The organism is Ruegeria sp. CG3 (genome assembly GCF_056537205.1).
Genome location: NZ_JBQFRC010000001.1, coordinates 1,402,583 through 1,517,925, shown reverse-complemented (window position 1 = coordinate 1,517,925; position 115,343 = coordinate 1,402,583). Strand labels below are relative to the sequence as shown.

106 protein-coding genes and 1 pseudogene (1 of these 107 cut by a window edge) are annotated in these 115,343 nt (G+C 56.0%); 61 read left to right on the top strand and 46 right to left on the bottom strand.

Translation table 11 applies throughout. The features are described from left to right. Positions 1–436 precede the first annotated feature (436 nt). Positions 437–829, bottom strand: coding sequence for a helix-turn-helix domain-containing protein (locus ACR0NB_RS07510; RefSeq protein ID WP_480775631.1), 393 nt, complete (start codon positions 827–829; stop codon positions 437–439). 1,430 nt (positions 830–2,259) lie between these two features. Between ACR0NB_RS07510 and ACR0NB_RS07505 the strand changes: the two genes are divergently transcribed. The 3 genes from ACR0NB_RS07505 to ACR0NB_RS07495 all read left to right on the top strand — a co-directional run bounded on the left by ACR0NB_RS07505 (position 2,260) and on the right by ACR0NB_RS07495 (position 3,409). Continuing rightward, positions 2,260–2,397 carry a hypothetical protein gene (locus ACR0NB_RS07505; RefSeq protein ID WP_170337404.1) on the top strand — a complete coding sequence of 46 codons (138 nt, stop codon included), beginning with the start codon at positions 2,260–2,262 and terminating at the stop codon, positions 2,395–2,397. Then, complete coding sequence (locus ACR0NB_RS07500; protein WP_480775318.1) at positions 2,397–3,086, top strand: hypothetical protein; 690 nt, start codon at positions 2,397–2,399, stop codon at positions 3,084–3,086. The genes ACR0NB_RS07505 and ACR0NB_RS07500 overlap by 1 nt, the downstream gene beginning before the upstream one ends. A 74-nt stretch (positions 3,087–3,160) precedes the next feature. Beyond that, on the top strand, positions 3,161–3,409 hold the full coding sequence (locus ACR0NB_RS07495) for a ParB N-terminal domain-containing protein (RefSeq protein ID WP_170357377.1): 249 nt from the start codon (positions 3,161–3,163) through the stop codon (positions 3,407–3,409). Here the strand turns inward: ACR0NB_RS07495 and ACR0NB_RS07490 are convergent. Both ACR0NB_RS07490 and ACR0NB_RS07485 read right to left on the bottom strand, forming a co-directional pair. Beyond that, positions 3,401–4,408, bottom strand: coding sequence for a fatty acid desaturase (locus ACR0NB_RS07490; protein ID WP_480775317.1), 1,008 nt, complete (start codon positions 4,406–4,408; stop codon positions 3,401–3,403). The two genes, ACR0NB_RS07495 and ACR0NB_RS07490, sit on opposite strands and share 9 nt — an antisense overlap. A 72-nt stretch (positions 4,409–4,480) precedes the next feature. Further along, positions 4,481–4,687: a cold-shock protein gene (locus ACR0NB_RS07485; protein WP_170357379.1), complete on the bottom strand. Its 207-nt coding sequence runs from the start codon at positions 4,685–4,687 to the stop codon at positions 4,481–4,483. 239 nt (positions 4,688–4,926) lie between these two features. On the opposite strand from ACR0NB_RS07485, the pseudogene ACR0NB_RS07480 reads away from it, so the two are divergent. Then, positions 4,927–5,067: pseudogene (locus ACR0NB_RS07480) on the top strand (IS3 family transposase); the annotation flags it as partial. A 68-nt stretch (positions 5,068–5,135) separates the two neighbouring features. On the opposite strand, the gene ACR0NB_RS07475 reads toward ACR0NB_RS07480, so the two are convergent. Then, positions 5,136–6,479 carry a metal-dependent hydrolase family protein gene (locus ACR0NB_RS07475; RefSeq protein WP_170357380.1) on the bottom strand — a complete coding sequence of 448 codons (1,344 nt, stop codon included), beginning with the start codon at positions 6,477–6,479 and terminating at the stop codon, positions 5,136–5,138. 524 nt (positions 6,480–7,003) lie between these two features. On the opposite strand from ACR0NB_RS07475, the gene ACR0NB_RS07470 reads away from it, so the two are divergent. After that, positions 7,004–8,041, top strand: coding sequence for an AraC family transcriptional regulator (locus ACR0NB_RS07470; RefSeq protein ID WP_480775316.1), 1,038 nt, complete (start codon positions 7,004–7,006; stop codon positions 8,039–8,041). Between the two features lie 189 nt (positions 8,042–8,230). On the opposite strand, the gene ACR0NB_RS07465 is transcribed toward ACR0NB_RS07470, so the two are convergent. From ACR0NB_RS07465 to ACR0NB_RS07435, 7 genes are all read right to left on the bottom strand, one after another. After that, positions 8,231–8,506: a hypothetical protein gene (locus ACR0NB_RS07465; RefSeq protein WP_480775315.1), complete on the bottom strand. Its 276-nt coding sequence runs from the start codon at positions 8,504–8,506 to the stop codon at positions 8,231–8,233. A gap of 285 nt (positions 8,507–8,791) precedes the next feature. After that, positions 8,792–10,045 (bottom strand): carbohydrate porin, encoded by a 1,254-nt coding sequence (locus tag ACR0NB_RS07460; protein WP_170365936.1) that lies wholly within the window; start codon positions 10,043–10,045, stop codon positions 8,792–8,794. A 41-nt stretch (positions 10,046–10,086) separates the two neighbouring features. Next, on the bottom strand, positions 10,087–10,452 hold the full coding sequence (locus ACR0NB_RS07455; protein ID WP_170342826.1) for a DoxX family protein: 366 nt from the start codon (positions 10,450–10,452) through the stop codon (positions 10,087–10,089). Positions 10,453–10,530: 78 nt separating this feature from the next. Further along, positions 10,531–10,860, bottom strand: a complete 330-nt coding sequence (locus ACR0NB_RS07450; RefSeq protein WP_170357382.1) for a hypothetical protein — start codon at positions 10,858–10,860, stop codon at positions 10,531–10,533. Positions 10,861–11,000: 140 nt separating this feature from the next. Beyond that, on the bottom strand, positions 11,001–12,680 hold the full coding sequence (locus tag ACR0NB_RS07445; protein ID WP_480775314.1) for an amidohydrolase family protein: 1,680 nt from the start codon (positions 12,678–12,680) through the stop codon (positions 11,001–11,003). Between the two features lie 73 nt (positions 12,681–12,753). Continuing rightward, positions 12,754–14,139 carry a metal-dependent hydrolase family protein gene (locus ACR0NB_RS07440; protein WP_480775313.1) on the bottom strand — a complete coding sequence of 462 codons (1,386 nt, stop codon included), beginning with the start codon at positions 14,137–14,139 and terminating at the stop codon, positions 12,754–12,756. A 51-nt stretch (positions 14,140–14,190) separates the two neighbouring features. Continuing rightward, the gene (locus tag ACR0NB_RS07435; RefSeq protein WP_480775312.1) at positions 14,191–15,708 is read right to left on the bottom strand and encodes a metal-dependent hydrolase family protein; all 1,518 of its coding nucleotides are present in this window, start codon (positions 15,706–15,708) and stop codon (positions 14,191–14,193) included. 191 nt (positions 15,709–15,899) lie between these two features. Here ACR0NB_RS07435 and ACR0NB_RS07430 point away from each other — a divergent pair, with 191 nt between their 5' ends. Beyond that, positions 15,900–16,943, top strand: coding sequence for a helix-turn-helix domain-containing protein (locus ACR0NB_RS07430; protein WP_170357385.1), 1,044 nt, complete (start codon positions 15,900–15,902; stop codon positions 16,941–16,943). A gap of 109 nt (positions 16,944–17,052) precedes the next feature. Then, on the top strand, positions 17,053–17,205 hold the full coding sequence (locus ACR0NB_RS07425) for a hypothetical protein (RefSeq protein WP_170408147.1): 153 nt from the start codon (positions 17,053–17,055) through the stop codon (positions 17,203–17,205). A 93-nt stretch (positions 17,206–17,298) separates the two neighbouring features. Here the strand turns inward: ACR0NB_RS07425 and ACR0NB_RS07420 are convergent, their stop codons facing one another. From ACR0NB_RS07420 to ACR0NB_RS07400, 5 genes are read right to left on the bottom strand one after another with little or no spacing between them, the layout of a single operon-like run. Further along, the gene (locus tag ACR0NB_RS07420) at positions 17,299–18,057 is read right to left on the bottom strand and encodes an SDR family NAD(P)-dependent oxidoreductase (protein ID WP_171236888.1); all 759 of its coding nucleotides are present in this window, start codon (positions 18,055–18,057) and stop codon (positions 17,299–17,301) included. A gap of 18 nt (positions 18,058–18,075) precedes the next feature. Beyond that, the gene (locus tag ACR0NB_RS07415; RefSeq protein WP_480775311.1) at positions 18,076–18,897 is read right to left on the bottom strand and encodes an ABC transporter permease; all 822 of its coding nucleotides are present in this window, start codon (positions 18,895–18,897) and stop codon (positions 18,076–18,078) included. Positions 18,898–18,904: 7 nt separating this feature from the next. Next, the gene (locus ACR0NB_RS07410; RefSeq protein ID WP_142638982.1) at positions 18,905–19,756 is read right to left on the bottom strand and encodes an ABC transporter permease; all 852 of its coding nucleotides are present in this window, start codon (positions 19,754–19,756) and stop codon (positions 18,905–18,907) included. 38 nt (positions 19,757–19,794) lie between these two features. Beyond that, entirely contained in the window at positions 19,795–20,958 is a 1,164-nt protein-coding gene (locus tag ACR0NB_RS07405) for an ABC transporter substrate-binding protein (protein ID WP_093962198.1), read from the bottom strand. A 34-nt stretch (positions 20,959–20,992) separates the two neighbouring features. Next, entirely contained in the window at positions 20,993–22,093 is a 1,101-nt protein-coding gene (locus tag ACR0NB_RS07400; protein ID WP_237216008.1) for an ABC transporter ATP-binding protein, read from the bottom strand. Positions 22,094–22,246: 153 nt separating this feature from the next. Here ACR0NB_RS07400 and ACR0NB_RS07395 point away from each other — a divergent pair, with 153 nt between their 5' ends. Next, positions 22,247–23,014: a helix-turn-helix transcriptional regulator gene (locus ACR0NB_RS07395; protein ID WP_093962973.1), complete on the top strand. Its 768-nt coding sequence runs from the start codon at positions 22,247–22,249 to the stop codon at positions 23,012–23,014. 236 nt (positions 23,015–23,250) lie between these two features. Further along, positions 23,251–23,454, top strand: a complete 204-nt coding sequence (locus tag ACR0NB_RS07390; protein WP_058283652.1) for a hypothetical protein — start codon at positions 23,251–23,253, stop codon at positions 23,452–23,454. Positions 23,455–23,900: 446 nt separating this feature from the next. Here the strand turns inward: ACR0NB_RS07390 and ACR0NB_RS07385 are convergent, their stop codons facing one another. From ACR0NB_RS07385 to ACR0NB_RS07375, 3 genes are all read right to left on the bottom strand, one after another. After that, entirely contained in the window at positions 23,901–24,437 is a 537-nt protein-coding gene (locus ACR0NB_RS07385) for a hypothetical protein (RefSeq protein ID WP_480775310.1), read from the bottom strand. After that, entirely contained in the window at positions 24,421–25,191 is a 771-nt protein-coding gene (locus ACR0NB_RS07380; RefSeq protein WP_170366792.1) for a hypothetical protein, read from the bottom strand. Before ACR0NB_RS07380 ends, ACR0NB_RS07385 begins: the two co-directional genes overlap by 17 nt. 74 nt (positions 25,192–25,265) lie before the next feature. Next, entirely contained in the window at positions 25,266–25,781 is a 516-nt protein-coding gene (locus tag ACR0NB_RS07375; RefSeq protein ID WP_170366793.1) for a DUF805 domain-containing protein, read from the bottom strand. A gap of 381 nt (positions 25,782–26,162) precedes the next feature. Between ACR0NB_RS07375 and ACR0NB_RS07370 the strand changes: the two genes are divergently transcribed. The 3 genes from ACR0NB_RS07370 (at position 26,163) to ACR0NB_RS07360 (ending at position 30,176) form a co-directional block, all read left to right on the top strand. After that, the gene (locus tag ACR0NB_RS07370; protein WP_480775309.1) at positions 26,163–26,462 is read left to right on the top strand and encodes a hypothetical protein; all 300 of its coding nucleotides are present in this window, start codon (positions 26,163–26,165) and stop codon (positions 26,460–26,462) included. A gap of 124 nt (positions 26,463–26,586) precedes the next feature. Continuing rightward, a complete protein-coding gene (locus tag ACR0NB_RS07365) occupies positions 26,587–28,125 on the top strand; it encodes a ShlB/FhaC/HecB family hemolysin secretion/activation protein (RefSeq protein WP_480754082.1) in 1,539 nt (512 codons plus the stop codon). Between the two features lie 1,343 nt (positions 28,126–29,468). Then, positions 29,469–30,176, top strand: a complete 708-nt coding sequence (locus tag ACR0NB_RS07360; protein ID WP_010442732.1) for an IS6 family transposase — start codon at positions 29,469–29,471, stop codon at positions 30,174–30,176. Here the strand turns inward: ACR0NB_RS07360 and ACR0NB_RS07355 are convergent. After that, the gene (locus ACR0NB_RS07355) at positions 30,102–30,824 is read right to left on the bottom strand and encodes an adenylate/guanylate cyclase domain-containing protein (protein ID WP_480775308.1); all 723 of its coding nucleotides are present in this window, start codon (positions 30,822–30,824) and stop codon (positions 30,102–30,104) included. The genes ACR0NB_RS07360 and ACR0NB_RS07355 overlap by 75 nt on opposite strands. Positions 30,825–31,153: 329 nt before the next feature. Further along, positions 31,154–33,046, bottom strand: coding sequence for an amidohydrolase (locus ACR0NB_RS07350; protein ID WP_480775307.1), 1,893 nt, complete (start codon positions 33,044–33,046; stop codon positions 31,154–31,156). Between the two features lie 379 nt (positions 33,047–33,425). Between ACR0NB_RS07350 and ACR0NB_RS07345 the strand changes: the two genes are divergently transcribed. From ACR0NB_RS07345 to ACR0NB_RS07335, 3 genes are all read left to right on the top strand, one after another. After that, positions 33,426–33,722, top strand: coding sequence for a putative quinol monooxygenase (locus ACR0NB_RS07345; protein WP_480775306.1), 297 nt, complete (start codon positions 33,426–33,428; stop codon positions 33,720–33,722). A 20-nt stretch (positions 33,723–33,742) separates the two neighbouring features. Then, positions 33,743–35,170, top strand: a complete 1,428-nt coding sequence (locus ACR0NB_RS07340) for an adenylate/guanylate cyclase domain-containing protein (protein WP_480775305.1) — start codon at positions 33,743–33,745, stop codon at positions 35,168–35,170. Positions 35,171–35,477: 307 nt separating this feature from the next. Further along, a complete protein-coding gene (locus tag ACR0NB_RS07335; RefSeq protein WP_480775304.1) occupies positions 35,478–36,710 on the top strand; it encodes an alpha/beta hydrolase family protein in 1,233 nt (410 codons plus the stop codon). Positions 36,711–36,958: 248 nt separating this feature from the next. On the opposite strand, the gene ACR0NB_RS07330 is transcribed toward ACR0NB_RS07335, so the two are convergent. Next, positions 36,959–38,233, bottom strand: coding sequence for an adenylate/guanylate cyclase domain-containing protein (locus ACR0NB_RS07330; RefSeq protein WP_170339966.1), 1,275 nt, complete (start codon positions 38,231–38,233; stop codon positions 36,959–36,961). Positions 38,234–38,500: 267 nt separating this feature from the next. On the opposite strand from ACR0NB_RS07330, the gene ACR0NB_RS07325 reads away from it, so the two are divergent. Together ACR0NB_RS07325 and ACR0NB_RS07320 are read left to right on the top strand one after the other, a co-directional pair. Continuing rightward, positions 38,501–38,962 (top strand): hypothetical protein, encoded by a 462-nt coding sequence (locus ACR0NB_RS07325; protein WP_170594831.1) that lies wholly within the window; start codon positions 38,501–38,503, stop codon positions 38,960–38,962. Positions 38,963–39,307: 345 nt separating this feature from the next. Further along, a complete protein-coding gene (locus tag ACR0NB_RS07320; protein ID WP_170404214.1) occupies positions 39,308–39,796 on the top strand; it encodes a CHAP domain-containing protein in 489 nt (162 codons plus the stop codon). 597 nt (positions 39,797–40,393) lie between these two features. Here ACR0NB_RS07320 and yghX read toward each other — a convergent pair. From yghX to ACR0NB_RS07295, 5 genes are all read right to left on the bottom strand, one after another. Then, entirely contained in the window at positions 40,394–41,284 is an 891-nt protein-coding gene (gene yghX / locus ACR0NB_RS07315) for a YghX family hydrolase (RefSeq protein WP_093961643.1), read from the bottom strand. Positions 41,285–41,373: 89 nt separating this feature from the next. Further along, positions 41,374–42,897, bottom strand: a complete 1,524-nt coding sequence (locus ACR0NB_RS07310) for a malonate--CoA ligase (RefSeq protein ID WP_480775303.1) — start codon at positions 42,895–42,897, stop codon at positions 41,374–41,376. Beyond that, a complete protein-coding gene (locus ACR0NB_RS07305; protein ID WP_170454736.1) occupies positions 42,894–44,192 on the bottom strand; it encodes a malonyl-CoA decarboxylase in 1,299 nt (432 codons plus the stop codon). Before ACR0NB_RS07305 ends, ACR0NB_RS07310 begins: the two co-directional genes overlap by 4 nt. Position 44,193: 1 nt before the next feature. Continuing rightward, positions 44,194–44,859 carry a GntR family transcriptional regulator gene (locus ACR0NB_RS07300; RefSeq protein WP_480775302.1) on the bottom strand — a complete coding sequence of 222 codons (666 nt, stop codon included), beginning with the start codon at positions 44,857–44,859 and terminating at the stop codon, positions 44,194–44,196. A gap of 42 nt (positions 44,860–44,901) precedes the next feature. Next, a complete protein-coding gene (locus ACR0NB_RS07295; protein ID WP_480775301.1) occupies positions 44,902–45,288 on the bottom strand; it encodes a YciI family protein in 387 nt (128 codons plus the stop codon). Between the two features lie 36 nt (positions 45,289–45,324). On the opposite strand from ACR0NB_RS07295, the gene ACR0NB_RS07290 reads away from it, so the two are divergent. From ACR0NB_RS07290 to ACR0NB_RS07245, 10 genes are read left to right on the top strand one after another with little or no spacing between them, the layout of a single operon-like run. Further along, on the top strand, positions 45,325–46,257 hold the full coding sequence (locus tag ACR0NB_RS07290; RefSeq protein ID WP_480775300.1) for a fumarylacetoacetate hydrolase family protein: 933 nt from the start codon (positions 45,325–45,327) through the stop codon (positions 46,255–46,257). Further along, the gene (locus ACR0NB_RS07285) at positions 46,254–46,919 is read left to right on the top strand and encodes a malonic semialdehyde reductase (protein WP_480775299.1); all 666 of its coding nucleotides are present in this window, start codon (positions 46,254–46,256) and stop codon (positions 46,917–46,919) included. The genes ACR0NB_RS07290 and ACR0NB_RS07285 overlap by 4 nt, the downstream gene beginning before the upstream one ends. A gap of 18 nt (positions 46,920–46,937) precedes the next feature. Further along, positions 46,938–47,393, top strand: coding sequence for an OsmC family protein (locus ACR0NB_RS07280; protein WP_480775298.1), 456 nt, complete (start codon positions 46,938–46,940; stop codon positions 47,391–47,393). Positions 47,394–47,427: 34 nt separating this feature from the next. Next, positions 47,428–48,501 carry a C4-dicarboxylate TRAP transporter substrate-binding protein gene (locus ACR0NB_RS07275; protein WP_222458263.1) on the top strand — a complete coding sequence of 358 codons (1,074 nt, stop codon included), beginning with the start codon at positions 47,428–47,430 and terminating at the stop codon, positions 48,499–48,501. 30 nt (positions 48,502–48,531) lie between these two features. Beyond that, a complete protein-coding gene (locus ACR0NB_RS07270; protein WP_093961651.1) occupies positions 48,532–49,083 on the top strand; it encodes a TRAP transporter small permease subunit in 552 nt (183 codons plus the stop codon). Then, positions 49,080–50,384, top strand: a complete 1,305-nt coding sequence (locus tag ACR0NB_RS07265; RefSeq protein ID WP_170339327.1) for a TRAP transporter large permease — start codon at positions 49,080–49,082, stop codon at positions 50,382–50,384. The genes ACR0NB_RS07270 and ACR0NB_RS07265 overlap by 4 nt, the downstream gene beginning before the upstream one ends. A 10-nt stretch (positions 50,385–50,394) precedes the next feature. Continuing rightward, a complete protein-coding gene (locus ACR0NB_RS07260) occupies positions 50,395–51,261 on the top strand; it encodes a dioxygenase family protein (RefSeq protein ID WP_480775297.1) in 867 nt (288 codons plus the stop codon). Between the two features lie 42 nt (positions 51,262–51,303). Continuing rightward, complete coding sequence (locus ACR0NB_RS07255) at positions 51,304–52,089, top strand: amidohydrolase family protein (RefSeq protein WP_480775296.1); 786 nt, start codon at positions 51,304–51,306, stop codon at positions 52,087–52,089. Beyond that, the gene (locus ACR0NB_RS07250; RefSeq protein ID WP_480775295.1) at positions 52,086–52,463 is read left to right on the top strand and encodes a hypothetical protein; all 378 of its coding nucleotides are present in this window, start codon (positions 52,086–52,088) and stop codon (positions 52,461–52,463) included. The genes ACR0NB_RS07255 and ACR0NB_RS07250 overlap by 4 nt, the downstream gene beginning before the upstream one ends. Then, positions 52,460–53,590, top strand: a complete 1,131-nt coding sequence (locus ACR0NB_RS07245) for a cytochrome-c peroxidase (RefSeq protein ID WP_480775294.1) — start codon at positions 52,460–52,462, stop codon at positions 53,588–53,590. The genes ACR0NB_RS07250 and ACR0NB_RS07245 overlap by 4 nt, the downstream gene beginning before the upstream one ends. A gap of 655 nt (positions 53,591–54,245) precedes the next feature. Here ACR0NB_RS07245 and ACR0NB_RS07240 read toward each other — a convergent pair. Then, a complete protein-coding gene (locus ACR0NB_RS07240; RefSeq protein ID WP_480775293.1) occupies positions 54,246–54,887 on the bottom strand; it encodes a TetR family transcriptional regulator C-terminal domain-containing protein in 642 nt (213 codons plus the stop codon). Positions 54,888–55,078: 191 nt separating this feature from the next. On the opposite strand from ACR0NB_RS07240, the gene ACR0NB_RS07235 reads away from it, so the two are divergent. The 7 genes from ACR0NB_RS07235 (at position 55,079) to ACR0NB_RS07205 (ending at position 63,884) form a co-directional block, all read left to right on the top strand. Continuing rightward, positions 55,079–55,942, top strand: a complete 864-nt coding sequence (locus ACR0NB_RS07235) for an ABC transporter permease (protein ID WP_170419478.1) — start codon at positions 55,079–55,081, stop codon at positions 55,940–55,942. After that, positions 55,939–56,733 carry an ABC transporter permease gene (locus tag ACR0NB_RS07230; protein ID WP_170357403.1) on the top strand — a complete coding sequence of 265 codons (795 nt, stop codon included), beginning with the start codon at positions 55,939–55,941 and terminating at the stop codon, positions 56,731–56,733. The genes ACR0NB_RS07235 and ACR0NB_RS07230 overlap by 4 nt, the downstream gene beginning before the upstream one ends. Positions 56,734–56,753: 20 nt before the next feature. Beyond that, entirely contained in the window at positions 56,754–57,869 is a 1,116-nt protein-coding gene (locus ACR0NB_RS07225) for an ABC transporter ATP-binding protein (RefSeq protein WP_480775292.1), read from the top strand. Next, complete coding sequence (locus ACR0NB_RS07220; protein WP_480775291.1) at positions 57,866–58,921, top strand: ABC transporter substrate-binding protein; 1,056 nt, start codon at positions 57,866–57,868, stop codon at positions 58,919–58,921. The genes ACR0NB_RS07225 and ACR0NB_RS07220 overlap by 4 nt, the downstream gene beginning before the upstream one ends. A gap of 94 nt (positions 58,922–59,015) precedes the next feature. Beyond that, positions 59,016–61,082: an oxidoreductase gene (locus ACR0NB_RS07215; RefSeq protein ID WP_170437029.1), complete on the top strand. Its 2,067-nt coding sequence runs from the start codon at positions 59,016–59,018 to the stop codon at positions 61,080–61,082. Positions 61,083–61,090: 8 nt separating this feature from the next. Beyond that, positions 61,091–62,290 (top strand): aromatic ring-hydroxylating oxygenase subunit alpha, encoded by a 1,200-nt coding sequence (locus ACR0NB_RS07210; protein ID WP_170404028.1) that lies wholly within the window; start codon positions 61,091–61,093, stop codon positions 62,288–62,290. Between the two features lie 25 nt (positions 62,291–62,315). Continuing rightward, positions 62,316–63,884, top strand: a complete 1,569-nt coding sequence (locus ACR0NB_RS07205; RefSeq protein WP_222458278.1) for a trimethylamine methyltransferase family protein — start codon at positions 62,316–62,318, stop codon at positions 63,882–63,884. 63 nt (positions 63,885–63,947) lie between these two features. Here ACR0NB_RS07205 and ACR0NB_RS07200 read toward each other — a convergent pair whose 3' ends face one another. Further along, positions 63,948–65,342: an aminotransferase gene (locus ACR0NB_RS07200; protein WP_480775290.1), complete on the bottom strand. Its 1,395-nt coding sequence runs from the start codon at positions 65,340–65,342 to the stop codon at positions 63,948–63,950. A gap of 189 nt (positions 65,343–65,531) precedes the next feature. Between ACR0NB_RS07200 and ACR0NB_RS07195 the strand changes: the two genes are divergently transcribed. Next, complete coding sequence (locus tag ACR0NB_RS07195) at positions 65,532–66,116, top strand: TetR/AcrR family transcriptional regulator (protein ID WP_254436532.1); 585 nt, start codon at positions 65,532–65,534, stop codon at positions 66,114–66,116. 639 nt (positions 66,117–66,755) lie between these two features. Here the strand turns inward: ACR0NB_RS07195 and ACR0NB_RS07190 are convergent. Continuing rightward, positions 66,756–66,959, bottom strand: a complete 204-nt coding sequence (locus ACR0NB_RS07190) for a hypothetical protein (protein ID WP_170404020.1) — start codon at positions 66,957–66,959, stop codon at positions 66,756–66,758. A gap of 482 nt (positions 66,960–67,441) precedes the next feature. Here ACR0NB_RS07190 and ACR0NB_RS07185 point away from each other — a divergent pair, with 482 nt between their 5' ends. Further along, positions 67,442–68,197 (top strand): N-acyl homoserine lactonase family protein, encoded by a 756-nt coding sequence (locus tag ACR0NB_RS07185; RefSeq protein WP_170419467.1) that lies wholly within the window; start codon positions 67,442–67,444, stop codon positions 68,195–68,197. A gap of 49 nt (positions 68,198–68,246) precedes the next feature. Here the strand turns inward: ACR0NB_RS07185 and ACR0NB_RS07180 are convergent, their stop codons facing one another. The 3 genes from ACR0NB_RS07180 to ACR0NB_RS07170 all read right to left on the bottom strand — a co-directional run bounded on the left by ACR0NB_RS07180 (position 68,247) and on the right by ACR0NB_RS07170 (position 70,479). After that, positions 68,247–68,975, bottom strand: a complete 729-nt coding sequence (locus ACR0NB_RS07180; protein ID WP_170357411.1) for an SDR family NAD(P)-dependent oxidoreductase — start codon at positions 68,973–68,975, stop codon at positions 68,247–68,249. 320 nt (positions 68,976–69,295) lie between these two features. Further along, positions 69,296–69,847: a methyltransferase family protein gene (locus ACR0NB_RS07175; protein ID WP_480775289.1), complete on the bottom strand. Its 552-nt coding sequence runs from the start codon at positions 69,845–69,847 to the stop codon at positions 69,296–69,298. Then, positions 69,844–70,479: a cation efflux transmembrane domain-containing protein gene (locus ACR0NB_RS07170; RefSeq protein ID WP_480775288.1), complete on the bottom strand. Its 636-nt coding sequence runs from the start codon at positions 70,477–70,479 to the stop codon at positions 69,844–69,846. The genes ACR0NB_RS07175 and ACR0NB_RS07170 overlap by 4 nt, the downstream gene beginning before the upstream one ends. 72 nt (positions 70,480–70,551) lie before the next feature. Between ACR0NB_RS07170 and ACR0NB_RS07165 the strand changes: the two genes are divergently transcribed. The 6 genes from ACR0NB_RS07165 to ACR0NB_RS07140 all read left to right on the top strand — a co-directional run bounded on the left by ACR0NB_RS07165 (position 70,552) and on the right by ACR0NB_RS07140 (position 78,258). Further along, complete coding sequence (locus tag ACR0NB_RS07165; RefSeq protein WP_480775287.1) at positions 70,552–70,968, top strand: MerR family transcriptional regulator; 417 nt, start codon at positions 70,552–70,554, stop codon at positions 70,966–70,968. 541 nt (positions 70,969–71,509) lie between these two features. Further along, positions 71,510–73,084, top strand: a complete 1,575-nt coding sequence (locus ACR0NB_RS07160; protein ID WP_170357425.1) for an ABC transporter substrate-binding protein — start codon at positions 71,510–71,512, stop codon at positions 73,082–73,084. Between the two features lie 55 nt (positions 73,085–73,139). Next, a complete protein-coding gene (locus ACR0NB_RS07155; RefSeq protein WP_170339896.1) occupies positions 73,140–74,693 on the top strand; it encodes an ABC transporter substrate-binding protein in 1,554 nt (517 codons plus the stop codon). Then, positions 74,694–75,662: an ABC transporter permease gene (locus ACR0NB_RS07150; protein WP_170357427.1), complete on the top strand. Its 969-nt coding sequence runs from the start codon at positions 74,694–74,696 to the stop codon at positions 75,660–75,662. It begins immediately after the preceding gene. Then, entirely contained in the window at positions 75,659–76,573 is a 915-nt protein-coding gene (locus tag ACR0NB_RS07145) for an ABC transporter permease (RefSeq protein WP_170339892.1), read from the top strand. Before ACR0NB_RS07150 ends, ACR0NB_RS07145 begins: the two co-directional genes overlap by 4 nt. Further along, positions 76,570–78,258, top strand: coding sequence for an ABC transporter ATP-binding protein (locus tag ACR0NB_RS07140; RefSeq protein WP_170371393.1), 1,689 nt, complete (start codon positions 76,570–76,572; stop codon positions 78,256–78,258). Before ACR0NB_RS07145 ends, ACR0NB_RS07140 begins: the two co-directional genes overlap by 4 nt. 529 nt (positions 78,259–78,787) lie before the next feature. On the opposite strand, the gene ACR0NB_RS07135 is transcribed toward ACR0NB_RS07140, so the two are convergent. Beyond that, positions 78,788–79,555, bottom strand: coding sequence for a VOC family protein (locus ACR0NB_RS07135; RefSeq protein ID WP_480775286.1), 768 nt, complete (start codon positions 79,553–79,555; stop codon positions 78,788–78,790). A 4-nt stretch (positions 79,556–79,559) separates the two neighbouring features. Then, positions 79,560–80,642, bottom strand: a complete 1,083-nt coding sequence (rsgA, locus tag ACR0NB_RS07130; protein ID WP_480775285.1) for a ribosome small subunit-dependent GTPase A — start codon at positions 80,640–80,642, stop codon at positions 79,560–79,562. 983 nt (positions 80,643–81,625) lie between these two features. On the opposite strand from rsgA, the gene ACR0NB_RS07125 reads away from it, so the two are divergent. Both ACR0NB_RS07125 and ACR0NB_RS07120 read left to right on the top strand, forming a co-directional pair. Then, positions 81,626–83,158 carry a phospholipase D family protein gene (locus ACR0NB_RS07125; protein WP_480775284.1) on the top strand — a complete coding sequence of 511 codons (1,533 nt, stop codon included), beginning with the start codon at positions 81,626–81,628 and terminating at the stop codon, positions 83,156–83,158. 113 nt (positions 83,159–83,271) lie between these two features. After that, positions 83,272–84,348, top strand: coding sequence for a PLP-dependent cysteine synthase family protein (locus tag ACR0NB_RS07120; protein ID WP_480775283.1), 1,077 nt, complete (start codon positions 83,272–83,274; stop codon positions 84,346–84,348). Between the two features lie 431 nt (positions 84,349–84,779). On the opposite strand, the gene ACR0NB_RS07115 is transcribed toward ACR0NB_RS07120, so the two are convergent. Together ACR0NB_RS07115 and ACR0NB_RS07110 are read right to left on the bottom strand one after the other, a co-directional pair. Further along, entirely contained in the window at positions 84,780–86,105 is a 1,326-nt protein-coding gene (locus ACR0NB_RS07115) for an HlyD family type I secretion periplasmic adaptor subunit (protein WP_170433420.1), read from the bottom strand. Beyond that, the gene (locus tag ACR0NB_RS07110) at positions 86,102–87,724 is read right to left on the bottom strand and encodes a type I secretion system permease/ATPase (RefSeq protein ID WP_480775630.1); all 1,623 of its coding nucleotides are present in this window, start codon (positions 87,722–87,724) and stop codon (positions 86,102–86,104) included. Before ACR0NB_RS07110 ends, ACR0NB_RS07115 begins: the two co-directional genes overlap by 4 nt. A 330-nt stretch (positions 87,725–88,054) precedes the next feature. Here ACR0NB_RS07110 and ACR0NB_RS07105 point away from each other — a divergent pair, with 330 nt between their 5' ends. Then, positions 88,055–89,614 carry a fasciclin domain-containing protein gene (locus ACR0NB_RS07105; RefSeq protein WP_170437057.1) on the top strand — a complete coding sequence of 520 codons (1,560 nt, stop codon included), beginning with the start codon at positions 88,055–88,057 and terminating at the stop codon, positions 89,612–89,614. Positions 89,615–89,814: 200 nt separating this feature from the next. Here ACR0NB_RS07105 and ACR0NB_RS07100 read toward each other — a convergent pair whose 3' ends face one another. Both ACR0NB_RS07100 and ACR0NB_RS07095 read right to left on the bottom strand, forming a co-directional pair. Beyond that, positions 89,815–90,849, bottom strand: a complete 1,035-nt coding sequence (locus ACR0NB_RS07100) for a zinc-dependent alcohol dehydrogenase family protein (protein ID WP_480775282.1) — start codon at positions 90,847–90,849, stop codon at positions 89,815–89,817. A gap of 50 nt (positions 90,850–90,899) precedes the next feature. Beyond that, the gene (locus tag ACR0NB_RS07095; protein ID WP_217355496.1) at positions 90,900–91,772 is read right to left on the bottom strand and encodes a TauD/TfdA dioxygenase family protein; all 873 of its coding nucleotides are present in this window, start codon (positions 91,770–91,772) and stop codon (positions 90,900–90,902) included. A gap of 119 nt (positions 91,773–91,891) precedes the next feature. Between ACR0NB_RS07095 and ACR0NB_RS07090 the strand changes: the two genes are divergently transcribed. The 5 genes from ACR0NB_RS07090 (at position 91,892) to ACR0NB_RS07070 (ending at position 96,909) form a co-directional block, all read left to right on the top strand. Beyond that, a complete protein-coding gene (locus tag ACR0NB_RS07090) occupies positions 91,892–92,764 on the top strand; it encodes a LysR family transcriptional regulator (protein ID WP_480775281.1) in 873 nt (290 codons plus the stop codon). A gap of 238 nt (positions 92,765–93,002) precedes the next feature. Continuing rightward, positions 93,003–94,421: a circularly permuted type 2 ATP-grasp protein gene (locus ACR0NB_RS07085; protein WP_170339274.1), complete on the top strand. Its 1,419-nt coding sequence runs from the start codon at positions 93,003–93,005 to the stop codon at positions 94,419–94,421. Between the two features lie 2 nt (positions 94,422–94,423). Continuing rightward, positions 94,424–95,365, top strand: a complete 942-nt coding sequence (locus tag ACR0NB_RS07080) for an alpha-E domain-containing protein (protein ID WP_480775280.1) — start codon at positions 94,424–94,426, stop codon at positions 95,363–95,365. Positions 95,366–95,368: 3 nt separating this feature from the next. After that, entirely contained in the window at positions 95,369–96,166 is a 798-nt protein-coding gene (locus ACR0NB_RS07075) for a transglutaminase family protein (RefSeq protein WP_475143450.1), read from the top strand. An 11-nt stretch (positions 96,167–96,177) separates the two neighbouring features. Then, positions 96,178–96,909 carry a proteasome-type protease gene (locus ACR0NB_RS07070; RefSeq protein ID WP_170339269.1) on the top strand — a complete coding sequence of 244 codons (732 nt, stop codon included), beginning with the start codon at positions 96,178–96,180 and terminating at the stop codon, positions 96,907–96,909. Positions 96,910–96,960: 51 nt separating this feature from the next. Here ACR0NB_RS07070 and ACR0NB_RS07065 read toward each other — a convergent pair whose 3' ends face one another. Next, positions 96,961–97,323: a MerR family transcriptional regulator gene (locus ACR0NB_RS07065; protein WP_170357446.1), complete on the bottom strand. Its 363-nt coding sequence runs from the start codon at positions 97,321–97,323 to the stop codon at positions 96,961–96,963. Between the two features lie 66 nt (positions 97,324–97,389). On the opposite strand from ACR0NB_RS07065, the gene ACR0NB_RS07060 reads away from it, so the two are divergent. Next, positions 97,390–98,646 carry an NADH:flavin oxidoreductase/NADH oxidase family protein gene (locus ACR0NB_RS07060; protein ID WP_480775279.1) on the top strand — a complete coding sequence of 419 codons (1,257 nt, stop codon included), beginning with the start codon at positions 97,390–97,392 and terminating at the stop codon, positions 98,644–98,646. A gap of 181 nt (positions 98,647–98,827) precedes the next feature. On the opposite strand, the gene ACR0NB_RS07055 is transcribed toward ACR0NB_RS07060, so the two are convergent. The 4 genes from ACR0NB_RS07055 to ACR0NB_RS07040 all read right to left on the bottom strand — a co-directional run bounded on the left by ACR0NB_RS07055 (position 98,828) and on the right by ACR0NB_RS07040 (position 102,541). After that, on the bottom strand, positions 98,828–100,108 hold the full coding sequence (locus ACR0NB_RS07055) for a TRAP transporter large permease (RefSeq protein WP_170339264.1): 1,281 nt from the start codon (positions 100,106–100,108) through the stop codon (positions 98,828–98,830). A 9-nt stretch (positions 100,109–100,117) separates the two neighbouring features. Next, positions 100,118–100,606 carry a TRAP transporter small permease gene (locus tag ACR0NB_RS07050; RefSeq protein WP_254430270.1) on the bottom strand — a complete coding sequence of 163 codons (489 nt, stop codon included), beginning with the start codon at positions 100,604–100,606 and terminating at the stop codon, positions 100,118–100,120. A gap of 114 nt (positions 100,607–100,720) precedes the next feature. Beyond that, entirely contained in the window at positions 100,721–101,704 is a 984-nt protein-coding gene (locus ACR0NB_RS07045) for a TRAP transporter substrate-binding protein (protein WP_093961689.1), read from the bottom strand. Positions 101,705–101,755: 51 nt separating this feature from the next. Next, positions 101,756–102,541 (bottom strand): SDR family NAD(P)-dependent oxidoreductase, encoded by a 786-nt coding sequence (locus ACR0NB_RS07040; protein WP_480775278.1) that lies wholly within the window; start codon positions 102,539–102,541, stop codon positions 101,756–101,758. A gap of 259 nt (positions 102,542–102,800) precedes the next feature. Between ACR0NB_RS07040 and ACR0NB_RS07035 the strand changes: the two genes are divergently transcribed. Next, positions 102,801–103,481, top strand: coding sequence for a GntR family transcriptional regulator (locus ACR0NB_RS07035; RefSeq protein WP_480775277.1), 681 nt, complete (start codon positions 102,801–102,803; stop codon positions 103,479–103,481). Positions 103,482–103,516: 35 nt separating this feature from the next. Further along, positions 103,517–103,828, top strand: coding sequence for a cupin domain-containing protein (locus ACR0NB_RS07030; protein ID WP_170366855.1), 312 nt, complete (start codon positions 103,517–103,519; stop codon positions 103,826–103,828). Between the two features lie 149 nt (positions 103,829–103,977). On the opposite strand, the gene ACR0NB_RS07025 is transcribed toward ACR0NB_RS07030, so the two are convergent. Together ACR0NB_RS07025 and ACR0NB_RS07020 are read right to left on the bottom strand one after the other, a co-directional pair. Further along, entirely contained in the window at positions 103,978–105,615 is a 1,638-nt protein-coding gene (locus tag ACR0NB_RS07025) for a GMC family oxidoreductase (protein WP_480775276.1), read from the bottom strand. Positions 105,616–105,625: 10 nt separating this feature from the next. Next, positions 105,626–106,726 (bottom strand): LacI family DNA-binding transcriptional regulator, encoded by a 1,101-nt coding sequence (locus ACR0NB_RS07020; protein ID WP_480775275.1) that lies wholly within the window; start codon positions 106,724–106,726, stop codon positions 105,626–105,628. Positions 106,727–106,913: 187 nt separating this feature from the next. Here ACR0NB_RS07020 and ACR0NB_RS07015 point away from each other — a divergent pair, with 187 nt between their 5' ends. From ACR0NB_RS07015 to ACR0NB_RS06980, 8 genes are all read left to right on the top strand, one after another. Beyond that, positions 106,914–108,359: an aldehyde dehydrogenase family protein gene (locus ACR0NB_RS07015; RefSeq protein ID WP_480775274.1), complete on the top strand. Its 1,446-nt coding sequence runs from the start codon at positions 106,914–106,916 to the stop codon at positions 108,357–108,359. A gap of 55 nt (positions 108,360–108,414) precedes the next feature. Then, complete coding sequence (locus ACR0NB_RS07010; protein WP_170508734.1) at positions 108,415–109,389, top strand: ABC transporter substrate-binding protein; 975 nt, start codon at positions 108,415–108,417, stop codon at positions 109,387–109,389. 67 nt (positions 109,390–109,456) lie between these two features. Next, positions 109,457–110,992 (top strand): sugar ABC transporter ATP-binding protein, encoded by a 1,536-nt coding sequence (locus tag ACR0NB_RS07005; RefSeq protein ID WP_254433915.1) that lies wholly within the window; start codon positions 109,457–109,459, stop codon positions 110,990–110,992. Next, complete coding sequence (locus ACR0NB_RS07000) at positions 110,977–111,954, top strand: ABC transporter permease (protein WP_093961696.1); 978 nt, start codon at positions 110,977–110,979, stop codon at positions 111,952–111,954. Before ACR0NB_RS07005 ends, ACR0NB_RS07000 begins: the two co-directional genes overlap by 16 nt. A gap of 3 nt (positions 111,955–111,957) precedes the next feature. Beyond that, complete coding sequence (locus tag ACR0NB_RS06995; RefSeq protein ID WP_170586048.1) at positions 111,958–112,956, top strand: ABC transporter permease; 999 nt, start codon at positions 111,958–111,960, stop codon at positions 112,954–112,956. After that, positions 112,953–114,053, top strand: a complete 1,101-nt coding sequence (locus ACR0NB_RS06990) for a mandelate racemase/muconate lactonizing enzyme family protein (protein WP_480775273.1) — start codon at positions 112,953–112,955, stop codon at positions 114,051–114,053. Before ACR0NB_RS06995 ends, ACR0NB_RS06990 begins: the two co-directional genes overlap by 4 nt. Continuing rightward, a complete protein-coding gene (locus ACR0NB_RS06985; RefSeq protein ID WP_170363757.1) occupies positions 114,050–115,090 on the top strand; it encodes a zinc-dependent alcohol dehydrogenase in 1,041 nt (346 codons plus the stop codon). The genes ACR0NB_RS06990 and ACR0NB_RS06985 overlap by 4 nt, the downstream gene beginning before the upstream one ends. Beyond that, positions 115,087–115,343: the 5' portion of an SDR family oxidoreductase gene (locus ACR0NB_RS06980; protein WP_480775272.1), read on the top strand. The gene runs 514 nt beyond the window's last position; only the first 257 of its 771 coding nucleotides appear in the window; the start codon lies at positions 115,087–115,089; the stop codon falls past the right edge of the window. Before ACR0NB_RS06985 ends, ACR0NB_RS06980 begins: the two co-directional genes overlap by 4 nt.

Sequence of the window (115,343 nt, the reverse complement as noted above, 5' to 3'; positions counted from 1 at the left end):
CATCGCTGACCTTAAAGCGCGTTGAAGCATTTTGTATTTTGGGCTCCCTGCAGCCATCCGAACCGAGCCCGCCGAGCGACCGCTTCTGGCAGCGAATGTCAAGGTTTCCTGCTATCCCGATGACAGGGCTGAAGTTTCTGAGCGGTTCCAATGGCTGCTTTTGAGCCGTCATCCAAGCTTGAGCCGCTGCGCCGCCGCAAGGCGGCTACGAGCCCAAATTGTCTGATGCTGCGCGATCCCCCAATTACAGCAATGCGCAGGATAGGGACCATTGCATAGTTTGAGGACGGCCCAAACCTGCCGTTGGTCGCGCTTCAGGGTTTCTGCAGTCGCAGCCCGCATTGCGGACATTCGCTGCGAGTGCCTGTTAGGGAAGTCGGCAAACCCGACGAAGCTACCGTTCGTATCGCCTAATCCAAGGTCCGCAATCTTGGCTTCAGGCTATCCCTGTCGCCACGTGTCGGTCGTGGCTCCATTGTCGGGGTGACTGGCCATACATCCGTTTGAACTCGCGGCTGAACTGGGAGAAGCTTTGGTAACCCACATCCCAGGCGGCCTCCGAAACGGTCTTTCCCTCGGCGATTTTCATCGCGGCTTTGTTCAGCCGCATCGATTTCACGAACTGGATCGGCGACATTGTCGTGGCTTCCTTGAAACGCCGATGGAAGACCGCGCGGCTCATGCCCACCCGATCGGCCAAATCGTCGATGGTGACCTGCTTGTTCAGGTGGTTTGCAAGATAGGCGATGGTGCGCGCGATTTCGTTGCCGACGCCAAAGGTACGTCTTGCGGCGGTGCCGGCCTCGCCCATGAGCACCGCGTAGCACAGTTCGCGCAACCGCCCGCACACGAGCCTCGACGGGCTCACCCCGCGGGAGTATCACCAATGGTCAGAAGAGGACCAAACCCTGAACAGAGCTAACCAATAAAAGCGGACTCCAAGGGGAGCAGGTCAGACCAATTCAGATGGGGAGGCTCACAGGCCCGATAAGGGCAACGCGAGACAAAGTTGGTATTCGCTGTTGGTCCAGCTCCAAATCTTTACAACGTCAGACCGGTGCCAGTTAATTTCTTTCGGAGGCTTGTTTGGCAACTTGGTCACCTGCAGTTTCAAATACTACCAGCCCTAGCGGTGCTGCCACGGCGACGAAGGAAAGTTCCTTGACTCTATCGCTGCCACGAACCACAAAAGTGTATTGGTGAAAGTATCTCGTCGCCGCGATGCTGCCGGTTACGATAAACCAATGGCCTTCAGACTAACTGTAGCATGTGCCCCAGCATAGGAACGGGTTTCGCTGGGGTCTTCGCTATGAGCTCGTTCCTCGCAAGCATTTGCAACTGTCACCGGACATGCACCTGTCATCGCGTGACCAAGGAAAGAAGGCGCCGCATGAACAGCACTTGGCACATGAATTGCGTGTTTGATGCCCGATAGATCAGGTCTCTGGCTCCGTTTGGATCAGTCACTCATTGGGTTTACGCGCTGCATACTTTGTTTGATCTCGACACTTTTGGTGTCGCTCTCAGGAACGCAGCTTGCTGCCCAAGTCGCAGGCAATGCCAGTGCAACGGTTTGTGACGAAGGTTTCGAAAACAGAAACGGATCCTGCCAAAGTCCAGACGTACCCCAAAACGCATATTTAACGGGTAGCTCCTATGGCCGCGGGTGGGAATGCAATCACGGTTTTCAGAATGTCGGAGAACTCTGTGAGAAAATAAGAGTTCCTGAAAATGCCTACCTGGCATCAACCGGAGATCAGTGGACGTGCAATCGGCTGTTCCAGCGTGCCGGAGAAGAGTGTGAAGAAGTGATTTCGCCCCAAAATGGGTACGTCGAAACTCGGTTTGGCGTGCAGGAAATACACTGCAACTGGGGATTTCGTAAAGAAAACCTGGATTGTGTTGCAATAGATGTCCCAAAAAACGGTCGTCTGAGCGACAAAAGAAGCTCGGATGGATGGGTGTGCCTCAGAGGTTACAGGGCGGCGGAGAGCAGCTGTGAACCAGTGGCAATTCCACAGGATGCATATCTCGCCCCTGAGACTTTTTTTGGATGGAAATGCGAACGTGGTTTTCGCGCAAACCGGAACAGGTGCGATAAGATTCAAGTTCCTTCCAACGCTCATTTGAACCGAAGAGGTGACGGTTGGGAATGTAATCGTCCATTCACAAGACAGAACGATACGTGCACGGAAAATGTGCCATAACAATGCGTTGGTGGAAACCTATGCCGCATGAGAAATCAGGAAGGACAAAGCCGTGAACAATGACTCGATTGATGAAAACCTGGGCAAGAGCATCAAGGCTGAAAAGGCGCGTCGCCGGTCCAATGGGATAAAGATATCTATTGCATCGGCGGTGTTTGTCGCAGCGATAGTTGTAGTGGTGTTTCTCTGATGCGCAAAAATTCCCCTCAAATAACCCTTTCCGGTTCAAAGATGTCAGCTCGAGGTCTGGAACAACGAGCATTTCAGGACCGCAGTGTTCGTAAGTCGCGGAACGCTGACGTATCAGGAGTGATTGAGGAAGAGTTTGGAAAGTACTTGATCAAGGCCGGCGTTCTGAGCGGCGATAGTGTTGCACGGGCATTTCCCAAACCGCCGGCCAAAACGCAGACAATGATTGCCGATGCAGTTGGAGAAACACCAGCATTGGCTATAGAAGCCTTGAAAGAAATTCTCGAAGAACGAGACAGGAAGCGTAGCGGTCAACGCCGTTTGGAGGGAAACTCAGGAACCCTCGTTCCCAGTGAAAGAGAATATGCCGAGGCATTGCGCCAGATCAGGCTCACCCCTGCGCAGGTCAGGTTGCTGAAAGCACTTACAATCGCGGGCAAGGACGGTCTGACCATTGGTAACTTGTCTCAGGCGGCCGGCTACAAATCGCGCGAATCCTCTATCAAGGTCTTCAAGAAAATCGGGCTATTGATTGCGGAATATCTGGAGCTGGATCTTCCCGAAGCCGGATCGGCACAGAATGATGGAGCCGCACAGGTTCTGGCATTTTCTCACATCGAAAGTGACGACGAGCCCGCAACTTGGATTATGCATCAGGAACTGCGCGACGCTGTTCGTTCGGTTCTATGACGCACGTTCCAGCCCCCGCTTTTGAAGTGAGCTCTAAATCGGAACACATGCACGAAAGGTTGGTCACGTAGCTTATGTTGGAGAAACGACCATATCCGCTCGACCTGATTTATGTACCTGTGAAACGGGCAAAAACGCTTGATCAACAAAAAGTTCTGACGCTGGCCGAAGATATCCTGAAGAACGGCCAGAAGACCCCGATCCAGATACGCGCGGACAACAAGAGGTTCGTGCTGATCGAAGGCCTTCACCGACTGGAGGCCATTCGCGCCCTAGGCGGTGACACTGTGGAGGCATATCTGGTGCGCGCCAGACTACACTGAGTAGTTATTGGCGTTCGACAAAGCCTCGGAAAATGTCAGCAGGCGCTGGCTTTTTTCGTCCCAAAGATGCAATCGTGCACAGTGAAGGCTCTCATATAGAGTAATACGTTGGCAATTTTCCAACTCGGAATGGTCCCGCAAAACTTCGTTTAGCCGATAAAACGGTATGCGGCTGGCAAGGTGGTGAACATGGTGAACGCCAATATTTGCAGAGAACCAAAGCAGGATGCCTGGTAAGGCATAATGAGAACTTCCATGGAATGCGGCGTCCTGAAGGTTCCACTCTTCTTCCCGTTCCCATGTCGTGTGTTCAAACTGGTGTTGAATATAGAAAAGCCAAATACCAATCGAGGCGGCGACGATCATGGTTGGCAGGAATACATAAACCAGCACATCCAGGCCTCCGGTCCAAAAAATCAGGGCCAGGACCACCGCAATCGCGGCGTTTGTTCCCATTGCGCTTGCCCAATACAGCCAGCCTGACCGCATGAAACCAAAGGGTAAGCGATTTTGCAGAAAGAACGTGTAGACAGGCACGATACAGAACAGGAAGAAGGGGTTCCGGATTAACCTGTAAGCGGCACGACCGGCCCGCTTGCGCTTCAGGTATTCCTCTACAGTCAACGTAGGGATATCGCCCATCCCGCGCCGATCGAGGTTGCCGGTTGAGGCGTGGTGAATCGCGTGGCTTTGCCGCCAGACGTCATAAGGTGTGAGGGCGAGAACACCCAAGACCCGGCCTGTCCAATTGCAAACGGTACGGCTTTTAAAAAATGATCCGTGACCACAATCATGCATGATGATGAAGAGACGCACCAGAAATGCAGCGTTAAGGATTGCCAGTGGAATAGCGACCCAGACACCAAGGGAAAGCGCAAACCACGCTGCGCCCCATAGTGCGAAAAAAGGGATAACAGTAATTGTCAGTTCAAAAACACTACGCTTGTTATCGGGTACGCGGTATTGAACGAGCGCCCGGGTCAATTCCTGCTTTTGCAACTGACTTTTTCTCCAACGGCTCTTGGGAACCCTCTGAACAAACGGGCACCCCAGAAGGATGCCCGTAGCAGGCTATGCGAGTGCCAGGTTGGAAGCGCTTTCGCGTCCGTCACGGCCAGCTTCGACGTCGAAGGTAACCTTCTGGCCGTCCTTCAATTCGCTAATGCCGGAACGCTCAAGTGCGGAAATATGCACGAACACGTCGCGCTTCCCATCTTCAGGCTCGATAAAGCCAAAACCTTTGGTTGAGTTGAACCATTTTACTGTGCCATTTGCCATGGTGGAAGTCTCCTAATGCTTGTCGCCCGCATCATTGCAGCGACTCGGCGTGGTCGGTCTGAATCGAGGGACTGAACGCCGAATTGAGGAGACAGCAGGTCGAAAAAGAAAAACGTAAGCCACGTATATATGGACTTTGGATACGCACGATACAAGCCCTGATGCTTTGGCTAACAACAGAGGCTTTGAGACTGCCGGGCTCGAAACTGTTCAAACGAACCGAACCACCTCTGACCGCCGACGCCGTCGAATGGGAAACCCTGAAATGGGTCGACTGGTTCAACAACCGCCGCCTGCTGCAGACCATCGGAAACATCCCGCCAGCAAAAGCCGAGGAGAAGTTCTATGAACAGCGTAACGAGTTCGATAAAGTCGCCTGAAACGGAGTAATCAGCCTCCGGAAAACCCGGGGCGGTTCAAGTGTCTATCTTGACCCTCGGCAAATCTCTCAGGCCAGATTGTTCTTGTGCGCTTTGCCGTTCTTCATAATCACATCGAAATTGTCCGCAGAGGCCATGACCGTAAGGTCGGCAATCGGGTCTCCGTCCACGAGCAGAATATCTGCGTAGGCTCCGGGTTGGATGACACCGACTGGACCAGCCTGGTAGGGATTACGCGGGCCGGTCAAGTCCCAAAGCTGACCATTCAGACCTGTTGCCTGCCGCAAAATCTCGGCGTTGCTGAACCATGGCGTCCTGAGCTGCAATTCCTCCAACTGCGTTGCTTTCGTTTGCCTCGATCCGACAAAGTCTGTTCCGAGTGCAATCTTAGCGCCGGACTCTCGCGCTAATCGAAGCATGGCGTCGAGACCATCAAACGCCATCTTTTGGCGTTCTGCCTGGGCGGGCGTGAACCCTGCCGGAATGTCTGCTGCAAAAAAGCCAACCTGGGTTGAAAGCCAGACCCCTTTTTCCACGGCCAACTCCATCGACTCAGGCGTCATGAGGTTGCAGTGTTCAATACATTGGTAACCTGCCTCAATGGCGGCCCGAACCGATGTGTCCATGTATGCGTGCGAGGTCGCGTAAGTGTTCCAACGTTTGGCCTCCTCTACTGCCGCTTCGAGTTCTGCCGGCGAATACTCGTTGATATCCAATGGGTCGTAGAGGCCAGTAACGGCGCCGCCTGAAAAGACTTTGATGAAGTGCGCACCCTGCCGGAACTGCTCGCGTGCAGCCGCCAGAACTTCAGGAACCCCGTCTGCGAAAAGTGTGATCCCAAGTCGCTCCGCTTCTGTGAACGGCGGCCCGCCGAAGGCTCTCGGACGCACGGATCGCGGCCGAAGGTCGCCATGACCGGCGGTCATTGAAATCGCAGCGTTCGAGGCCTGAATACGTGGGCCGGGGTGAAGCCCTTCATCTATGGCGCGCGCCACACCGAGAATGCCGCCACCGGTATCGCGGACACTGGTAAAACCACGCATCAGGGTGGCTTCACTTTCGCTCAATGCCAATGCAGCAATGTAATCTGGACGTGCTGTCAGGAAGCCAGCAGGGTCCTGGTTCCACTGAAGGTGCACATGCATGTCGAGGAGCCCCGGCATCAAGGTCCGTCCATCTCCATCGATGCGCGGCACCTCTGGCGCGGCATCAACAGCGGGCGAGACATCCTTGATCATTTCCCCTTCGACAAGAACGTTCGTGAGTTCGGTCAACTCATCAGACATCCCGTCATAAACACGCACGTTCGTGAAGAGCGTTGCATCTGGAGCTTGAGCTCGGGCTCGCGCCGGCACCAGCGCCAGCGCAGCGGTCGATGCAAGGCTGGACAAAAATACGCGTTTGGAGATCATAACTTAACCCTCAAGATGGCGAAGAAGTTATTGAAGGCTACCTCAGGCTCGCCTGTAAAACCATCTGGTAAACCTGATGAAGAGGGTGACGTAAGGTATAGATTTTTTAGGGTGTTCAACTGAAGGTAATCCTTCGCAGCAAGAACACCGGCTTTGGGTTCAAAGCAGCCATGCGGCGCTGAGGCGGGCCGCGTGACCACCTTGGTGGAGCCTCCTGACGCCTCCGGCCCAGAGCGGACTTTTAAATAGCGCGCCGAGAATGGCGGCTTCGAAAGCCACAGCGAACAAGCAAGCTGCCCAACCCGGACGATGTGCGCCGCTACTCGGTGTGTCACACCGCACGGATCTCGAGTTACTCGCGACCGACGTCGCGCCTACCTTGGTGGCGAGTGTGTGAAAGGCACTGCGGGTATTGAACGAAACGGGCGTTGCGTTGTTCGAACGTTGGCTTTGGCAACTGGCAAGAAGGTCAGACGGGCCTTAACGTGGCGCAACACGTCAGACACCGAGACTACGGACCAGAAATGGAATCCGAGATTCCAAAACACAACGCAATCTGGGGACAGATCATTGTCGGTGAGTTGAAGAAAACAGGCCTTTCCGAGCGGGATATCCGAAAGGAGTTCGGGATAACCAGATCTCAACTCGAAGACCCGGATGCTCGCTGGTCCTTCGACAAGACTGCCTGGTTGTTTGAAAAGGCGAGCGCTTTGACCAGGGACGACCTTGTCGGATACCGCCTGGCACAGTCGCCGGACCTGGTGAGGAAGGCCGGGTTGCTCGCCTATGTCGGCGTTTCGGCACCTACCGTTGGCGGTTACCTTCGAAACATCACCCGTTTTCAGCGCGTGATCGGTGACGCGAGCAAGACGGCCATGGAAGAAGGCCCGGAAACCACCCGGCTGACCTGGCACTACGATGTGCCAGCAAGCATTCCGACCGGGCAATATGCCGAGTTTGGAGCCGTTGGCACGGTCTTCGCCCTGCGGGACTACTCCAATCGGCAAATCCGTCCGACGCATGTTCGGTTCGCGCATCAGCGGCTGACCGGCACCGAGGCCCTCGACAGGTTCTTTGGCTGCAATGTCCTGTTTGGTGCCGCGGAGAACAGCATTGCCTTCAAGGCGGCTGATATGGATGTGCCGCTGTTGACGGCCGACGACAACTTGCAGCGGACGCTTTCGGTCATTTGCGAGAACACGCTGGCTCGGATGCCGCAGACACCCAACAGTGTGGCCCGGGTTGTTGAGAGGCAGATCACGGCGCGTCTTGCAGCCGGCACGGCCCAGCAGGACGCAATTGCGGCGGAACTTGGGATGAGCGCCCGAACGCTGGCCCGCCGACTGACCGACGAGGGCACGAGCTTCGCAGCGGTCGTCGCCAATCTGCGAAAGGCTCTGGCCCGGGACTATCTGCTCAACAGCACGCTTCCGCTCACCGAGATCGCCTATCTTCTCGGATATAGCGACGCCAGTACCTTCAGCACGGCATTCCGAAGATGGTACGGACAGCCCCCCAGCGACTTCAGGGAGCAGCCAGCAACAGAAGCGCCCCTGGCATAGGGCGAACGATCTGAGTAGAGGCCGGACTGCTCGGATCATAGGCCCGCACTTTCACGTTTCTCCGTCTTCCTGAACCACCCTGACGCAACAAACCCGGCAGGCATGAGGCCTAACGGGTTTGAAGCAGATGCCGGATCTCTCCAGCGTCGGTTGGAAGGGGTAAACCGTTCCGGTTGTCTCGTTGCGGGATCAGCGCTTGTGCGTGTTGCCACCCTTCTTGCGATCGTCCTTGCGATCTTGACGATCCCGGTCTTCGGCGATCTTGCCACCGAGCGCACCGGCGGCTGCGCCGAGGGCCAGGCCGTCCTTGGCGTCGCCGCCGGTGATTTCGGTCAGCACGGCGCCGGCCACAGCGCCCTTGAGGGCTTTCTCACCGATGTCACCGGCATTGGCGGCCATCGGGGCAGCGAGGGCGAGTGAGGCGGCAAGGGCGGCGAATACGGTGTTCTTGAGGGTGTTTGTCATCGGTTCCAACCTTTCTGACGGTGGCGACCTCCGTGGCCGCCTTCCGTGGAAAGATCTAAGCGAACCGCCATGCCCCCGCTTGAGAGCATCCGACAGCTTCATTGGAATGGCTGACATTGCAGAGCAACAAGCCAAATTCGACGGTTGTTCTGCCGTCAAGACTTTCGCCTGACGCAATGCCAATCATCCAAGGGGTCGCCTCCTTGGCCGCGATGGCTGCATGGGCCGTTCCGGCGCAGGCACGACACTCCCAACCAGACGGCATTCTATCCGCCGCTACTCAGGTCAAAGATTGATCCGCAGCCTCAAGCCGAAAACGGTCGTGTCCTGATCGTTGAAGCCCGGGTTGATCATGTGCTGGACGTCCGCCGTCAGGGCGACATTGTCCGACAGGTCCAACCGATAGAAGGCCTCCATTGTGGTCTGGGTGTCGAGCGTTTCATCTACCGGGTCCGCAACGGTCGCGCCAAACCCAAAGAGGTCGTCATAGAGGCCCGGCCGCCATAGAAGTCCAGCGTTGGCTGCGCGTCGGGCGATCGGCGCCTCACCCTCCGACCAGCCGAGGCGTCCGTAGATCATGAATTCCTCGTTGATCGTGTGGTTGGCAGACAGGATCGCCCCGTAGCTCTCCGGCACGCCTGCCTCGGTGCGTTCATCGACGTGAAATACCCCGAGGTGAACGTTGGTTAGAAAGCGCTTCGAGCGTTCGGGCGTCCATCCGATCTCGGCGTATTTGTAGAACTCGGGGCCACCGGGAAACCACTCGACATCGGTCAGCGAGCCGTTTGCATCCGACAGGACACCGAGGGCATAGATCTGGTCGGTCAGGAAACCGCCCCCCGCAATGCCGAAGCCGGGATCGGGGATCGGCAGGACCGGGCTGAACAGGATCGAGAAATTGGAGAAAGTCGTGCGTGGGTTCACGTAGCCGAGGATGTCCGAGTAGTCTCCCGGATCGATCCGGCCGGCCACGAAACCGGCCTTCCCGCCAGCGAGCGTCTGGGACCAGTAGGCGACGGAGAGGGTCGTGTCGGTGTCACTGAATGTCGTTGCGGTGACGCCCGCATAGCCGATTTCCCCGGCAAGCCCGCTTGGCGCGATGTCCGTGCCGAGCAGATGGCGGTTCTCCAATGTGAAGACCAATTGCCCGGGATTTTCGCCGCCGCGATTGAGCAGCGTCCACTGGCCCAGAATGCGCGCCTGGCCCAAGGCGGCCTCGTCGATATCGGTCAGGCTCTCGGTCGCGGACTGGTAATAGGCCTGGTAGTCGAAGGAGAGGTTCAGGCCGGTGCGTTCGGCAAAGCGTTGCCGCGATGCCTCCAAGGGGTCCAATGCCGCATCCAGCCCCGGCCAGCGAGAGTCCTGCAACCGCCGCACTCGGTCTTGTTCCAGTTGGGCCTGCGTGGATGCCGGGCCACCGAGCGAGACCGCTGCGGCGGCCTCCAGGGCGGACGTTGGCCGGCTTTCCTGCGCCAAGGCTCCGGTTGATAACCAGAAGCCAGCGACGATGACCGTACCGAGAAGCCTTGCCTGTCCCATATGAGGTCTCTCTTGTTGCTCTTGATTCTTCTTCGGCCCGCTCATGCAAGTATCGCCAGTACGACATCCCGGCCCGTCCAGAGGACGAAGGCCGAAAGCGTAGCCGTGATCATGGCAGGCACACCGTCTTTCCAAGTGTCCCAGATCAGATGACAACCGATTGCGCCAAGCGACGTGCCCAGAAGGGCAGCGGCCCCGAGCGGCCCGAGCAAGCTGCCTTGAAACCAGATCGCCACCGCCCCGAAAAGCTCGACACCACCGACAAGCGCCATGATCTGACGGTTCAGCCCGTATTTGACGAACATCGCCAGTTGCGTTTCGAAGATGAGCTTCTGCCAGCCAAGGATCTTGATCGAACTGGCGAAGAGAAAGAAGGCGGACAGCAGGCCAATGGCAACTATTTGCATAATACGACTCCGCCGACACACACAGGGCTGAAGTTCATTTGATGTTCCCTTCTGGATCGTCCCAAGTGTGCAGTCCGGTTACTTGAGATCGTCCTGCGCCTTGATCTCCGGCACACGGGCGAGGGCTTCGGCCATGTCGGCGCTGCTCATCAACTCGATCATCTGGTAATCCTCCAGCAACCCGTCACCGAGACGGCTGACATAGAAGGCCTGGATGAAGGTGGGGTCGTCCGGCAGGGCGACGGTGATGTAGTTCTTCCCGTTCCCAAGCCCCCAATAGTAGCTCAAAAGCTCGCCGCCGAGCGCCTCGATCCCACCCTTCACCGAGGCCGCGCGGTCCCCGGGATTGGCGATCTGCATCTCCCAGGCGGCGCTGTTGGATGCGCCGATAAACAGGAAGGTGCGCATGTCTTTTGTGTCCTGCGCCGCTGCAACTGTCGCAGAGACGCAAAGGGCTGTCGAAAGAAGGATCCTGTTCATCTTGCCACCCGGAATTGCTTCGATGTTGTGGTCAGTACAGCATGGCTGCCCTGACCGTTCTTGTGGGTTCAATGCCCCGGAGCTCCGGGAATGGAGTGTTCCAGCTCGGCAGGGCGGAGCGGGAACTCGGAATGCTCATCCTCTGGCGTTTCGATGTCGGCGTGCCAGGTGAATTCCTTGTCCCCGAGGTCCAGATCGAACTCGCCCCCTTCGATGACCGGGTAACGGATCGGCTGCCCGGGCCGCAGGTCGATATTAGCGACACCGTCGTCGATAATGACCTGCCCGCTCACCAGAACGTAGGGGATTCCCTTGGTGAAGGAGCCGTTCATGCCCTTCTTCATCGATGATGTTTCGGTGATCGTGTCGGGGTCGAAGATCGTGATATCCGCGATCATGCCTTCCTGCATCCGGCCGCGTTCCTGCATCGCCTTCAGGCCCACCTTGGAAAAGTACTTCGCGGGAATGTAGGAGGCGTTGTTCACCATCTCCATCAGCGCGATGCCCTGTTCACGGGCCTCGCGGAACACGATGCCATAGGTGCCGGCATTGCGCGGGTGCCCCCCGTACTCCGTGAAATCGGCCTCGATCGGCAGCGGTTCGCCATCGACGGTGAAGCCGACGATGTCGTTGGCGATCGCAATATCCTTCATGTGGATCCAGCGCTCCAGGTCTGCTTCGGGGCGGACTGTGATGAAAATCGGCTTGCTCGGATCCTCCTTCTGCTGCCGGAAGAACTCCTCGTCGGACTCGTAGAGTTCGCCGGTGCTGGTATCGAAGATATCGCGGGTCGGAACGATATTGTTCGCCTCGATCTTGTCCGGCAGCAGTTGCGGTGTCGCGATGTTCGGATTGCCGGTGATGGCCGGGTAGTATTCCGCGAAGATGGTCATTCCGCGCATTTGCAGGCGGCGCGCAAGTTCGTAGATTTCTTCCCACCCCTGGTTCTGGATGTGGGAAAGGATCAGGGCCCCGTCGAGCGCAACGGCGTTTGCGATCACCTCGTTTGCGCCCAAGGAATAGTAGAGCGGCAGGCTCTCGGTCGGACCGAAACGGGTATGGGCGCCAAAGAAGCGGTCATACTTCTTCGCCATTTTCTGAAGCGCGAAAATCTCCTTCGGATAGGTGTTGTATCCCATGTATCCCACCGTCGTGTTGACGGTGATCGCCCCGGCGCGAAGACCCTTTTCATACATGGTCATGACTTCGACGAGCTGATCCGCAGTCGGAATATCCAGCGCCCAGCTGGCATGTCCGTCTTCTTCCTCGGCTGCACCGCGTGACTTGAGGATGTAGGTCGGATCGGATGCCAGCTCGACTGAAACCCCATCCATCACGACACGCCGGATCTCCTCGTGCCCCATCCCGGAACCGAAGTTGAGAAAGGAATTGCCCTCGTACTTGTCGTAGAACAGGTCGGCATCCGCCACGCCGCTCTCGGTATCGAGGATCGTCGTCGTGCCATCATGGGCCATCATCTTCTGATCGAAGCCGCCAAAGGAATGCGAATGGGTGTTGATGAATCCCGGCGCGACTACATGCCCGGAAACGTCGATCTCGCGCTTGCCCGTCAAGGCATCTTCGGTGATCGCGGTGATCCTGTCGCCGGTCACGCAGACATTGCGCACGGCATCAAGATTGGTTTCCGGGTCCATGACGCGGCCGTTGAGAAGCGCGACGTCGCACTCCTGAGCAACCGCCATCGAACTGCAGAGGGCCATGAGAGTGGCAAGAGTGAGGCGTTTCACGGTCAGTCCTTCCGGGATGATTGCGTCGGGCAAAAAACGCGGGGCGGACGAGGGAGACCGCCCCGCGCTCTCCTCAGTCCAGCGTGTTCTTGTAGATCACGCCGTCCTTCATGATGACCTTCAGGTTGGGATCAGGATCGGCCAGAAGAAGGATGTCTTCGAGCGGGTTGCCATCGACCAGCAGGAGATCCGCGTAAGCGCCTTCCTCGACCACGCCGAGCGGGCCGTCTTGATACGGATTGTTCAAGCCCGTAAGCCGGTTCATGCGGGCGCCGTTCGATGTGGCCATGCGCAGAATGTCGAAGGGTTTGAACTTGGCCTCGTGCAGGTATTTGAACTCGTCGTTCATCTTCTTGTCCTGCTCAAGCGTCTGGTCCCAGTTGTTGATGAGATCGGTGCCCAGAGTGTAGAGGTCGATCATGCCCGGTGTCGTCTGGATCACCTCGATCATGTTGGCGGCGGCGTCACGGACACTCTTCCATTTGGCGAACGAGGCTGGCGTGTAGAAGGCTTCCGCCTGTTCGGTCGTCACCGAGTAGACCGGGGCTACCGCCGTCGCGAACATGATCTGCTTTTCGACCATGATCTCGGCGGCCTCCTTGGTCAGGAACGGGATGTGCTCAACGGTCTTTGCACCGTTGTCGATACAGTTGCGGATCGCCTGCTCGGTGAACACGTGGCAGGTGACGTAGGTGCCCCATTGCTCGGCGGTCTTGACCGCCATCTGGATCTCGTCCGCCTGGTACTGAAGCGAATGCAGCGGGTCGAACTCGGACGTGACCCCACCGCTGACCATGACCTTGATCTGGGTTGCCCCGCGCCGCAGGTTCTCGCGCACCGCCATGCGGATCTGCTCCGGGCCATCCGCGATGAAGCTCATGTCCGTGTCGACCCAATGCGATGGGCCTTGCCCCGACAGGGTTGGATGCCGGTCGTTCAGCTTGCGGAAATCGGCATGGCCCGATGTCTGCGTGATGAAGGCCTCCGAGGAATAGATCCTCGGGCCGGGGAACATACCGGTATCGATGATCCGCGCGATGGACTTTGCCGGTCCGCCGAGGTCACGAACCGTCGTGAACCCGTTCATCAGGATGCGCTCGGACCGGATCGTTGCAACGCCACCAAGATGGAAGGGCGTGATGTTCTGGCGCAACCCGTCACTGAGCGGGTTGAACACCAGCAAATGCACGTGCTGGTCATGCATCCCCGGCATGAGCGTGCGCCCGCCGCCGTCAATCATGGTTGCGTTGGGCGCTTCGATCCCGTCCGTCGAAATTTCCTTGATCAGGTTGCCTTCGATCAGAACGCTGGCGTTTTCGATCCGCGCCTCGTTCACGCCGTCAAAAACATGGACATTGGTGAACAGGGTCTGCGGCAGCGCTTCGTCCTGCGCAGAGGACATGCCGGCAGCGAGCGACACCACGCCCGCCAGTAATGTGGACTTGAAAAGATGCTTCATAAGTTTGCCCTTCCGCAATGTTGACGGCGGGGCCAGCGCCCCGCCGAAAGTTCAGTTCAACGTGTTCTTGTAGAACTTGCCGTCCTTCATGATGACGCGAATGCTCGGCACGTCCTGCCCGCGTGGCTCGGCATCGAACCATGTATCGACAGCGCCGATGGCAGTGATGTCTTCGAGCGGGTTTCCGTCAACGATGAGGATATCGGCATAGGCACCTTCCTCGATCACGCCGAGCTTGCCTTCGGGATAGGGGTTTCCGCGTCCCGTCAGTGCGGCCAGTTCGCCGCCATTCGAGGTCATCATCTGCAAGGCCCAGAGGTTGCCGAACTCACGCGCCATGAAAGCCTTGGTGAAGTCCATCGACTGCCGGTACGGCACACCGGTCAGCAGCACGTAGTCGGAATCGAACACCATCTTCGGCTTGTACTTCCGCACCAGATCAAACAACTGCTCGCTGTTTTTCCGCAACCAGAGGAACTTCGCCGTCGGCGGGAAGGTCGGGTCCTGGTGCATCGGATGCTCAAGCGCCTCGGGCGCCAACGCGGTCAGGTTGGGCGAGAAGAACGCTTCCTTCTCTACCAGCTTCTGCATCGTCGGTTCCGTTATGGTCAGGCCGTGATCCACCACTTTGACCCCGAGATCGAGCGCGCGCGACAGGTCGCTATCCATGAAGACATGCATGGCGACATAGGAATCCATGTCCCCGGCCACCTCGACGGCAGCGGCGATTTCTTCGTCTGTAAAGGCGGACTGGTAGATCGGGTCCTTGATGGAGGTCACACCACCACTGACCATGATCTTGAGGTAGTTGGCCCCAAGCGCAAAGTTCCGCCGCGCGCCGTGGAGCACTTCGGCAGGGCCGTCGACAAGCCGCGTGATCTCCAGCCGTTCAAGATTGCTTTCGTTCTTGCGTTGCCCGGCGATCCCCCAGTCGCCATGACCACCGGTCTGGCTGAGGCAGGCGCCGGACGAGTATATCCGCGGGCCCGGAAGCGAACCCTCGTCGATTACCGCACGAAGTCCACCATGTGCACCGCACATGTCGCGCACGGTTGTGAAGCCCATCGCCAGCATTTCCTGCGCAAAGGCCGCAGAACGTGCGCCGATCTCCTCCCATGTCGTGTCCTGAAGGCCCGGGATCGTGCCATCCTTGTACATATTCACATGCACATGGCTGTCGATCAGTCCCGGCATCAAGGTGCGTCCGCCGCCGTCGATCACATTGACCTCGACCTCTTTGGTCTCGATACCGCGTTCGGTCTGGATGGTGAAAGAATAGCCGTCGATACCGCCAACAGGATCGGGCAGGCGCTTGCTTCCGCCCGTTCGAACTTCGACTTCCCACTTTCCGGATTCGGGAATGTCCTCTGCAATCTTGTGAATCTTGTTCTTGACGACGAGCACGTCGACATCTTTCAAGCCGTCATTCACCCCGTCGAAGACCATCACGTTCTTGAACAGCGTGACCTCCGAGGGAATGTTGGGGATATCCTGCGCAATGGCAGGCGTCGTGAGCGCAATTGCCATTGACATGGCCGGCAGCAACGCCTTCAGGTTGAGTGTTGTCATTCGGTGTCCTCCCAGGGGTCGGTCTTCCTGCGGACCGATCCTCCCACTATGCACATGTGCCCCGAGATTCTTTTGACCCGCTGATCCCGTGGTGCATTTTTCTGACCCGATCCGGTCAATTTCAGCCAATTTCTGCTTGGCCGTCAGGCGCCCGCGCCCGTAGCGTGTCGGAGAGCGAAAGGGTGATGTGGATGCCGCAAGGAGAACAAAAGGACGGTTTGTCCCTCGTACGTGCTACGGTCCTCGGCCCCGTCGTAGCGATGATGCGGCGGCTCGATGCGGATCCGGCCTTTGCGCTCGGGCTGCATGGATTGAGCGAGGAACAGGTCCTGAACCCGGCCGAGTTCATCCCGCATGACACGGTCTATGCGGCGCTGGCCTCCATCGCCGACATCACCCGGCCGGATATCTGCGCCTTGGCGGGACAACAGACAGACCTGTTGAAGTTCCTGCCGCGTGGGGCGCTCCTCGGCCAGTCGGTGACCCTTGGCGATTTCTTCACCCGGTTCACCCAGATCGTCTCGAAGGAAAGCAACGCGGTGTCCTTCCGGCTCCTGATCGAGGAGGAACACGCCTACTTCACCACCAGTCGCAATTTCGAACCCGAGGTGTCGCCGGGCCATTCGGACGCCTTTCTCGTCGGGATCTGGATCTCCCTGCTGCACCGTGTTCTCGATTTCCGATGGGATCCAACCCAGGTTGTTCTGCGCCTCTGCGATCCGACCCTGCTGCCGGAGCAGTTTCATGGCGTGCGGGGCATCAAGTGCAACAACAGGGGATTCTCCATCCGCTTTCCGGCGGCCTGGCTGTCGCTTCCAATCAACCCCGAACTCCTCGTGAACCACGACAATGATATCGAAGAACCGGTTCAGGTCGATGTGCCCCTGGACTACCTCGAAGGCTTCGAAATTCTCGTGCGATCAAGGCTGTCCGATCCGGCGCTGACGGTGAGCGAGGCCGCCCGGATGTGCAGCATCACCACCAAGGTGCTGAACAAGCGCTTGTCCTCCTACGGAACAACGGCGTCCAAGGTGATCAACCGGCTGCGGATGGAAAAGGCCTCCGAACTGCTCACCACATCTGATCATTCGATCAAGGAGATCGCCCAATTGGTCGGCTTGTCCGAAACATCGGCACTCACCCGAGCCTTCACGCGGAACTTCGGCATATCCCCGAAAGATTGGCGCAATAAGGAGGCACAAGAGGCCCAAATTGCCGGAGCGCCTGCAGATTAGCCTGACCCCGCTGCGACTTCTCGACTACCGCAATCTCTTGGAACCTCGGTCGCCAATGGTAATGCCGAAGAGATGCATGAACCGGCGAGCCCTTCGCGGGGAGCAATCGATGGGAAAGGAGACCTCCATGCTATCCGCAGCGAACTCCCGCTTGCCGCCCAACGTGCTGATCAAGCATGACCGCTTTGGGCTGATTGCCTCCATCGTTCTCGGCAATGGGAGCGGCGGATTTGTCCGCAATGCAGTCATTGAGCGTAGGTGAGCGAACGTCTGCCTCGAGCCCAAAGCGGACTGAAATGTGCTCGCCAAAATGAATTGCGGCGATAGACATTCTCTTGAGCGGTCTAACCCATCACTAAATGCATTCACCGCCATCGATAACCAGGGCTTGCCCCGTCATAAAAGCGGATTCATCTGAAGCTAAATAGACAATCCCATGGCCAATCTCTTCAACTGTCGCCCATCGACTCATGGGGATCGCCTGCTCGATGTAGCTTTCCAGTTTGGCACGGCCTCCCATCTGCTTTTCGAAGCCTGCATTGAAAGGGGTGTCTACAAATCCTGGACATAGGGCATTGAAACGGATTGCATGGACAGCGTAGTCGGCTGCCATCTGCCGAACCATCGCAACAGCTGCGTGCTTTGTAGTCGCATAGGCGATCATCCCCCGGTCGTATTGAACCCCAGAATTGGAGGCCGTGACGATCACGCTGCCTCCACCTTGTGATTTCATATGGGGGACGGCTGCGCGCGCGGCAATGAAGTGAGCGCGGACATTCAATGCCCAAGATGCATCCATTCCATCTGGTTCCACTTCTTCCAGCGTTCCTTCGATCTGCAACCCAGCATGAGAGTGCAACACGTCAAGCCGACCGAAGTTTTTTACTGCTTCGTCTATGGCTTTGGTAAGGGCATCGTCATCAGTCACGTCAAGCTGTAGGGCAGATGCTTGATTCCCCTGCGCAACGATCGCGGCCACAGTGTCTTCAGCAAGAGTTGCATCGCGATCCGTTACCACAACATGCGCACCCTCTTGTGCCATTGCCATTGAACCCGCCCGACCAATTCCTGATCCCGCGCCCGTCACGAGCGCGACTTTACCTGCAAGCCGCATTTCACTTGGCTCCTTTATTTAACTATTCGATTTTGAGGCGCCTCGGCGCAAAAGCAGTTGCGCTGCAACGAGCAACAAGAGCGACGCGCCCATAACCATAGTGCCGATGGCATTGATCTCGGGCGTTACGCCGCGTCGGATGGATGAGAATATGTAGATTGGCAGGGTTGTCTCCGAGCCAGCTACGAAGAACGCGATGATGAAATCATCAAATGAGAAAGTGAAGCTAAGCAGGAAACCCGCCAAAATCGCCGGTGCTATCAACGGCAGCGTCACTTGCCGAAAGGTGCCCCAGGGCGTCGCAAAGAGGTCAGCCGAAGCTTCCATGAGCGCACGATCCATGCCCGATAGTCTTGCACGAACGATGATTATGACCAGTGCCATTGTGAACATGGTGTGCGCGGCGACAAGCGTGGGCATCCCCATGGAAAGTTGCGGGGGATTTGCTCCATCGGGCCATAGGCTCGCAAGAAGTGGGTTTAGCCAGCCGAAAACGGTGACCAGGGCAATGAGTGTCGCGATACCGATGACGATACCGGGTATCATTATCGCAACATAAATCATTGCGTCGAACAAAGTTCGGAGCCATCCCTTAACCCCTTGTAAAGCGATGGCCGCCATGGTTCCGAGTGTGGATGCGAGGCAAGCAGTTATGAATGCTGCAAGCAGACTGGTCTCGAGCGCGTCCATAACAAATGGGTTGTTCAGCGCTTTGCCATACCATTGGGTCGAGAAACCCATGAACTGGCTTGCGTGTCGACCGGCATTAAAGCTGAAAAGCGCGATGATGCCGATGGGAATATAGAGAAAAAGGTAGACGCAAATCGCGTATAAGCGCATCGGATCCTCACATCAGCGAGACATCTTCGCGCTGGCCACCCAGACGCGAGATGAATTTCATGTAAATCGAGACAGTGACAAGCATTACGACAACCAGCGTCATTGCGACCGCCGATCCGTACGCCCAGTTTCGAGACTGTAGGAACAGGTCCACCAGCGCATTTCCGACGAAAAAGACCTTTCCGCCGCCCAAGATCGCTGGGATCAGAAACTCGCCCATCAGCAGGATGAAGACCAGCATGCAGCCAGTTGCGATACCAGGTACCGACAAAGGAAGTGTCACCTGACGGAACGTACGCCACGGAGTAGAGCCGAGATCAGCCGAGGCTTCCAGAAGGCGTTTATCCAGTTTGTCCAAGCTTACAAAGATTGGGAAAACCATCAAAGGTAGATACCCATAGACAATCCCCACAAGCACAGCGAACGGCGTATTTATCAGGCGGACATCATCTATGCCGATCGACTCCAGTAAAGCGGGCAAGCCACGCCCCCCAAGGATGAAAATCCATGCGTATGACCGGATCAGGATCGATGTCCAGAACGGCACGATCACTAGGATCAACAGCGAAGTTCTCCACTTTGGTGAACAACGCACTGCAAGAAAGTAGGCGAGCGGGTAGGCAATTACCAACGCAGCGATAGTCCCCAGAGGTGCAAGGATCAAAGTGTTCTTAAACGCCGTCCATCGCGCAGGAAGGTTGGCATATTGTTCCAACGTGAACGCTGGAACGTAGCCTCCGGCGGCACCCCGTTCGCCAAAGGAAAAGACGAAGACGACCAGCAGAGGAAGGGCTAGCATTACCAAAAGCCATATTCCTGCTGGAGCCAGCAACAGTGCTTTTCTGCCTCGTTCGGTCATTTTGTCCTCGTCTTTTCCGATATTGGCGGCCTTGCCGCTTAGGCCGACTTGAAGCGGGCGAGCAACTCGGCACGGTTTGGATCGGTTAGTGTAGCCGCCGCGCCGAACTCGAGTGCATTCAGAAGGTCAGCTGCCGGATAAAGGATCGGATCTTCCAGTAGTTCCTTCGGCAGCAACGCATTGGTGCGAGCATCAGCCGATGGATAGCCGTGGGCGAGGACTTCTTTCGCATTAACTTCCGGGTTCAGCAGGAAGTCGATCAAGGCATAAGCGGCATCCATATGGGGTGCGCCCTTAGGAATAGCGTAGTAGTCGGACCAGAGTTCACCGCCCTCAGTTCCCAGAACGTAGGCGATTTCAGGCATGTCGACATTCATCTGCTTGCCGTCACCTGTCCAGCACATCGTCATCCAGGCGTCACCGTTACGCATCGGTGGCTGATAATCCGACGAGATTGCAAACAGATGCGGTTTGGCATCCAGTAACAATTTCTCGGCATCCGCCAGTTCCTTCTCATCGACCGAGTTGAAGGAGTAGCCGAAGTATTTCAGGGCATTACCGATGGTGGTGAGTTGGTAATCATGCACCATTGTCCGGCCTGAGTAACCTTCCATAGTAAGGTCCCAGAACTCTTTCCATGTGGTTGGAGTCGGAGCGCCGTCAAGCTTGCTGGTGTTCACTGCAAAGCCTGTCGTGCCCCAGTTTTTTGGGACCGCGTAAAGCTGGCCATCGACAGAACCGGCATCGGAAAAGCGCTGTTCGAATGAACCTGCGTCGTAGTTTGGCAGTTTGGACGTATCGAGCGGGATGATCAGATCTTCACCCACATACGTAGTGATCGTGTAGTTGGTTGGAACGAAAACGTCCCAGCCAGACCCTCCAGCCTGTAGTTTTGCCAACATCTCTTCATTCGAGCCAAAAACATTGACCTGAACATGGGCGCCAGTGGCTTCCGTGAAGGCTTCGAAGTTCATCTCGTCATGGTAGTTCGGCCATGTGGCGAGGATCACTCGGTCGCCAATGTCCCCGGCAGCAAATGCCGGGCGTGGACGCAACCCAGGAATGGCCGTGCCCAGAACGGCCGTTGCCATCCCAAGACCTGTCACGCCTAAGAAATGTCGCCGTGTAACCGAACCCTTTTGGTACCGGCGAAGCTCTTCCATAAACTTTTGCTTGGAAATAGTCCCATTATCCTTGGTCATTGTGAACCTCTCTGTTGTTGGATTGCGGGATTTGTTATTTTTCCAGGATCAGCAGTGCGCCTTCGCCCCATGAAACAAAGGCCTGCTCTCCTGCATTGAACGTCCCCTCGTTCAATTCCGCTTGCCTTGGCACAAGTACATGGAAATCACCCAGTGCTTCGTTGCGCGCAAGGTATTCTGTGTGCTCCCCAAGGAAGATCCGATTTTGAATGGTAACTGGCAGAGCGATTTCAGCTGTGGGTAGCGCGCGGGTCAGCGTGATCTGTTCAGGACGGATACTAACGCACACTTCCTGCCCTGCATCTATTGGAATCTCCGGAGTTCCGTGCACCTTTTGGCCACTCGCTAAACGCACAGTGATTTGGTCGGCTGCTGAGTCAGTCACAGTTGCATCAAAGAAATTTGAGGTGCCTACAAATCCAGCCACGTAGCGGCTGCGGGGCATGTCATAGAGTTCGCGTGGGCTGCCAACCTGCACAATACTGCCGCCTTCCATCACACAAATTCGGTCGGACATTGAAAGCGCTTCTTCTTGGTCGTGCGTGACGAGGACAAAAGTTATCCCTAGTTGTCGTTGCAGGTTCTGCAGTTCAAACTGCATTTCTTTTCGAAGCTTTCGATCCAGAGCAGCCATTGGTTCATCAAGCAGCAAAAGCTTGGGCTCGTTTACGATCGCACGCGCCAAAGCGACGCGTTGCTGCTGACCACCAGACATCTCCCAGATGCGACGTGGGCCAAACCCACCAAGACGGACAGTTTCCAGCGCTTGCTCAACCTTTGTCGCGATTGTTTGTTTGTCTACGCGTGGTCGTTGTTGGCGCAGGCCGTACGCGATGTTGTCGAACACGCTTAGGTGAGGAAAAAGAGCATAGTGCTGAAACACCATGTTGACTGGGCGATGGTGCGCATCCAAGTCGTTGACGACTTCTCCATCGAGCAACACCTGACCTTCGGTTGGCTTCTCGAAACCTGCCAACATTCTAAGCGCAGTGGTTTTGCCGCAACCAGATGGGCCTAAGAACGACAGGAACTCTCCTTTCCCAATGGAAAGATTCAGGTCTTTGGCGGCGACCACATTCCCGAAGGTCTTGGTCACTCCTCGGAGTTCCGCAATCGTCTGCATGGTGACGCTCATGTCAAAGCTCATATACTGCCGTTTTCCTTTTGCTTGATTTTTTGGCATTTGTTGGCATACCACTCAAACAAGGAAAAAGTAACAATAACTCGGAATAACTGTATATACCACAATTGGGGTACAGAGGTGCTTTTCGAAAATCTGGAGCGGCGTGTGTACGATTGGATGGAAGAGGCCGGCAGGGTCGTGGAGAAGATCGGAACCCCAGAATTTCCATGTGCTTTGGCAGATGGCTTACGGCAGGTCGCACCATTTGATTTTACGGTGGTGTTTGGCCATGTTGGAACCGAAGCACCAATAGACCTTCACGACGATTTCCCCAAAAGCAAACGGCGTATTTTTGTTGAGGATTACCAAGCCGGGCCCTACGTACTTGATCCATTTTTTTTGGCCGCGACAAAACCAATAACACCGGGTCTGTACCGCATGCGCGATATCGCACCGGACAGGTTCTATCAGGGCGAATACTATCGCAGCTATTACAAAAGGACTGGGTTAGCAGAGGAGATTGGCTACTTTATCGATATCCCAGGCGCTGGGATGGTTGTGGTCTCGCTCATGCGAGCAGAGAAGCCTTTTTCCGCCAAGGAAATTCGTCATTTGCACGCTCTATGGCCGCTCGTTCGGGCAGCCTGTTGCAAACATTGGAGTGACTTTCCAACGATGGCCCGCGGCGCCGCAGCGAATGGCGTTAGTCGTCGCGTTGATCTAGCATTCCAGGCATTTGGCGATGGCGTTCTGACGCCACGAGAACGAGAAGTCGTTGAGTTCACATTGAAGGGCCATTCGGCAGAAGCTGTTGGCACAATTCTCGGCATCTCTCCAGGCACAGTCCGCATCCACAGACGCAACATTTACGCGAAACTTAGGATCAACTCGCAGGGTGAGCTTTTTTCAAAGTTCATTGAAAAGGCGCTTTAAAAGGTTCCTTGAACACCCACTTTATCCGTTTTGCCGACCTTGCTACCTTGTGACCCGAAAAACACCAAACATTTGGACGGCACTGTCTGATAGCCAAGGAACGCAAAGGGAGAGGGTTGGGACGCCCGGGACCCATGTTGGGCTAAATTAATACCCGAAAACGCTTTCGGGCCATTGTCTATCTAACCGGATCAGCCGTTTTTAAAATGGCGTCAAGATACGAAAGGCAAAATTTCATGGACGCACCAGTTATCCAGTTGATTTTTATGCTCATCTTGCTGGTTGTCGTGATCTGGCTTTATATCCTGCCGATCACGATGGCAGGGCGGCGCAACCGATCCGGTTTGATCTGGTTCCTGATCGGTCTGGTTGGATCACCTCTTTTGGCTATTCTTCTGCTGCTGGCTCTAGGTGACGCACCCGAACAACCAACAACCTAATTTTGGGACGATACCATCTGACACTCAAAAGGGCTTAACCGGAAGGTATCTGGACGCTCGTGAGCCATAACGTCCTGCTCAGCATGCAATAAGGGTGCCAATTGAGACACTATACTTCCGGAAGTGAAGACAACAAATCCTTCTCACTCTCCACAACCGTGTACTGTAAACTTAAGGTCGGCCGATTTGATTGGAGAACCACAGACCGCTTCGTCCGCAATTCAGTCATTGAGCGTAGGTGAGCGAACGTCTGCCTTGAGCCCGAAGCGGACATTCGTAAAAAGATTTTGCAATTCCGAGACTGGGTGTAGGTGCGTTTAAACTTCTACATGTATAAGATTGATTTTATAAATTAATATGCTGAAACTTCGCCCAAAGTTTGCATGCTACAGAGAACCCATCGAACAAACAGGCTCTCAGGCTTCTATACGGTGCCCAATTGCAGTTTACTCCCAATCACCAGCAGACGAGCGCCACGTTTTAGCGTCCGCGTCCCAAACACTGGCCGTAACGCAAGGCGTTGGGTTTATTTCGTCGCAATCGGATCCATGAATACCTGCCACAACAACGCGTTGGCGCCCAAAATCAACGACTGTCCAGCCTTGATTGAGCAAGGATTGCACCTCTTCACCAACCCAAAAATGCGACATGCATCCGCCAGTTCCGCAATAAAGAGATGCGGCGCTTGAACACGCGAAACCAGACTCATTCAGAACCCAGTCGCGTCGCAGATCTCCGTCGAGATCGACCCTCTCAACCGCACCCCAGTCTAAGTCAAACTGACCGTCGTTGAACTCCGCGCAGGCCTGTGCCGCCAGATCAACCTTCGCCTGCAAACCGGGCGGAAGTTGCGATACATCAGCCGCGACAGCTGGTGAGTTCCATACTAGACCAGAGACCAGCACAAACCTGGAAACTAAACCTTTCAATTGACGCACTATTTGGGAAGCTGTTTGGAAGGTGGCATCAATTGCACTGATCATATCTGTAGTCCCCGTATTCCAGCCAGTTTACCGAGCCTTCGCTAAAAATCAGAAACTCGGACCTGTCTTCCCCAAGCAGGGCGACGACAAATCCGGCGGGCGGCTCATAGTTTCCGAAGTAACTGTAGGCCGTCATGGCTCTGATCGACTCGCCGTTGACCGTTACTCGCGCGTCCCACTCCCCCTCTGGATTGTCCAGAATTACATATTCGATTTGGCGTTTTTTCGCTCCGCCACCACAATAGACGATGCCTTCGGGTGCTTCGTAGGAGGTCCCTTGGCTAGCATCTGAGTCGCAGGCGGAACGAAGGGACCGAATTGCTGCGCTGGAACCCTTCAAGTCAAAGATTCCGTAGCTGACATCTTGATCAATCATCGACAGATTAACCGATGCATTGGCCGCAAGCTGGTCCAGTACAAAACCATAGTCCTCTTGACTATTGAAACTGACCTCGACGGGATAGTTGTCGACGATCTGCACGGCAGCGTTTTCTGCGCCGACCTGAAATGCTCCAACTTCGGTGGTGCCGTTCTTCAAGAAACGAATGGAGAGCCCCTGCTTTTCCACGATGTCCTGGCTATCCTCATATCCAGCCGGAGCAAAGCGGATACGATTACACTGAAGTTCCAGCGTCATGTTTCCGGTCTGAATAAAAGCATTGGGGTTAGGCCCGGAGTTGAACGACCACTCCGCTGATGCTGTGGTCGCTCCTGCCATCATCATCGTTCCAAAGTAAATCGTTTTGAAACTCATCATCTCTCTCCATGATGTTGTGGTTCGTGCTGTCATTCAGCCAGAGTTGCCGGCCCGTTACCCAGGCAACCAGGTTAGGAAACAGGTGCGCCGTATTCGTTTGCGCCTTCTTGGGAAGGTCGCGTCAGCCACCAGATCATCAGGATGGACAGAACCAATTGAAGAATTGAGACAACAACAATACCGGTCACGCCCAGGACGGCCGCAGGTCCTCGCAATGCATCGGGGTTTTCCGTCCCTTGCTCCAATACCGAAAAGAACGCCACCCCACCCAGCATAACAAAGAGCGTTGTAATGCTGAGCGCCATCGGCAGCAGCAAATACCAGCCAGGTCGTCCTGTATCATGCAGCCTTCGCCAACCGGCGGCCAGCATAGGTATGAGAACAGCCAGTTGGAAAACAGAGGACAGGACCCGAGATCCCTGGCCTGTTTCGGGGTTGGTCCCGAATATGATCGTATCCAGCACAGCTAAAGCGGCACTCACGAGAACCACAAACAAGAAGAACCACCAGTATTCTGAGCGTATAGCCCGACCGGAGAACTGGAAGTATTTCGAGAAACACGTCTTAACGGCTTCACCAAATCCCATCTTTCAATCCCTTCATTGTTTTTGTGCGGCCTCAAATCGCTTCGCCGCTCAGGGGAACACACTCTTAGCTCCCAGTTACTTTTTTGTTTGAACGCAGAGGCCTATCGTACGAGAGCGTAGAGAAATTTACGCGCGGAAAAAATATTGATTTATTAAAAATTAGATTCAAACATGCGAATTCGACACAACTTTATTTTACCTCCGTTGTTGTCGGCCCCGGCAATCAACTCGATATCGTTCCCCCGACCAATCCGTTGGCGACAAATCTTTGAGATAGGTAAGCACCGGATCGAGCTGTGCTCAATTGGCTGAGTAGAAGCGGACGCTTCAAAAAGGAGCATCCAATTTCACTAGATTCGATGGACCCTGATGGAGAAGAAAATGACCAAAAAGACAGTGATGATTGCAGGCACAACTTTGTTTGCATTGCTTGCGGCATGTGACGAAACGAGTATGTCTAGCGCGCCCGCCGAACTCACACCCGCTCAGCAGGCGTGTTTGCGAGATGTAGCCAAAACAACGAACAATTCGCAAGTCGTTGTGCTCTCATCCGCGTTTAGCGAAGCTGGAACACAAGTCACTGTCGGTGTTGGTGAGGACCGTGCTCCTTGGAATTGCATTGCTTACAGTGATGGCGCGACAGCTGGTATCGAGTTCCTGGGCGACGAAGGCGCACTGTAATCTGGTCGCTGTGTATCTCGAAAGCACCAGTCGTGATCAAATTTGAGTACCGGTAAGCTCAGACATTCAAACCTCGTAATAGGATTGGGTTTTAACATGCTCAATCATGCTAAGGTTGTAGAAAATGCCCGTAACCAACTCGGTTGTAATTGCGATCATTTGCACTTTTTTGGCTATTGTATCAGTCCCAAAATACAGCATGGCCCAAACTTGGGACATCGCATCCCAGCACTCTGTCAGTGGCGTAACGGTGTATGATACCGATGAGCTGTTAACGTTTGCCGGTCAGTTGGCCTTTGACCGGTCGGGGCGCATCACAGCGGCGGATGTCGCATCAACGATTACGCAGATCTACCGAGAAGACGGTTACTTCTTGGCTGAGGCCTGGCCTGGTCCCGATGGGCAGAGCATAGTTGTGGATGAAGGACGCATTCAAACCATCGAAATTGAAGGGGTAGATACGCGCACGTTCCAAACCTTGGAAAAGATCTTTCGCCCACTCACCACCGCATACCCGATAACTCTCAAACAATTTGAGCGGGCAGTTATGCTCGCCGAGGACATACCCGACTTGGACGTGTCGACCGAACTTGATTACCCGGATCAGGCTGGTGCTCGGCTGAGAGTATTGGGAGAGCCTCTGCGCAAACAAGCCGGTAGTGCGACACTCGACAACCCCCCGCGTGAGCTGGGAGAAGCGCTCAGCTTCTATGTTGTACAAGAGTTTTATTCGACGCTGACCGTCGGGGATTTGCTGCGATTTGAGGGGTCTGGCAACTACAACTGGGACAAAGACGACGAACACTCTTTGTGGGGCGCTGTTACCTATCGCACGCCGCTGAACAGCGATGGTCTGTACGGTGAGGTTTTCTACGGAAACATAAATGCAAAACGTGACCTCTCGGGGGAGTTTGCAAGAACAGATGTTGATGGCGAGAACTTCACCGTCGCGTTGGGCTACCCCGTGATCCGCGATGTGGCCCGTTATGGATATCTTCTACTGGATTATCGCCTTTCCGAGGCGGACTCAGTCAGTGGCGGCGTGCCATTATCCAGTGACGCAGGTGTCGTCGGCCTAACGTATCTCTATGGGCAGAACTATTCAAAAGGGCAAACTTTGGAGGCGGGATTAACCTTATCGTTTGGCAACAATAATACGACGGACGCGAATTTTGACGACGGCGACTCCTCATTCTGGCATCTACGGGGCGGCATTGGATACGAAAGCCCGCTTACGGGCATATCGCCCAACACAGCTTGGCGCACTGAGATCTGGGGCCAGTTCACAACCGACCGGCTGCCCTCGGTAGAGGAGTACTTCCTTGGTGATCGTTATGCTTTGCGCGGATATCGTTTTGACGAGGTAGATGGTGATTCCGGGATCTCCGCGATTTTCGAAGTGTCTCATTCCTACTTCCCCAGGTCCCAGAGCATACATCGCTTAACACCCTTTGCTTTTATCGACGTGGGGTACATCTCGAACAATGACCCTGCGAGTTTTGAAGTTGAAAGTGCTACACTGGCATCGACAGGTCTGGGTTTGGACATTGAGTTTAAGCAAAACCTATTCTTGTCCGGATATGTCGGTGTTCCTTTGAGGGACGGTCCTTTGACCGACTCTGGCGATCCTGGCGCGTATCTTGCTCTGACAACAAGTTGGTGAGGATGTTATGAAACGGAACCGCATTGCTTTACTTTCCGCAGCTTGTTTGATTGCTGGACTGGCCGCTACGCAGGTCTTTGCCCGCGGAAACCAATACGGTTGGTGCCGAGGTGTAGGGAACCCACACCAGTCCGGCCAAGGATGCGGGCAGACCGGCGGGCAAGGGCCAGGCAATCAAATAACCGGCCCAACGCAGCCGGTGGCAAATCAGTTGCCACCTCGAGGAACGCCGCAAACGCCCACGTCCGTTACAGTGCCGGTCCTTGCACCGGGCGCGGTCCCGAACGCAATTCCCGGTCGGGTTCCTATCGCGACACCAGTAGCGGTACCCGGTCAGGTGCCAACGCCGATCGTAGCGCCGACACTAGCTCCGCCATTAGTGCCAAACCCGACACCAAACCGGGTTCCGACAGCCGTTCCCAATCAGGTTCCGCCGTTAGCTACCGGACCGACTGCCGTGCCGCCGCAAGTTCCGACTGCGACTCCCAATCAAGTTCCGATAGCTGTCCCAGGCCAGGTTCCGCCTCAACCAACCGGCCCAACAGCGGTGCCGCCACTTGTGCCCATCGCAACACCAAACCAAATACCGGTCGCAGTTCCTGGTCAGGTCCCACCTCAGCCCACCGGTCAAACTGCTGTGCCACCGCTCGTCCCGACTGCAACACCAACCCAGATTCCGGTCGCAGTGCCCGGCCGTGTTCCGCAACCCAGCGGCACTACAGCGACACCACCGCTTGTCCCAACCGCAACCCCCAATCAGGTTCCCACGGCGGTTCCTGGTCAGGTTCCACAGTTGACACCAAAACCTACGGCAACTCACGTGGCAGTCCCAGGGCATCCGAAACCACAAGGCGTCGTGACAATCATGCGCCCTAAGCCGAGGCCGACAACCGGTACTGTCCAGCAACCTGGCACAACACAAGTGACCCACCATTTAACCCACCAAAGCAATGCGAAGAAACACGATCACGTCGCAGCAACACCTGGGCGGCATGATCCGCACGACCTACCAAGGTTCCGCAACGCAGCGACCAAGGAAAACTGGGAATGCGTTGCCAGCGGATTTGGACAGCGCCGTTACGATGCAGGGCGCGGTGTGTTGCTGAACAACGGAGCGTTGCGGCACCTCGGAAACGTGGACGCTATGGCACGAGATGTCCCTGCACGGCATCCAAAACACTCTGGATGCATTATTTCGGTTAAACGAAAGCAGCGCTGAAGCTCACTTGGTGGGTTTTGCTCGGACAATGAGATTAATCGACCAAAAGTTCCTCAATTGTCGTCTGGGTCTTGTCAGAAGAACTTGTCTTGAGGCAGGCAGGACGGTTGCGTAGCTTTTGCCCATGACCAAACCTGCCTCTTTCAAGTACTTCAAAACCAGTCCCGAGGTCATCCGCCTTGCGGTGATGCTGTACATCCGTTTCCCGCTCTCGCTTCGAAATGTCGAAGATCTGTTGCACGAGCGAGGCATCGACGTGAGCCACGAAACCGTCCGATATTGGTGGAACAGGTTTGGTCCAATGTTTGCAGCTGAGATCCGACGGAAGCGTGTGCAGCAGCTGCGCGCGTTCTCGAAATGGAAGTGGCACGTGGACGAGGTTTTCGTAAAGGTGAATGGCAAGCGACATTATCTGTGGCGTGCAGTAGATCACGAAGGCGAAGTGCTGGAAGCAGTTGTCACCAAGCGCCGAAACAAGGCTGCAGCACTAAAATTCCTCAGGAAATTGATGAAACGGCACGGTTGCGCCAAGGAGGTCGTCACAGATCGCTTCGCTTCCTACAAGGCTGCGCTCAGAGAAATAGGCGCGTTCGAAAAACAACAGACGGGCAGGTGGCTCAACAACCGCGCCGAGAATTCACACCTGCCGTTTCGACGACGCGAACGCGCGATGCAGCGTTTCAGGCGCATGCGAAGTCTACAGAAATTCGCCTCCGTCCATTCCTCCGTCTACAATCACTTCAACCAGGAAAGATCGCTAGCCAGTCGAGACACCTTCAAGCTGACCCGCGCCGCCGCTCTTAGCGAGTGGCGTCAGCTTTGTTCCGGATAGGTTCGCGGTTTCCGCGGCAAACTGAGACTGGTTCGAATTCGTCTGACAGCACCCCTGGTCGGGGTCAGAAGAAAGACTGTCAAAAGGTAGAACGCCGATCAGCAATGACTTCGAGTGACTGGCTGGAGTCACTCGCGGTGGTGCGGAACCGGGTGGCGACCATTGGAATACTTCAATTGGTGACGGGGCATTCTTGAACTGCCGTTCTCCGACGCGTTGAAATTGCTCAGCAAGCCTCTCATCTAGGCTGCGATGGACGACATCGGAGATCAACACAGCCTCTTCGTCGGAAGCCTCCTGTAGCCGCGAGGCTAAATTGATCCCATCGCCGAAAATGTCATCTTCGTCAAAAACGATATCTCCCAGATGAACGCCCACTCGCAGTTTCAGCGAAGACTGAGCTGACACTTGGCTTTGTAGATCGAGGGCGCATCGCACGGCGTCCGAGACCGAACTAAACTCGACGATCCATCCATCGCCCATCCTCTTTAGGATATTGCCGCGATGATCACTGACCAATGGATCGAATATCTTTCGACGCAGGACACGGAGTTCACTGAGAGTTCTGTTCTCATCCGCCTTTATTTGGCCCGAGTAGTTTACTACATCGGCCGAGAGTACTGCGGAAAGTTTGCGGTCTCCGTTCATGTCTCTTCGTAACGCATAATACGTTTCATCGAAAAGACATCTTGTTTTGGAACCTTCTCACGAACTTCGACCGGCCGCATTGTCCGCATAGCCGCCGTCGGTCGATCCTGCAGCTTCGGTCACTGGGGGCTCCGTGCTGCGGTTAGGGGAAATTCAGTGAATTTTTGCGGCGCGGACGAAGTCGACATTCACTTTTGCATAAAGATTACGACGGCGATTGCGCCAATATCCGGTATCAAAAGTTTGCAGAAACAGGCTATCCCGAGCGCTCCCGCCTCAGGATCAGGCGCGCGAGATTTCGGATCATTCTGCTCCTAGAGCGAACGCGCCTAAAGATGGGCGTGAACAACCGAAAGCGCGTGATTGAGAGTGTTCACTGCGAACTCTCTTTGGCTGTCCGGATCAATTAGAGGCAAACGTGCATCTTCCTGTTCTGGCTTGTCGCCCACAGGAAACTTTTCGCCTTCCAATACTGTTCCCCAAACCTGAATATCCTTGATTGCCATGGGATCCACCGTCAATGGGTTGTCATTCAAAATAGTGAAGTTCGCACGCTTGCCAGGTTCGATACTGCCAAGGTCCCGCTCAAGACGATGAGAATAGGCGGCGTTGATTGTCACTCCACGCAAGGCCTCTTCGACCGGGACCGTCTGATCCTGTCCTGCTACCCGACCGGAACTCGTCACGCGGTTCACCGCACACCACATTAGGAACAATGGATCACCTGGCGCCATCGGCATATCGGAATGCAATGACCAGGATACACCCGCTCGATCCAGATCACCAAGACGGACCATCTGATTGGCGCGTTCAGGACCAAGACCAGTTTTACTGTATTGATCCGCAAGTGCCGTCACGTAGTAGGGATTTGCTGAAACAATCGCGCCCAGACGTTTGATACGAAGGACCTGATCGGGCGCACTCACAGCAAAGTGCACGATCACCGTTCTATGATCGAAACGCGGGTTTCTGCGCAAGTTCCGCTCTAAGGCGTTCAATACACGGTCCAACCCGGCGTCACCGTTGACGTGAATATGAACTTGGTAGCCCGCGTCCCAATAGGTTTGAAACGCGCGCTCAAAGGCCGGCAGGTCCATCATCCACTCGCCATGGTAATCGCCAAGCGGATCGTCCCTCAGTTGAATGGCAAGGGAATATATCGCACCGTCCGCAAAAAGCTTGACGCTGCCTTTGGACATACTGGTCTTGCCTCCATACCAGTCCACAAGTGCTTCTGTCTGTTCGATCACATCTTCAGCATTGTCATATTTGGCGATCAGGCTTTTTCCATCTGGAATGAAGCTCCACCGAAACGGCATTGAGGGCGCGGAGAATACAGCGTTCACCGCATCCTGAACCGGGCGTGCGAGAATGCCGCCGGGCTCGTTGCCGTAGGTCACACCTTTCGCATGCATGTAATCGCGCATGGTCTCCAAACCAGCGCGAAACTTTTCAGGGGTCGCCACGTATGGCGCAATCAAAGGCAGAACTGCAAACAAACCCTGTTCCCAGAAGTGCCCATGCTCAAAGCTGGATTGCATCTTTTCTGTTTCGGACCAGGCGTCCATGACCTCTTCGGTAACGCCTGCGGCCTCCATTGCAGCTGAATTCAGGATGAATTCGTGGCAAGAGCGGGCCCACACAAAGATAGGTCGTTCGCTGCTGATCTGGTCAAGGTCCGACCGTGTCAGCGGACCATAAAATGCAGCGTGGTATCCCCATGTCATGACAGGGGTGTCCGGGTCTTGCTGACCATCAACAGCTTCGGACAACCGTGCAAGAAAGTCATCCTTGTCCACAACGGCGCGCGATAAACCCTGTGGCAAGTCCCAGTCCTCTATCGAAAGAATAACGGACGAAAGGCTCAAGCCGCCCAAAACTGGGTGATCATGCTGGGCGATAAAGCCGGGAACGATGATGTGGTCGGAGAATGTGTCATCAACGGTGAAGGGCTGTTCACCAATCGCCTCTTGAACTTGCTCTCTAGTGCCGGTCGCCAAAATCCGACTGTTTACAACAGCAACGGCTTCGGCGCTTGGAAGGTCGGGATCAAGTGTGACGATCTCGCGCGCCGTAAAAATCGTGACTTCATCAAGATCGAGTATCGCTCCGCCAAGATCGGTCAGCGTGCCTTCTTGTCCGAACAATGCACTCGGAGCAACGAGGATCGTCGTGCTCGTCAAGAAGGACCTAATAAATACCCGTCTGGAGGTGTTTCCCATGGTGGATGCCTCTCCCTAATGCACTTAACTAACACAAAATACGCAGATGTTTTCAATGCGGTTAACCAAAAGACGCCCGTAAGCCGCACCAGAAAACACGCTATTCAGAGTTTTGCTGACTTGGAGCCCTTCGAACCGCAGTTCTTGATGGAGGCCAACCTAAGCATTCAGCCTCTGTCTTCCCCAAGCTGTCTTTGGGTTCGATCCGGTTACTCGCTCCATTGCGACCAATGTCTGTTTTTTCCGCAGAGCAGTCATTCGTCCAAACTCTACGAGCACTGCTCGGAGCCATAATCTGACACTCGCCATCGAGTATGCTAAGCTGGATCGTGCGAGGCACACATACACTCAGAAACCGCATCTTTGGGAGGACGGATGTATGATCATGCGCATTTTTCAGGTGACAACGCGGCCGGGAAAAGAAGAGGAGTTTGGCCGCTTTTTTCGCGACACTGCGATCCCGTTGATGAAAAGCACCCCTGGAATCGTGCACCTTTTTCCGGGCGCGCCGAGAGAGGATACGCCACGAGAGTTCAGTTTCGTTTTGGTGTGGGAGAACCTGGAGGCACTGAAGTCGTTTGTGGGAAAAAACTACCAAAGCCCGCACATCGATCCGATAGAAGCTGACCTCGTCGAATCTCGATCCATCAAGCACTATGACTTGGTCGACGGCTAATCGCGAACAGGAGGATCAGGGTGTCGAAGGGTAGGGGAAAATCGCTGCCAGAACGCGTCCTTGGTCTGAACGAACAAAAGGCTGAAGACTTGGCGGCCTTGGAACTCCGGTTGCGGGAGGCGCTGGATCGGCAAAGGGCGACCGCCAAAATCCTGGAGGTCGTCAACAGCTCTATCAAAGACCCTCAACCTGTCTTCAACTCGATTGTTGAAGCAGGTCAAACGCTGTTCCCAAAGTCGACAGTCGCCATTGGATTACAGGACGGCGACAAACTGATTTTGGGAGCAATTTCTGGTCCCGAACCGGCTGGCGTCGAGGCTTGGCGGCGTCGCTTTCCGGCGCCACTTCACCCAGAAACAATCCATGGTCATGTCATTTTGAACGGCGAGGCGATTGATCTGCCGGACGTCGCCGCATCGAAAGACAGGTTCCGTATCGGGGCTGGAAACTTCCTCGCCTCAGGGTTTCAGGCAGTCACCATGGTGCCAATTTCACAAGGAGGACAAACTGTTGGTGCTCTCGCCGTGTTGAGGCATTCAACCGGAAAACTTCAAAAAGAGCAGTTCGATATTCTCACAACATTTGCGGCACAAGCGAACATCGCCTTGGACAACTTACACTTGCTGAGCCAGATGCGTGAGGCGAATGACACTTTGACACACGTGTCCAAACAGCTTGCCAAATACATGCCACCCCAACTCTACGAGTCAATCATTGCCGGCGACCAACAAGCGGCCATCGAAAGCCGCCGCCGAAAGCTCACGATCTTCTTCTCAGACATCGTCGACTTCTCCGAAATCACAGATCATCTCGAAGCCGAGGAGCTGACTACTTTGTTGAATGAGTATCTGTCAGCAATGTCCGAAATCGCCCTGAAGCACGGCGCATATTTCGACAAGTTTATCGGTGATGCCATGATGCTGTACTTTGGCGAACCCGAAAGCCTCGGGGTAGAAGAAGATGCCGCTGCATGTGTGCGAATGGCAATAGATATGCAACGCACGCTTGGCCACTTGCAAACGGAATGGCAGCGCAAAGGATTGATCGATCGACCATTTCGCGCTCGCATGGGCATAAACACTGGTTACTGCACTATTGGAAACTTCGGTTCGGAAGACCGGATGGACTACACTGCTATCGGACGCGAAGTGAACCTTGCTGCGAGACTTGAGGCCGAGTGTGATCCAGGAGGTCTCTTACTCGCTGCCGAATCCTATTCTTTGGTAAAAGACTGGCTTCCGGTTGAGGAACGAGAGCCTGTTCGAGTGAAGGGATTTCAAAACCCCATTCGCACGTATGCTGCGACCGCTATTTATGAAAGTGCCGACCGCGATAGCCGCATTATTCACGAGGAAGATGAAGGCTTTTCTCTTACAGTTGATCGTGCTCGCATAAGCAAGGGGGCAATCCTCCGACTAAAGTCCCTTGTTTCAGATCTGGACGACTAGTCAAGTTTTCGGTCACGGCAGCTCAGTCCAAAACCTGTGACCTCACATATTAAAAATGGCTGCACGACAATCGAAAGGCCAGTTTCCCGCCACGCTGCGACGCCAGGACGGGCTTCATTGAGAAATCGCGTGTGCAAAAGACCGCTTTCACGCGTGCAAGTGGGAACCAATGGCAAAGCCAACCACACTTCACAAGATGGTGAGTAGCAGGCTTGGCAGTCCAGAGCGATGAGTTGCACTAATCGCACCGTGTACTGTGCTAAAAAAAGGGCGAACTCGTATCACTTACAGCATCGGGGCATTCGTCATGCGCTTTTCTCTCACCATCGCAACACTCGTTGTCTTGGCCACTCAGTCTTTTGCGCAAGACTCCGTTCTTATCGGGGACGCCCCGCTTCCTGCCGACATTGCAATTGATGTAACGCCAGATTCTCCTTTTCTTGGAATTTGGACGGGGAGATGGGACTCTCGGAGAAGTCATATCCTCGTCGTCGAAAGCCGAGATGAGGATGGGTTGTTCAATGTTGTTTACTCGGTCGGACGTGGCCAGCATGGCCGCGGAAACTGGTTCCGGAGCAAAGCACGTTTAGACGGAAGCACGTTGGTGTTCACCGACAATGACTTCGGGGCGCGCTATTCAATTTCGGGTACGGGGCGACTGCGGGGCATCTATCCAACCGAGGACCGCGTCGCAATACTCGAGCGACAAACCCTCTCAGAAGTCCTCGAGACGGCGACCCGCCAGTGGTTTGAGGTTGGAACGCGAGACTTCCTTACGACGGAACTCCGAGAGGACGGCGCAACAGTCGAGCTTGCTGTGGCTATCTATCCACCTCCTGGTGATGGGCCTTTCCCGTTGGCTCTCGTTCATCACGGCTCAACCGGCTCTGGAACCGATCCGCAGGCTTTTGATCGGTTCTTTTCCAACGACTGGCTTGCGGACGTTCTGAACTCACACGGTTGGATCGCTGCGTTCCCACAGCGCCGCGGTCGGGGTGGGTCCGACGGATTGTATGACGAGGGCTTTGCTGAAGATCGGACCGAGGGCTATTCGACGGAGGCCCGGCTATCTTTGGCAGGGGCGGAACGTGCGCTGATGGATGCAAAAGCAGCGCTGCATGCGTTGCAGGAACGACCGGATGTGAGTGATGGATCGGTTCTACTGATTGGTTTCTCGCGCGGGGGCATTGTTGCCCTTATGCAGGCCGGCGACGATCCGAGAAACACCGCTGGTGTGATCAACTTCGTTGGGGGATGGATGGCAGAGGGCTACGGTGATCCTCAAATCAATCCGACGCTCTTTCGACGTATTGGAACATTCGATGGGCCGGTGCTTTCCATCTATGGGGAAGATGACATGTTCTACAGCATCGAGCATTCCCTATCCAACCTCACCGCAATGGAAGCGATGGGTGCCAATAGTGAGACTCATATCGTGGCCGTTCCTGGCTACAACAAAGGTCATTGGGTATTGTGGTGGCCGATACTCTGGGAAGAGATCGTCAGCGACTACATCCGGCGCCTCCAGGATCAACGTTGAAACAATGAATTTGACTGCGACCCTGTTATCTCCGCGTTTTTTGCCGGATGCTTCGGTGAATTTCCGTTTCTGTCTGGAAGCAAGTTTTACCGATATGATTGGAATTGCAGCTTCTGTCTGCCGAGAAGCCAAACACTGAGTCTTGCGGGAAAACCGCTACGAGCCCGAAGCAGACCGTTGTCATTCTAGTGCCCGCGCCTCAAAACGCACATCAAAGCATGTTTGCAAAAGGCTCATGCAATTGAGCTTTACGTGACAATTCCGTAGGAAAAGACCTCTAAGTCTTCATCAAAACTCCGCAATGAATGCCGCCCCAATTTATGCGGCTCTTCAGATACCAGGCTGACAAAGTCGCCAGTTGCCAAAAGCCGCGCATCCAGTTTTCGCGTCAAGCTCTCTAACCTGCTGACTATCGCAACTGATGTGCCGGTTACCGTAAAATCCAAGCGCTTTTCAGTGCCAACATTCCCGTACACAGCCGCGCCAGTGTGCAAACCAATCCCAAACTCAGCACGGTCTGATGGATCAAGCTCTTTATGCCTTTGGAACGCTTCTCGCGCCGCCGACAGGGCAGCTTCGCACATGTCTTCGGGTAGTCTTCGTTGGCCATCAAAAGGAAAGATCGCAAGCAACCCATCGCCAACGAATTTCAGAACCTCTCCGCCGTGGTCGTGTACCGCCCCGCCGACGCAGTCGAAGAATTGGTTGACGGTCGCGACATATTTTTCCGGTGACAGGCGCTGGCTCAAAGCCGTAGACCCGTGTATGTCACTGAACAATAGAGCGCAGTCAATTTTGCTGACATCTCCCCGGGCTATTTGACCGTTCAATACAGATCGACCGGACACCTTGCCCAAGTAAACCTCCATCAACTCAGCTGCCAGGAACTGCTCTGACAGAACACGTGCTGTACCAAGCAAAGGTAGAGACAGTCGCGACAGACCATCTACCTCACGGTCTGTGAAACCAGAACGACGCTTTGTAGCAAAAGAGACTGACGCCCCCAAAGCCCACTCGACCTTGCCGTCAAATACAACGGTACGATTGCCGAATGGTGCACTGAATACGACGTAGTCGGTGACACCTGCCTCAGCGAGTTTTTGGAATAGCGGAAATCTGTCACGGGTCGCTTCGTCAGTCAGATCTGCTCGCATGAAAGGAAACTTGATCGAGCCGTTCGTAAGGTCGTCCGCCAAGTCCCAGACTTCCTTGTTGAAGTGCTGTTTCGCTATCTCATTGGCCAATTTCGAGTTCTCTCCGAAGGGTGCTTTGTCGAAGAGATCAGTTGTCACCGAGCTTCGTGGAAGAACAGTCCATTCAATTCGATGGTTGGAAGCATCCCATGTTGCGTCGAGCAATCCAATTACAGGATGCATCATCAGGCGGCCCAAGGAAACACGCGAAACCGGCACGCCACCATCGATCAGCCTGTGACTTAGCTGCTCGACTAGCCCGCCAAGGTCGGCATCAAAAAAGGCCAGCTTCTGCAACCAATCTGCAATGCGGTCGAAAACATCCGCCATAACGTACACCTCTGCCACCATCTTGTTACAGCCGGAGGCTCATGTCATTGGGTTTGTCTTCGAACTCTCATTTCTCTTGCAATGGGTTTGCAAATTCTCACACGCGTACGCTCACGATTTTCAGACGAACGTCAGGTTCGAGCCCTCCTCAGACCTTGATCGCGTGCTCAGCATAGACAACGATTGGCTTGGTCTCTCGGCTGCATTCGACGACAAAGCAAAAGCATGTTTAAGGTTGTCAGTCCGCTTCGCACAATGGAGAATCAAATGCGTCGATCGAACCTGATGCTGCAAATAACTATGGGGGTAATGGGCGGTGCTGCATCTTCCCAACCGCTCTTTGAGGATTCCAAGGCCTTCAATCCTTCCAGCGAAACGGCAATGGCGATTACCGGGCCAGTAATCTTGTCTACCAAGCGGATAGTCTTCGAGACCGGCGCTTCTCTTGATCTCGAGGTTCATGACGCCAAGAGTTCAGGTAATTGGGGCGCGTCTGGTGACGTGCCTTTTGCTCAGGTATTCCGGGTATCAGGTGGCGTCGGACCGTTGCGTCAGGGAAACACGCTTTGTGGAGACCAGCCAATCACATTTATGGCGGCCTGGAACGAAGAAAGTTCTGGGTTCGACTATCTCGGCATCGCGATGTTTACGGGTGCGGCAGCGCCTACAAGCGTTGATGACCAGACTATTTGTGCGACCTATTTCTACTCGATGGATGTTTCGGGCTAATTCAGAAGTTGTCCGAGGCTAGCCACTTCGTCCGCAAAGTAGTCACTCAGTGAAGACGCAGCGAACAGAGGATGTGAGCCCCAAGTGACCGATGCTGCGCGATCGACCGACGGCGGCTGTGCGCAGAAAGTTGACTTTGCAAAGTTTCGCGCTCGTCCTTTCGAGGATGAATATCAACTGGCAAATTTCTGCCGGGGATCCGGCTGGGCTCTTTTCATTACCCATTAGATCGCCTTAAAACTATCCGACCCCTCAAACCGTCAATGTAATGTCTTGAAGAACAGCGACAGCAAAGCGAATACGAAACGGCCGTGCCTGCACGGTACTGCTCGCGCTGCGTTTGCGATGGGGCTTTTTGCCCTTGTTTCTGCCTGCGCTCAGGCCCCAAGCGGCGCGGATCTCGATCCAGAACGTCAGGCCATGGCGTTGCGCGAGGTCTCTCAAAAACAAGCTCGAGGGCAAAGGGTATGGTGCGTACCCTACGCACGTAACCTCAGCGGTATCGAAATTCGCGGAAACGCCAAGGACTGGTGGGGCAAGGCGCGCAATACTTTTGAGCGAGGCAATGAACCGGTTGTTGGTGCGGTCATGTCATTTCGAGCAACCCGAGGGATGCCGCTTGGTCACGTGGCTGTCGTATCCGATGTCGTCACTGACAGAGAAGTCATCGTGAACCACGCCAACTGGCACCGCAACAAGGTATCATTGAAGATGGGCGTCAAGGATGTATCCAAAAACAATGATTGGACATTGGTCCGCGTTGAAAGCCATCCGGGCCGGTATGGCAGCTTCTACCCGGTGAACGGGTTCATTTATCCTAAAGTTGGCGAATAAATTTATTCAATTGTGAACCGCATACTGTGCGTATCCGACGGATGGGTCACAAGCGGCTCAGCAGTGCACGCGGGCCAGTGACGGAAAAGGTCCGCAAATCGGATAATCTTCGCGGTAGAGCGAATGACCGCATCGAGCCCCCCGTAGAAGTGAAGAATTTACGCTGCGAGCGCTCGTAGCAAGATTACCCGCCGCACCGCCGAAAATCACCCGCTGCATGACAGAAGAAAATGCGGCCGTGCAGGCAGAACGCAGCGAGATTGCGATCCGGAATGACCGGGTCCCGGGGCAAAACAACCGCTCTCGACATACGATTCAGCCAGTAAGTCGGATGCAAATTTGCAAAAACTCGCGGCCGCTCACTCCTCCCTCTAAAATCACTTCAACCTGGAGCAATCTCTTACCAATCGAGACACCTTGAAGCTGACATGCAACGCTACCCTCGGCGAATGGCGCGAGCTTGGTGCAGCAAAAAGGCAGCTATTTGGGGCTGGCCGAGAATGCTTTGGGTTTGTTTGATGACACTCTCTTGAAGCTTTTTGAACACCGAAGCGACGACAGGTTTTTACCGCCGCTTCGCCATTCCGCGAACTCAGTTCAGGACTTTAGGTAGGTGTTAAACCAATCAATGGTGCGGTCCCAGGCCAAGTTTGCCATTTCCTCGTCATAACGAGGCGTGCTGTCGTTATGAAAGCCGTGGTTGGCATTTTCGTAGATGTAGGCCTCGTAAACCTTATTGTTGGATTGCAGCGCAGCTTCGAATTCCGGCCAACCTGCGTTGATGCGTTCATCAAGCTCTCCCATCTGAATCAGCAACGGTGCCTGAATTTTAGCCACATCCTCGGCGGCCGGCTGGCGGCCATAGAAGGGCACGCCGGCAGCCAATTCGGGGTAGGCCACGGCAATTGCGCTGACCACACCACCGCCATAGCAGAAACCTACAGCGCCAACTTTCCCAGTACAGTCTTCCCGGTTCAACAGGTATTCGAAGCCATTGAAGAAATCATTCATCAGCTCGACCCGGTCGACTGTCTTCTGCAACTCGCGCCCATCAGCGTCGTTACCGGGATATCCGCCCACCGACGTTAGGCCGTCGGGAGCCAGTGCCATAAAGCCTGCTTTCGCCAAGCGTCGCGCCACATCTTCGATGTAGGGATTCAGGCCGCGGTTTTCGTGTATCACGAGCACCCCGGGCAGGGGTTCTTCCACACCAGCGGGACGAACAAGGTAGCCTCGGACATCACCCGTTCCGTTCGGAGAAGGGTAGGTTATGTAGTCTGCGTGGATATCGGGATCGTTGAACGACACCTGCTGTGCCAGCGCATAGTTCGGACTGAGCATGTTCAATAACGCGGCAGCCGTTAAGCCGCCAACCGCGAATTTTCCGGCGCGGTCCAGAAATTGGCGTTTGGTGATCTTTCCGTGCGCATAATAGTCGTACAGATCCAGCAGTTCCTGATCGAAGTCTTTTGCCGTCATGCGAGTCATGGTCAATCTCCTGATGAGGTGGCGATTCAATCCGTGGGATACTATCAGTTCAAAGGGTTATGGTTTGTTCGAAGTTCTAGGCAGGTCGGCTAAGATATTGCCGTAGCGGGTTCCTTCTTCGTGTGCTGATCGCGCAGAACGTTCTTTTGGACTTTTCCCATGGTGTTTCGTGGCAACTCTTGGACGAGTTCGTAGCGACGCGGATGTTTGAAGCGCGACAGCCTTTCCCTGATGATTGATGCAATCTGATCCGTGTCGAGTTCTACGCCTGGCTCAGCAACCAGAGCGGCAATGATCTCTTCCCCGAAGTCGTTGTCAGGGACGCCAAAGACTGCCGACTCCAGTACGCCATCGATGTCGTTTAAAACGTCTTCGATTTCCTTGGGGTAGACGTTGTAACCGCCAGTAATGATGAGGTCTTTTGAACGACCTACAATCGACAGGTAGCCATCCTCGCTGTATTTGCCCAGATCCCCGGTGATAAAGAACCCATTCTCGCGAAGTTCTGCAGCGGTTTTTTCGGGCATCTGCCAATAGCCTTGGAAAACATTAGGGCCGCGTATCTCGATCATTCCAACCGCCCCTCTGGGCAGTTGCTCACCGGTTTCAGGATCAGTGACGATCACCTCGATGCCGGGCAATGCCATGCCAACAGTTCCTGCGCGACGTTCGCCAGTATAAGGGTTCGAGGTGTTCATGTTTGTCTCGGTCATACCGTAGCGCTCCAGGATGCGGTGGCCTGTGCGCGCTTCGAACGCCTGATGGGTTTCGGCCAGCAATGGGGCAGAGCCCGACACGAACAACCGCATGTTCGCCGCCGTCTCTTTGGTGAAACCGTCATCTGCCAGCAATCGAGTGTAGAAAGTTGGGACGCCCATTAGAAGGGTTGAATGCGGTAATTCCTCCAAGATCATTCCAATGTCGAATTTTTCCATCAGCCGAACCTCGGACCCGGCGACTAGTGACGTGTTCATCGCCACGAAAAGCCCGTGCGTGTGAAAGATCGGCAGCGCGTGAACCAAGCGATCGTTGTTTGTCATACCCCACAAATCCGCGAGAGCTTGTGCATTGGTCAAAAGGTTCTGGTGGCTCAACATTGCGCCCTTAGAGCGACCCGTGGTTCCCGACGTATAAAGCAAAGCCGCAAGGTCGTCCGGGGCGCGATCAACGGTTTCAAACTCGCGGGGCTGCGCGTCAGCTTGGCGGCTTAAGCTTGATATTTCACCGCCAAGGGTAATCAGCCTTGCGCCATACCGATCCGCCAGTGTTTTGATCTCAGCTTCGTCGTTGTCGTCGCAGACGATCACCGCAGGCTGGGCGTCAGATGCGAAGTAGTCCAATTCTGCCATTGTGTAAGCAGTGTTTAGCGGCAAATAGACAGCACCTGCCTGAACTGAAGCAGCATAGAGTGCAACCGTATCGGCCAACTTTGGGGCCTGCACAACGATGCGGTCGCCAGGAGAAACTCCACTTTTCTGCAAAACATGCGCGATCTGCGCAGCGCGTTTCAGAAACGCGTCATATGACACTACTTTTCCGTCATCGAGTAGCAGGAACGGAGCCTCGTTTCCCGCGTGGTGGGCAAACAAGCTGTCATAAAGTGTGTTAGTCACGCTGGATTTTCCTCTGGTCTGGGCGCAAGTACTGCGGTTGAAGCCGCGCGCACGGAACGCGAGGTTTCGATTGTGGCGTGCGTCACAAATTCTTCGTGGTGACGTTCAGTCTTTTTTAAGTCGTAGAGGTAATTGACCATTGCGCCGCCGGATTGGGATCGTCCGTTCTGTGACGGATCGGCCCCGGCATGCAGTTCGTGAAGCTCGGCTCCATTGCCCAGATGAAAGCGGGCCACTGGGTCCAGCGGCATCCCATCTTCGCGCTTGGCGTGTAACAGGTATCGGGCGGCCATCGCCCTCACGTCCTGCGGAGGGGCTGTTCCCGCAATTACGGCTTCGGCAGCATGGCCATGCTCGGAATGTCCTGTTTCGCCAGCTAACCACCGGTTCATACCGGGTATCGGAGACAAGGTCACAAATGTGTCGAGGCCCGGAAGCTCTCGCGAAAGTTCGGTCACAACCTGTTTGATCAGCAGGTTTCCAAAGCTGATTCCCGTTAGCCCCCTTTGGCAGTTTGAAATTGAGTAGAATGCGGCGATTTTGGCCTGTTCTGGTTCGATCGGTTCTCGAACTTCGGACAAAAGCACATCAATCGCGTTCGGAATTTCAGTCGTCAAAGCAACTTCGACAAAAATCAGCGGTTCATCCGGCATTGAGGGATGAAAAAATGCAAAACAGCGACGGTCGGGCGGGAAAAGCCGGCGCCGCAAGTCGTCCAGATCATGAATCTGATGGACGGCCTCATACGCGACGATCTTGTCCAGAACGCGGGCTGGTGTATCCCAACTGATTTGTTTGAGGACCAGAAAACCCCGGTTGAACCAGCTTCGCAGTAAATGCACGAAATCTACATCTGTGCGCTTGAGTTCGGGGTTGGATTTGAGAAAACGCAACAGGTCAACGCGCATTGCCACAAGCTCTTGCGTCGCGCCGGAGGGTTGATTCAGACGGCGCAGCAATTCTTGCCGTTTGGGTTCGGCCGCCTCGCTAAGCCTTTTGTACAGATCGACACTTCTACACTCGGCATAACGACGCGCCGTCTCAGACAGTTGATCCGCGTCTAACTCAAGCTGATCATTCAAATAAGCGAAGAAGTCCAGTTTTTCCGGGTCGTCCAAGGTCTGGTATCGATCCAGTATCGTTGATGCGAGTGCGAAACCTGATACTTCACCTTCCGCAGACAAGAGTGCTTCACATAGCTCCGAGATGGATCGCTTGTCATCCTTGCCCCGCTTTTTGCCGGGGCGGTCGAACAGCTGATTAAGCAAATCGCCCAGAAACCAGTTCCGCTGCATTTCACGAATCCATCTGACTGCTCAGATACTCACCAGTTCGACGGTAATGATCGATCAAATGCCGCGTTGCGCTTTCTGCATCGCGATCCAGTGCTGCGTCCAGTATTTCCTGATGTTCTGCGTTGATATCACGTTTTTTGTAACTCGACCCGCCAGCCGCCAGATATCGATAGCGGATGTTCAGGTCGTAGAGCTGCGAGCAATACCGCAAGAGTAAAGGAAGCTTCGCATTGTCCAACAAGGCCATGTGAAACGCCTTGTGTGCGTCTTCAAAGTAGAGTGCCCCTTTTTGGCTCGCCTTTTTCATATGGTGGTGCCGCAAAACAAGCCTGTCTTCCCAGGCTGAGTTTGCATTGGCGATGGACTTGCGCAACGCGGTTTCTTCAAGATTGCATCGCAACATAAGGATTTCCTCGAAGTTGCATTTGCTAACTGGTGCCGCCCTGAAACCGCGCTGATCAATACGTTCCACCAACATATCCGATGTCAAAAGGCTTAGTGCTTCGCGAACCGGGCTTGCGCCGGTCTCCAGCATCCCGCGGAGCTGTTCAATCTTGAGCTTTTGGCCGGGCGGCAGCTCGCCTGTCAGGATCATTTCGCGCAGCTTTCGATACGCACCATGAGTGGCGGATGTCTCTTTGCCCTCAGTATCAAGCATGGCGTCCATATCCGACGGTTCCTATTTCGCGGCAAATACTCTTGAGTGCTCTTAACTGAGGGCACTCGTTCCAGTCGATAGACCAACTGAAAGGCTCAGTGAGCCTTCGTTGATCAACCAGCGCCGAAGTACAAAGCTACGTGCCCCACTTTTGTGCATGGGATCGTCTTCGGCCAGCTTCCGGGCGGACTCAAGGCTGTCGGCCCTATAGATGATGAGGCCAATCCCCTGCATATGCTCGCCGGTTTCATCCGACATGGGGCCTGCAAAAGCCAGTTGCCCCGAATGTTCAAGCTGCGCCTGATACGCCAGGTGATCTGGCAATGAAGCATTTACATCTTCGGGCGCTTTGGCTGGCGTGCTCAGCGCGACGTAAAGCTCCAACGCAAGTGCACCGCGGCTTTTTGCTTCTGATTTGTAGTCTGCCCAAGCAACCATTCGCGGCCTCCAAAAAAATCGATATTATTTGACATATTGCAAAATAGTCGGCAAAAATCAAGCAAGCTAACATGGAAGGTGACAATGAAATACCTGGTGGGAGAGACTTCGGAAGGCACAGCGGTTTTTGCCGTGAACGGTGAAAACGCAGTGAATCTAACGGCTTTGGACCCTGCCGTCGGTTCCGATTTGATGGGTCTGATTGGCAAGCCAGGTCTGGCCGACTCGCTGGCGGAAAAAATCACCTCGGCAGAAACTGTGCCTTTATCCTCAGTCACACCGGCGTTGCCCGTGGCGTCACCCGGCACGATCATTTGCATGGGTTTGAACTATACGGATCACATCAAAGAGGGCGGCTACGACATCCCCGAATATCCAACGCTGTTCATGCGCGGTAAGAATTCGATCATGGCGGCGGGCCAGCCTATGGTGCGGCCTGCGTGTTCGGAAAAACTCGACTACGAAGCCGAGCTTATGCTGATCGTTGGAAAACGCGGCCGCCATATCTCGGAGCAGGACGCGCTGGATTATGTCTTTGGCTACACTGTATTCAACGATGGTTCACTGCGGGACTATCAGCGCAAAACCGTTCAGTGGACGCCCGGCAAAAACTTTGATGATACGGGCGCGATCGGTCCTTTCACCGTGACGCCAGATGAGTTGCCCGAAGGGGCATCAGGTCTGAAAATCGAAAGCCGTGTGGGCGATGAAATCCTGCAAAGCTCGAACACGGCCAATATGATCTGGGGTGTCCGGCAGGTAATTGCGACGATCTCGGAATATACCACTTTGGAGCCGGGGGATCTGATTGCTCTGGGCACGCCACCTGGTGTGGGGCACGCCAAAAAGCCCAATCCCCGTTGGTTGAAACCCGGCGAAACCGTCGAGGTCGAGATTGAAGGCATTGGAGTTTGCGCCAGCCCAGTGATTGACGAAAAAGACGCCAAGTCAAAGGTCGCCGCAGCATGACCGCACCAACCGGGGCAGAGCTGGAAGCACTGCGCGCCAAGGCGCAGCAAGATCATCGTGATCTGCGCCAGCGCATTCCGCGGTTGTCCGACGATGCAATCGCCTTGATCCTTCGCGAGTCCAGGTCTCACTATGCCTGGACCGACCAGCCGGTTTCTGACGATCTGCTCGAAGAGATTTACGACATCACGATCAACGGCGCGACCAGCATGAATACGCTGCCCGCCCGCTTCGTTTTCGTGAAAAGTGCCGAAGGAAAAGAGCGGCTTGCCAAGTCGTTGAAGCCGAAGAACGTGCCAAAAATGATGGATGCGCCGGTCACGGCGATCGTTGCCTATGACATGGACTTCTGGAGGGAATTGCCTTTTCTTTTCCCGCACGAAGACCGACGGCCATTGTTTGAGAACAATCCCGAATATGTGGCCGATACAGCTTTTCGCAACGGAACGCTTCAGGGCGCTTATTTCATGATCGCCGCCCGAGCTGTCGGGTTGGATGTCGGCGCGATGTCCGGCTTTTCGAACAAGATCGTCGACGAGGAGTTCTTTGCAGGAACAACGCTCAAGTCGAACTTTTTGTGCAATCTGGGCTACGCAGATGAAACGGGACTGTTTCACAAGCTGCCTCGCTTCCCATTCGAAAAGGTTTGCTCTTATGCATGAGGAGGTGACCCAGTGGCCATGAAAGTGAAACCTGTCGTCACGTACCGCACGACAGCTCGATGCCCGACGCACGCGCGGACCGAGATTCCCATTCGTGATTTGGAGGTTGTCGTAGACGAACCGGTCGAACGGGGCGGAACAAATCTTGGCCCGTCTCCGACCGAAACCGCAATGGCAGCGCTGATCGCCTGCACCAACGTCATCGGGCACAAGAATGCGCACCGTTTGGGAGTTGATCTTGGCACAGTGACGATAGACGCGAAATGCAGGTTGGATCGCCGTGGTGTCCTAATGGAAGAAGAGATCGATGTTCCGTTTCCGGAAATTGAACTCACCGTGAATTGTGAAACGCCCGCCAGTCAGGAGGAGCTGACACGCGTGGGTGAGGAAACGGCCAAATACTGTGCCATCGCAAAGCTGTTCGAAGCGGCAGGCACTGACCTGACCGTCAACTGGGTCAAAACAAGCAGCTAAAAGTCAACAGACCCGACTTTCTGGGAGGAAAGCAATGAAAAACTGGACCAAACGCAGCCTTGTTGCGGCTGCTGTGGCAAGCGTCATGGCGATGCCTGCTATGGCGGAAGAGACCATTTCAGCCGTTGTGATTGATGGGTACCCAGATCGGGCCCTTTGGGTGAAGGAATTCACCAATTTCTTCATTCCAGAAGTGGACAAGCGGCTGGCTGAGTCCGGTAACTACAAGATGAGCTGGCAAGAGAACTATGGCGGTTCGATCGTCAAGCCGAAGGGTGTTTTGGAAGGTGTCCAACTTGGCCTTGGAGATATTGGGATCGTCACAACGATCTTCCATTCTTCAAAGCTACCTAGTCAGGGTATCTCGGGTTCGACGCCCTTCGTTGCATCCGACGCCCGTGCTGTGGCCAAAGCCGTGGATGAAATCGCGCGTGAATTCCCGGCGATGCAAAATGAGTTTGCCGCGCAGAACCAGGTTTACCTGGCAACTGGTGTCGTGCTCGATACCTATCAGGTTTTCTGTACAGAGCCGGTTTCGGCTGTTTCAGATCTGGAAGGCCGAAAAGTGGCCGGAGCTGGACTGAACCTCAGATATCTTGAAGGCATCAAAGACGCGGCCGGGGTCCGTGGCGGCCTGACCGATTTCTACAATATGCTTCAAACTGGCCTAGTCGATTGTGCGATGCTTTGGCCCGAGGCTGCCAAAACATTCAAGATCGCCGAAGTAGCTCCTTACATGCTCAAAGCTGACTTGGGTGCGGTGAATTCCAAGACAATAACTGTGAATTCTGACTATTGGGCAAAGTTGCCGGACGAAGTCAAAGACGTTCTTAAGGCCGTCGCCATCGACTACCGTGATCATGTGGCCGGTATCGCTATGGACCGCGCTGCGGCCTCAAGGGATGCCTATACCGAAGCCGGCGGAACGATTGTCGAAGTTTCGGACGAAGAACGAGCGGCTTGGGCCAACGCTATGCCAAATGTTGCACAGGAGTGGGCAGCCACCTTGAATGAAAACGGAGAACAAGGCGACGCGATTTTGGCCGCTTACCTCGGCAAGCTGCAGGACGCCGGTTTCACCGGAGTTCGTGACTGGACGGCCAAATAACCAGTTGGCGATCCACGAAAGGGGCCTCTCATGCTGAAGACCGCAGTTGCTGGCTTGTCGCGGGTCGCCAATTCGCTTGCAATCGCCGCCAACGCATTGGGTACGCTCGTCGTCCTTGCGCTGGTGGTCATTCTGAATGTTGACGTCATTGCACGGGGTCTGTTTTCGGCCCCGCTGCGCGGAACCTATGAGATGGTGCAATTCTCGGTCGTGATGATCGTGTTCCTGCAGCTGGCCGATGTGGTCAGAGTGGATCGATTGACGCGCTCGGACGGGTTTTTGAACCTGCTACACCATCGTCGCCCCGGTCTGACAGCCAATCTCAGGCGCATCATCAACGCGATTTCCGCAATCTTCATGGCCCTGATCGCTTATGTAACCTTCCCGGAATTTCTTCTTATGTGGGAGACACAGGACTACTTCGGAGTACCAGGTCTTTTCACATTGCCTTGGTGGCCGGTCAAACTGGTCATCGCGTGCGGTACTGCGCTTGCCTGCGTGATCTTCCTGCTCAAGGTCGTCACGGCGCAGGACCGCCCACAACTTGTCCGCACCCCAGAGCATGACGAGGCCGCAAAATGACTCCGATCGAGATTGGCCTGATCTCGGTCATCGCCATCGTCTTTCTGATTTACGCGGGCGTTTACATTCCTATCGCTCTGGGCGTGGTCTCGTTCGTGTCGATCTGGCTGATGCGGGACAACTTCACGCTTGCGCTCAACCTGTTGAAAGTGGCGGTTGGCGATAGCGCGATGGAGTATAGTTTTGCGACCATCCCGCTGTTTACCTTTATGGGGCTCATCGTTTCAAAAGCGGGACTAGGCAGGGATATTTACGAGGTCATGACCATGCGATTTCGCAAGGTCAAAGGCGGTATCGGAATGGCGACCGTTGGAGCAAATGCCGTGTTTGCGGCCGTTACCGGGTCGTCCATTGCGTCCGCATCAGTGTTCACCAAAGTCTCGGTCCCGCAAATGATGGCGCAGGCTTATAACCCGCGCTTTGCGGTTGGGGTTGTAGCCGGGTCTTCGGTCCTGGGGATGATCATCCCGCCGTCGGCAATGTTGATCATCTATTCCTTCGTCGCCGAACAATCCGTTGGGGACATGTTCCTGGCGGGGGTAATTCCGGGGATTATGCTGGCAATCGCTTATGTCGGTGCGATTTGGGTCATGGGGCGCTTCACCCCAGCTTTCGTCGGTGGTCGTGTTGTTGAAGACACCGAGTGGATGTCAGGACGCGAGATCGCCTCCAAGACACTGCCGACACTGTTCATCATTACCATCGTGCTTGGTGGTATCTACACGGGTTGGTTGACGGCAGTAGAAGCAGGGGCCGCCGGAGCTTTCGTTGCGCTAATCATCGCGGTTGCCCGCAAATCGATGTCTCCACGCGCTTTCTGGGACGCGTTGCTGGAAACCGGGCACATCACGGCGGCGATCCTGTTCCTGATTACGGCGGCTTCAATATATAGCCGAATGCTGGGACTGGCGGGGTTGCCAAATCAGTTGCAGGATCTGCTCGCGGGGAATTCCGCGTCCTTTTGGTCGATCATGCTGCTCTATGTTCTGTTGATGCTGTTTCTGGGAACATTGCTCGACACGGCGTCGATCATTCTAATCGTTGTTCCGTTGTTCCTGCCCATGGCCGAGGCGCTGGATATGTCGCTGATCTGGTTCGGCATTATCACCGTGGTCGGAGCCGAAATCGGGCTTTTGACACCGCCTTTGGGCATATCCTGCTTCGTTATCAAATCCACGATCAACGATGACCGCATATCACTCAAAGACGTGTTCATGGGCGCACTTCCATTTGCGTTCGTAATGCTGATCGTTCTGTTCATTCTGATCGAGTTCCCGATCCTCAGCCTTGCCCTGATTTAAGGAGGCCAAGATGCGCTCTGTCACCAAAGACAATATCACTGACGTCTTCATGGGGTACCTGTCCAAAGACTCCGATCCACGGATGCGCGAAATCATGGGCTCCCTGGTTAAACACCTGCACGATTTCGCCCGGGAAACCAACCTGACGCATAACGAGTGGCGGGCCGGGATTGCGTTTCTGGAAGGCTGCGCCGCGGTGGAAACCGAGGATAGGCATGAATTTGTGCTCGCCTCGGACGTGTTGGGCCTGTCGTCATTGGTTGACATGCTGCATTCCAGCCCTGACGCGACCAGTTCGTCTGTGTTGGGGCCGTTTCACGTCTCTGGCGCACCCCCGCTGCCGATCGGTGGCGATATGAAACGTCACTACGGCGGGCCGGTCCTTCTTGCTGAAGGCGTAATCCGGGATACCGAAGGCAACCCGATTGCCGGTGCAGAGCTGGATATCTGGCAAACGGCGCCAAACGGCCTTTACGCAAGCCAAGACGAAGAGCAAGACACCTTTTCATTCCATGGTCTGATGACGGTCGGCTCAGATGGCCGTTACGCTTTCACCACAGTCAAACCAGTTGAATATACGGTGCCATCTGATGGGCCAGTCGGAGACATTCTGCGAGCATGTGGTCGCCATCCCTGGCGACCGTCGCACCTGCATTACATCGTGAAAGCTCCCGGTTATCGCACTTTGGTGACCGAGATATTTCCCGACGATGATCCCTATCTGGATGAAGACACGGTGTTTGGCGTGCGCGCCGATCTGGTGATGACATATGATGAACGCCCAGCTTCTGAATTTCCTGATGGCATGGAACTTTCTGGTAAGATCACTGAACCTTTCTTGCATGTGAATTTCGACGTGACGCTTGCCAAGGACTGATTGATAGATAGGAGGCTTGAGGTGCTGAAACGTATCTTCATTTTGGGCGCTGCCCTGTTTTGCAGTGCCGCCATCGCACAAGAGCGCCCCATCTTCGACGCGCATATTCATTACAGCCACGACGCCGTCGAACTGGTGCCACCAGAACAGGTGGCTAAAATCCTTCGGGATGCGGGCGTGCGGAAAGCGCTAGTTTCCAGCTCAGACGACAATGGCACTCAGCTGTTGTTGGACGCGGCACCGGACATCGTCGTTCCAGCGTTGCGCCCGTACCGTCGTCGCGGTGAAATCAATACCTGGATGCACGATGAAACTGTAATTGCCTATCTGGAGGAAAACCTGGCCAAAAACGACTACGAAGCTATCGGCGAGTTTCACGCTTACGGCAACGATATCAAAACGCCGGTCATCCAGCGTATGATTGCACTGGCCAAAGAGCGGAACCTCATTCTACACCACCACGGTGATCGCGAGGCAGTTGACCTGATCTTCGAGACTTGGCCAGAGGCGCGGGTTTTGTGGGCGCATTCTGGCTTTGACGACCCGGCCAGTGTGTCTGACGCCTTGGATACCTATCCGAGGCTTTGGGCGGACTTGGCTTTTCGGTCGGATATGGTTTCACGCGGCCGTTTAGATCCGGATTGGAAGGCCGCGTTCGAGGCGCATCCCGAACGGTTCATGGTTGGGACGGACACATTTGCTCCGGAACGTTGGTACTATGTTGGCCCGCACGCAGATTTTTCGCGTGAATGGCTGGATCTGCTGCCGGATCGGATCGCAGACAACATCGCCTATGCCAACGCTGAACGTTTGCTGGCATCAGAATGATCCGTTGGGTTGCCTGGCTTCTTGCTTCGCCGGGCGCAGCAATTGCTTGTGACGCTGTGGGGCGACGCATGGGGTCGGAAGCCCCTGATGCGCCTGCGGTTTATTTGGGTGTCAGCGAAATTCCGTTGGCCCAACCGTTTTCCGTTCTGATTTCAGTCTGCAGTGAAACAACAGCACATGATGTTCGTGTTGATGCAATCATGCCCGCTCATCAGCACGGTTTGAATTACGTTCCCGAAGTTTCGGCATTGGGCGATGGAATGTTCCGGGTCGATGACTTGCTGTTTCACATGCCGGGACTCTGGGAGTTGCAGGCTGACGTTCATATCGGAGGGCGATCGCTGTCCTACACGTCAGAGATTTCGCTCAAATGAAGTTCTGGGCTTTAACCGCGCTATTGACGCTTCCGGTTGCGGTACACTCAGAAATTCTATTGTCCGAAGAGGAAATACAGCAAACGCTTTCCTTCGGGCCGTGGCCGCCAACATACCAGCCAGACCCCAGCAACCGCGTTTCAGGTGACGCAAGAGCTATTTCGCTCGGCGCGGCTTTGTTCAACGATCCGGTGCTGTCGGTAGACGGCGCTTTTTCTTGCGCGAGTTGCCACGACCCCGAACAGGCATTTGCAACATCCGAGGCGCGGGCGCTCGGCCGTGTCAGGTTGGATCGGAACACCCCATCCCTGAGAAACCTCGCGGGTCTGCGCTGGTACGGTTGGGGCGGCAAGAGCGATAGTCTCTGGGCAGCAAGTCTGCATCCGATCATCGAAGAACAAGAGATGGCTCATAGCAGCGAAAGTCTAAAGGCGGCAATCTCCGAGAGTTCTTATGCTGCTGATTTTGAGTCCATTTTTGGCAATATCCGAGATCAAGACCCGGATTTGGTGCTGGTCAACACTGCCAAGTCTTTATCAGCCTATCTGGAGACGCTTAGAACCGAGCGGACCCAATTTGACAGTTTCCGCGATGCGCTGGAACGCGGCGATCTGTTGGCGGCTGCGAACTATCCCGAAGTTGCTCAGAGAGGTCTAAAGCTCTTTCTGGGGCGCGGGAAATGTGCCCTTTGCCACAATGGCCCGGCATTTTCCAACAATGAATTTCACGACGCCGGTGTGCCTTACTTCCTAAGCGAAACCGAAGTCGATGAAGGACGGTTCGGCGGGTTGAACTTCCTATTTTCAAGCGACTACACACTGGACGGGGAATGGAACGACGATCCCGCCAGGCAAGGTGCGTGGGCCGTTCGCAGTGTGCATAGGCGTCATTCTGATTTTGGGACCTTTCGAACGCCAAGTTTGCGGGGTGTGGCTGAAACTCCGCCCTATATGCACGACGGCAGTTTGATCGACTTGGACGCGGTGGTCCGGCACTACAGCGAGCTTGATAGCGAAAGGCTGCATGCCGACGGTGAAGCCATACTCTCAGAACTGAGCTTGTCCGAGCAGGAGATCGCTGATCTCGTTATGTTTTTGGAGACTCTGTCCGGCGTTACATGGCCTTAAGATACTCCAATTCGGCCAAAGCGCCGCCTGAGTTATGTGGCACGCCGAATTTGGCTGACCTCATCTCCAGGTCAGAGGGTGTGGCCATTGGCCCATCCCGGTCACCTTCAGGCCAATCCGCCCCGCTGGTTCAAGCGAGGAGAGTCAACCTTGTTCCGGATAGGTTCGTGGTTGCCGAAGTAAACTGAGACTGGTTCGAATGCGCCTGACAGCGCCGCCACTCACTCCCGCCTTTCTCCACTGATTTTTTCGCCACGGGTTTCTGTGGGTGGTACCGTGGGCTGTGCCGCTCTACCTTGATCAGAGAAAGCGCGATATGGAGACCTGCGGCCGTTTATCCGAAGCGTGCAGTGTTTACCTAAATCCTTCGCCGTCCATTCATCACTCTGCAGCAATTTCAAGCAGGAGCGTCATCTCTACACACGAGTGAATTTCAAGCGTATCCGCAAGGCCGCTCTCGCCGAGCGGCCTCAACGTTGCATGGCCAAAAAAGGGCAGTGCCACGGACAATGTGGAGACCGGTGCTCATCCGCCTACACCTCCATGCATCCTGTTCAATTGAATTTATTTAGTATGAACTCTGCTTCCACGATGTTGACTGAAAGATAGGATCGTCCATCTGGGCGCTGGCCAGACAGGAAACCTTTCGCGATCTCTACTCAGACAACACTGCGCCATTCAGGTCAAAGTGCTTTGGGAACATTGCACGCAGAAATCGGAAAACAATTCTCATTGCTTCGTCGCGGTCAAATGAATCCGGGTGGAGTAGGTAATCAGTCCACATGCCTTCGAGCATTGCGAGTGTGCCGTGCGTGGCGTCCCTGGCAACCTGATTAGGGTGGTCCGTGTCAGTTTCTTTTGCAATTCGAGCGAAAGCGTTGAAAACCAAGTTCCGAAGCTTGGCGTCGCGGGTATCTGAAAACGCAGCGATTGCTGCTCTGTTTCGGGCCTCGCCTCGAAATGCGTACCAAATGGAGACGTTTTTCTTGTTGAGAATGGTCTCACTCAAGTCGCCCCGAACAATCATCTCAATATGTTCCTGCCCGGTTTGTCCGGTCGTTTCCAACAACTCATAAATGCCATTGTAGTATTGTTCGGATGAATAGCGGGCGGCTTCGTCGACCAAGTTGTCCTTACCACCAAAATGAAGATGAATCATGCCGCGGGACAGATTGGCGCGTTGGATGATTTCGCTGACTGAGGTCTCGGAAATCCCTTTCTCTGCCACCGAGTCGAGTACGGCCTCGATCAGAGAAAGGCGATTTCGTTCGCGTATTTCTTGTCGTCTTCCGGTCATATGATTAGGCGGCTCTATTTGTTTTCAGTCTCTTGCGGTGGCGTCTAGTGGCCGATGCGAAATTGGCCAGCCTCTATGTCGAAATAATCAGTTGACACAACTAGTGCAAAAATCCCAGATTTAAATGGACGATTGTCCATTTTGTGATCGACTGTTGTCACAGCATCGAAAACGACATTCAGCAGGGAAGCATGGCAGGAGCACTACGAAGTGAGACGGGCAAGGGCCTGGCACTTAGCGCGCCTGCGACGCTCTACGTGGGGCTGCTTGTAGCCGTACCGCTCTGTATTCTTGTCGCCTACAGTTTTTGGACCCAGACATATGTTCAGATTGACCGGACATTGACTTGGGCGAACTACCAAGAGGCGTTTACTGACCCCTTGGTTCGACACCTAATGATCCGTTCGGTTGCAATTGCGGGTGCGGTGACCTTGGCAACGGTTTGTCTGGCCTATCCGATTGCCTACTTCATTGCTTTTCGTACGCAAAAAAAGACCCTCTGGCTGTTGTTGATCACTATTCCTTTTTGGAGCAGCTACCTTCTGCGCGTGTTCAGTTGGAAACTCATTCTTGGTTTCAACGGGGTGTTGAACTCGGCACTGATTTCATTGGGTTTGATACAAGAACCACTGACATTCCTGCTCTACAATGAGTTTGCTGTGGTCCTTACGCTCGCCCACGCCTGGGCACCGTTTGCCATCCTGCCGATCTATGTATCGCTGCAAAAGATTGACCGCAGCCTTTTGGAGGCCGCAACAGACCTTGGCTGCAGTAAGTTGGAGCGCTTTGTACGTGTGACACTGCCCCTGACGGTGCCGGGGATCATCGCGGCCTGCCTGATCATTTTCATCCCAACCGTCGGCGATTACGTCACTCCGGCCTTGGTCGGTGGATCTCAGGGAAAAATGGTCGCGAACTTGATCCAGGTGCAGTTTGGCGCCGCCAATAATTGGCCGTTGGGTGCAACTCTGTCTCTTCTCGCCATGCTTTCGGTCGGCTGCGTTGCGATCCTGTTCGTGGTGGTCGTCACCGCATTGGGTCGGAGGATCAGATGACCAGGGTATTTCGCATCTCATGGTTGCTGGTTTACGCGATTGCCTACCTGGTGTTTCTCTATCTGCCGGTTTTGCTGTTGCCGCTGTTTTCGTTCAATGACGGAACCATCGTGGCGTTCCCGCTCAAAGGTTTCACGTTGAAATGGTACGCGCAGTTGGGTCAGCAAGACACGCTGTTGCAAGCCATGGTGAATTCGCTGATCGTCGGCAGCGTGACTGCCCTGATGGCAACTTCCCTGGGTCTCTTTGCAGCTCGCGCCTATGTCCGTTATCGCTTCACTGGGCGTGAGTTGTCCGAGGGATTGGTCATGCTTCCACTGGTCATTCCCGGCATCATCGTTGCCAGTTCAATGCTGGTTCTGTTTATCAGCATCGGGCTGAAACCATCGCTGACCACCGTGATCCTTGGGCATGTGTTTGTGGCGCTGCCCTTTTCCGTGTCGATCATGAAGTCTGCGTTCGACGACTTCGACCAGTCCCTGGAGGAGGCCGCGTTCGATCTTGGTGAAAGCGTTGTTGGGACGTTTCGACGTGTTACCCTGCCAATCGTCGCGCCGGGAATCATTGCTAGCCTGTTGGTCACCTTTACAGTGTCGTTTGACGAGTTCGTCCTGGCCTTTTTCCTATCCGGAAACAGCCCAACACTGCCGGTGTATATCTGGAGCCAAATCCGCTTCCCGGCAAAGCTGCCCAACACGTTGGCACTGGGGTCACTGCTATTACTGTCATCGGTCCTGCTGCTGTTGATTGCCGAATATTTCCGCCGCCGTTCCATCCAGTCCTCAGATTGAAGCCATAGGAATCAAGTAAGATGAGCGAACAGAACATCATCGAAATTAGGGGCGTAGAAAAACGCTTTGGTTCCTTTGTGGCTGTGTCTGATCTGAACCTGACCTTGAAAGAAGGTGAGTTCTTTTCGTTGCTTGGCCCTTCAGGCTGCGGCAAGACAACGGCTTTGCGTATCATCGCGGGTTTTCAGGATCACGAAGAAGGCGAGATCCGGATCGATGGTCGAACGATGGGAGAGGTGCCTGCCAACAAGCGCCCTACAAATATGGTGTTCCAAAGCTATGCGATCTTTCCGCATTTGAACGTCGGCGACAATGTTGGCTTCGGATTACGCAAAACAAAGCTGTCTCGGAGGGAAATCAAAGAGCGTGTTGCCGAGGCGCTTGAGATGGTCGAGCTTGGCGGCCTGCAGGACCGAAAAGCCAACGAATTGTCGGGAGGTCAGCGGCAACGTGTGGCACTCGCCCGGGCACTCGTTATGCGGCCCAAGGTATTGCTCTTGGATGAACCGTTGTCTGCGTTGGACAAAAATCTGCGCGAAGCGATGCAGTTGGAGATGCGACGCCTTCAACAGAAGCTTGGAATTACTTTCGTAATGGTCACGCATGACCAGTACGAGGCGATGACCATGTCCGACCGCATCGGCGTCATGTTCGCCGGGCAGCTCAAGCAGGTGGATAAGCCAGAGGTCCTGTATTCCCAACCCTGCAACCGGGAAGTGGCTTCTTTCATCGGTGGAATGAACTTTCTGGATGCCGAAGTGACTTCGGAGAATTCTGAAACGCTCGAAGTCAACGTCAAGGGCTTTGGAAAGATGGAAATCGGGGTGAACCCCAACGTCCAGGTGCATGACAAGGAACTTCTTGTCGGGGTTCGACCTGAGCAACTGGGAATCAGCTCGGAAAAGCCGGATGGCTACGATGCTCTTGTTCAGGGCGAGGTCTCGGACGTCGCCTTTTATGGCGAGAGTGTCCACTACTATGTGCGCGTCGATGGTCTGAAAGACAGCATTGCCGTCGCAGTACCAAACTACTTTCACACGGTCGATCACACGCGCGGCGATACCGTCTGGCTTGGCGTTCAAAGCGCCTCGGTGATTGACTTGGGTAAGCGTGAATCTTTGGGAGGAGAACAATGATTAAAACAGCATCACTTACGGCAGCCGTAGTTGCCACCTCTACCGCGAGCCAAGCTCTGGCGAACGCCGCTGACCTGACCGTTTTTGACTGGTCCGGATATGAGGATCAGGGTTTCTACGGCGATTATGTCGAAAAGTACGGTGGGGCGCCCAGCTACACCTATTTTGGCAGCGTGGAAGAAGCGTTCACCAAGCTTCAGTCCGGGTTTGAAGCCGATTTGGCTCACCCTTGCACAGATGCTCTGAGGAAATGGGTGGCGGCAGATTTGATCAAGCCAATCGACACCAGCAAGCTGGAGAATTGGGACAAGTTGATGCCCAAGATCAAAGAGGTCGATGGCATCACGATCAATGGGCAGACCTACATGGTGCCGTTTGAGTGGGGCAACACTGGCCTGATCTATCGCACCGATATGATTTCGGCGGATGATGTTTCGCTGCAATTGCTTGCAGATCCCGCCTATCAGGGCAAAGTCGCCATTCCGGACGCCGCTTCCAGTGCCTTTGCAATGGCAGCCTTGGCAACCGGCGCCTCCAGCTATACCGATATGAGTGACGAGGAATTCCAAAAAGCGGCGGACTATCTGCGCGCGGTTCATCCGAACGTGCGGTTTTATTGGTCCGATGCCGGCCAACTGGATCAGGCAATTGCCAGCGGTGAGGTCACGCTGGGTTGGGGATGGAACCAATCGGAACTGAACCTGATCTGGAACGAAACCCCAGCAGTCATGATGCGTGATGTGGACAAAGGCATCGCGACCTGGGTCTGCGGTTATGTACATCTGAAATCTGCGAAGCAGTCGGATGAGCAGGTCTATGACATGCTGAACGCGCTCAGCTCCGCGGCAAGTGGGAAGTACATCATTGAAAGCTGGGGCTACGCCCACGCCAATGAAGACGCTTTTGCACAGGCAGACCCGGAGTTGATCGAGACTTACGGGTTCTCGGATGTGGACAGCTTCTTTGAAGGCAGCTTGTTCTTCGACGCCGTTAACCCCGAGTTGGAGGCCAAGATGTTGAAGGAATTCGAGCGCATTAAAGCGGGCTTCTGAGGGCGCTCTTACAACACAGCCGGGAATGGTGGGGATGTAGAAACCCTTCCATTCCCACGAAACTATTTCCGATTTTCTTGGAGGAAGCGCGGCAATGTCAGGCGCTGACGGATATTCTGTACTCTTTGAACCGGTTCAAATTGGGCCAGTGACGGCTCGAAACCGGTTCTACCAAGTGCCCCACTGCAACGGCATGGGGCACTTGCGACCGCAGGCCGAGGCTGCCATGCGGGCAATGAAGGCCGAGGGTGGTTGGGCCGTCGTCTCCAACCAGGAGACGGAAATTCACCCGACTTCTGACCTGTCCCCGTTTGCCGAAAACCGACTTTGGGATGAGCGGGATATCCCGGCGCTGCGCCTGATGACCGAGGCGGTGCATGGAAAGGGGTCTTTGGCGGCTATTGAATTGGCGCATAACGGTCACCACGCGCAAAATCATCTGAGCCGGGCCCCTTTGCTGGCGCCTTCAGAACTTGCCTTGCAAACTGCTTATCCCAAGCAAGCCAGGGCGATGGATAGGGCGGACATTCGCGAATTTCGCAAGTGGCATCGCGCAGCGGCTCGCCGCTCGCGCGAAGCCGGGTTCGACATCGTGTATGTATATGCCGGGCATCACATGACCTTGCCTCATCATTTCCTGCTGCCACAGTTCAATGATCGAACGGATGAGTATGGAGGTTCACTGGAGAACCGGGTGCGGCTAACCCGCGAGCTTCTTGAAGAAACCAAGGAAGAGGTTGGAGACGATTGCGCCATTGCCCTGCGATTTGCGGTTGACGAAATGCTCGGGGCAGACGGCATGCAAGCGCAGGAAGAAGGCCGTGCTGTAGTCGAGTTGCTGGCCGAGCTTCCTGACCTTTGGGATGTTAACGTGGCAGATTGGAGCAACGACTCTGCAACTACCCGGTTCGAGCCCCGCGACGGCTTTCAAACCTCATATATCGAATTCGTGAAACAGGTGACTTCCAAACCTGTTGTTGGCGTCGGGCGTCTTACGTCGCCGGATTTGATGGCGTCACTGGTCAGGAAAGGCATTCTTGATTTTATCGGCGCGGCGAGGCCATCCATCGCTGATCCGTTTCTGCCCAACAAAATCAAGGAAGGTCGCATCGAAGAAATCCGTGAGTGCATCGGTTGCAATATCTGTGTTTCATCCGACTCTCTCGGTGTCCCCATACGCTGCACACAAAACCCGACCATGGGCGAAGAGTGGCGGCGGAAATGGCATCCAGAGTTCATTGAGCGTCGGGGGAAAGAGAAAACTGCGCTCGTTGTGGGCAGCGGACCAGCCGGACTTGAATGCGCCATGCAATTGGCGCGGCGGGGATACGAGGTAACTCTGGCGGAAGCCAAGCAAGAGCTTGGCGGCCGTGTCTTGCAGGAGTCTGGTCTGACCGGGCTGTCCGCTTGGAAACGCGTCACAGATCACAGGATTTATGACCTTAGGCAAAGAGGGAACGTTCAACTGTTCACCGACAGCCTGTTGTCAGCAACCGAGGTTGTCGAGCTGGCTATTCCGAACGTCTTTGTCGCAACTGGCGCAAAATGGCGACGAGACGGGCGCGGGAAATCTGGATTTCACGGCGTATCAATAAGCACCGGCGCTCAGGTATTTACGCCGGATGACATCATGTCAGGGACACTGCCGGGGTGCGGTCCGGTTTTGGTCTACGATGATGAACAGGCATATCTCGGTGGTGTATTGGCGGATCATCTGGCTCGGGCTGGACATGAGGTCGTCTTTGTAACACCGGCTTCGATGGTTTCGCCGTTTACTGAACTAACGCTGGAACAAACACGGGTACAACGCAGTCTTCTGGAGGGCGGCGTCCAACTGGTCCTGTCTCATACATTGGACTACGTGGCGCCGGGGCAGGCGACCGTGCGATGTGCGTACACGGGGCGAGAACAGACCAAAAACTGTGGTTCAGTTGTGTTGGTGACGCAGCGCGCGCGCGAAACCAACCTCTACGATGAGCTGCGCAGCTTGGCCAGCAATCCGCTGACTACGTTGGAATTGATCGGGGATGCAGCAAACCCCGGCTTGATCGCGGACGCAGTATATTCGGGCCACATGGCTGCTCGGAATTTCGAGCGCGAGGCGGGCGAAATTGACCGCGAATTCTTCCGTCGGGAACTCGTTTCCCTTGAATTTGTTTGAGGTGCGCCATGCCAAAAGATGATTTGCAAGTTATGCGGGACTTGATGGGCTCGCAACGTGAAGGGTTCGCCTTGCCTCGTCACTTCTACACGTCTCAAGCCGTATACGAGAACGATATCAGTGCGTTCTGGAACCGAAACTGGATCTGGGTCGGCCATGTTAGTCAGGTCCCTGAACCGGGTGATTATTTCCTGTTCGACTATGGGCCCGAGTCCATCATCATCGTTCGGGATCGTGAAGGCGAAGTGCGCGGGCATCTGAACGTATGCCGCCATCGTGGATCGCGGGTTTGCATCGAACGGAAAGGCAAAGCCCGCAACTTCATATGTCCGTATCACGCGTGGACTTTCGACTTGAACGGCAAACTGCGGAACGGTCGATCAATGGGATCGGGTTTTGATCCGGGCCAGTATGGGTTGTTCCCGGTTCAGGTGAAGATATACCAAGGTCTTATATTCGTCTGTGCAGCCGCGAATGCACCACCTCTGGATGCCGCGCTGGAGCGACTCACTCCACTTTCAAAGCCGTTTGACTTTGAAAATCTGAAGGTCGCTCATGAAGCCTCGTATCCGGTTCCCGCGAACTGGAAACTGGCCTTGGAAAACTATCTGGAATGCTATCACTGCGCCCCGTCTCATCAAGACTATTCGCGCAGTCACTCGTTGAAAGATCCTGCTCAAGTTCTTGAGTTCAGCGGCGCTCTTCGCGAGCGGATGGACGAAGTCGGAGTTCCCTTGGAGGAGTTGGACCTGACCGGAGAAAACGCGCTCGCGCCGGGTGCAGATGTCTATTGGCGGCGCTACCCGCTGTTTCCTGGGTATTTGACGGGCAGCAAGGATGGTACGCCTTTGGCTCCCGCTCTGGGAGAGCTAAAGGGTCACGACGGCGGTGCCACCGATCTGGGGATCGGGACTTTGAACTACTTCCTTGTTTATGCAGATCACATGGTTGGCTACCGGTTCGTTCCGCGCGCTCTGCAGGAAACGGATATTCAGATCGTCTGGTATGTGCGCGGCGATGCTCGAGAGGGTCGTGACTACGACAAGAATGCGTTGACATGGCTCTGGCATGTCACGTCGCTCGATGATGAGCGGATCATCCGTCACAATCAGGAAGGTGTGAACTCCCACCATTTCGTGCCGGGACCGCTGTCCGAGATGGAGTGGAGCATTCCTGGTTTCTATCGCAACTACTTCAGCATGATCTGACACGCTCAGAATTCGGAGAAACACCATGACAGAGTTAACGAAGCGCAGATCAAGACGGCGCGGGGGCGGGCGTGAGGCACGTGCTGCCGTGCGAACCAGCAATGTCGCTTCGCAGGCAATCTGGCCGGGGATTGCCGGAGGAAGATACAAGCCCCTTTCAGACGCTGACATTGCGCGCATTCATGAAGCCGCCCTGAGTATTCTGGAGCGTACGGGCGTCGGTGATCCAACACAGGAAGTTCTTGATCTCGTGCTGCCCAAAGGGGCGACGGTGAACGAGCACGGCAGGCTATGCTTTCCTCGGGCCTTGATGGAAGACCTGTTGGCCAAGACCGCAAGCGAATTCTATGTCCATGCACGCGGATCTCGGGCCGGAAAGGACGATATGCACTGCACCAAGGACAAGGTGTATTACGCAAATTCCGGTACGGCGGTGACAACGTTTGACGCGGAAACGCGCAGTTACCGACCATCGACGCTCAAGGATATCTACGATTTCACCCGTCTTGTAGACCGGCTCGACAACATTCACATGACCGGTGATACGGTTCTGGCAACGGATGTCCCGCAGGACTACGAGCATGACATGAGCATGCTATACGCCATTCTGGCGGGAAGCGAGAAACCGTCCTGCCTGACATTCCGCACGCGCGAACACATAAAAGACGCCATTCATATGTTCGATTTGGCATCGGGCGGGGAGGGAAAGTTCCTTGAAAAGCCTTCGGTGATTTTTGGAGGCTGTCCCATCGTCTCACCGCTTAGGTTCGGGCGGGAAAACCTGGAAATCCTAATTGATACTGCAAAAATGGGCCTTGTCTGCGACCTTGCCGTTCCGCCACAAGCCGGAGCCACGTCACCAGCGCCATTGGCCGGCACGCTGGCGCAGGCGGTGGCCGAGACCCTTTCCTGCGTGGCCGTTGCCAACCTGATCAACCCAGGAACACCTGTCGTCTTTGCGGCTTGGCCGTTCATTACTGATCTGCGCACTGGATCGTTTACTGGCGGAAGTGGCGAGCAGGCTTTGATTTCAGCCGCTGCTATTCAGATGGGCAACTTCTACAACCTACCAACCAGCGTCGGATGTGGAATGACGGATTCCAAAATCCCCGATGCGCAATATGGGCTGGAAAAAGCGCTTACCTTCGCTTTGGCGGCCCATGCGGGAGCAAACCGGTTGTGCGAGTTTGGTGGAATGCTCGGCAGCCTGATGGGCTGTAGCTTTGAGTCAATGGTGATCGACAACGAGGCAGCGGGCATGATCTCTCGAACACTGCGCGGGATCGAGGTGAGTGACGATACGCTTTCGGTCGACGTCATCCATGAATGCGCAATAGATCCCGGTCATTTCCTTGGTAATGCGCAGACCTTGCAATACATGGAGACCGAGTATGTCTACCCAACCTTGATGGATCGGGAGCTTACCGACACTTGGGAGAAGGCAGGCCGTCAGGATATGTTCGAGCGGAGCAGGTCGGTTGTGAACGATATCCTATCCAATCACTACCCGAACTACTTTGGCAGCAAGGCTGATGAAGAGGTTCGATCCAAGTTTCCGATCAAGTTGCCGCCTGAAGTAATGCGGGCTGGGTGAGCGTAGCAGGTCGCGGTAGGGGCTCGCCACTTGCAAGGTTGCGAGGCCACCCCGAAGCCATTCCTAAGTTCTCAACGCATTCTGGCGCGTCAGGTCCTCGGTCGCCAGCCGGATGCCCTTTTCAAGGATGTCGAACATCTGGTTCAACTCGTCTTCCGAAATGATCAACGGCGGAGAAAACACACACATATTGATGATTGGCCGCAGGATCACTCCGTTCTCCTGACAATGATGATCGATCAATGCGCCAACTGATTTATCAAGATCCAGCAAGTTATCGGCTTTGGCGTCCGCAACACACTCAACGCATCCAACCAGCCCCATACCGCGGGCATCACCGACGAGCGGCAATTCAGCTAGGGCCTGCAGGCGTTCTGCGAACAGCGGCGTGATCGCGCGGACATGCTCAAGAACGCCGTCACGCTCCATGATTTCGATCGTCTTCAAACCGGCCGCCGCGCTTACTGGGTGGCCCGAATAGGTGAAGCCATTAGAAAAGGTAGCGTCCTGGGCGTGTTCGCCGCTTATTTCTGCTATCAGCCGATCAGAAATGATGCAGGCCCCCATCGGCACATACCCTGAAGTCATTCCCTTAGCGCAGGTGATGATATCCGGCTGAATACCGAAGACGGCTTCGGACGCAAACCAATGCCCAAGCCGTCCGAACCCAGTCACAACCTCGTCCGAGATATACAGGACATCGTACTTTCGGCAGATTTCCAGACAGCGCAGATGATATCCCGGTGGAGGTACGATGACACCTCCAGAGCACAAGATCGGTTCAGCGATGAAAGCTGCGACCTTGTCTGCTCCGGTCTGCAGGATCATGTTTTCCAGATCCGCTATTTTTTCGTCCAGAAAGTCGTCGACTGTCTGCTCGGGGCGACGCGTATAAGGATTCACATTCGGCAGGAAGCGCGTCAGGTGACTTGCCTGGTCCAGCCAACCTTTGTCTCGCTCTTTTCCGGACACTGAGGCCGCCAGGTAGGTCGATCCGTGATATGCTTTCTGCCGCGATATCACGATCTTCTTTTCAGGCTTGCCCAGAAGGTTGTTGCGAAACTGCACAAACCGCAGAGCGGAATCCACGGCGGTTGAGCCACCTGTCGTGAAGAACACATGGTTCAGGTCGCCCGGCGTCCTCTTGGCGATCTCATGCGCCAACCGGGCCGGGGCTGAGTTGGCATTGTTGAAGGGCGAAAAATACGCCATCTCTTTCGCTTGCTGGGCCATAGCATCGGCAATTTCTTTGTTTCCATAGCCCAATTGTACGCACCACATGCCGGCAGGGCCGTCTATTAGGCGCTTTCCGTCCTCAGTGAAAACGTGAACGCCCAGACCGCTTTCTGCAAAGGTGCGTTCATTTTGGCCCAGGCATGACATACCTTCCCACGGGTGCAGGAAATGTTCGTTGTCCCACTCGCGAATGGACCGAAAGTCAGAGTTGGAAAGGGTCATGCAGCGCCTTGATGAAATGGAAATCACAAAATGAACGAATATTCATTCAATGTCAATTCTTGAACTTTCGCTCTGCTTAATGCGAGAAGACAAAGGGCGACCACCCAGCGGAGGACAAACAAGATTACACTCGAGCCTGATATCCCAACCAATGCCCGTGATCTGGGTAAGCTGCAGAACCGAAAGCAGTTGATCCAAGCGGCTGCAGAGGCCATCTACAAGTACGGAATTCGCGGCACGACCTCGGCGAGAATCCAGGAGTTGTCAGGACTGTCGCAAGGGATGGTAAACCTACACTTTGGCTCCAAAGAAAAGCTTCTGCTTGCGGTGGCTGAGGAATTGTCAGTCCGCTACGCGGAGCAGTGGAAGGTCATCGCAGCCAATCCCGAGTTGGACCCGGCAGACAAGTTAATCTCTTTCATTAAGGCAGACTTCGATCCCTTGGTCCTAAATGCACGGGACGTCGCAATTTGGTTTTCCTTCCGGGCCGAAGCGCTCTCGAACCCGAAGGTATTTCCTTTCATCGACTCGCGAGACAAAGGTTTCAGGGCGGCGATACTGGAGCTGTTGGAGAAAATAAAGGTTGAAGGCCAGTACGATGACGTAGACGTCAATCTTGCAACAGACGCATTGGTTGCTTTGCTGGAAGGGCTCTGGACCGACTACCACTTGCACTCAGAGATCTTCAAACCTTCGGAGGCTTTGAGGATCTGCCTGTTTGTACTGCAATCGATGTTTCCAAAACACTTTAGCAACCAAAAGATCTACGGATGAAGGTGGCTTTGGAAAATGGGAACCTACCAAGGTCAATCCCTAATCCGTCCGTGTCTCGTTAATGAAACGCCGCAAGTCGTTAGTCATTGGTTGGGCCTACTGGACGCACATGAGCGATGCAAAACACCAAATAGCAGCGCGCCGATGATCAGCGAACTAGCCGAAGCTTCCAACCCGCGGCCGCGCGCGATCAGCAAAATTCCAATAACAAAGTCAGTGGAAATCTACAGATGGAGTTATGAGCCGAGCCGGCATCTTCAATCCCACCGGTTATGACCGTTTTCACAACAACGACATCAGCGTCGGCATATGTAGCAAGAAGTCTCATGGTTGGGGGCAGGACCGCCAAACTGGCACCAACCTCATTGGCTGCTCCTAACGGTGTCGGACGTTCGTCAGAACTGCCGCTATGACCGGGTCACGGACAAAGTCATCTAGGATTCTTCAAACAGATCGGTCATCCGTAGGATTGCACTACACGGCCGTCGAGAGTGGGAAGGAGTACTTTTCTTCTCTTCCGAAAGTGTCGTGACTCAATTCAAGGCCTCCCTACATGCTGAGAAGGCCGTTTCGGCTCACCGGTGTCCAGAAACCCTCCGGTGGAGCCTTTTTGTGTGTCCGACGGTATCGTTCACAAAACTAGGTTGCTGGATGCTCGGGTGCGTCACCCAAAGCCAGTAGTAAAAGGATGGCCAAAAGCGGTGATCCAACCAGACCGATCAGGAACCAGATCAAACCGGATCGGTTACGCCGCCCCGCCATCGTGATCGGCAGGATATAAAGCCAGATCACGCCAACCAGCAAGGCTAGCATAAATATCAGTTGGATAACTGGTGGGTCCATCAAATTTCGCCTTTCATATCTTGACGCCATGTATAACACGGCTGATCCGGTTTGACAGACGGTGGCCCGAATGTGCTCTTGGGAAAAATCTAGTCGCGACATTGGTCCCGGGCGTCCTGGCACTCTCCCGGTGGCTTCCTTGGCGATTAAGCGGTGTAGTCCCAATGGTTAGAGCGTTCCGGAGCGCACAGTGGCAAGGTCGGGAATGCGGACAAACTTTCTGTGCGTTGAGGGAACCCTCTAAGTCTAGCCAATATCGGCAGGTTGCCCATATATCAGTGGTTTTCTACCAAGACGTTTTTCTGTTGGTCACTTGACAAAAGAAAAGACCGCTTTCCGATCTGAACTGCCAATCTCGCTCAAAGCTTCACCCGCAGCACTGCTGGGCTGGGTGATAGCTAGAATAGTGTGCGGCGTGACAACGGACTCCTTGACTTTCCCACTCTACTCAAAATCCTTGCAGTCAATGAGGGAGAGAGTTTGTGCAAGCTGAGGGATTTGTCAAAGGGCGGCCGATTGACCTGGCAGTTTTGGACTACGGGCTGTTCAAGGTTCATTCCACGGGTCGCATCATTGGGATCTGCGGCTTTCTGATCCGGACGGATCTGGGAGAAGCCATACTCATCGACACCGGGTTTCCCGAAAAATATGCGACCGATACCGAAGCCGCGGTCAAAGAAGATCTTTTGTACGAGTTTGGCGAAGTCCTAAAATGTGAACCGGAAAATCTGCCACGCGCGCAACTGGCAAAGCTCGGTCTCATTCCATCCGACATTACGTTGCAGATTTGTACCCACACCCATATCGACCATATCGGGGCATTGGGCGACTTTCCGAGCACTCCGATACTGATCTCTTCCGTGGAGCGGGCTCTGCCTCGTCCATTGTATTGGGGCGGTGTGCGGCCTTTGGAGTGGCCCGATCGGGATTACCTCTTGGTTGATGGCGACGTAGAGATTGGACCAGGTATTCTGGTAATGGCGGCACCCGGTCATGCACCAGGCCAGATCGCCCTGATGGTCGATCTTTCCTCGGGTCCGGTTTTGCTCACCAGTGACGCGATATCCCGACCGTCAGAAATCGATGAGAAATTTGCAGGGTCATGGGACGAAGAAGCCGCGATTGCCAGCGCAGACAGGTTGATGCGTCTAGCATCCGAGCGAAACGCCTTTGTGATCTATGGGCATTGTCCAAATCAATGGCCAGTTCTGAAGAAAGCACCAGAGGTCTACCGTTGACCCCAACCGGTGGTCCACCTTTCCCGAAATCGATTGATCTTCCTGAAAACTACCTGACGTCCCGCCCTTGATTCAGAATGATTACATTTCCGCTGGAAACGTCACCGGCCGGTGAAATGAGAAAACTGACCCAAGAGGCGACTTGCTCGGGCTGCATCGCATGACCATGCGGCATGGCGCCAACGGCTTTCTCCAAGACTTCCTCAGACAAGACATTGAACAAGGGCGTCTCGGTCATGGCTGGCGCCAGCGAGTTCACACAGATTTTTTCCTTTGCGTATCGACGGGCTAGGTCTTTCGTAAGGGTATCCATCGCCGCCTTTGATGCCCGGTAGTGCGGAGGGTCAAATACATCGAAATTGTAAGCTCCGTTTGATGAGATATTCACAATCTTTTTGACGCCCTCGCGTTCCAACATCAATCGGACAGCCTGCTGGCAACAATGGAACGCAGAGTTGAAATTGATTGCCATCTGCCTTTCCAGTTCCTCGGGCGGTATATGCGGGAAGTCGGACATGAAGCAGGTGCCAGCGTTGTTTACCAAAGCATCGAGGCCGCCATAAGCTGACTTTATGCCATCAAACGTCTGCGCGATTGCAACTGGATCCGTCAAGTCAACGCAGAATTGTGTGAAATTTGAACCTAACTCTGCCGCCAGTTCATCCAAGCCCTCCTCGTTGAGGTCCAGTCCAAGGACGTGGAACTCACATGTCCGCAATTGGCGGCAGATAGCCTGTCCCATCCCTCCCGCGGCACCAGTCACAACGGCTGTTTTCATAGTAACTCCTCGAACCCTGGCGAAACAGTGGATATCTTGAACTACAGAAGGAAACCCGCAACGCAGGTTTCTGCAAGTATGGATAGTCAATCTCTAAAAAAATTCGGTGAGCGTCTGGTTTGGGCTCGGAGTTAGACCTTGCGATGTCATTCCACCGCGCTTTGGCGCCGGATGTGCTTTTCGACGTTGCAACTGAAGCAAACGGCAGCATGGTCCGCAAAGCAGACGTTCAAGCAAGTTGCAGCGAATGACCGCTTTGAGCCCAGACCTACCAAGATGCTGCAGCATGGCGAAGGCCTGCTTTTGCACTGGTCGTTCGCCTAAAGGAACCGACGGACCGTTTCCCTATAGTCCTCAAACGCGGAACCGTATTGCTCTTTAAGCCACGGTTCCTCAGCGAATGGCGCAGCTATCAGGACAACTATCCCGGCTAAACCAATTAGAGCTGCTCCCTCCGACGCACAAAGCACGACCCAGCCGAAAATCATTGCAATATCTGCCACGTACTGCGGGTTGCGCGAATAGCGATACATGCCGTCCGTTCGTAGCGATCCTTTCGCGCCGCCAGTCTGGGCTATTCCGAATTGCGCGACCTCTGACCACACGATGACGTTGCCCACAACAATCATTGGAATGCCGATTCCGAACCGCAGCCAACTTGGGATTGGCAGGCTTCCCCAATCCATGAAACCGAGGACGATCAAGACGCCGAATAGCGTGAACGTCGGAACCCAAACCACGATGGGGGTCGCCTTGGTGTAGCGCTTTGGCGGCCAAAGGCGGCGCTCAGGGTGTGCAATGGACCAAAGTATCGCGGCTAGGGTGCCTGCCGCGATCACAAGGCCGACGACAATCAAGACCGCCTGCATCATACTTCCACATGCTTATGGTCGGTGATGCCCCGCCGCTCTTCCAAAGCTTGGCGCACGATCTGGCAGGCCGATGAGAGGAACAATCCGGCCATAATGGTTGCCACGATCAGGTCAGGCCAACCCGTTGCCGTGCCCCACACACCAAGTGCTGCAAGCATCACTGCGACGTTTCCAATCGCATCGTTGCGCGAGCACAACCAGACCGACCGGACATTGGCATCACCGTCCTTGTAACGGACCAACAGCAATACGCTTGCCAGATTGGTGAGCAGCGCAAGTAAGCCAACGATTCCCATGATTTCTGCGGTCGGGACGCCGACATAGAAGACGCGATATACCGTTGACCCGAACACCCAAAGGCCCATCAGAAGAAGGCTGACGCCTTTGAACAGTGCCGCATTCGTCCGCGCACGAAGCGAGGCCCCGATGACTGCAAGCGAAATGCCGTAGGTCAGCGCATCCCCGGCAAAGTCGAGGGCGTCGGCTTGTAGCGCTTGAGATTTGGCCAGATGGCCTGCAGTCATCTCGACAACGAACATCGTCGCGTTGAGCGCGATGACGATCCACAGCCGCCTTTTGTAATCATCCGAAACGCCGTCAAACTTGGCATCATGTCCGCAGCAACCTGCCATGGGAACCCTCTTTCATCTTTGGTAGCCCATAGTGTAATGTCTCTAGTGACTAGAGGTTCAAGAGGTATGTTCATGTTTTCTATCGGCGAGCTTTCAAAGCGGACAAAGGTCAAGGTTCCGACCATCCGGTACTACGAGGATATGGGACTATTGCCCGAGGCAGAGCGCACGTCCGGCAACCAACGGCGATACGACAAGGCTGGGTTGGAGCGGCTGAGCTTTATCCGCCACGCACGGGATCTAGGGTTTTCGATTGAAGCGATCTCCTCGCTAATCGAGTTGCAGGATCATCCAGACCGGTCGTGTGAGGCTGCGACGGAAATTGCCGTATCCCAACTCGAAGAGGTCCGAGCCAAGATCAAACGTCTCAGAATGCTTGAAAAGGAACTCAGCCGAATATCCAAAGGCTGCGACGGTGAAGGTGTATCCGGGGACTGCTTCGTGTTAGCTTCACTTGCCGACCACAACATGTGCGACCGCGAACACTAGAAGCCGCGAATGCAGACATTGGACTTTCAATAACGAAAGGCAGCAAAGTCCGCACAGCAGACGTACGTCGCAAGTCTTTTCAATGTCTACCGTGCGGACCAAATATTTCGGTGGTGTGATCTGCTCAAACGACCGCTTTGTGCGCATTGCAAATGAGCGAAAGCACCTCGGGATGATTGGAAATCTGGCGGCGGGTCCAAAACAGCGTGGCAATCGCTTTAAGAAGCGGACAATTATCCAGTGTGTGAGCAACGCAGTTCCCGTCAACGCTATCTGGATTTACTTACCGGACTATGAAGCTTGATTATTGCGGTTTGTGTTCGTCTCGTCTGAGTAATAGACACTTGATGCGGTGTTCTTTGGGAGAGTGGCTGTCCTCCTGAAGACCCCTGTCGCTTGTGTTTAGCAAATCAATACCAGGTTGAACGATTGACATGCATTCGCAGTTGGTATGCTATCCGCAACCATAACGTTAACAGAAATTTGCGACACGGTATCGTGAATTCAATGCGGTTAAACGGCTGCAAAATGGGAGAAAATAATGAAAAATCCAATACTCGTACTGACGCTTTTGATGACGACGACGTCTTTGGCCAGTGCCGAAACTCTGCGTTGGGCGCGCTCGGGGGATGCGCTGACGCTCGACCCGCATTCGCAGAACGAAGGGCCGACGCATACCGTGCGCCACCAGATGTATGAACCTCTGATCATTCGGGATACGAGCGGTGCGTTTGAGCCTGCGCTGGCGACCGATTGGGCCCCCAGCGAGAGCGATCCGAATGTCTGGGTGTTCAACCTGCGTCAGGGCGTGAAATTCCATGACGGCGCCGATTTCACTGCAGAAGACGTGGTGTTCAGCATCAACCGTGCGAAGCAGCCGAACTCGGACATGAAAGAACTGATCAATTCGATTGTCGAGGTGCGCGCTGTCGACGACCACACGATCGAGATCGAGACGGACGGTCCGAACCCCATTCTGCCTGCGAACCTCACCGACCTGTTCATCATGGACAAGGGCTGGACCGAGGCGAATAACGCGGTCAACGTTCAGGACTTTGAAGGCGGTGAGATCACCTTTGCGACCGTCAATGTGAATGGAACCGGCCCCTACAAACTGGTCAGCCGCGAACCGGACGTCAAAACGGTGATGGAGCGGAACGAAGATTATTGGGGGCGTGATCAGTTCCCGATGGCGATCAGCGAAATCATCTATACCCCGATCCAGAATGACGCGACCCGCGTTGCGGCGATGCTGTCGGGCGAGGTGAACTTCCTTCAGGATATGCCGGTGCAGGACCTGGACCGGGTGAATGCCGTCGACGGTTTGGTCGTCAAACAAGCGCCGCAAAACCGGGTGATCTTCTTTGGAATGAACCAGGGCGCGGACGACATCGAGGCGGATAACGTCGATGGCAAGAACCCACTTGCCGACGTCCGCGTTCGTCGGGCCATGTCCAAAGCGATCAATCGAGATGCCATCCAACAGGTGGTCATGCGCGGTCAGTCGCAACCTGCCGGGATGATCGCCCCGCCGTTCGTGAACGGCTGGACTGCCGAGATGGACAGTGAAAGCAGCACGGATGTTGAAGGTGCAAAGGCGCTTTTGGCCGAAGCGGGTTATCCGGACGGATTCTCGATCCGGCTGGATTGTCCCAACGACCGGTACATCAATGACGAAGGTATCTGTCAGGCCGCTGTCGGGATGCTGGGTCAGATTGGCATCACTGTGAATCTGGATGCCAAACCGAAAGCACAACATTTCCCGCTGATCACGGACGGAAAGACCGATTTCTACATGCTGGGTTGGGGCGTTCCGACGTATGACTCGGAATACATCTTCAACTTCCTGGTCCATGGTCGTGAAAGCGACATCGGGACGTGGAACGGCACCGGGTATGACAATGATGAGTTGGATGCCAAGATCAAGTCGCTGGCCTCGAACACGGATCTCGTCGCGCGAGATCAAGCGATCGCCGAGATCTGGCGCGTGGTGCAGGATGAACAGCTGTATATTCCGATCCACCATCAAGTGTTGAACTGGGGTATGGCTGAAAACCTGGACATCAACGTTGATCCCGAAGATCAGCCTATGGTCAAGCATTTTGGCCTGAAGTAAGAAACGTGGCCGGGCCTCGGGATGCGAGGCCCGCCACCAAAGAGTGGGAGCTATCATGAAACGTCTGACCACTGCCGCGCTATTCTGCGCGCTTGCCTTGCCCGTCGCAGGCGAAGAGTTCACGTTTGCCGTTACAACGGACCCGCAAACAATGGATCCTCATGCTGTCAACTCTGCCCCGGTTCTAGGTTTCTTGAATAACGTCTACGAAGGGCTTGTGCGCAGGGGCAAGGACATGACCATTGAACCGGCGCTGGCCACGAGTTGGGAGACCATCGGGGATGGAGCCGGATGGCGGTTCAAACTGCGCGAGGGCGTAACGTTTCATGATGGTTCTGAATTCAATGCGGATGACGTGATCTTCTCGTACCAGCGGGCGTCTGACGAAAATTCGGACACCCGCAGCTGGTTCGCGCCCGTCAGCGAGGTGGTGAAAGTTGACGACTATACCGTCGATGTCATGACCACTGCGCCGAACCCGATTTTCCCGGACAGCATTGCCAACTGGATGATCATGGATAGCGGCTGGGCCGAGGCAAACGACGCAGCACTCCCTGACAAAGAATCGGGCAACTATGCGACCCTGAACGCCAATGGCACCGGTGCTTTCCGAGTCACCGCGCGAGAGCCGGGCCTGCGCACTGTTCTGGAGCCGTTCGACGGCTGGTGGGACACAGCAGAACACAACCTGACCCGCGCTGAATTGGTGCCAATCCAAAACCCGGCAACCGCTCTGGCGGCTTTGTTGTCCGGAGATGTCGACTTCATCAACCCGGTCCCAATTCAGGATGTGGCTCGGTTGCAAGGCAGTCCGGATGTGAAGGTCATTCAGGGCGTCGAAGCGCGCGTGATCATGCTGGGGTTTGATCAGCAGGAAGGCTCGAGCGAAGCCGGGCAGGGTGGCTCGGACCTTTTCCGGGATGTGCGCGTCCGCGAGGCGGTAGCAAAGGCAGTCAACGTTCCAGCCATCCTGCAAACCATCATGCGCGGCAATGCTGAGGTGGCGAGCCAGTTGGTCAGTCCCGCGATGCGTGGCTATTCGGCTGCGAATGCGGACCCCTATGGCTACGATCCCGAGGGTGCCAAAGCTTTGCTGGCCGAGGCTGGCGCTGAGGGGGCTGAGATCAGCTTTAAATGCCCCAACAATCGCTACCTGAACGACGAAGCCGTTTGCCAGGCGATCACCGCCATGCTGTCTCAGGCCGGGCTGAACGTGACGCTCGATGCGATGCCGGTTCAGAACTACTGGCCTGAACTGCGGGCCGACAACTTTGATATGTATCTGTTGGGTTGGTCACCCGGTACGTTCGATGCCGAGCATCCCGTGCGTTTCCTCGCTTCGACCCCAAATGAGGAAAAGAAGTTGGGGTCGTGGAACTTTGGCGGCTATTCGAACGCTCGCGTGGATGAATTGCTGCCGCTGATCCAGTCCGAGATTGACGAACCCACACGTCAGGCAATGCTGGACGAGGTGGCAGGTATCCTGCACGATGAGGTGGCCTATGTACCGCTTTACGTTCAACCGCTGGTCTGGGGCGCGCGCAGCAATATCGAGCTGACACAACGGCCCGACAACTTCTTCCTTCTGCGCTGGGTAACGGTCAACTAAATGCTGTCATACATTATCAGGCGTGTGGCTCAGTCGGCGCTGGTTCTGTTCGTCGTGGGCCTGGTCGCCTTTTCCATGTTCCGCTTTGTCGGAGATCCGATCGACAACATGCTGGGGCAAGAGCGGACCATGGAAGATGTGGAACGTCTGCGGTCGCAGTTGGGGCTCGATCAGCCGTTTCCGGTGCAATATGTGAAGTTTCTGCAGGAAGCGGTACAGGGCAATTTTGGCGTCAGCTTCCGTCAAGGGCGTCCGGTCGCGGAAATCCTGGCCGAACGCGCGCCGGCAACGTTGGAACTGGCGCTTGTCTCAGCCGTATTTGCCATAGTCTTGGGCATCGCGCTGGGTGTGTTCACCGCAATCCGCCGAGACGGGTTTGCAGCGAATTTCATCATGTCAGCCTCTCTGATCGGGGTGTCCCTGCCGACGTTCCTGATCGGGATTCTGTTGATTTACATCTTCTCAGTTGAACTTGGCTGGCTGCCCAGTTTTGGACGCGGAGAAGTCGTAGACCTGGGCTGGTGGAACACAGGCTTGCTGACAAGCAGTGGACTCAAGGCGCTGATCCTGCCCGCGATTACACTGGGTCTATACCAGATGACCCTCATCATGCGGCTGGTGCGCTCCGAGATGTTGGAAGTACTCCGGCAAGACTATATCCGCTTTGCCCGCGCCCGTGGGCTGAGTGACCGGACCATCAATTTCCGCCATGCGCTGAAGAATACCATGGTCCCGGTCATCACGATTATCGGCCTGCAACTGGGGGCCATCATCGCCTTTGCCATCATCACCGAGACGGTGTTTCAGTGGCCGGGCCTGGGCCTTTTGTTCATCAATGCAATCCAATTCGTGGATATCCCTGTCATGGCAGCATACCTGATGATGATCTCGGTCATCTTTGTCACCATCAACCTTGCGGTCGATATCCTTTACGCCTTCATCGACCCGCGCCTGAGGGTCAGCGCATGAGCCGTGTGAAACGCATTCTGGACAGCGACCAGTTCTACGCCTTCCGCCGCTCGCCTGTCGCCATGGTGTCGGCGACAGTGGCATTGATCCTGATCCTAGCCACGATCCTCGCACCACTGATTGCGCCGACAAACCCGTTTGACCCGGCCAGCCTGAACCTGATGAATGGCTTCACTCCGCCGATGGAGCCCAATGCCTTTACAGGCGAAACCTTCCTGATGGGCACAGACGATCAGGGGCGCGATGTGTTCTCGACCATCCTCTACGGAATGCGGATCTCGCTATTCGTTGGGGTGGCGGCCGTTCTGTTCGCGATGGTTCTCGGGATCATTCTGGGCCTGCTATCGGGCTATTTTGGCGGTTGGACCGAAACCATCATCATGCGCACGGCGGATGTGCAGCTGACTTTCCCCTCGATCCTTCTGGCCATGCTGATCTTTGGAATCGCCAAAGGCATTACCCCGGTGGAGTATCGCGACCAGATGGCGATCTGGGTGCTGATCCTGGCCATTGGACTGTCCGATTGGGTGCAGTTCGCTCGTGTCGTCCGGGGCGCAACGTTGGTTGAGAAGAACAAAGATTACGTCGCCGCCGCGCGCATCATCGGACAAAGCCCGCTGACCATCATGCTGCGCCATATCCTGCCCAATGTACTGTCACCGGTGCTGGTGATCGCGACTATCTCATTGGCGCTGGCGATCATTGCCGAGGCGACGCTCAGTTTCCTTGGCGTTGGCGCGCCACCGACACAGCCCTCGCTGGGGACGCTGATCCGCATTGGGCAGGGATTCCTGTTCTCGGGTGAGTGGTGGATCCTGTTCTTCCCGGCTTGCACCCTGCTGGCACTGGCGCTGAGTGTGAACCTGCTGGGCGACTGGCTGCGTGACGTTCTGAACCCGAGGCTGAAATGACCGATCCCGTTCTTTCGATCCGCAACCTGACTGTGGAAATCCCCACACGCCACGGCATCTTCAAGCCGGTCGAGCATGTGACCTACGACCTGCATCCTGGCGAGATCCGGGGCGTTGTCGGCGAAAGCGGTGCTGGCAAGTCCATGACCGGCAACGCCGTGATCGGCCTTCTGGACCCCCCGGCCCATGTCTCCGAAGGTGAGGTCTGGCTGAACGGTCGCCGGATTGACGAACTGGACGCCGAGGACAAACGCCGAATCCGGGGCAAAGAGATCGGGATGATCTTTCAGGACCCGCTAACCTCGCTGAACCCGTTGTTCACCGTGGGTGAGCAATTGGTCGAGACGATCCAGCTGCACCTCGGCCTTTCCGCTTCCGAGGCCAAAAAACGCGCTATTGCGCTGCTGGATCGCGTGTCCATCCCCGACCCGGCGGACCGTTTCAACCAGTATCCGCACCAGTTTTCCGGCGGGATGCGTCAGCGGGTGGTAATCGCGCTCGCACTCTGTACCGAGCCCAGTGTTCTGATCGCTGACGAACCCACAACGGCCTTGGATGTTTCTGTCCAAGCGCAGGTGCTGGATCTGATCAAGGAACTGGCGAAGGAGCGTCAGGTCGGCGTGATCCTCGTTACCCACGACATGGGCGTTATCGCCGACACCACCGACTCGGTAACCGTGATGTATTCCGGTCATGTGGTTGAAAGCGGAACGACCGATCAGATCCTCGGCGCACCGAAACATGAGTATACCAAATCTCTGATTGCCGCCGTGCCGCGCCCGCACACCAAAGTCGAGCGTTTCCCAGTGGTCAATTATGGCGAGCGGGAAAGAACCTTCAAGATCGACGATCTGGCGGCCCATTGGGAAAAGACCGATCTGTCCAAATCCGGCAAACTGCTGGAAATCGAAAATATTACTAAGACGTTCCTGCAAAAGGGCGGGCTGCTGCCCTCGCAACGCAAGTACTTCACTGCCGTCGATCAGGTGAGTTTCGACATTCGCGACGGTGAGGTTTTCGGCCTTGTCGGCGAAAGTGGCTCTGGCAAGTCCACAGTCGCCCGGATGATTGGAACACTCTATCCCGTAGACGGTGGTAGGGTGATCTTTGACGGCGAAGACGTCACAGTGATGGAGGCAGAGGCCCTGCAAGCCTACCGCCGCCAGATCCAGATGATCTTTCAAGACCCGTTCTCCAGCCTAAATCCCCGCATGAGGGTCGGGGACCTCGTTGCCGAGCCCATCCATCATCACAAAATCCTGCCCAAGCCCGCTATTGAACCGCGCGTGCGCGAATTGCTTGACTGGGTTGGCCTGGCCAAGGACGCGTGGCGCAAGTATCCACACGAGTTTTCCGGTGGGCAGCGTCAGCGCATTTGTATTGCTCGCGCCCTCGCAACTCAGCCCCGTTTTCTGATCTGCGATGAGCCGACCAGCGCCCTGGACGTGTCCATTCAGGCGCAAATCCTGAACATTCTCAAAGACCTGCAGGAGCATCTGGGCCTGACTATGCTCTTTATCAGCCATGATCTCCCGGTCGTACGTCAGATGTGTGACCGGGTGGGCGTGATGCGACATGGGAAGCTGCTTGAAGTTCAGGAGACGGACGCGTTGTTCGAAGCTCCAGAGCATCCGTATACGCGGGAACTGTTGGATTTGATGCCACGGCTGAAGCAATTGGCATAACCGTAACGGTTTGGTCTTGCATCTGTTTTTCCAGAAGAAGTTGTTTGAGAGGCGCACGCGCAAGCGATCAACGGTAGTTTGAACTCAAACACCGACTTGAATTGGCTCCATCGCAAAGCGTCTGGTACTTGTTGTCGACCCATTTTCGGACCCAGACGAAGCCGAATGAAATGCAATCTCGGTCAATGAGGTCTGCGTCGAGGTCACAGCCGACGGAAGCAACGCGGTTTGCGACTTCAGAATTCAGGATACCCCTTGAAAGACAGCTTTCCGCGCCTCACCAAACATCTCGACACGGCAGTACGCGAGACTTGTAGGGGACTAGGTGTCGGTCATTGGTTTCAAACCGAGCGGCTACGGCACACACCCCCTATGCCGGACCAACGCATCGGAGAACTGACCTCAGAAACAAGTCTGCGGCTGGATTCCAACCAATACACTGTCCACTAGCGCGCATAAGCGCTGAGTTCCGGACCTTGCAGAGCGGAAAATATCCGCTCTGCAGTTCCTGAATAGAATCTGCAGGTGGCTAGAAAGGGTTTGCCTGCTTGCCGCCGAACGCAAACGGCACTCCGTCCGGATCACACAGGATGGGGATTTGAGCTTGAACGGATTCGCTTAAGTTCAAGGAGGCCGGATGCGCCCCTTTGGTTTCAGCGGCACGGAAGGCGTCAGGGACTGAAGCAACTTTTAGGCTCGGGACCCAAGATGCGTTTGAGGCGGTTGCCCAAGTCGCGGCATGCTGGATTGCAACAAGACGGCCCCGAGGCCCGAGGAGAGTGGCGCAATCCTGGTCCCGGTCGGGAGACACCTGCCATCCGAAGAGTTCGATGTAGAACGCTTGCGGAAAGTCATCACCGTTGCCGATATACACTTCAGGGCCAAACTGCCGTCTCGGCACGGGGAAACTGTGCCGAGACAGCGAAATCCCCACCAACGCGCCGAGCGGATCGCGAACGAGTGCGTTGCGCCCGACGCCCGGCACCTCGAATGGCTCCCGAACAACTTGGCCTCCGAGCGTGTCGACGCGCTTGGCCGCCAGGTCCACGTCGGGGACCTCGATGTAGGCGACCCAGCCCTTCGCTTGCTCGGGCGGCGTCTCGATCAAACCCGCGCCCGCTTCGTCACCGGAAAGGGCGAGGACGAAATCCTGCTCGCCGCCACCCCATGCAAAATCCGATGCCCGCTCGACTTCATAAGACCAGTCGGCGACGTGCTGGTAGAATGCCATTGAACGCGCCCTGTCCGGTGTGAATAGGTCATGCCATACGATTTGACCGGCTTTCGACTGTGTCATCGCCTTACTTCCTGACATATTTGAGTTTTTTGACTCCGCGGACCATCTTCCCGAACGCCTTGTCGCGCGACCTGCGTTCCGCAAGATTCGCCGAGTTAAACGCATCTTCGGCCATGAGCTTGCGCCATCTGCGAAGCCGATCGCTATCAAGAACACCCTCATCGATAGCCTTCAGAACAGCGCATTCCGGCTCAGAATCGTGCTGACAGTTCTTGAATCGACACTGCGCGGCCAACTCCTGAATGTCGGCGAAAAGATCATTGATACCTTCCGCTGCATCGGTGAGCTGCAGTTCCCGCATGCCCGGACTGTCCAAGACCAGACAGCCATTGGGCATAGCATGAAGCTCGCGCCGCGTTGTCGTATGCCGCCCCTTTGCGTCGTCCTCACGAATGGTTTGGGTTTCAATGGACTGACTCTCGAGCAGCGCATTGGCCAACGTTGATTTACCAACACCAGATGAGCCGAGAAACGCCACCGTCTTGCCGGGCTTGCACCAGGGAAGCAGTTTTGTCCGGGGCGCGTCTCCGCGGGCGTCAAGGGCGACCACGTCGATCATGTCCGATACCGCGCGGGCCGCTTCGATATAGTTTTGCGGCTCCGTCACGAGGTCGGTCTTTGTCACGACGATGACGGGTGTCATCCGTGCCTCAAAAGCCAGAGCTGCATAGCGTTCTAGCCGGGCCACCTTGAAGTCCTGATTGCAAGACGAGACGATAAAGACCGTATCAATGTTCGCCGCGATCAGTTGTTCCTGCCGGTCGGTTCCGGGCGCGCGCCGCTTAATGAGGCTTGTGCGCTCAAGAACCCGACTGGATCTCGGGCGTGTTGCGTCCAGCATCAGCCAGTCTCCGACAGTGGCATCGGCTCCAGGCGGGATTATCGTATCGATGCCGTCACCGACGACATGCAGCCCATTGCGATGCACTTCAACAACGCGAACGGGAGGTGTCGCCGACAAGTCTTCTACGCTAATCTGTTGGGCGAAAAACGGTTGCCATCCCAACGCCTGAAGAGGGCTGGGATTGGCGTGCGATCCGGCGTCGCGTGCGCGAAGCGGAAGGAAATCGGAGTAATCCCTGGTCATAGGGTGTTCACTTTCATGTCTCCGGCCCAGGTCAGATTTGGGCGCTGATGGTAGGAAAGAGTGCGCACATCGAAGAACTCCGTCCGCAACAAAGCGACGGCGGTGCTTCAGATCTTGAATATGCTCCGGGAGGCGCGCTGCCTCCCTTCCTTACCGGGACATAAAATCTCCATTTCCGATGAAGTGCACATAGGAAGACCGCCGGCACAACACAACAGTTGACCGGTGAATTGGCGCACTTCGTCACTTCTCTGTAGCGACCATTCAACACTAAGAAGACTGTGTGAACTTTACCCGCGTAGCAGCCTTTAAAGCTGGAAACAGCAGTTGACGGCACCGGGTCAAAATTTCCCCAAGGTCCTCCTTGGGCCGTTATCACACATCCCAACAAGCGGAATTATAAGAAGCTTCGTCCGCAGTGCGCCTGTAGAATTGGACAATGAGAGACGGCTCGGAGCCATAATCTGGTACTCTCTATCGAGTATGCTAAGCTGGATCGTGCGAGACACACATACATTCAAAAACCGCACCTTTGGGAGGACGGATGTATGATCATGCGCATTTTTCAGGTGGCAACGCGACCGGGAAAAGAAGAGGAATCTGGCCGTTTTTTTCGCGACACTGGGTTCCCGTTAATGAAAAGCACCCCTGGTATCGTGCACCTTTTTCCGGGCGCGCTGTGAGGGAGGTCTTGACCCCTGAAACTGGTCCGAACCGAGTGCGAAATCTTGGGTATATTTCTGGCAACAGGGGAGTGTAGCGATACCGAAGAAACGATTCAGCGACGAACAGATTGCTTTTCGATTGTGGACAGGGCGCTTCGTCAGCCGAAAAGAGTTTTCAGTCGTGGCCGGCTGGCTGGCTTTGAGCCGCAATTCCTCTGGAACGACACTACTTCAGGAAACCTCCTGACCTTTCTCGGAACATACTTGCATTCTTGCCTCTTGGCGTAGTCACCTATGTGTGACGAGCGGAGGAAGTCGATGAAGCCTTGGACAATCATGTTTTGTGCGTTCTGCACATTCGCTCTTGTCGCTTGTGCCCCAAAAGTTCGTACATATGAGAAGACCAATTCGGTTTCATTTTCGGCAAGGACAAACAGCGCACTTGGGCAGGCGGCGACACGGCTTGGGGACCCCAAAGACGGCCGGTCCGGTGTCAAATTGATCAGCGACGGCGAACAAGCCTTGGTGTCACGGCTTCTACTCGCTGCAGCGGCTGAACAATCGATCGACGCTCAATACTACCTTTTGCATAACGACCCGACAGGTCACCTCTTTGCGGCCAGTCTTCTACAGGCGGCGGATCGAGGCGTACGCGTTCGCTTGCTTTTGGATGACATGGACACATCCGGATACGACGCGATGACAGCCGCTTTGGACTACCACGAGAATATTGAAATCCGTCTGTTCAATCCTTTCTGGCGCGACCAAAGCCTGATCATTGCCGGGCTCACGGACTTCAAGCGGATCAATCGCAGAATGCACAATAAGTCGATGACCGCAGACAACGTGTTCACAATTGTCGGTGGCCGGAATATCGGCGCCGAGTACTTCCTCGCGCGGGAGGAAATGAACTATGCGGATCTGGATGTTCTGGCAGCCGGTCCCGTCGTAAATGAAGTTTCACAAAGCTTTGACGAATATTGGAATAGTGAGTTCGCGGTTCCGGCCCGCGTGGTCGTCGGGCAACCTGAAGAATTTTCGCTTGGCCAAGCGCGAAGCAGACTGAATGAGCTTGTGGAGGCGGCAAAGCAGACTCAGTACGGCGAAGCTCTCAGAAAATCTGCAAGGGAGAGTTTTGCAGACGGAACGCTTTCCTTGGATTGGGTGCCCGCAAAACTCTACGCTGATCCGCCTTCCAAAGCCGCAGGGCTTGATAACTCAGAACCAATTCTTGCGTCGCAACTGCTGCCGTATTTCGAAGGTGCTGGCAGGGAGGTCAATATCGTTTCGGCCTACTTCGTGCCACGCAACAACGGCGTGAAGTGGATGACCGAACTGGAAAACCGAGGTGTCGAAGTCAAAGTCGTAACCAACTCGCTTGCTTCAAACGACGTAGCACCAGTCTATGCGCACTACGCCAAAAAACGCCGGGCGTTGCTGCGCGGTGGGGTCGAGCTTTATGAATTGCGGCCTGACGCTTATCAGGTCCAACGTCGTGGAATAAACTGGGCTCAATCTCGGTCGGGTCTTCATTCCAAAGCGTTCGCTGTCGATGACAGATATCTGTTTGTCGGTTCGTTCAATTGGGACCCTCGTTCAGTCAACATAAACACGGAAATGGGCATTCTCATCGACTCTCCGGCGCTGACCGCACAAACCATGGGTGCTTTGGACGATGCGCTTCCAGCATATACATATCATGTGACGCTGGAGAGTGCTGGCCAACTCAAATGGAGAACCCAGGGCGAGAACGGAGAAATCCTTGAATATGACTCAGAGCCAACGGGTTCGGCTTGGGATCATATCGTAGCTGGATTTTTCAGTATTTTGCCAATCGGCTCTCAGCTTTAGTAGCGTGGGAGAAGGTCCGTTCCTCTACTGTGCTGTTGACGTTCTATCAATTGCATCGCGCTTGTGGCAGTCTTCTTCGCATTTGAAGAAAAGTGGATAAGCAGGAGGGGCACATGGAAATTCGAACCACATCCGGGCGCGGCCGTTTATATGACAGCGTCCTGGACACGGTCGGCAACACGCCGTGCATTCGCATCAACAAAATCGCGCCGGCCAACGTGACGGTCTACGTCAAGTTTGAAGCCTTCAACCCCGCGGGTTCGGTCAAGGACCGCCTTGCGCTGAACATCATCGAAGCGGGCGAAAGGGAAGGTCGGCTGAAACCCGGGCAAACGGTCGTCGAGGCTACCTCGGGAAATACCGGGATAGGTCTTGCGATGGTATGTGCCGCAAAGGGTTATCCGCTTGTGGTCACTATGGCTGACAGCTTCTCGGTGGAACGCCGCCGGTTGATGCGGTTTCTTGGGGCCAAGGTTGTGCTGACGCCTCGTGCGCTCAAGGGTTTTGGGATGTACTCCAAGGCCAAGGAGTTGGCCGAGGCAAATGGCTGGTTTCTCGCCAGCCAATTCGAGACAAGCGCCAACGCCGACATCCACGAGGCCACGACAGCGAGGGAAATACTCAGTGATTTCGAAGGAGAGCGGCTTGACTACTGGATCACCGGTTATGGAACAGGCGGTACCGTTTCGGGCGTGTCGCGCGTGCTCAAGCGCGATCGCCCTGACACCAAGATCATCCTGACCGAGCCTGCAAACGCTGCGATTGTCGGGTCTGGCTACGTGAACACCCGCAATGAGGCCCATCAGCCCACTGAGAGCCATCCGGCCTTTGAACCGCATCCCATTCAGGGTTGGACGCCCGACTTCATCCCGTTTGTGCTTCAGGAAGCTCTGGACAATGCGTATTATGATGAACTGCTCCCCGTCGCCGGAGCGGACGGTATCGCCTGGTCCAGGCGTCTGGCAGCAGAGGAGGGGATCTTCACCGGAATCTCAGGGGGATCCACATTTGCCATCGCAATGGAAGTGGCCAAAAGCGCTCCGGACGGATCGGTGATGCTGGTGATGCTGCCCGACACAGGCGAACGGTATCTTTCGACACCGCTCTTTGACGGGATTGCCGAAGATATGACGGATGAGGAACGAGCGATTTCCATGTCGACACCAACGGCGCAAATGCCGTCTGAGTGAGTCCGGTCCCGTCGCTCGTCGATCCGGGTATTAGGACGTTCGATCTGTAGCGTTGATGCCGTCTGAAAGTCTGCGGACAGCGTGGTTGCCGCAATGCGTGGCCAGACGGTCAAACGATCCGGTTGGGTTGCGATTCAGAAGTTGAGCGGACTTCAACCGATGGCCGCCGAGTTTCCTGTGTCAAGGCCGCGTCTGTGCGGTGGAATGCTGACCTGAAGCGTCAAGCCTATCGTTGACCAACGATGTTGCACCGTTAACTGAACGGCGTTTCGGCGCCCTTCCGCAACGCAAAGTCAGCCTTTGGTTTGTTTAATCGAGAGGTGCACAAGATTCGTTGGAGCCAGTCGCAGCGCACGGGTTTCTCGCGCAGGGCCAGAAAGACCTATGTGAATCGCTCGTGGCTCGATTTGACGGCGACACGGGGCCCACACTCAAGTCTCACGAAATGCTTTCGCAAAGTAGTCGCTGAACGGTTTGATAAGGTAGGCAATCGGTGTTCTGTCCTGCGTCCGTATGAAGGTTTCGACCGGCATTCCAGGGACCAGAGGTGTTTCCGCAGGCAGTTTTTTCTGCTCTCCGGCATTCAGTGCGATCTCGGCCGTGTAGTAGGTCTGGTTTGTCGAAGCTTCCTCGAACGCATCCGCAGAAACCAGGGTGACCCGTCCTGTCAATTCGGGCGTCTTGCGCTGATCCATGGCCGAAAAGCGCAAAACGACATCTTGTCCGACGAACATCTGGTCGACGTGAATGGGGTCGACGCGCGCACTTATGATCAGCGGACGATCCTGCGGAACGAGGTACAATACCGGTTCAGCCGGTTTCACAACCGCGCCAAGGCTGAAGATGTTCAATCCATGTACGACCCCAGAGACCGGCGCCGTGATTTCAAGGTTGGCGATACGCTCTGCGATATTCGTCGTTTCCTCGCGTAATTCCAGTTCCCGATACCGCAGGTCCCTGAGGCGGGTAATGGCATCTTCGCGGCGTTTGCTTTGCAACTTGAGGATTTGAATCTCGATTTCGGTCTTTCGCCCCTCGGATTCCGCGATACGGGCAGTCAGATCACCCATCGTGCCGCTCAAGCGTGCTTCTTCCCGTTGCAATGACAGAACGCGGGATGCGGGGGCCAATCCGCGTTCAAACAAGGATTCCTGATCCGTCAGTTCCTTTCGTATCAGGTCCAGTTGGGTGGCAAGCGCCAGTTTTTGAGCATCAATCCCGACAATCTGACTGTCGATCTGACCAACTCTTTTGAGTTGCTGATCAATCTCCTGCGCGATGGATTCCTTGCGCGCCACAAACAATCGTTCCTGCCCATAGACCAAGTCCGCGATGTCGATGTCCAAAGATGCGGCTTGCTGAAGTATGGGGTCAAAGCGAATTTCTTCGGTTCCGTCTCTTTCCGCCTCAAGACGACCACGGCGGGCCATGAGCTCGTAAAGCTCTTTTTCGGCGATCGCCAATTTGGTGGCAAGGTCATTGGACGCCAGCTTGATCAGAACATCACCGGCCTCGACCAAGGACCCTTCGTCGACAAGTATCTCGGCGACCACGCCGCCATCAGGGTGTTCCACAACCTGTTGATTTTGATCGACTTCAATTCGACCGCTGGCAACGATTGCCCCGGCAATATTGGTCGTGAAGGACCAATAGCCAAAGCCCCCAAGCAACAGCATCAGGCCCACGAGACCCACGAGCACTGGTCCGCGCGCTGACCAGGAAACAGACGAGTTTACGTCGGACCGCTCCGGTTTCATTTCAGGCCTCCCTGTCTGGCGGTTTTTGCGATTTGTTCGTGGTTGATAACGAGTTTCCGAAGCACGTCTTTTTTGGCGCCGAAGTCCCGGACGGTTCCGTTTTCCAGCATTATCAGCTTGTCGCATTCCTGAATTGCGGCCGGCCGGTGGGCCACGATCAACACGGATTTTCCGTTTGCCTTGAACTCTTCAATTGCGCGATTGACCGCGGCACTGCCTTCGACGTCGAGGTTTGAATTAGGTTCGTCCAGCACGAGCAGAATGGGGTCGCCGTACATGGCGCGGGCAAGGCCTATACGTTGCATCTGACCACCGGACAGCTGCCCTCCGTTCGCCGACACGTAGGTGTCATAGCCATCTGCGAGCCGCAGTATCATCTCATGCGCATCTGCCTTCTTTGCGGCGGCCACGACGGCGGCATCGTCCGGCACGGGCGCCATTCGGGCAATGTTTTCGGCAATAGTGCCGTCGAACAGCTGAAACCGCTGCGGAAGATAGCCGATGAGGCTGCCAAGTTCGGTTGAGCCGTATTGATCCAGCGCGGCGCCATCCAGCCGGATCGTACCGCTGTGCGGACGCCATACGCCAGTCAAGGATCTGGCGAGTGTGGACTTCCCCGCGCCGGATGATCCAATCAAACCAACCGCTTCGCCGGGGTTCACGTTGAACGAAACGGATTTCAGAGCTGCTTGCCGTGAGTTCGGCGGAAAGACGGTCAGGTTTTGAACCACCAACTTGGCTTTGGGTTTCGGCAGTCGCGTATTCACACGCTCGGGCGGTACGGTGCCGAGCAGTTCGGCCAGATTGTCCCAGCCCCTTTTTGCGGTCTGAACCAACTGCCATTGCGCCACAAGCTGCTCCATCGGTGCCAGCGCCCGGCCCAGCAGGATTGAGCTGGCAATCATTGCGCCTGCAGTCAGCTCCCCCTGAAGCACAAGAAATGCACCAACACCAAGGATGGCCGACTGCAAAAACAACCGGAAAGTCTTTGTTACGTTCGCAAAGCTGCCGCTGACATCAGCCGAGCGGATCTGCTCCTTCAGCGCCCGGTCGCGCAACGTCTTCCACCGCGTGTAGGTCGCATCGCGCATACCCATCGCCTCAACGATTTCGGCTTCGTTCCGCAACTGGTTGGACATCGCTTCGGACGAGGCGACAGCACGGCTGGCATTCGACATGGGGCGTGCCGAAAAGACTCGGTTCAAGCCGGTCAGTGCCAAGATGACCAAGCCACCCAGCGCAGCGACAGCACCAAGCCAAGGGTGGAATATCCAGATGCCCAAAAGGAAAACGGGCGTCCAAAACACATCGAAAAAGGCCATTGGAACCGGAGAAGACAAAAGCCGCTGAACAGCCTCAAGATCGCGCAGGCCGGTTTCCGTTTGATCGTCCGGAGCGACCGAGGCTTTGCGCTGCACCGCCTCGAATACCCGACGGTCAAGCCGCGACTGGAATCGGGCCGCGACTCGTCCGAAAATCCTCCCCCGAGCATATTCAAGCAGGCCCAGAATGCCGTACAAGAACGCAACAAGCACCGAGAGAGCGACCAGCGTTTCCACGGATCGGCTGCCCAAAACCCGGTCGTACACCTGCAGCATGTACAATGGCCCGGTCAGCATCAGAAGGTTGGTGAAGCAACTGAGAACACCGACAAAAACGTACAGCCGCCAGCTTTCCCGACGCACTTGGCGAAGTTCCTGACGCCCCGTTTCAAATACGAATTTGGGTTTTCCCATTGGCCGTCACCTTTGCTCTCAACTGATGACCGATACGCTGATCTGATCCGGTTGGATTTGTTTTTTGGTTTCGGCCTCAGTGGGCGCGGAAACGATCGACGCGCTACCGCCGGGGACACATCGTGACTCAGAAATATTTGATCCGAACGGCCTGTGCGCTCCGTACCAGCGGTAAGCCAATCGTTGGCTTGCAAATCTCAGGTGGAGGAAAATATGACGACAATTGCAGGAATTGCCGCAGGAAATCCAAGCTTTAGCATTCTTGTCGCAGCAATAGGTTTTATCGATGACCAGAAGGGGACTGACTACCTTGGTGTCCTCAGTGGAACTGCCGGTGACCCTTCTGCGACCTACACGGTTTTTGCCCCGACAAACGCGGCATTCGGGCAGCTTGCAGCTGATCTGGGTTTTGCGGGCGACGTTACTGACACCGCAGCCGTAACCGCATTTCTGACCTCTCTGAACGAAGATCCGGTGGAAACCGCAACGCTGCTTGAGACGATCGTCACCTATCATGTTGCAGCAGGCACCCAAGGGTCGTCCGAGATTGCGTCGGCGGGTTCGGTGACCTCACTTCAGGGCGGAGTGATCGACGCGTCTGAACTGCCGACACTTGGCGATCTGGAGCCGGACCTCATCAATCCGTCGCTGGTGCAGACAGACATCCTGGCGGACAATGGCGTGGTCCACGTGATTGATCGCGTTCTGCTGCCGATCGATCTGCCAGGCAATGACGCCCCGACGATTACGGAAACCGTTCTGGCGGTAAGCGGCGCATCCGGCTTTGACGAAAACGGAGGTGATTTCGACATTCTCCGAGAAGCTCTGATCGCGGCTGATCTGGCGGGCGCCCTTAATGACCCGAATGCCGACCTTACCGCCTTCGCGCCGACCGATGACGCGTTTATCGCGCTCTCGAACTCACTGGGATACGAAGGCAGCGATGAGGGCGGAGCGTTTGCATACCTTGTTGACGCACTGCGTTTGCTCAACGGCGGAAACGATCCCATCGAGCTGTTGACGACGGTGCTGACATACCATGTCTCGGGTGAAAGCCTGCAGGCCAGCCAGGTTCTAGCGTCTGAGGAAATCGAAACGCTCCAGGGCGGCACGATTGGTGTGGATGCCGAGACCCTTACCCTGGTCGATGCCGATCCGGACGTTCAGGATCCAAGCCTCATCGCGACCGACATTCAGGCGTCGAACGGTGTGATCCATGTATTGAACGGCGTTCTGCTGCCCGCCGATCTGCTGCAATCTGACGGTTCAGGGGCAGTCGATTTCGTCATCGGAGACGACGGTCGCGAAGTTATCCGCACAGGTCGGGACAATGACCTGATCGATGCCAAAGGCGGCAACGATATCGTTTTCGCAGGAAGTGGTGACGATCTGGTTCTCGCCGGTGACGGTCGGGACAAAGTTTTCGGCGGTAAGGGTGACGACACCCTGAACGGCGAGGGTGGAAACGACATCATCTTCGGCGGCCGCGGAAACGACGAGATCGCGGGCGGCGCCGGAAACGACAAACTCATCGGCGGCTCGGGCTCTGACAGCTTCGTCTTCGAACAAGGCGGCGGTCATGACACTGTGTTCGGCTTTCGCGCAGGTCGCGACAAGATCGACCTCAGCGCCTATGGCTTCACAGATTACGAGGAAGTCGAGGATGCGATCAGCGGCCGTTTCTTCAAGACCAAGATCGATTTGGGAGACACGGAAATCTCGTTGTTCGGCGTCCGCGCAAGCAGCCTAGACGAAGGTGATTTCATTCTCTGATAGGCAAGCCCGCCTGGACCGACCAAAACTGTTTGGGCGGGCTTTTCTTGTTGAAACGGCTTCACATTATTTTTCGGGAACAGTGTTTTGGATGTGTGTGGCGACAGCCGGGGCAAACGCCGTTGCTCGCCTTAAGTTATTAATTTTAAATATTTTAACTCTTTGGGTCCGCGTGCATACTGCAAGGCGCAGGCACCCAATCAAGGCCGAAAACTCGTGATTGCTGCGGTGCCGGGCGAGGTAGGTCCACGCATCGCGCGAAGCTCACCGCTGGCATCCTCAAGGCGGACCTCTCGGGCCACCATCGGCTGTATGTCAACGTCACCCCGCTCGATCAGTCCAAGCAGACGCGGGTACTTCCAGGACGGCATGCCCCGGGTGCCAAAAACCGAGAGCTGTTTGGAATAGATCGCGCGCATGTTCATGCGCATCCAACCGTCACCCGACGGCATCCCAATCTGCACATGACGGCCCAAGATCGCGAGGCACTCCAGCGAAGCGTTCGTCGTGGTTTCGATGCCCAGAGCTTCGATGGAAACTTGCGCTCCCCCACCGGTGATTTCCAGGATCGCGGTCGCCGCATCCTCTTTGGATGCATTGACCGTCGCGTCCGCGCCGTGGAGTTTCGCGTGCTCGAGTTTCTCATCGACCACATCCACCACGATAACCCGGCATCCCAGCATTTTCGCAAGCAAGAGAACGGACAGACCAATTCCACCGGTTCCATGGACGGCAACCCATTCGCCCGCAGCGACATCTGCTCGGTCGGTCAAAGCATGCCATGCGGTGGTGACGCGGCAGCCCAGGCCGGCGGCGAGGGCAGGGGAGAGTGTGTCTGGCAAGTGAACCAAGTTATGGTCAAAGGGCACCGCAACATATTCCGCATAGGCGCCCGGTGCGCCAAATCCGGGAACGATCTGGTTGGCGCAGGTATTCGACACTCCGGTTTGACAGGCATGGCAACTGCCGCACCCTAGGATGAATGGGGCGATGAGGCGATCACCCACTTTGTGTTTCGCATTGGACCCGGCCTCGACCACGGTGCCACAGTATTCGTGCCCCAGGATGGAACCGTTTTGAACTTTCGGGTGGGCACCGGACCAGCCGTGGTAGTCCGAGCGGCACACGCCGCAGGCGGCGACCTCCAAGACCACTCCGTTGTCGGGGCAGGTTGGGTCCGGGACCGTTTCAATCGAAAGGTCCTCGTTGAACTCTCTGACGACTGCAGCTCGCACTTCGCGCTCCAAAATGGTTTCTTCGACCCAGAAATCCCGTCCCGTCAGAACTAGACGGGTCGGTCGCCTTTCACGGTTACACGCCGCCCCTTTCGTTCCGCGGGCCAATAGTCCCAGATGGCACGATGCATACAGCAACGATTGTCCCAAAACGCCATATCGTTGAGCGACCACCGGAACCGGATTTGATAGTTGATCTGTTCGGCATGCTCGAAAAGCATGTTGAGGATCGCCTCACTTTCCTTGGCCGACAAGCCGATAATCTTCGTTGTGAACGTTCGGTTGACGAACAGCGATTTTCGTCCTGTCTCGGGGTGAGTTCTGACGATCGGATGAATTGCTTCGGGGCAATCAATATCCGCGTCCTTTTGGCCCCGGTCGCTGTACCGGCCCTTGTATATGTGCTCGGAGCTGTGGAGGGCGGACAGGCCGCCGAGCATGCTTTTGATCGGTTCGGACAGATCATCGTAAGCCGCATACATATCGCTGAACATGGTGTCCCCGCCGCAAGGAGGGGCAATGTGGATCTGAAGCATTGTTCCCAATGGGGGCGTCTCATCACATGACACGTCCGAGTGCCAGAACTCACCGTTGGCTACCTTTGAATTTTTGGTGGCATGGATCTCGAATATCTCCGGATACCCTTCCATTGTTGGGGCTGCGGGGTGTGCGTGGAGCGGCCCGAAGCGTTTCCCAAACTCGATGTGCTGCGCAGGCGGTATCTCTTTCTGCTCTTTGAAGAACAGAACCTGATAGGTGTGAAAGGCATCGCGGATCTCGGCGAACTGGTCGTCGGGCACAGGCTGGCTCAAATCGACCCCATAGATCTCGGCCCCAAGGTTAGGAGCGAAAGGCTTGGCAACGATGGACGTGTAGGTGTTGGACTTTGGGGCAACCATGGGGACCTCGGGGCGCTGTTTCATTGAGCTTGTTTCGCGCAGGGTACAGATCAAAAAATGTAAACAATAACGAAAATGATTTGATCCATCGGTGAAAATCTCTCACCTTTTGCGGGTCCGGCAAAAGTGGTGAGGTCTTTGAGATGAGCATTCGAGCGTTGCGAACTTTGATCGCAATACATCGGCATGGAAGCTTTCGAGCAGCATCGGAGGCCGAGCATCTGACGCCGTCGGCGGTAAGCCATCAGATGCGGAATCTTGAAGCCATGTGGGGGCTCGACTTGTTTGACCGGTCGGCGAAGACACCCAAACTGACCAGTGCGGGGCTCATGCTTGTTGAAGAAGCGGCGGCGGTCGTTGCCGCGTATGATGGCCTGGCTGACAAGGTGAGATCGGACAAGGAGCTTGCAGGCGAGATAATCTTGGGTGCAGTTCCAACGACTTTGACGGGTTTGGTGCCTGCTGCGTTATCAAGGCTGAAGTCAGAGCATCCTGACGTGCGTGTCAGAATTGTTCCGGGCTTGACCAATCAGCTGCTGTTGCAGCTGGACCGCAAACAGGTTCACGCGGCAATCATCTCACGCCCGGATATCCTTCCGAAGTCGCTGGAATTCTCGGAAATCGTGACCGAGAAACTGGTCCTGCTCGTCTCGGAAAAAACTCCGGACCTTTCTCCCGAAGAGCTTCTCGGCGCACTGCCGTTTATTCGGTTCACTCGCGACGCGGTTGTGGGGAGGCAGATCGAGGCCTGGCTGCAAAGGATGGGCATAGAAGTCAAAGACGCCATGGAGCTTGAAAGCCTCGAGGCAATATCAAGCATGGTCGCCGCGGAACTCGGGGTCTCGATCATACCTGACAGTCGTCTGGCGTCTTATGACCATTTGCGGCTCAGAAAAATTCCTCTGGAGCAGTTCGGACCCCGACGCATCGTCGGTCTTGCGAGTGTGGCAATGTCCCCTCGTGCCAGAATGGTGGACGCAGTCCGGGGCGCGCTGCTGGATGCGGTGGGACCCTAGTCGGTTCTCAGGCGGAGCCGAGGCCCCTGATTGCTTTCGAGAATTGCTTTGGTGGCTGCACGTTATTGAAGCCAGAAGCCGGTAGAGTGGCGGCGATGATTTTCGCTGCACCCAGAACCAATTTCGTCATCGACGGCCGGGCTGCTGTTCGCTCGAAAACTGTGCATTTATCTATAGGCCGCCAACTGGAAAAGCCCGTACAACTTGCAAAGTTTGAATTGATCGTCACACTTCTCGTATGAGCGAGTATTTTGATGAGATGTTCAACGGCGACGGGTCTCTCAGAGGTCCGTACGAAGAGATCGGACGTTGGTTCAATGCGGAAGATGTCTCACGGCTGAGGGCCAAACAGCGCGAAGCCGAAGAAGTATTCAGGCTGACGGGGATCACTTTCAACGTCTACGGCAAGACCGAGGCCGAAGAACGCTTGATCCCATTTGATATCGTTCCGCGCGTGATTTCAGGGCGCGAATGGCAACGTCTGGAGCGCGGTATCGAACAACGGGTTCGGGCGATCAATGCGTTTCTTCACGACATCTATCACCGTCAGGAAATCGTGCGTGCCGGTCGCGTGCCGGCAGAGATGATTGCCAGCAACGAAGCCTTCCTGCCGCAGATGCTGGGTGTCTCACCGCCGGGGCAGGTCTACACCCATGTGGTCGGCGTTGATCTGGTGCGTACCGGGCCGGATGAGTTCTTCGTGTTGGAAGACAACGCCCGCACGCCGTCCGGGGTCAGCTACATGCTCGAAAACCGGGAAACGATGCTGAAGATGTTCCCCGAGCTTTTCAGCGCCACGAATGTGCGCAATGTATCCGACTACCCCCGCAATCTGAGACGCTCGCTTGCGGCCAGTGCGCCGGCCTGCGCGGATGGCGAGCCGACCGTCGCGGTATTGACACCGGGGATCTACAATTCAGCCTATTTTGAACATGCGTTTCTGGCCGATCAGATGGCCGTGGAACTGGTCGAGGGCCACGACCTGCGGGTTGTCGACGGGCGCGTCTGCATGCGCACCACGCGAGGTTACAAACCAATCGACGTTCTTTACCGCCGGGTTGACGATGATTTCCTGGACCCGCTGAATTTCAACCCGGACAGCGCGCTGGGCGTTCCCGGCATTCTGGACGTCTATCGTGCTGGGGGTATTACGATCGCCAACGCGCCGGGCACGGGCATTGCCGATGACAAGGCAATCTATTCCTACATGCCTGAAATCGTTGAGTTCTACACGGGTGAGAAGCCCCTGCTAAAAAACGTTCCTACGTGGCGCTGCAGCGACCCCGAGTCGCTGTCCTACGTATTGGACAACCTGTCCGACCTTGTCGTCAAAGAGGTGCACGGCTCGGGCGGCTATGGGATGCTGATCGGTCCGACCGCCAGCAAGAAAGAGATTGCGGCCTTCCGTGACAAGCTCAAGTCGCGGCCGTCGAACTATATCGCGCAGCCCACGTTGTCTCTCTCGACAGTACCAATCTTCGCCCGTTCGGGACTTGCCCCCCGGCATGTCGATCTGCGGCCGTTTGTTCTGGTGTCCCCGGATGGGATCGAGATCACCCCCGGCGGCCTGACGCGCGTTGCGCTGAAAAAAGGGTCTCTGGTCGTGAATTCAAGCCAAGGCGGCGGGACCAAAGACACCTGGGTTCTGGAGGACTGACCATGCTGGGAAAAACTGCTGGCGGGTTGTTCTGGATGTCCCGGTATCTTGAGAGGGCGGAAAACACGGCCAGATTGCTTGAAACAGGCCAGAGGATGGCGCTGACCCGGACCAAGAACTCCGATGCGGAATGGGGCTCGGTTCTGAAAACAGCAGGCGTTTTCGGTGGATACAGCGCCAAATATGATGAGATTTCAAAAGACAATGCCGTGGATTGGATGTTGCGTGATCCCGACAATCCATCCTCGATCAAGTCGGTCATCAAGCAGGCGCGAGACAACGCGCGCCTTGTTCGAACTGCATTGACCCATGATGTCTGGAGCGCGGTGAACGCCACGTGGATGCAGATTGATCAAGCCATGAAGCGCCGCGTGAACGAGAGAGACCTGCCGGGGACGCTGGAGCTTATTCGTCAACAGGCGGCTCTGGTTCGTGGCGCAACGCTGGGGACCATGCTGCGCAACGATATTTTCGACTTCACCCGGATCGGCACCTTTGTCGAGCGGGCCGACAATACCGGGCGCATCCTGGACGTGAAGTACTATGTCCTTCTGCCCACGGCCTTTTCGGTCGGCTCGTCACTGGACAACATCCAATGGGAAAGCATCCTGCGGTCCGTGGGTGCGGGTGGTGGCTATCGCATGACCCACGGCCAGAATACCCGGCCGTCGGAAATTGCGCAGTTTCTGATCCTTGATCAGCGGATGCCCCGCAGCCTGCATTTCTGCTGCAGGAAAATCCAAGAGAACCTTTCGTATCTCAGCAAAGACTATGGCTTTGCGGGGCCGTCGGTTACGGCGGCCAATGCGCTGTCCGAGAAGTACCTCGACCGGCAGATTTCCGATATCTTTGACCTTGGGCTGCACGAGTACATTCAGGACTTTTTGAAAGATCTCGGAGACTTGAGCCACCAGATTGAAGTTGACTACCGGTTCTATGAGTGACCAATGAAACTGCATATTCGCCACGAGACACGATACGATTTCGACGCGCCGGTTCCCTTTGGCCTGCAGCAGCTGAGAAAAACACCCAAATCCTTCCGCAATCAGAATATCCTCTCTTGGAGCACCGAAGTAACCGGGGGGCGCAAGGAACTGAGCTTTGAGGACTACCATCGCAACACTGTGGAACTGATCAGTTTCGAAGCGAATACCCAAAGCATCTCATTAATCTCCGAAGGTGTTGTCGAGGTTGAAGACACGCATGGTGTGTTGGGACGTCACGAGGGCTCGACGCCGTTGTGGCTTTTTCAGCGGAGCACGCCTTTGACAACGCCGGGCAAGGGTGTTGCAGACGTGATCGCCGCTTTGCCGGATGGTGAGCCGCTTGAGCGGATGCATGCCCTGTCCGAAAGAGTTCGGGCTCAGGTCTCCTACGAAGTGGGTGGCTCGCACCCGGACTGGAGCGCAGAAGACGCTCTCAAGGCCGGGCGCGGCGTGTGTCAGGACCACGCGCATGTGTTCATCACCTGCGCGCGAAAGATCGGCGTGCCAGCCCGCTATGTCTCGGGTTACCTGATGATGAACGAAACCGAATTGCAGGATGCCACCCACGCGTGGGCCGAAGTTCATCTGGACGGGCTTGGCTGGGTTGGATTTGACGTGTCCAACGGGATTTCACCCGATGACAGGTACGTGCGTGTCGCAACCGGTCTGGACTATGCCCAGGCGGCCCCGGTAATAGGAAACAGAATTGGGGCAGCGGGCGAGCAGTTGACGGTTCAATTGCAGGTCGCACAGCAGTAACGGAGAACCTGATGACCTATGCTGTGGGCATGCGGCTGAACCGCGGACTGGTTTTCATGTCGGACACGCGCACGAATGCAGGTGTCGACAACGTGTCCACCTTCAACAAGATGTTCAATTGGACCGTCGAAGGCGACCGTTCGATCACCTTGTTGACGGCTGGCAACTTGGCGACCACCCAAGCCACCATAAGCCTGCTGGAAGAACGTACAAAAGCCCCGGAAGACCGGTCGCCGTCGATCCTTGAGGCGCCGACGATGTTTCAGGTCGCCCAATTGGTTGCGGCAACGCTGAACGACGTCATTGAGGGGCATTCCCGAGCGGGCCAACAGGCAGACAGCGCCTTTCACGCCACCCTGATCCTGGGGGGGCAGATCAAAGGCGGCCCGTCGCGCCTGTTTCTGATCTATCCCGAGGGCAATTTCATCGAGGCCGGTGAGGATACCCCGTTCTTTCAGATCGGTGAGACGAAGTACGGCCGCCCCATACTGGTACGTGCGTTTGATCCGGACATGAGCTTTTCCGAAACGGTAAAGCTGTTGCTGGTCAGTTTCGATTCAACGATCAAGGCCAATTTGTCCGTCGGTGCACCGCTTGATCTGCTGCTTTATGAGGAAGATAGCCTTACGGCCGGCACGCGTTCAAGGTTCGAGCCTGACGATCAGTACTTTCGGACCATATCCGAAGGGTGGGGCGATGCGCTGAAGGTCGCCCTGTCAAAGCTTCCGGCATACGAAGCCTGAGGAGCGAAGTCTTGTGCTCCCGCAGGGCGCAGGTTTCAGGCTGCCAGACCCTCAGCAGCCATTTGACTCAGGGTCACTCAGATAGGCGATCATCTGGTCCAGGTCGCGGCGAATCCCGTGCAGGTCTTTGATCTTTTGATCCACATCGGCCAACTTGCTTTTTAGGTTCGCGATCACCTCGGGCCGCGGGATAGTGTTTTCCGGGTCTTCCGGAAGGAAGCGCTTGATTTCCGACAGAGAAAAGCCAAGCGACTTGCTCATTGCGATGGTCTTGATGCGCGAAATCATTGCGTCGGGATAGTCGCGATAACCGTTCTCCAGACGCTCGGGCGGTGGGATCAGGCCGTGTTTTTCGTAGAACCGAATGCTTGACGCTGACACGCCCGTGGATTCTGCCAATTTTCCGATCTTCATGCCCTTGACCTTCAACCATTGTCGAAGGTTTATATCACCTGGGATCGAGAAGAAAAGGATCCCAAGATGACTGTTTCACCGCTGTTCGAACCGCTCACATTGCCAAATGGCGCGGTTCTCAGAAACCGTCTGGCAAAAGCTGCAATGGAAGAAAGCCTAGCGGCTTTCGGGCAGGTGCCAGACGAGAAAATTCACCAGCTCTACCGCCGCTGGGCCGCGGGCGGCGCGGGCCTGTTGATCACTGGAAATGTAATGGTCTCGGCTGATGCGCTGTCCGGCCCCGCAAGCGTGGTTCTGGAAGACGGAACCGATCTTGCGCCTTTCCGCGAATGGGCCGAGGCAGGGCAGATGCGCGGCGGAGCAATCTGGATGCAGATCAATCATCCCGGTCGTCAGGTCCTGGCGAGCCTGGGAGAAGAAACGGTGTCGGCGTCCGACGTTCCGGTCGAGATCCCCGGCATGTCCAATAATTTCAACCCGCCGCGGGCCCTGACCGAGGCCGAAATCCAAGACCTGGTTGCCCGTTTTGCTCGAACAGCCGCGTTGGCCGAAGAAGCAGGATTTGACGGCGTTCAGATACATGCCGCCCACGGTTATCTTATCAGCCAGTTTCTATCGCCCTTGACCAATCGCCGTACCGACCATTGGGGCGGCTCTTTGGAGAATAGGGCGCGCTTCCTTTTTGAGGTCGTTCGCGCGATCCGGGCCAGCGTCTCCAAGAGCTTTACCGTTTCGGTGAAGCTGAACTCGGCTGATTTTCAGAAAGGTGGATTTGGGCAGGATGATGCCAAATGGGTGGTCAACCAACTTGGCGATATGGCTATTGATCTGGTCGAATTGTCCGGCGGTTCCTATGAGAGTCCGGCCATGCAGGGCAGGCAGGAGGATGGCTCCAGCACGGCCCGGCGCGAAGCCTATTTTGTAGACTTCGCGCGGGAGATCGCTGCTGACGCGAAAATGCCGATCATGGTGACCGGCGGCATTCGCTCTCGGGCTGTTGCCGAGGATGCATTGGCCAACAACAGGGGCGGGATTGGCGTCTCGGTTCTGGGAGTGGCTCGCGCGATGGCGTTTGAACCTGATCTTGTCGAAAACTGGCGGAATGGCAAATCAGAGTCGGTCAATATCCCGGAAGTGTCTTGGAAAAACAAAAGGCTGGCGGGGTTCGCCTCGATGGTGCTGGCGTATTTCCAGCTTGAACGACTGGCAAATGGCAAGCCACCGAAAGTACCTCACTCGGCATTTCTCGCGCTGATGCGAAATCAGATGCGGGCGAAGCGATGGACGAAACGATACCGTTCCTGGCGCGATGCCCGGGCATGATGTGGTCAGGGAAGCCTAAAGCAGGGAGCCAACGGCGTTTGTGCGGGTAATCACCGTGTGGCGGCGCCTTTGACGCTTGGCTTCCGGCACCGACCGCAGGTGTTTCTGCCGTTGCCGCCAGAGTTGGAAATGGGCGCAACCTTACACAGGTTGCGCCCGAATTTTTGCTTGCTCGCCGCTTCTAACCAAGCAACCCTGGCAGGGTCAGCGAGATCGCGGGCACAAAGGTGATCAGCATCAGAGCGACCAGAATTGCCAGGTAAAAGGGCCATATCGTCCGAACCGCCTTTTCCATCGGCAGTTTGCCAACGGCGCAGCCGACAAACAGGCAGGAGCCAACCGGAGGGGTGCACAGTCCCAGGCCCAGATTCACCAGCAAGATCATTCCGAACTGCAGGGGATCAATGCCAAGGCTGTTGGCAACCGGCAGGAAGATCGGCGTGCAGATCAGGATCAGGGCCGCCATGTCCATGATCATGCCCAGAAGCAACAAGACCGCATTGATCATCAGCAGGATAAGGATCGGGTTTTCCGTCAGGCCTGTCAGAAGATCCACCGTTTTGTCCGGCACTCTGTAGAAGGTCAGCATATAGGCAAAGGCACCCGCGCAGGCGATCAGGATCATGACCATGGCCGTCGTGCGTACGGCCGACGCAACCGCGATGCAGAACTTGTCCCAAGTGATACTCCGGTAGACCACGAGCGTGACGACAAAGGCATAGATTGCGCCGAACGCCCCGGATTCAGTGACCGTGAAGATGCCTGACAGGACACCTCCGACGATGATCACGGCAGTCAGCAGCCCGGGGATCGCGCTGAGAAAGCTGATGACCAGAGCCTTCCAGCCCGGAAAGGTTTCGGCCTGATACCCTCGGCGCACCGCAACAAGATACGCGGCGACGGCAAGGCAGAGGCACATCAACACGCCCGGAACTACGCCCGCAAGGAAAAGCTTCGAGATCGAAATGCCGCCCCCCGCTGCAATGGCGAAGATGATCATGTTGTGGCTGGGAGGGATGATGATCCCTGCGATCGACGACGTGACCGTCACATTGACCGCATAATCCGCGTCGTAGCCTTTCTCTTTCATCACGGGAACAAGAATGGAGCCGAGGGCGGATATATCGGCGATGGCCGATCCCGAAATTCCACCAAACAACATCGAAGAAAACACATTCACGATGCCCAAGCCCCCACGAACGGCGCCGACTGCGGCCGACGCGAAACGCACCAGACGCATGGCGATCCCGCCGTGGAACATCAGTTCGCCGGCGAAGATGAAGAACGGGATTGCCATTAACGAGAAAACGTTGATGCCCGAGATGATCCGCTGGAACCCGATCATCAGCGGCAAACCTTCGAACCAGAAGGCCGAGATGGCGGCAATGCCCAAGGCGAAGGCCACGGGTGTTCCGATCAGTACACACAGGGCGAAGACGCCAAGCAAAAGAAGAATTCCCATGATCCGCCTCTATTCGATGCTGTCTTTTCGCTCGTCAAAACCGACGCAGAGGCGGATCAGGTGACCAACGGAAAACACAAGGATAAGGCCCCCGCCAATGGTCAGGGGCAATGACCGCAAGCCTTCTGGAACCTGGATCAGGGGGATGAGCGACCCCCATTTGAACATCGTAAGCCGCGCCCCGAACACCAGCATCAGAGCGCCGAATCCGGCCATGATCACATCCGTGCAAACGACCAGAGCCGTCCTGAATCGTCGCGGAACGGCCGAGCGCACGAGGGACACGGACAAATGCGTGTTGTCGTGCACACCGACCGCCGCGCCGATGAACGCGATCGTCATGACCAGCAGCAGGGCGACCTGCTCGACCCACGTTGGCGTTGCGTTCAGGACGTAGCGGCCGAAGACGAGCCAGCCGAATATGACGGTGACCACGACCAGCGCGACACCGGTCACGATCCGGCATGCATCGGCGATGCGGTCGAGGATCCGGACCATAGTGCGCACTGAGGACGGGGGCGGAGATGTATTGCTCATAAGCCTGAAACTCTTGATCAGATGTCCGGCCCCGCATTGGCAGGGCCGGACTGTATCAGATCCGATACGGTTCGATCACTCGGTCGCCTGGATGGTTTCAACCAACGGGCGGAGGTCAGGGTTGGTTGCGAAATAGGCCTCGTAGACCGGAGCCATCGCGGCCTGGAACGGCGCTTTGTCGGCCACTTCGTTCACTACCACACCCGCAGCCTCGACCGCCGCGCGGCTGGCCGCTTCACGCTCGGCCCACAATTGCCGCTGCAACTCGGCGGACTCTTGCGCCGCCTCTCTGACTGCGGCCTGCAGTTCGGGCGACAAGGCGTTGAATTTGTCGGTGTTGACGCACACGCATTCAGGGATGATCAGGTGCTGGGACAGCGAGTAATAGCCGGCAACCTCGAAATGGCCGGTCGACTCGTAGGACGGCCAGTTGTTCTCGGCGCCATCGACGACCCCGGTCTTCAGGGCCTGATAGACCTCGGCGAAGGCCATGGGCGACGGGTTGCCGCCAAGTTCGGCAATCATGCCGGTGAACAGATCGTTGTTCATGACCCGCACTTTCATGCCCTGGACATCGGCCGGGGTATTGATCGGCTTGGTCCCGTTGTAGAAGGATCGGGCGCCGGCGTCATACCAGGCAAGCGGGGTCAATCCCTTGGCTGCCATACCGGCCGCGATCGCGGCACCGCCCTCGCTGTCCAGAACGCGGAACATGTGGGGGACGTCCTTGAAGATGAAGGGCAGTGAAACGACATTTGCCTCGGCGACAATCGGGCCGATCGGACCCAGGTTGAAATTTCCGACCTCCAGAGCGCCAGCGCGGACCTGTTCGACCGCATCGGGCTGGCTGCCCAATGTGCCGCCGTGGAACATTTGCAGGTTGATTTCACCGCCGGTCTTTTCGGTGACCAGCTCGGCGAATTTGTCCATCGCGACAGTATTCGGGTAGCCGTCTGCGTGGATGTTCCACCCGCGCCAATCCTCGGCCAAAGATGCGCTGCCGGTCATGACGACCATGGCTGCGGCGCCGATTAGTGTTTTTGTAAGTTTGGTGTTCATGCTTTCCTCCCTAGAAGCAGACAGATGTTTTTGGTGATCGGTCGGAGCCGGCTATGAAAAGAGCAGGCCTCCGTTGATGTCGATGTTCGCGCCCGTAATGAATGCGGCGGCGTCTGAGGCCAGAAACGCGACGAGGTTTGCCACATCCTCGGACGTGCCTTCGCGTTTCAGCGGTGTGGCGCTGGCCACGTTGGTTCGGACTTCGGTCTTGGTGAAGACATTGTGGAAGTCTGTGTCGATCATGCCCGGGCAAACCGAATTGATCCGGATCTCGGGCCCCAGTTCCTTGGCCAGCCCACGTGTCATCGTCATGACCGCCCCCTTCGAGGCCGCATAGGCGACCGCGCCCGGACCACCGCCGTCACGACCCGCCTGACTGGCGAACCCGACGATCGCGCCGCCTTTTTTCATGTGCGGCAACACCGACTGAACGGCGCGGGCAAAAGAAGTGGTGTTCAGGTCCATAACGTAACGCCAGTGGTCCATGTCCATATCGGACAGGGTCTTTCGGGCCACCAACCCTCCGGTCACGTGGACAAGAATGTCGATCCGGGGTCCAAAAGCGGCAATCGTTTCTGAGACCAGCCTGTCCACATCCGCGCCTGACGTCATGTCGCCCTGTACGGCAATCGCCTGACCGCCGGCAGCCGTAATCTCCTGGACCGCCGTCTCTGCACCCGTAGATGAGCTGTGATAGTTGATTGCGACCGACGCTCCGGCCTCGGCCAGTTTCAGAACGCAGGCACGGCCGATGTCCCGTCCGCCGCCGGTCACGATCGCAACCTTCCCTGCAAGGTCCCGGGTCAGGCCAATCTGTTCAGCGTTCAATTCGGTCATTCTCTTGTCCCTTTGGATACCCGGTCAGCCTGCCGGCGCGCCCGTTCCGATCTTTGGGTTCGAACGGGCATGAAGCAGTGTTGCGTATTTTAGTCGACTAGGATACTAGTATTGTCAACAACTTTGTTTGAGGATCACAAAGGGCATCGCACGGCACGTGCCAAATCAATTGGCTGGAGTTACATTGAGGAGTATCGAGGGAGGGGCCTCGAGCCACGGAAAACCACCCGAGTTGGTCACGCGCAGAAAAAGGCAGGAAATGCAAAGTATTACGGACAAGATCGAGCGGCGCACAACCACCGACATCGTGTATGAGAGCCTGTACGAGGCGATCGTTTCGCTTGAAATTCTGCCGGGGACTAAACTGTCCGAAGCAGACATAGCGAAGAAATTCGAGGTGTCCAGGCAGCCTGTCCGCGATGCTTTCAACAGGCTCGAGGCGCAGGATTTGCTGCTGATCCGTCCTCAGAAAGCCACTCGGGTCCGTAGCTTTTCAATGGAACGGATCGGTCATGCACGCTTTGTTCGCCTGGCCGTCGAGTTGGAGGTGGTACGCGCTGCATGCCAGGTTTGGAAGCCCGAATTCTCGAAGCTGCTGGAAGACAATCTCAAGCGGCAGAAAGACGTGGTTTCAAGGAACGAGGCCGAAGAGTTTCATCAACTCGACTACGATTTTCATCGGTTGATATGCGAGCTGAGCGGCAACCCGCTGGCCTTTGACACGATTCAGGAATGCAAAAGAAAGATCGACCGCCTGTGCGTTCTGAGCCTTGGGCGCGAGAGCGAGGCCGAGACTCTGGTTCGGGATCATGTGGCGCTGGCCAAGGCGCTTGCAGACCGCGACGAGGCGGTGGCGAGCGAAACCATTCGCCGTCATCTGGGCCGTATCGACAAGACCATCGAAGAGGTTCACGCGAAACATGCCGAGTATTTCGAGTGAAATGAACGCCGCCACCTGACCGAGGACACTGTATCATGACCAATAGCTATCCGATTGTGTCGCCCGCGCCGGGCGTCATGCGCCAGGTATTGGCAGATCACGAAGACCTCATGATGGTGTCCTTCCGCTTTGAGAAAGGTGCCGAAGGCGCACTGCACGACCACCCGCATGTGCAGTCGACATTTGTGCGGTCCGGGCGGTTCAATTTCGTCATCGGAGATCAGGAGCGAGAGCTGGGGCCCGGTGACAGCCTGATCATTCCGTCCGGCGTAAGCCATGGTTGCGTTTGCCTGGCGGCCGGAGAGTTGATCGACTGTTTCACGCCCAGGCGGGACGACTTTTTGTAAGGCGCATTCCGCGAACGCGCTTGCCGTGGCCCGCGATCACCTTGACCCCATGAGGCCGGGTAACCTGTTTTTCGGCGAAACGGGTCGGGCAGGGGGGCATATCATTGCGCCGGAAGTCGGATCAACCGACAGCGGCCCCGCAGCTTGGGCTAGGAATTGCGGTCCTCACGTGCTGATCCAATGCCAAGGATCAGGTCAGCGCATCGTTCGCCCAGCATCATGGCGGGTGCGTTTGTGTTGCCTGCGTTGATGTCCGGCACGGCGGACATGTCGCACGCCCGCAAGCCCTCGATTCCGCGCACGCGCATTCTGGGGTCCAACACGGCCATTCCATCACCGTCCCGGCCCATTCTGGCCGTGCCCGCCGGGTGATAGTTGGTTTTCACGAACCGTTTGCAATGTGCTCGCAGCGTCTGGTCGTCGTCCGCCGTCGGAATCACGATTTCGCGGATCCTTTGTGCAAGCGGGCCCGAGGTGAATGCCCGGCGAAAGAAACGCTGCCCCAGGATCATCTCCTGCATGTCGTATTCATGCTTCAGAAGATTCGGCGAAACTACTGGCATGGCGTCGGGGTCTGCCGAGCGAAGCCGAACCTCTCCGCGTGATTTCGGTTTGACCACGACAGTCGTGACGGTCAGGCCAAAGTCATCCTGCACCTCGTCAAGCGCGTCGCGATCCAGATAGACGATGGGAACGCAAAATGCCTGAATGGTCGGTTCTCCATCAGGGTTCGACGGATTGACGAACGCGCCGGCTTCTACCCCGGCCGAAGTCACCGGGCCGCTGCCGAACAGCTTGAACTGGATGCCGTTGCGCAGCATCCGCCAGCCCTCACCTTGTTTGAAATATCCGTAGGGGCCGTTGGCAAAGGCGGTGATCGGAACTTCGGGGTGGTCGATCAGGTTTTGGCCAACCCCGGGCAATGGGCAGACCACGGGAATATCGTGTTCGGCAAGATGTGCATCCGGTCCGATACCCGACAGCATTAGAATTTTCGGAGTGATCAGGGCGCCAGCCGCAAGCACAACCTCACCATCACACCGGACGGTGTGGGACCCGCGTTTGTCTCGATACTGCACGCCGACGGCCCGGTCGTTTTTGATGATGACTTTGCTGACCTTTGCGCCCAACCGGACGGTCAAATTCGGGTTCGCCTCAAGTGGAGCGAGGAAAGCGTAGGCTGACGAGCTGCGCTTTCCGGCACGATTGGTGAACTGATAGAACCCGACGCCGCGCTGCGTTGCGCCGTTGAAGTCCGTGTTGAATGGTTCGCCAAGGGCCTGCACCGACTGAACGAACCAACGGGACATGTCGTCGATATGCCCCGGATCCGAGACCTGCACCGGACCGTCGCTGCCATGCAGGTCGTTGTGCAGCCTGTTGTTGCCTTCCATCCTGCGGAAATAAGGCAGCACATCATCCCATCCCCAGCCGACCCCGTCGTTGGTCTGTCTCAGCAGGTCGTTCCATGCGTCATAGTCAGAAGGCCGACCGCGCATATAGACCTGCGCATTCACCGACGACCCGCCGCCCAGCACGTTGGCCTGCGGAATGTCATGCACGCGGCCGTCCAGATGGTCCTGCGGTTTGGTCTGGTGGTAGGTCATGAACTTGGACCCGTTGATCATCTTGAAGATACCCGGCGGCATATCCAGCAGCGGATGGCGATGCGAATGCCCCGCCTCCAGTACCAGAACCCTGCACTTGCCTTTGTTGACCAGCCGCGCTGCTGCCGCGGCGCCGGCCGAGCCGCCGCCGATGACGATGTGATCGAAGGTTTCCGTCATGATTTCGCCTTCAGGTCCGGCGTTTGGGTTCGCTGATCGAGTCGCGCTCGACCAGTTCGCATTCAAGCTTCACGAGTGGATGCCGCTGACCGTCCGTCGGTCCATGGAACAGCTGTTCGACGACCCAGCGTCCCATCGCCCGGGTGGGAAGGATCATCGACGTCAGGGGCGGCGACAGGTGCCGCGCGGTTTCGTCATCGTCAAATCCGATGACCGAAATGTCCTCGGGGATGGACAGGCCAAGTTCCTTGAGAGCCTCATAGCAGCCGATGGCCATGCGGTCGTTCTGGCAGAAAATGGCGGTTGGCGGAGAGGGCAGGTCCATCAATTCCCGCGTGGCGGCGTAGCCTGCGCTGGGCAGCCAGTTGCCCTCGATGACCAAATCCTCGTCAAATGGGATGTCGGCGGAAGCCAAGGCGTTTCTGTACCCGGTCGTACGCCCGGCGGCGCATTCCATGAACGGCTCGCCGGTGATGGTGGCAATTCGTTTGTGCCCGGCCTTGATCAGGGCGTTGGTCGCCGTATGTCCGGCAGCGACTTCGCCGGGGATCACTGCAGGAAAAGAGAGGTCGTCGCAGAAGCAGTTCAGCAGCAGAACCGGGGTGGCCGTCTGCCTGAGGATCTCCGGCACGACCACCCGCCGCGTGAAAACGGTCGCGTAGATGATGCCTGCAACCTGTTGGTCGAGGAAATACCTCAGCGTTCTGGGCTCGACCTCGGGGTCGTTTTGGGTTTCGGCCAGCAACACAAGATTTCCGGTGTCCCGAACGGCCTGTTTCACCCCGTTGAACGCGTTCACCATCTCGGGGCTCGACGCCAGATCATCCACGACGAAAGCGATGGTTCCGTCCAGCGCGGCGGGCCGGCGCGTGCTGTCCTGGGGTTTCCTGAGTTGAGAGGGCATGGCGTATCCAAGCGTATTGGCGGCATCCAGGACCCGTTGCTTGGTATCCTCGGAGATCTTGACGGAATCATTCTTGTTGAGAACCAGCGATACTGTCGTCTGCGAACACCCGGCGACGCGCGCAATGTCGTGCATCGTCACGCGCTGCCGGCCCGCGACTCGTCCCACACCCCTGTGCTGCCCGGCTTTGTTCGCTTGATCGTTCATCGCTCAACCTTTTTGTTCGCATCCTTTTTATCGACTATGCGGAGGGCGCGCAACTAATATTAGTAGTTGATAATTAATATTAGTGTTGACGAAATAATATTATTAGTGTTTTGATCGGCGGTGCGGTCGCCAGTGTGGTCTGGCCGAGCAAGCGCGGGGGGCGAAATTGCGGTCTGTAGTGGGGGAGTTGGGTCAAGTCGTTCGCCATTCGATGTTCATCGATGGCCGCTTTGCCGACTTTGACGCGAACGCGGTCGATGTCGAAAACCCTGCAAATGAAGAGATCGTAGCGCAGGTTCCAGATGGTGGTGCCATGCATGCCGATGCGGCGGTCGATGCGGCCCGCCGGGCTTTTGGCGCGTGGTCTGCGCGCCCGGCGATCGAGCGGGCGCAAATGGTCCGAAAGCTCGCCGAGGCCATTCGGGTCGACGCCGCGCGTCTGGCTGCTTTGATCACAGCCGAGCAGGGCAAGCCGATCTCGCAAGCTCGAGGTGAAGTGGATGCCGCCGTCACCTTTCTTTGTCATGCAGCAGAAGAGGCCCGACGGATTTCGGGTGACATAGTGGCCTCGGACAACAGGTCCGAAGAAATCCAGATTCGGCGCCATCCCTATGGTGTTGTCGTTGCGCTGACGGCCTGGAACTATCCCTTGGCATTGGCCGCCAGAAAAATCGGGCCAGCGCTGGTCGCGGGCAACACCGTTGTTTTGTTGGGGCATGAAATCACGCCGCTGTCCGGTCTCGCGGTCGCCGAGCTTGCGGACAAGGTCGGCTTTCCGCCCGGCGTTCTGAATGTTCTGACGGGGAAAGGGCCGGTGGTCGGGCAGCGGTTGGTTGAACACCCCGATACGTCGCTGATCACGATGACCGGCAGCACGCGCGCCGGGAAAGAGATTTTTCGCACCGCGGCCGACCGGATCAAGGTTGTCCGACTCGAGCTTGGGGGCAAGGCTCCGTTCATCGTGATGGAGGATGCGGATGTTGACGCCGCCGTTTCGGCCGCCATTGCCGCCCGGTTTGCCAATTGCGGTCAGATTTGCACCTGCAACGAGCGTATGTATCTGCATCGCGATATAGCGGACCAGTTCTTGGAAAAATTCGTGTCAGCAGCCCGCGCATTGTCGATCGGGGATCCGATGGAGGACTGCGACCTGGGGCCCAAAGTCAGCAAGGTCGAAGTGACAAAGGTCGCCGAAATCATCCAACGCAGCATCGTAGATGGTGCCACGGTGCATCTCGAAGGTGGGCCTTTGAAGGACGGCGCGCACCGCAAAGGGCACTGGATGTCCCCGACCGTTCTCGAGGTCGCCGACAACGGGAATGCCGCAATGCAGGAGGAGGTCTTTGGTCCCGTGGCGACAGCCATGCGAGTCGATGATTTTGATCAGGCGATAGCCCTTGCGAATGACACGTCTTTCGGGCTGTCCGCCTATCTCTTTACGGCATCGCACCGTCGATTGATGGGAGCCCCGAGCCGATTGAAGTTCGGCGAACTGTACCTGAACCGTTCGAATGGCGAGGCCGTGCAGGGGTTTCACACTGGTTGGGGGCTGTCCGGGGTTGGGGGCGAAGACGGCGCCTATGGCTTCGATGGCTATCTGAGGAAACAGACGACTTACATGAATTGGGAATGACCTGAAAACTCGCGGTCAAAACGGAGGCGACCGCACCAATGGAGGAGGAATAACCATGAAACGCAGAACTCTTTTGATCTCGACGGTTGTCGCAGGTGCGCTGTTGGGCACCACGGCGATGGCGCAGGATCTGCCGCCGCTTGAGCAGAAAGATCGCTACAAGGTCGGCTTTGCGCAGATGGAGTCGAACAATCCCTGGCGTATTGCCGAGACGAAGTCGTTCCATGACACCGCCGAGGCCTGCGGCTGGGATCTTATCGCGACGGATGCGGCCGGATCTGCGGCCAAGCAGGTTGCGGATGTGGACAGCATGATCGCCCAAGGCATCGACGTCCTGTTCCTGCCCCCGCGGGAAGAAAAGCCGCTGATCCCGGCCGTTATGAAGGCCCGTGCCGCCGGCATTCCGACCTTTCTGGTGGACCGCTCGGTTGATCCAGCCGTCGCCAAGCCAGGCGAACATTTTGTGGCATTTCTTGGATCGGACTTCATTGATCAGGGCAACCGGGCCGCGCAATGGCTGATGGAGAATTTCGAGGGCGACAATGGCATCATCGTCCAGTTGGAAGGCACGACAGGGTCCTCGCCTGCAAATGACCGCAAAAAGGGTTTCGACGACGCGATTGCAGCGGATGACCGTTTTGAGATCGTGGCCTCTCAGACCGGGGACTTTGCGCGCGACCTGGGTCGTCAGGTGATGGAAACCCTGCTGCAGGCGCATCCTGACGTGAACGTGGTCTACGCCCACAATGACGAGATGGCGATTGGCGCGATCCAGGCTCTGGAACTGGCCGGCCGCAAACCCGGCGAGGACGTGACCATCGTTTCAATCGACGGGACACGCGATGCGCTTCAGGCCATCATCGACGGCAAGATGGGCGTCACGGTCGAAAGCTCGCCTTTCTTCGGCCCTCTGGCCTGTGAAGTCATGAAGAAATACGCGGCTGGCGAGACGATCCCGGAATGGGTGAAAGTCGAAGATCGCATCTTTACCAAGGACAATGCGGCCGATCACATCGACGAAGCCTATTGATTCTCCCTGGTGGGTGGTGCTGGCCTGTGGTCGGCGCCGCCTGCAAGCAATCGGAGGAAGACATGTCATGAATGCGCTCGTCTCGATGTCGGGAATTGAAAAGTCCTTTGCCGGCGTACCGGCACTCAGCCAGGCCAGCCTGGAGATCGCACCGGGCGAGGTTCATGCGCTGATCGGTCAGAACGGTGCCGGCAAATCGACGATGATCAAGGTCCTGACCGGAGTTTACGACCGGGATGCCGGCGACGTGCATCTGGCGGGTGTGCCGAGCCGCATCTCCACTCCGCGCGAAGCGCAGGAATCCGGAATTGCCACGATCTATCAAGAGCTCAACCTGGTGCCGCTGCGGTCAGTGACCGAGAACATCATCATGGGGTACGAGCCCAAACGTCTTGGCTTTCTGGTCGACTGGCGCGAAGGCAACAGGCGCGCACGCGAGGTTCTTGCGCGCTTTGGCATAGATATCGACGTGACCGAGCCGCTGGGAAATTTCTCGACAGCGATCCAGCAGTTGGTTGCGATTGCGCGGGCTGTGTCATTGGACGCAAAGCTGGTCATCATGGACGAACCCACCTCGTCATTGGATGCCAGCGAGGTCGAGGTTCTGTTCGGTGTGGTGCGCGAGTTAAAGAAACAGGGCGTTTCCGTCCTGTATGTCTCGCATTTTCTCGATGAGCTGTTCCAGATCTGCGACCGGGTCACAACGATGCGAGACGGCCGCACAGTCAGCACGCGCAACGTGCAGGACACGACCAAACTGGAAATGATCGCGGACATGCTGGGCCGCAACAAGGACGAGATCGCGGCAGACGGTCTGACGGACTTCGCCGGCGCCAAGGCCAAGAAAGGCGATATCGTTTTGCGGGCCGACTCTGTCTCGACAGGCCCGCGACTGACGCATTTCGACCTCACGCTCCACCGCGGGGAGATCGTTGGGCTGGGCGGGCTTCTGGGCTCTGGCCGGACCGAGGCCGCGCGCGCATTGTTCGGAGTGGATAGTGCACGCGGCGGCGCAATCGAGCTGCACGGTGCGGTCGGGCAACCGTCCGGACCGGGTGACGCGATCGCAAACGGGGTCGGCTTTCTGACCGAAGATCGCAAGGCCGAAGGGATCATTCCTGACATGTCCGTGCGCGAGAATATGACGCTGGCCCTGCTGCCGAAACTGGCCAGCCGTGGTCAGATCGACTTTGCCCGCGAGCGCGAGATCGTTCAGGCCTTCATCGACGATCTGGGTATCAAGGCGGCGCATATGGACCAACCCATTCGCGAGTTGTCCGGCGGCAACCAGCAGAAGGTACTCCTTGCCCGTTGGCTGGCGACGCAGCCAGACATCCTGATACTGGACGAACCGACCCGAGGCGTGGATGTCGGCGCCAAGCGAGAGATCCAATCGTTCATTCGGTCTTATGTCGAGAAAGGATTTGGCGTCGTCCTCATCAGTTCGGAATTCGAAGAACTGGTGGAAGGCGCCGACCGCATCGTGGTCATGCACGAAGGGCGCTCGGTCAAGGAACTGACCAACCCCGGGATTACCGAGAACATACTGGTGCGCGCGCTTGCGCATCATGAAGAAGGAACTGGTTCATGGACCGCGCAATGAAGTTGCCGCAACGGGTCGCATCGATGCCCTTCCGCTTTCATGGCGGCATCGCCGCGTTGGTCGCCCTGCTGGTGTTCAACGCGTTTTTCACCCCCAATTTCCTGCAGCTGCAGACCCTGTTCGTGAATATCAGCCAGGTTGCCACGATCGCCATCGTGGCCATGGGTATGACGCTGGTCATCGCCACGGGTGGAATTGATCTGTCGGTTGGCGCTGTCATGGCTCTGGCCGGGGCGCTGGCCCCGCTGATCTTTCTGTCGGATCTGGGCGCCGCCAATCCGATGCTTGGCGTCATTTTGGCCATTGTCCTGCCACTGTTCGTCGCGGGTTTATGCGGGGTATTCAACGGCGTGATGGTTGCCGTGTTGAACGTGCAGCCCATTATTGCGACGCTCATTCTATTCATCTCGGGTCGCGGTATTGCCCAGGTTTTGACGAATGGCAACCTGCAGACATTTTCAAATCCTTCATTCAGTTATCTTGGAACCGGCAAGGTTCTTGGCTTGCCGTTCCAGGGTTGGCTGGCGCTGGCCATTGCCTGTGTGCTGTTCTGGGTGATCACCAGGACCACTTGGGGCCGCTACCTGCTGGCGATCGGCGGAAATGAACGTGCGGCCTATCTGGCCGGTGGTCCCGTCCGGCGGGTCAAGATCGGGGCCTATGTCATCTGCGCGGTGCTTGCGGGCTTGGCTGGTCTGATCGTGGTTGCGATCAACTCGGCCTCGGACGCCGCGCGCAACGGCAATCTGATGGAGCTTGACGCCATCGCGGCCGCTGTCGTTGGCGGGGCTCTTTTACAAGGCGGACGGGCGCCGATCTTTGGTGCCATACTGGGCGCCGTGATCATCCAGCTGGTCAAATATACATTGCTGGCCAACGGGGTAGAGGACGAAGTTGCACTGATCGCCAAAGCGGTCATTATTATCCTGGCCGTCTGGGTCCAGCAGTTCCGGAGGGCCTGATCGATGTTGGATGAAACGGCTTTTGACCTGCGAAAGTACCTTCGGCGCAATTCGGCTTCGGTGACGGTCTGGATCGCACTGCTGGCTTTGATCCTGTTTGGACTGATGCGCTATGACAACTTTGGCAGCGCCTACAATTTCTCGTCTTTCCTGAACTACAACGCGATGTTCATCGCGATTGCGCTGGGTATGTGTTTTGTGATCATGACCGGCGGGATTGATCTGTCGGTTGGATCCGTTGCGGCCTTTACGTCGGTTGTTGCGGCCTATCTCAGCCCATACGGGATTCAGGTTGCGCTGCCGGGGGCCGTGCTTGCCGGGGTGGGCTTCGGAGCGATCAACGCCTTTTGCATCATCATCCTTCGGATTCCGCCCTTCATCGCCACACTGGCGACCATGCTTGCCGCAAAAGGCGGCGCATTGGTGATTTCGGGCGCCCAGACAATTTCGGTTGATTGGGGGTCGAACTTTACCAAGCTTGGCATGGGGCAGGCGTTTGGTCTGTTTCCATGGGCAATTGTCATAGTGGCCGGACTGACGCTGGTACTGTGGTTGGTGCTGGAAAGAACAACCATCGGGCGGACCGTCTTGGCGATCGGTGGCAGCGAGGATGCCTCGAACCTCATGGGTCTGAAGGTGAATCGTGCTAAGGCTTTCGTCTACCTGCTTTCGGGCGGCTGCGCAGGGCTGGCTGGCGTCTTTCTGGCCTCGGGTTTTGGAGCCGGACAACCCCTTGAGGGCATCGGATGGGAATTGTCGGCCATCGCGTCCGTTGTTGTGGGCGGCACCTTGTTGACAGGTGGGATGGGTTCGATCCCTGCGACCGTGGCCGGAGCGCTTTTGCTGGGTCTGGTGTTCAACGTTCTGAACTTTGAAAACGGTCAGGGGACCATCAGTTTCAGCGCCTATTGGCAGATGGTCATACGTGGAGGCTTTCTTTTTGCGGTCATCCTTTTACAGTCTCGGGTTATTGCCAGGCAGCAGAAGGTCTTGGGTTCGTGAATCGCATAGAAAGTGTTTCAGCGCGGCTGTTCAACGTCCCGCTCGCCGAAGTCCTTGTCGATGCCAAACATGGGGATCACACGTTCTTTCAATTGATCACCGTTACCATTCAAACGTCGGATGGGGTTGAGGGGGTTGGGTATACCTATACGGGCGGCAAGGGCGGTCATGCCATCTTGGCGATGATCCAGCATGATCTAGCGCCGTTCCTGGTTGGACAAGACGCCGAACAGATCGAACGCCTGTACGATGCCATGCAATGGCATGTGCACTACGTTGCACGGGGCGGGATCGCATCGTTCGCTATCTCGGCCGTGGATATTGCCCTTTGGGACATCCGTGGCAGAACGCAGAATGCACCACTATGGCAAATGGCAGGCGGAGCATCCAAACGGTGCAAGGCCTACGCCGGCGGGATCGACCTGAATTTCTCGCTGGAGAAATTGCTGCGCCAGACCGAAGGCTACCTTGCGCGTGGCTTCAACGCGGTCAAGATCAAGGTTGGGCAACCGGATCTGGCCGACGATCTTGCACGGGCCCGGGCGGTGCGCGAAATGTTGGGGCCGGACCGGTTCTTCATGGTCGACGCGAATTACTCCATGAGCGTCGAGCAGGCCATCGTGGCAGCCCGAGGGTTCGCCGACTGCGATATCCTGTGGTTCGAGGAACCGACAATTCCAGACGACTACAAAGGCTATGGCCGAATTGCCGAAGCCACGGGCGTGCCCCTTGCCATGGGTGAAAACCTGCACACGATTCACGAATTCGAGTACGCCTTCGATGACGCAAAGCTGAGTTTCATCCAGCCCGATGCCTCAAACTGTGGCGGGATCACGGGCTGGCTGCGCGTGGCCGCGCTGAGCGCCCAGCACGGCATTCCGGTTTGTAGCCATGGCATGCAGGAGCTGCACGTCAGCCTTGTTTCGGCGCAACCCAACGCGGGGTGGCTGGAAGTACACTCATTCCCGATAGACCAATACACGACCCGTCCGCTGGTCGTGGAAGACTGCCTGGCCGTGGCCCCGGATACGCCGGGAACCGGAGTGGAATTCGACTGGGACAAACTGAATGCGGAACACAGGGAGATGCATACATGACGACCCAGACGATCTCTGCGGCGTACTACAGGGGCAACAAGAGCTTTGCCGTGGAACAGTCCCAGGCGACAGCTCCGGGCCCCGGCGAGGCCGCCATTCGCGTAGCCTATTGCGGGATTTGCGGGACGGATATGCACGTCTACCACGGCAACATGGATGCCCGTGTCGGTCTGAACCGGGTAATTGGGCACGAGATGTCCGGTGTCGTCGAAGCGGTGGGCGCGGGCGTCGATACGGTAAAACCCGGCCAGAAGGTCGTGGTCCGACCGCTTGATCACTGCGGCGAATGCCCGGCCTGCAAACGGGGGCATCAGCATATCTGCCAGAACCTTAAGTTTCTCGGCCTCGATACCGATGGTGCCATGCAAGAGATCTGGACCGTTCCGGCCCACACCTTGCACGTTCTACCGGATGACTTGCGCATGGATCACGCGGCGCTGATCGAGCCGGTCGCCGTTGCTTGCCACGATGTGCGGCTGTCTGGACTGCAGCCTGGCGAGGACGTCGTCGTCATCGGCGGTGGCCCGATCGGCATCCTGGTTGCCATGGTTGCGCGGGACGCGGGCGGAAACGTCGTGATTTCCGAAGTGAATCCGAACCGTCTGGCGATCGCAGAAAAACTTGGCTTTGATACGATCAACCCAACCGAGACCGATCTGGTGTCCACAATCAACGCGCGCACGGGCGACAAAGGGGCGGATGTGGTTTTCGAGGTATCGGGAACGCAGCCCGGTGTTGATGCGATGACCGCCGTTGCCGCGACGCGGGCCCGGATCGTGATGGTCGCGATTCATGCTCAAAAGCCCCAGATCGACCTGTTCCAATTCTTCTGGCGAGAGCTGCAACTGATCGGTGCTCGGGTCTATGAGCCGGAGGACTACGAGAAGGCGATCGCAGTTGTCGCCTCGGGCGGAGTGGACGCGGATGTCGTGATCACTGATGTCAGCCCTCTGGCAGACATTCAGGCCGCGTTCGAAGCACTGGATCGCAGCCCAACCGCAATGAAAAGCCTGATCGAAGTAGGACCGCGTTCATGAGTGTTTTGCAAAGTTTCGACCTGACGGGAAAAACGGCCCTTGTGACCGGGTGCAAACGCGGCATCGGGCGCGGTATGGCCGAGGCATTGGCATCGGCCGGAGCTGATATCATCGGAGTGTCGGCCTCGCTTGAACTGTCCGGGTCAGAGGTCGAAAAAGCCGTCACGGCGATGGGGCGCAGTTTCCGGGCTTACCAATGCGACTTCTCGGACCGCTCCGCGTTGCATGGGTTCATTGATCAGTTGAGAGCCGA

Bases quoted from the DNA above. Each gene is read 5' to 3' on its own strand.
- ACR0NB_RS07500 (WP_480775318.1), top strand. From the start codon at position 2,397: ATGCGCAAAAATTCCCCTCAAATAACCCTTTCCGGTTCAAAGATGTCA.
- ACR0NB_RS07495 (WP_170357377.1), top strand. From the start codon at position 3,161: ATGTTGGAGAAACGACCATATCCGCTCGACCTGATTTATGTACCTGTG.
- ACR0NB_RS07485 (WP_170357379.1), bottom strand. From the start codon at position 4,687: ATGGCAAATGGCACAGTAAAATGGTTCAACTCAACCAAAGGTTTTGGC.
- ACR0NB_RS07475 (WP_170357380.1), bottom strand. From the start codon at position 6,479: ATGATCTCCAAACGCGTATTTTTGTCCAGCCTTGCATCGACCGCTGCG.
- ACR0NB_RS07470 (WP_480775316.1), top strand. From the start codon at position 7,004: ATGGAATCCGAGATTCCAAAACACAACGCAATCTGGGGACAGATCATT.
- ACR0NB_RS07465 (WP_480775315.1), bottom strand. From the start codon at position 8,506: ATGACAAACACCCTCAAGAACACCGTATTCGCCGCCCTTGCCGCCTCA.
- ACR0NB_RS07460 (WP_170365936.1), bottom strand. From the start codon at position 10,045: ATGGGACAGGCAAGGCTTCTCGGTACGGTCATCGTCGCTGGCTTCTGG.
- ACR0NB_RS07455 (WP_170342826.1), bottom strand. From the start codon at position 10,452: ATGCAAATAGTTGCCATTGGCCTGCTGTCCGCCTTCTTTCTCTTCGCC.
- ACR0NB_RS07450 (WP_170357382.1), bottom strand. From the start codon at position 10,860: ATGCGCACCTTCCTGTTTATCGGCGCATCCAACAGCGCCGCCTGGGAG.
- ACR0NB_RS07440 (WP_480775313.1), bottom strand. From the start codon at position 14,139: ATGAAGCATCTTTTCAAGTCCACATTACTGGCGGGCGTGGTGTCGCTC.
- ACR0NB_RS07435 (WP_480775312.1), bottom strand. From the start codon at position 15,708: ATGACAACACTCAACCTGAAGGCGTTGCTGCCGGCCATGTCAATGGCA.
- ACR0NB_RS07430 (WP_170357385.1), top strand. From the start codon at position 15,900: ATGCCGCAAGGAGAACAAAAGGACGGTTTGTCCCTCGTACGTGCTACG.
- ACR0NB_RS07425 (WP_170408147.1), top strand. From the start codon at position 17,053: ATGGGAAAGGAGACCTCCATGCTATCCGCAGCGAACTCCCGCTTGCCG.
- ACR0NB_RS07420 (WP_171236888.1), bottom strand. From the start codon at position 18,057: ATGCGGCTTGCAGGTAAAGTCGCGCTCGTGACGGGCGCGGGATCAGGA.
- ACR0NB_RS07415 (WP_480775311.1), bottom strand. From the start codon at position 18,897: ATGCGCTTATACGCGATTTGCGTCTACCTTTTTCTCTATATTCCCATC.
- ACR0NB_RS07410 (WP_142638982.1), bottom strand. From the start codon at position 19,756: ATGACCGAACGAGGCAGAAAAGCACTGTTGCTGGCTCCAGCAGGAATA.
- ACR0NB_RS07405 (WP_093962198.1), bottom strand. From the start codon at position 20,958: ATGACCAAGGATAATGGGACTATTTCCAAGCAAAAGTTTATGGAAGAG.
- ACR0NB_RS07400 (WP_237216008.1), bottom strand. From the start codon at position 22,093: ATGAGCGTCACCATGCAGACGATTGCGGAACTCCGAGGAGTGACCAAG.
- ACR0NB_RS07390 (WP_058283652.1), top strand. From the start codon at position 23,251: ATGGACGCACCAGTTATCCAGTTGATTTTTATGCTCATCTTGCTGGTT.
- ACR0NB_RS07385 (WP_480775310.1), bottom strand. From the start codon at position 24,437: ATGATCAGTGCAATTGATGCCACCTTCCAAACAGCTTCCCAAATAGTG.
- ACR0NB_RS07380 (WP_170366792.1), bottom strand. From the start codon at position 25,191: ATGAGTTTCAAAACGATTTACTTTGGAACGATGATGATGGCAGGAGCG.
- ACR0NB_RS07375 (WP_170366793.1), bottom strand. From the start codon at position 25,781: ATGGGATTTGGTGAAGCCGTTAAGACGTGTTTCTCGAAATACTTCCAG.
- ACR0NB_RS07370 (WP_480775309.1), top strand. From the start codon at position 26,163: ATGACCAAAAAGACAGTGATGATTGCAGGCACAACTTTGTTTGCATTG.
- ACR0NB_RS07365 (WP_480754082.1), top strand. From the start codon at position 26,587: ATGCCCGTAACCAACTCGGTTGTAATTGCGATCATTTGCACTTTTTTG.
- ACR0NB_RS07360 (WP_010442732.1), top strand. From the start codon at position 29,469: ATGACCAAACCTGCCTCTTTCAAGTACTTCAAAACCAGTCCCGAGGTC.
- ACR0NB_RS07355 (WP_480775308.1), bottom strand. From the start codon at position 30,824: ATGAACGGAGACCGCAAACTTTCCGCAGTACTCTCGGCCGATGTAGTA.
- ACR0NB_RS07350 (WP_480775307.1), bottom strand. From the start codon at position 33,046: ATGGGAAACACCTCCAGACGGGTATTTATTAGGTCCTTCTTGACGAGC.
- ACR0NB_RS07345 (WP_480775306.1), top strand. From the start codon at position 33,426: ATGATCATGCGCATTTTTCAGGTGACAACGCGGCCGGGAAAAGAAGAG.
- ACR0NB_RS07335 (WP_480775304.1), top strand. From the start codon at position 35,478: ATGCGCTTTTCTCTCACCATCGCAACACTCGTTGTCTTGGCCACTCAG.
- ACR0NB_RS07330 (WP_170339966.1), bottom strand. From the start codon at position 38,233: ATGGCGGATGTTTTCGACCGCATTGCAGATTGGTTGCAGAAGCTGGCC.
- ACR0NB_RS07325 (WP_170594831.1), top strand. From the start codon at position 38,501: ATGCGTCGATCGAACCTGATGCTGCAAATAACTATGGGGGTAATGGGC.
- ACR0NB_RS07320 (WP_170404214.1), top strand. From the start codon at position 39,308: ATGGGGCTTTTTGCCCTTGTTTCTGCCTGCGCTCAGGCCCCAAGCGGC.
- yghX (WP_093961643.1), bottom strand. From the start codon at position 41,284: ATGACTCGCATGACGGCAAAAGACTTCGATCAGGAACTGCTGGATCTG.
- ACR0NB_RS07305 (WP_170454736.1), bottom strand. From the start codon at position 44,192: ATGCAGCGGAACTGGTTTCTGGGCGATTTGCTTAATCAGCTGTTCGAC.
- ACR0NB_RS07300 (WP_480775302.1), bottom strand. From the start codon at position 44,859: ATGGACGCCATGCTTGATACTGAGGGCAAAGAGACATCCGCCACTCAT.
- ACR0NB_RS07295 (WP_480775301.1), bottom strand. From the start codon at position 45,288: ATGGTTGCTTGGGCAGACTACAAATCAGAAGCAAAAAGCCGCGGTGCA.
- ACR0NB_RS07285 (WP_480775299.1), top strand. From the start codon at position 46,254: ATGACCGCACCAACCGGGGCAGAGCTGGAAGCACTGCGCGCCAAGGCG.
- ACR0NB_RS07280 (WP_480775298.1), top strand. From the start codon at position 46,938: ATGAAAGTGAAACCTGTCGTCACGTACCGCACGACAGCTCGATGCCCG.
- ACR0NB_RS07275 (WP_222458263.1), top strand. From the start codon at position 47,428: ATGAAAAACTGGACCAAACGCAGCCTTGTTGCGGCTGCTGTGGCAAGC.
- ACR0NB_RS07270 (WP_093961651.1), top strand. From the start codon at position 48,532: ATGCTGAAGACCGCAGTTGCTGGCTTGTCGCGGGTCGCCAATTCGCTT.
- ACR0NB_RS07265 (WP_170339327.1), top strand. From the start codon at position 49,080: ATGACTCCGATCGAGATTGGCCTGATCTCGGTCATCGCCATCGTCTTT.
- ACR0NB_RS07260 (WP_480775297.1), top strand. From the start codon at position 50,395: ATGCGCTCTGTCACCAAAGACAATATCACTGACGTCTTCATGGGGTAC.
- ACR0NB_RS07250 (WP_480775295.1), top strand. From the start codon at position 52,086: ATGATCCGTTGGGTTGCCTGGCTTCTTGCTTCGCCGGGCGCAGCAATT.
- ACR0NB_RS07245 (WP_480775294.1), top strand. From the start codon at position 52,460: ATGAAGTTCTGGGCTTTAACCGCGCTATTGACGCTTCCGGTTGCGGTA.
- ACR0NB_RS07240 (WP_480775293.1), bottom strand. From the start codon at position 54,887: ATGACCGGAAGACGACAAGAAATACGCGAACGAAATCGCCTTTCTCTG.
- ACR0NB_RS07235 (WP_170419478.1), top strand. From the start codon at position 55,079: ATGGCAGGAGCACTACGAAGTGAGACGGGCAAGGGCCTGGCACTTAGC.
- ACR0NB_RS07230 (WP_170357403.1), top strand. From the start codon at position 55,939: ATGACCAGGGTATTTCGCATCTCATGGTTGCTGGTTTACGCGATTGCC.
- ACR0NB_RS07225 (WP_480775292.1), top strand. From the start codon at position 56,754: ATGAGCGAACAGAACATCATCGAAATTAGGGGCGTAGAAAAACGCTTT.
- ACR0NB_RS07220 (WP_480775291.1), top strand. From the start codon at position 57,866: ATGATTAAAACAGCATCACTTACGGCAGCCGTAGTTGCCACCTCTACC.
- ACR0NB_RS07215 (WP_170437029.1), top strand. From the start codon at position 59,016: ATGTCAGGCGCTGACGGATATTCTGTACTCTTTGAACCGGTTCAAATT.
- ACR0NB_RS07210 (WP_170404028.1), top strand. From the start codon at position 61,091: ATGCCAAAAGATGATTTGCAAGTTATGCGGGACTTGATGGGCTCGCAA.
- ACR0NB_RS07205 (WP_222458278.1), top strand. From the start codon at position 62,316: ATGACAGAGTTAACGAAGCGCAGATCAAGACGGCGCGGGGGCGGGCGT.
- ACR0NB_RS07200 (WP_480775290.1), bottom strand. From the start codon at position 65,342: ATGACCCTTTCCAACTCTGACTTTCGGTCCATTCGCGAGTGGGACAAC.
- ACR0NB_RS07190 (WP_170404020.1), bottom strand. From the start codon at position 66,959: ATGGACCCACCAGTTATCCAACTGATATTTATGCTAGCCTTGCTGGTT.
- ACR0NB_RS07180 (WP_170357411.1), bottom strand. From the start codon at position 68,975: ATGAAAACAGCCGTTGTGACTGGTGCCGCGGGAGGGATGGGACAGGCT.
- ACR0NB_RS07175 (WP_480775289.1), bottom strand. From the start codon at position 69,847: ATGATGCAGGCGGTCTTGATTGTCGTCGGCCTTGTGATCGCGGCAGGC.
- ACR0NB_RS07170 (WP_480775288.1), bottom strand. From the start codon at position 70,479: ATGGCAGGTTGCTGCGGACATGATGCCAAGTTTGACGGCGTTTCGGAT.
- ACR0NB_RS07165 (WP_480775287.1), top strand. From the start codon at position 70,552: ATGTTTTCTATCGGCGAGCTTTCAAAGCGGACAAAGGTCAAGGTTCCG.
- ACR0NB_RS07160 (WP_170357425.1), top strand. From the start codon at position 71,510: ATGAAAAATCCAATACTCGTACTGACGCTTTTGATGACGACGACGTCT.
- ACR0NB_RS07155 (WP_170339896.1), top strand. From the start codon at position 73,140: ATGAAACGTCTGACCACTGCCGCGCTATTCTGCGCGCTTGCCTTGCCC.
- ACR0NB_RS07150 (WP_170357427.1), top strand. From the start codon at position 74,694: ATGCTGTCATACATTATCAGGCGTGTGGCTCAGTCGGCGCTGGTTCTG.
- ACR0NB_RS07145 (WP_170339892.1), top strand. From the start codon at position 75,659: ATGAGCCGTGTGAAACGCATTCTGGACAGCGACCAGTTCTACGCCTTC.
- ACR0NB_RS07140 (WP_170371393.1), top strand. From the start codon at position 76,570: ATGACCGATCCCGTTCTTTCGATCCGCAACCTGACTGTGGAAATCCCC.
- ACR0NB_RS07135 (WP_480775286.1), bottom strand. From the start codon at position 79,555: ATGACACAGTCGAAAGCCGGTCAAATCGTATGGCATGACCTATTCACA.
- rsgA (WP_480775285.1), bottom strand. From the start codon at position 80,642: ATGACCAGGGATTACTCCGATTTCCTTCCGCTTCGCGCACGCGACGCC.
- ACR0NB_RS07125 (WP_480775284.1), top strand. From the start codon at position 81,626: ATGAAGCCTTGGACAATCATGTTTTGTGCGTTCTGCACATTCGCTCTT.
- ACR0NB_RS07120 (WP_480775283.1), top strand. From the start codon at position 83,272: ATGGAAATTCGAACCACATCCGGGCGCGGCCGTTTATATGACAGCGTC.
- ACR0NB_RS07115 (WP_170433420.1), bottom strand. From the start codon at position 86,105: ATGAAACCGGAGCGGTCCGACGTAAACTCGTCTGTTTCCTGGTCAGCG.
- ACR0NB_RS07110 (WP_480775630.1), bottom strand. From the start codon at position 87,724: ATGCTGACCGGGCCATTGTACATGCTGCAGGTGTACGACCGGGTTTTG.
- ACR0NB_RS07105 (WP_170437057.1), top strand. From the start codon at position 88,055: ATGACGACAATTGCAGGAATTGCCGCAGGAAATCCAAGCTTTAGCATT.
- ACR0NB_RS07095 (WP_217355496.1), bottom strand. From the start codon at position 91,772: ATGAAACAGCGCCCCGAGGTCCCCATGGTTGCCCCAAAGTCCAACACC.
- ACR0NB_RS07090 (WP_480775281.1), top strand. From the start codon at position 91,892: ATGAGCATTCGAGCGTTGCGAACTTTGATCGCAATACATCGGCATGGA.
- ACR0NB_RS07085 (WP_170339274.1), top strand. From the start codon at position 93,003: ATGAGCGAGTATTTTGATGAGATGTTCAACGGCGACGGGTCTCTCAGA.
- ACR0NB_RS07080 (WP_480775280.1), top strand. From the start codon at position 94,424: ATGCTGGGAAAAACTGCTGGCGGGTTGTTCTGGATGTCCCGGTATCTT.
- ACR0NB_RS07075 (WP_475143450.1), top strand. From the start codon at position 95,369: ATGAAACTGCATATTCGCCACGAGACACGATACGATTTCGACGCGCCG.
- ACR0NB_RS07070 (WP_170339269.1), top strand. From the start codon at position 96,178: ATGACCTATGCTGTGGGCATGCGGCTGAACCGCGGACTGGTTTTCATG.
- ACR0NB_RS07065 (WP_170357446.1), bottom strand. From the start codon at position 97,323: ATGAAGATCGGAAAATTGGCAGAATCCACGGGCGTGTCAGCGTCAAGC.
- ACR0NB_RS07060 (WP_480775279.1), top strand. From the start codon at position 97,390: ATGACTGTTTCACCGCTGTTCGAACCGCTCACATTGCCAAATGGCGCG.
- ACR0NB_RS07055 (WP_170339264.1), bottom strand. From the start codon at position 100,108: ATGGGAATTCTTCTTTTGCTTGGCGTCTTCGCCCTGTGTGTACTGATC.
- ACR0NB_RS07050 (WP_254430270.1), bottom strand. From the start codon at position 100,606: ATGGTCCGGATCCTCGACCGCATCGCCGATGCATGCCGGATCGTGACC.
- ACR0NB_RS07045 (WP_093961689.1), bottom strand. From the start codon at position 101,704: ATGAACACCAAACTTACAAAAACACTAATCGGCGCCGCAGCCATGGTC.
- ACR0NB_RS07040 (WP_480775278.1), bottom strand. From the start codon at position 102,541: ATGACCGAATTGAACGCTGAACAGATTGGCCTGACCCGGGACCTTGCA.
- ACR0NB_RS07035 (WP_480775277.1), top strand. From the start codon at position 102,801: ATGCAAAGTATTACGGACAAGATCGAGCGGCGCACAACCACCGACATC.
- ACR0NB_RS07030 (WP_170366855.1), top strand. From the start codon at position 103,517: ATGACCAATAGCTATCCGATTGTGTCGCCCGCGCCGGGCGTCATGCGC.
- ACR0NB_RS07025 (WP_480775276.1), bottom strand. From the start codon at position 105,615: ATGACGGAAACCTTCGATCACATCGTCATCGGCGGCGGCTCGGCCGGC.
- ACR0NB_RS07020 (WP_480775275.1), bottom strand. From the start codon at position 106,726: ATGAACGATCAAGCGAACAAAGCCGGGCAGCACAGGGGTGTGGGACGA.
- ACR0NB_RS07010 (WP_170508734.1), top strand. From the start codon at position 108,415: ATGAAACGCAGAACTCTTTTGATCTCGACGGTTGTCGCAGGTGCGCTG.
- ACR0NB_RS07005 (WP_254433915.1), top strand. From the start codon at position 109,457: ATGAATGCGCTCGTCTCGATGTCGGGAATTGAAAAGTCCTTTGCCGGC.
- ACR0NB_RS07000 (WP_093961696.1), top strand. From the start codon at position 110,977: ATGGACCGCGCAATGAAGTTGCCGCAACGGGTCGCATCGATGCCCTTC.
- ACR0NB_RS06995 (WP_170586048.1), top strand. From the start codon at position 111,958: ATGTTGGATGAAACGGCTTTTGACCTGCGAAAGTACCTTCGGCGCAAT.
- ACR0NB_RS06985 (WP_170363757.1), top strand. From the start codon at position 114,050: ATGACGACCCAGACGATCTCTGCGGCGTACTACAGGGGCAACAAGAGC.